107 protein-coding genes (2 of these 107 cut by a window edge) are annotated in these 115,343 nt (G+C 40.9%); 36 read left to right on the top strand and 71 right to left on the bottom strand.

The annotated features are described in order from the left end of the window. Positions 1 to 2,115, top strand: the 3' portion of a protein-coding gene (locus J1G40_RS11610) for a CHAT domain-containing protein (RefSeq protein WP_265242808.1). Its footprint begins 573 nt before the window's first position; 2,115 of the gene's 2,688 nt are visible here — the last part of the coding sequence; its start codon lies off the left edge, out of view; it ends in the stop codon at positions 2,113 to 2,115. On the opposite strand, the gene J1G40_RS11605 is transcribed toward J1G40_RS11610, so the two are convergent. Next, positions 2,107 to 2,832: a tetratricopeptide repeat protein gene (locus J1G40_RS11605; protein WP_265242807.1), complete on the bottom strand. Its 726-nt coding sequence runs from the start codon at positions 2,830 to 2,832 to the stop codon at positions 2,107 to 2,109. The genes J1G40_RS11610 and J1G40_RS11605 overlap by 9 nt on opposite strands. A gap of 1 nt (position 2,833) precedes the next feature. Further along, positions 2,834 to 3,403, bottom strand: coding sequence for an RNA polymerase sigma factor (locus J1G40_RS11600; RefSeq protein ID WP_265242806.1), 570 nt, complete (start codon positions 3,401 to 3,403; stop codon positions 2,834 to 2,836). Positions 3,404 to 3,513: 110 nt separating this feature from the next. On the opposite strand from J1G40_RS11600, the gene J1G40_RS11595 reads away from it, so the two are divergent. Genes J1G40_RS11595 through J1G40_RS11555 form a run of 9 tightly spaced genes read left to right on the top strand, consistent with a single transcriptional unit; the run spans position 3,514 to position 17,626 of the window. Further along, complete coding sequence (locus J1G40_RS11595) at positions 3,514 to 4,077, top strand: hypothetical protein (protein ID WP_265242805.1); 564 nt, start codon at positions 3,514 to 3,516, stop codon at positions 4,075 to 4,077. Positions 4,078 to 4,092: 15 nt separating this feature from the next. Beyond that, positions 4,093 to 6,099, top strand: coding sequence for an RICIN domain-containing protein (locus J1G40_RS11590; RefSeq protein ID WP_265242804.1), 2,007 nt, complete (start codon positions 4,093 to 4,095; stop codon positions 6,097 to 6,099). A gap of 19 nt (positions 6,100 to 6,118) precedes the next feature. Beyond that, positions 6,119 to 7,264 (top strand): hypothetical protein, encoded by a 1,146-nt coding sequence (locus J1G40_RS11585; protein WP_265242803.1) that lies wholly within the window; start codon positions 6,119 to 6,121, stop codon positions 7,262 to 7,264. A 2-nt stretch (positions 7,265 to 7,266) separates the two neighbouring features. Beyond that, positions 7,267 to 9,045, top strand: a complete 1,779-nt coding sequence (locus J1G40_RS11580; protein WP_265242802.1) for a hypothetical protein — start codon at positions 7,267 to 7,269, stop codon at positions 9,043 to 9,045. Positions 9,046 to 9,062: 17 nt separating this feature from the next. Further along, positions 9,063 to 10,811: a hypothetical protein gene (locus J1G40_RS11575; RefSeq protein ID WP_265242801.1), complete on the top strand. Its 1,749-nt coding sequence runs from the start codon at positions 9,063 to 9,065 to the stop codon at positions 10,809 to 10,811. Positions 10,812 to 10,850: 39 nt separating this feature from the next. Beyond that, a complete protein-coding gene (locus J1G40_RS11570) occupies positions 10,851 to 12,770 on the top strand; it encodes a hypothetical protein (protein ID WP_265242800.1) in 1,920 nt (639 codons plus the stop codon). A gap of 8 nt (positions 12,771 to 12,778) precedes the next feature. Continuing rightward, complete coding sequence (locus tag J1G40_RS11565) at positions 12,779 to 14,794, top strand: hypothetical protein (protein ID WP_265242799.1); 2,016 nt, start codon at positions 12,779 to 12,781, stop codon at positions 14,792 to 14,794. A gap of 10 nt (positions 14,795 to 14,804) precedes the next feature. After that, on the top strand, positions 14,805 to 16,238 hold the full coding sequence (locus tag J1G40_RS11560; protein WP_265242798.1) for a hypothetical protein: 1,434 nt from the start codon (positions 14,805 to 14,807) through the stop codon (positions 16,236 to 16,238). Positions 16,239 to 16,249: 11 nt separating this feature from the next. Continuing rightward, complete coding sequence (locus J1G40_RS11555) at positions 16,250 to 17,626, top strand: hypothetical protein (RefSeq protein WP_265242797.1); 1,377 nt, start codon at positions 16,250 to 16,252, stop codon at positions 17,624 to 17,626. 111 nt (positions 17,627 to 17,737) lie between these two features. Here the strand turns inward: J1G40_RS11555 and J1G40_RS11550 are convergent, their stop codons facing one another. From J1G40_RS11550 to J1G40_RS11540, 3 genes are all read right to left on the bottom strand, one after another. After that, positions 17,738 to 18,850 (bottom strand): hypothetical protein, encoded by a 1,113-nt coding sequence (locus J1G40_RS11550; RefSeq protein ID WP_265242796.1) that lies wholly within the window; start codon positions 18,848 to 18,850, stop codon positions 17,738 to 17,740. 371 nt (positions 18,851 to 19,221) lie between these two features. Then, a complete protein-coding gene (locus J1G40_RS11545; RefSeq protein WP_265242795.1) occupies positions 19,222 to 20,064 on the bottom strand; it encodes a sugar phosphate isomerase/epimerase family protein in 843 nt (280 codons plus the stop codon). Between the two features lie 13 nt (positions 20,065 to 20,077). After that, positions 20,078 to 21,322, bottom strand: a complete 1,245-nt coding sequence (locus J1G40_RS11540; protein WP_265242794.1) for an MFS transporter — start codon at positions 21,320 to 21,322, stop codon at positions 20,078 to 20,080. Between the two features lie 264 nt (positions 21,323 to 21,586). Between J1G40_RS11540 and J1G40_RS11535 the strand changes: the two genes are divergently transcribed. The 6 genes from J1G40_RS11535 to J1G40_RS11510 are packed head-to-tail and all read left to right on the top strand — an operon-like array spanning position 21,587 to position 30,201. Continuing rightward, complete coding sequence (locus J1G40_RS11535; RefSeq protein WP_265242793.1) at positions 21,587 to 22,633, top strand: sugar phosphate isomerase/epimerase family protein; 1,047 nt, start codon at positions 21,587 to 21,589, stop codon at positions 22,631 to 22,633. A 57-nt stretch (positions 22,634 to 22,690) separates the two neighbouring features. Continuing rightward, complete coding sequence (locus tag J1G40_RS11530) at positions 22,691 to 23,845, top strand: Gfo/Idh/MocA family protein (protein WP_265242792.1); 1,155 nt, start codon at positions 22,691 to 22,693, stop codon at positions 23,843 to 23,845. A gap of 36 nt (positions 23,846 to 23,881) precedes the next feature. Beyond that, entirely contained in the window at positions 23,882 to 24,994 is a 1,113-nt protein-coding gene (locus tag J1G40_RS11525) for a zinc-dependent alcohol dehydrogenase (RefSeq protein ID WP_265242791.1), read from the top strand. A gap of 16 nt (positions 24,995 to 25,010) precedes the next feature. Beyond that, positions 25,011 to 26,030, top strand: a complete 1,020-nt coding sequence (locus J1G40_RS11520; RefSeq protein WP_265242790.1) for an NAD-dependent epimerase/dehydratase family protein — start codon at positions 25,011 to 25,013, stop codon at positions 26,028 to 26,030. Then, positions 26,027 to 26,995, top strand: coding sequence for a Gfo/Idh/MocA family protein (locus J1G40_RS11515; RefSeq protein ID WP_265242789.1), 969 nt, complete (start codon positions 26,027 to 26,029; stop codon positions 26,993 to 26,995). Before J1G40_RS11520 ends, J1G40_RS11515 begins: the two co-directional genes overlap by 4 nt. A 53-nt stretch (positions 26,996 to 27,048) precedes the next feature. Beyond that, positions 27,049 to 30,201, top strand: coding sequence for a PVC-type heme-binding CxxCH protein (locus J1G40_RS11510; protein ID WP_265242788.1), 3,153 nt, complete (start codon positions 27,049 to 27,051; stop codon positions 30,199 to 30,201). 48 nt (positions 30,202 to 30,249) lie between these two features. On the opposite strand, the gene J1G40_RS11505 is transcribed toward J1G40_RS11510, so the two are convergent. The 5 genes from J1G40_RS11505 to J1G40_RS11485 form a co-directional block, all read right to left on the bottom strand. Beyond that, the gene (locus J1G40_RS11505) at positions 30,250 to 30,594 is read right to left on the bottom strand and encodes a GIY-YIG nuclease family protein (RefSeq protein WP_265242787.1); all 345 of its coding nucleotides are present in this window, start codon (positions 30,592 to 30,594) and stop codon (positions 30,250 to 30,252) included. Positions 30,595 to 30,683: 89 nt separating this feature from the next. Beyond that, positions 30,684 to 31,022, bottom strand: a complete 339-nt coding sequence (locus tag J1G40_RS11500) for an L-rhamnose mutarotase (RefSeq protein WP_265242786.1) — start codon at positions 31,020 to 31,022, stop codon at positions 30,684 to 30,686. A 29-nt stretch (positions 31,023 to 31,051) separates the two neighbouring features. Then, on the bottom strand, positions 31,052 to 33,550 hold the full coding sequence (locus tag J1G40_RS11495) for a c-type cytochrome (protein WP_265242785.1): 2,499 nt from the start codon (positions 33,548 to 33,550) through the stop codon (positions 31,052 to 31,054). Positions 33,551 to 33,616: 66 nt separating this feature from the next. Next, positions 33,617 to 34,954, bottom strand: coding sequence for a GntP family permease (locus J1G40_RS11490; protein WP_265242784.1), 1,338 nt, complete (start codon positions 34,952 to 34,954; stop codon positions 33,617 to 33,619). Between the two features lie 18 nt (positions 34,955 to 34,972). Further along, on the bottom strand, positions 34,973 to 36,703 hold the full coding sequence (locus tag J1G40_RS11485) for an IlvD/Edd family dehydratase (RefSeq protein WP_265242783.1): 1,731 nt from the start codon (positions 36,701 to 36,703) through the stop codon (positions 34,973 to 34,975). Between the two features lie 196 nt (positions 36,704 to 36,899). On the opposite strand from J1G40_RS11485, the gene J1G40_RS11480 reads away from it, so the two are divergent. Beyond that, positions 36,900 to 37,967, top strand: a complete 1,068-nt coding sequence (locus tag J1G40_RS11480) for a sugar phosphate isomerase/epimerase family protein (RefSeq protein ID WP_265242782.1) — start codon at positions 36,900 to 36,902, stop codon at positions 37,965 to 37,967. A gap of 10 nt (positions 37,968 to 37,977) precedes the next feature. Then, positions 37,978 to 38,763, top strand: a complete 786-nt coding sequence (locus J1G40_RS11475) for an SDR family NAD(P)-dependent oxidoreductase (protein WP_265242781.1) — start codon at positions 37,978 to 37,980, stop codon at positions 38,761 to 38,763. A gap of 18 nt (positions 38,764 to 38,781) precedes the next feature. Here J1G40_RS11475 and J1G40_RS11470 read toward each other — a convergent pair whose 3' ends face one another. From J1G40_RS11470 to J1G40_RS11445, 6 genes are read right to left on the bottom strand one after another with little or no spacing between them, the layout of a single operon-like run. Continuing rightward, positions 38,782 to 39,945, bottom strand: coding sequence for an alpha-hydroxy acid oxidase (locus J1G40_RS11470; RefSeq protein WP_265242780.1), 1,164 nt, complete (start codon positions 39,943 to 39,945; stop codon positions 38,782 to 38,784). Positions 39,946 to 39,948: 3 nt separating this feature from the next. Beyond that, entirely contained in the window at positions 39,949 to 42,048 is a 2,100-nt protein-coding gene (locus J1G40_RS11465) for an alpha-L-fucosidase (protein WP_265242779.1), read from the bottom strand. A gap of 17 nt (positions 42,049 to 42,065) precedes the next feature. Next, a complete protein-coding gene (locus J1G40_RS11460) occupies positions 42,066 to 43,637 on the bottom strand; it encodes a sulfatase (RefSeq protein ID WP_265242778.1) in 1,572 nt (523 codons plus the stop codon). A gap of 5 nt (positions 43,638 to 43,642) precedes the next feature. Then, a complete protein-coding gene (locus J1G40_RS11455; protein WP_265242777.1) occupies positions 43,643 to 44,497 on the bottom strand; it encodes a fumarylacetoacetate hydrolase family protein in 855 nt (284 codons plus the stop codon). A gap of 4 nt (positions 44,498 to 44,501) precedes the next feature. Beyond that, a complete protein-coding gene (locus J1G40_RS11450) occupies positions 44,502 to 46,094 on the bottom strand; it encodes a sulfatase family protein (RefSeq protein ID WP_265242776.1) in 1,593 nt (530 codons plus the stop codon). Continuing rightward, on the bottom strand, positions 46,087 to 46,860 hold the full coding sequence (locus J1G40_RS11445) for an SDR family NAD(P)-dependent oxidoreductase (protein WP_265242775.1): 774 nt from the start codon (positions 46,858 to 46,860) through the stop codon (positions 46,087 to 46,089). Before J1G40_RS11445 ends, J1G40_RS11450 begins: the two co-directional genes overlap by 8 nt. A 149-nt stretch (positions 46,861 to 47,009) precedes the next feature. Here J1G40_RS11445 and J1G40_RS11440 point away from each other — a divergent pair, with 149 nt between their 5' ends. Next, a complete protein-coding gene (locus J1G40_RS11440; RefSeq protein WP_265242774.1) occupies positions 47,010 to 48,392 on the top strand; it encodes an exonuclease domain-containing protein in 1,383 nt (460 codons plus the stop codon). Positions 48,393 to 48,773: 381 nt separating this feature from the next. Here J1G40_RS11440 and J1G40_RS11435 read toward each other — a convergent pair whose 3' ends face one another. From J1G40_RS11435 to J1G40_RS11425, 3 genes are all read right to left on the bottom strand, one after another. Further along, positions 48,774 to 50,186, bottom strand: coding sequence for an MBL fold metallo-hydrolase (locus J1G40_RS11435; RefSeq protein ID WP_265242773.1), 1,413 nt, complete (start codon positions 50,184 to 50,186; stop codon positions 48,774 to 48,776). A 54-nt stretch (positions 50,187 to 50,240) separates the two neighbouring features. Beyond that, positions 50,241 to 51,986: a SulP family inorganic anion transporter gene (locus tag J1G40_RS11430; protein WP_265242772.1), complete on the bottom strand. Its 1,746-nt coding sequence runs from the start codon at positions 51,984 to 51,986 to the stop codon at positions 50,241 to 50,243. A gap of 96 nt (positions 51,987 to 52,082) precedes the next feature. Then, positions 52,083 to 52,874, bottom strand: a complete 792-nt coding sequence (locus tag J1G40_RS11425) for an aldose 1-epimerase (protein ID WP_321160196.1) — start codon at positions 52,872 to 52,874, stop codon at positions 52,083 to 52,085. A gap of 250 nt (positions 52,875 to 53,124) precedes the next feature. On the opposite strand from J1G40_RS11425, the gene J1G40_RS11420 reads away from it, so the two are divergent. Next, positions 53,125 to 54,000, top strand: a complete 876-nt coding sequence (locus J1G40_RS11420; protein WP_265242771.1) for a DUF1080 domain-containing protein — start codon at positions 53,125 to 53,127, stop codon at positions 53,998 to 54,000. 7 nt (positions 54,001 to 54,007) lie between these two features. Here J1G40_RS11420 and J1G40_RS11415 read toward each other — a convergent pair whose 3' ends face one another. Together J1G40_RS11415 and J1G40_RS11410 are read right to left on the bottom strand one after the other, a co-directional pair. Then, complete coding sequence (locus J1G40_RS11415; RefSeq protein ID WP_265242770.1) at positions 54,008 to 54,988, bottom strand: PLP-dependent cysteine synthase family protein; 981 nt, start codon at positions 54,986 to 54,988, stop codon at positions 54,008 to 54,010. Between the two features lie 109 nt (positions 54,989 to 55,097). After that, entirely contained in the window at positions 55,098 to 56,339 is a 1,242-nt protein-coding gene (locus J1G40_RS11410; RefSeq protein ID WP_265242769.1) for an ABC transporter permease, read from the bottom strand. Between the two features lie 3 nt (positions 56,340 to 56,342). Here J1G40_RS11410 and J1G40_RS11405 point away from each other — a divergent pair, with 3 nt between their 5' ends. Then, positions 56,343 to 57,596 carry a DUF1343 domain-containing protein gene (locus tag J1G40_RS11405; protein ID WP_265242768.1) on the top strand — a complete coding sequence of 418 codons (1,254 nt, stop codon included), beginning with the start codon at positions 56,343 to 56,345 and terminating at the stop codon, positions 57,594 to 57,596. A gap of 4 nt (positions 57,597 to 57,600) precedes the next feature. Here the strand turns inward: J1G40_RS11405 and J1G40_RS11400 are convergent, their stop codons facing one another. Together J1G40_RS11400 and J1G40_RS11395 are read right to left on the bottom strand one after the other, a co-directional pair. Continuing rightward, positions 57,601 to 58,440: a sterol desaturase family protein gene (locus J1G40_RS11400; protein ID WP_265242767.1), complete on the bottom strand. Its 840-nt coding sequence runs from the start codon at positions 58,438 to 58,440 to the stop codon at positions 57,601 to 57,603. Between the two features lie 99 nt (positions 58,441 to 58,539). Beyond that, positions 58,540 to 59,040 carry a YkgJ family cysteine cluster protein gene (locus J1G40_RS11395; RefSeq protein ID WP_265242766.1) on the bottom strand — a complete coding sequence of 167 codons (501 nt, stop codon included), beginning with the start codon at positions 59,038 to 59,040 and terminating at the stop codon, positions 58,540 to 58,542. 95 nt (positions 59,041 to 59,135) lie between these two features. Between J1G40_RS11395 and J1G40_RS11390 the strand changes: the two genes are divergently transcribed. Together J1G40_RS11390 and J1G40_RS11385 are read left to right on the top strand one after the other, a co-directional pair. Then, positions 59,136 to 59,852, top strand: coding sequence for a class I SAM-dependent methyltransferase (locus J1G40_RS11390; RefSeq protein ID WP_265242765.1), 717 nt, complete (start codon positions 59,136 to 59,138; stop codon positions 59,850 to 59,852). Positions 59,853 to 59,916: 64 nt separating this feature from the next. After that, entirely contained in the window at positions 59,917 to 60,717 is an 801-nt protein-coding gene (locus tag J1G40_RS11385; protein ID WP_265242764.1) for a hypothetical protein, read from the top strand. Between the two features lie 340 nt (positions 60,718 to 61,057). On the opposite strand, the gene J1G40_RS11380 is transcribed toward J1G40_RS11385, so the two are convergent. Together J1G40_RS11380 and J1G40_RS11375 are read right to left on the bottom strand one after the other, a co-directional pair. After that, on the bottom strand, positions 61,058 to 61,690 hold the full coding sequence (locus J1G40_RS11380; RefSeq protein WP_265242763.1) for a 7-carboxy-7-deazaguanine synthase QueE: 633 nt from the start codon (positions 61,688 to 61,690) through the stop codon (positions 61,058 to 61,060). A gap of 95 nt (positions 61,691 to 61,785) precedes the next feature. After that, entirely contained in the window at positions 61,786 to 63,156 is a 1,371-nt protein-coding gene (locus J1G40_RS11375; RefSeq protein ID WP_265242762.1) for an NRAMP family divalent metal transporter, read from the bottom strand. A gap of 70 nt (positions 63,157 to 63,226) precedes the next feature. Between J1G40_RS11375 and J1G40_RS11370 the strand changes: the two genes are divergently transcribed. From J1G40_RS11370 to J1G40_RS11355, 4 genes are read left to right on the top strand one after another with little or no spacing between them, the layout of a single operon-like run. Further along, a complete protein-coding gene (locus tag J1G40_RS11370) occupies positions 63,227 to 64,903 on the top strand; it encodes a PQQ-dependent sugar dehydrogenase (protein ID WP_265242761.1) in 1,677 nt (558 codons plus the stop codon). Between the two features lie 30 nt (positions 64,904 to 64,933). After that, complete coding sequence (locus J1G40_RS11365; protein ID WP_265242760.1) at positions 64,934 to 66,463, top strand: DUF853 domain-containing protein; 1,530 nt, start codon at positions 64,934 to 64,936, stop codon at positions 66,461 to 66,463. A 35-nt stretch (positions 66,464 to 66,498) separates the two neighbouring features. Next, entirely contained in the window at positions 66,499 to 67,056 is a 558-nt protein-coding gene (locus J1G40_RS11360) for a hypothetical protein (RefSeq protein ID WP_265242759.1), read from the top strand. Between the two features lie 39 nt (positions 67,057 to 67,095). Continuing rightward, positions 67,096 to 68,070, top strand: coding sequence for a YitT family protein (locus J1G40_RS11355; RefSeq protein WP_265242758.1), 975 nt, complete (start codon positions 67,096 to 67,098; stop codon positions 68,068 to 68,070). Positions 68,071 to 68,130: 60 nt separating this feature from the next. Here the strand turns inward: J1G40_RS11355 and J1G40_RS11350 are convergent, their stop codons facing one another. Beyond that, positions 68,131 to 68,577: a winged helix-turn-helix transcriptional regulator gene (locus J1G40_RS11350; RefSeq protein ID WP_265242757.1), complete on the bottom strand. Its 447-nt coding sequence runs from the start codon at positions 68,575 to 68,577 to the stop codon at positions 68,131 to 68,133. 99 nt (positions 68,578 to 68,676) lie between these two features. Between J1G40_RS11350 and J1G40_RS11345 the strand changes: the two genes are divergently transcribed. Next, complete coding sequence (locus J1G40_RS11345; protein WP_265242756.1) at positions 68,677 to 69,516, top strand: alpha/beta fold hydrolase; 840 nt, start codon at positions 68,677 to 68,679, stop codon at positions 69,514 to 69,516. Positions 69,517 to 69,567: 51 nt separating this feature from the next. Next, on the top strand, positions 69,568 to 69,990 hold the full coding sequence (locus J1G40_RS11340; RefSeq protein ID WP_265242755.1) for a VOC family protein: 423 nt from the start codon (positions 69,568 to 69,570) through the stop codon (positions 69,988 to 69,990). Positions 69,991 to 69,996: 6 nt separating this feature from the next. Here J1G40_RS11340 and J1G40_RS11335 read toward each other — a convergent pair whose 3' ends face one another. Together J1G40_RS11335 and J1G40_RS11330 are read right to left on the bottom strand one after the other, a co-directional pair. Then, positions 69,997 to 70,617, bottom strand: coding sequence for a DUF2306 domain-containing protein (locus J1G40_RS11335; RefSeq protein ID WP_265242754.1), 621 nt, complete (start codon positions 70,615 to 70,617; stop codon positions 69,997 to 69,999). A gap of 165 nt (positions 70,618 to 70,782) precedes the next feature. Continuing rightward, positions 70,783 to 72,519 (bottom strand): hypothetical protein, encoded by a 1,737-nt coding sequence (locus J1G40_RS11330; protein WP_265242753.1) that lies wholly within the window; start codon positions 72,517 to 72,519, stop codon positions 70,783 to 70,785. 139 nt (positions 72,520 to 72,658) lie between these two features. Between J1G40_RS11330 and J1G40_RS11325 the strand changes: the two genes are divergently transcribed. Then, entirely contained in the window at positions 72,659 to 72,811 is a 153-nt protein-coding gene (locus J1G40_RS11325; protein WP_265242752.1) for a hypothetical protein, read from the top strand. A gap of 5 nt (positions 72,812 to 72,816) precedes the next feature. Here the strand turns inward: J1G40_RS11325 and folD are convergent, their stop codons facing one another. The 4 genes from folD to J1G40_RS11305 form a co-directional block, all read right to left on the bottom strand. Next, positions 72,817 to 73,701 carry a bifunctional methylenetetrahydrofolate dehydrogenase/methenyltetrahydrofolate cyclohydrolase FolD gene (folD, locus tag J1G40_RS11320; protein WP_265242751.1) on the bottom strand — a complete coding sequence of 295 codons (885 nt, stop codon included), beginning with the start codon at positions 73,699 to 73,701 and terminating at the stop codon, positions 72,817 to 72,819. Between the two features lie 52 nt (positions 73,702 to 73,753). Then, positions 73,754 to 75,082 (bottom strand): signal recognition particle protein, encoded by a 1,329-nt coding sequence (gene ffh, locus J1G40_RS11315; RefSeq protein WP_265242750.1) that lies wholly within the window; start codon positions 75,080 to 75,082, stop codon positions 73,754 to 73,756. Positions 75,083 to 75,252: 170 nt separating this feature from the next. Continuing rightward, positions 75,253 to 77,007 (bottom strand): hypothetical protein, encoded by a 1,755-nt coding sequence (locus J1G40_RS11310; protein WP_265242749.1) that lies wholly within the window; start codon positions 77,005 to 77,007, stop codon positions 75,253 to 75,255. A 206-nt stretch (positions 77,008 to 77,213) separates the two neighbouring features. Beyond that, the gene (locus J1G40_RS11305; RefSeq protein WP_265242748.1) at positions 77,214 to 78,959 is read right to left on the bottom strand and encodes a hypothetical protein; all 1,746 of its coding nucleotides are present in this window, start codon (positions 78,957 to 78,959) and stop codon (positions 77,214 to 77,216) included. 117 nt (positions 78,960 to 79,076) lie between these two features. Here J1G40_RS11305 and J1G40_RS11300 point away from each other — a divergent pair, with 117 nt between their 5' ends. The 3 genes from J1G40_RS11300 (at position 79,077) to J1G40_RS11290 (ending at position 83,230) form a co-directional block, all read left to right on the top strand. Continuing rightward, a complete protein-coding gene (locus J1G40_RS11300; RefSeq protein WP_265242747.1) occupies positions 79,077 to 79,574 on the top strand; it encodes an RNA polymerase sigma factor in 498 nt (165 codons plus the stop codon). Between the two features lie 214 nt (positions 79,575 to 79,788). After that, on the top strand, positions 79,789 to 80,700 hold the full coding sequence (locus J1G40_RS11295) for a FecR family protein (RefSeq protein ID WP_265242746.1): 912 nt from the start codon (positions 79,789 to 79,791) through the stop codon (positions 80,698 to 80,700). Next, on the top strand, positions 80,681 to 83,230 hold the full coding sequence (locus J1G40_RS11290; protein ID WP_265242745.1) for a TonB-dependent receptor: 2,550 nt from the start codon (positions 80,681 to 80,683) through the stop codon (positions 83,228 to 83,230). Before J1G40_RS11295 ends, J1G40_RS11290 begins: the two co-directional genes overlap by 20 nt. Positions 83,231 to 83,254: 24 nt before the next feature. Here J1G40_RS11290 and argS read toward each other — a convergent pair whose 3' ends face one another. Then, entirely contained in the window at positions 83,255 to 85,039 is a 1,785-nt protein-coding gene (argS, locus tag J1G40_RS11285) for an arginine--tRNA ligase (RefSeq protein ID WP_265242744.1), read from the bottom strand. Between the two features lie 185 nt (positions 85,040 to 85,224). Between argS and J1G40_RS11280 the strand changes: the two genes are divergently transcribed. From J1G40_RS11280 to J1G40_RS11270, 3 genes are all read left to right on the top strand, one after another. Then, on the top strand, positions 85,225 to 85,650 hold the full coding sequence (locus J1G40_RS11280; protein WP_265242743.1) for a hypothetical protein: 426 nt from the start codon (positions 85,225 to 85,227) through the stop codon (positions 85,648 to 85,650). A gap of 68 nt (positions 85,651 to 85,718) precedes the next feature. Further along, positions 85,719 to 87,152, top strand: coding sequence for an SDR family oxidoreductase (locus tag J1G40_RS11275; RefSeq protein WP_265242742.1), 1,434 nt, complete (start codon positions 85,719 to 85,721; stop codon positions 87,150 to 87,152). A gap of 69 nt (positions 87,153 to 87,221) precedes the next feature. Beyond that, entirely contained in the window at positions 87,222 to 88,724 is a 1,503-nt protein-coding gene (locus J1G40_RS11270) for a carboxypeptidase-like regulatory domain-containing protein (protein WP_265242741.1), read from the top strand. A 68-nt stretch (positions 88,725 to 88,792) separates the two neighbouring features. Here J1G40_RS11270 and ctlX read toward each other — a convergent pair whose 3' ends face one another. The 38 genes from ctlX to rplC all read right to left on the bottom strand — a co-directional run. Further along, a complete protein-coding gene (ctlX, locus tag J1G40_RS11265) occupies positions 88,793 to 89,722 on the bottom strand; it encodes a citrulline utilization hydrolase CtlX (protein ID WP_265242740.1) in 930 nt (309 codons plus the stop codon). A gap of 253 nt (positions 89,723 to 89,975) precedes the next feature. After that, the gene (locus J1G40_RS11260; RefSeq protein WP_265242739.1) at positions 89,976 to 91,181 is read right to left on the bottom strand and encodes a hypothetical protein; all 1,206 of its coding nucleotides are present in this window, start codon (positions 91,179 to 91,181) and stop codon (positions 89,976 to 89,978) included. Positions 91,182 to 91,278: 97 nt separating this feature from the next. Continuing rightward, positions 91,279 to 92,052, bottom strand: a complete 774-nt coding sequence (locus J1G40_RS11255; protein ID WP_265242738.1) for an outer membrane lipoprotein-sorting protein — start codon at positions 92,050 to 92,052, stop codon at positions 91,279 to 91,281. Between the two features lie 43 nt (positions 92,053 to 92,095). Next, positions 92,096 to 94,459, bottom strand: coding sequence for an efflux RND transporter permease subunit (locus tag J1G40_RS11250; protein WP_265242737.1), 2,364 nt, complete (start codon positions 94,457 to 94,459; stop codon positions 92,096 to 92,098). 124 nt (positions 94,460 to 94,583) lie between these two features. After that, positions 94,584 to 95,180: a TetR/AcrR family transcriptional regulator gene (locus tag J1G40_RS11245; RefSeq protein ID WP_265242736.1), complete on the bottom strand. Its 597-nt coding sequence runs from the start codon at positions 95,178 to 95,180 to the stop codon at positions 94,584 to 94,586. A gap of 175 nt (positions 95,181 to 95,355) precedes the next feature. Further along, positions 95,356 to 96,270 carry a dimethylarginine dimethylaminohydrolase family protein gene (locus J1G40_RS11240; protein ID WP_265242735.1) on the bottom strand — a complete coding sequence of 305 codons (915 nt, stop codon included), beginning with the start codon at positions 96,268 to 96,270 and terminating at the stop codon, positions 95,356 to 95,358. Between the two features lie 18 nt (positions 96,271 to 96,288). Beyond that, positions 96,289 to 97,575: a citrate synthase gene (locus J1G40_RS11235; RefSeq protein ID WP_265242734.1), complete on the bottom strand. Its 1,287-nt coding sequence runs from the start codon at positions 97,573 to 97,575 to the stop codon at positions 96,289 to 96,291. Positions 97,576 to 97,710: 135 nt separating this feature from the next. Further along, positions 97,711 to 99,258 (bottom strand): glycogen synthase, encoded by a 1,548-nt coding sequence (locus J1G40_RS11230; protein WP_265242733.1) that lies wholly within the window; start codon positions 99,256 to 99,258, stop codon positions 97,711 to 97,713. Positions 99,259 to 99,367: 109 nt separating this feature from the next. Beyond that, a complete protein-coding gene (eno, locus tag J1G40_RS11225) occupies positions 99,368 to 100,660 on the bottom strand; it encodes a phosphopyruvate hydratase (protein ID WP_265242732.1) in 1,293 nt (430 codons plus the stop codon). 101 nt (positions 100,661 to 100,761) lie between these two features. After that, positions 100,762 to 101,889: a glutamine-hydrolyzing carbamoyl-phosphate synthase small subunit gene (gene carA, locus J1G40_RS11220; RefSeq protein ID WP_265242731.1), complete on the bottom strand. Its 1,128-nt coding sequence runs from the start codon at positions 101,887 to 101,889 to the stop codon at positions 100,762 to 100,764. 99 nt (positions 101,890 to 101,988) lie between these two features. Next, positions 101,989 to 102,516 carry a 50S ribosomal protein L17 gene (rplQ, locus tag J1G40_RS11215; RefSeq protein ID WP_265242730.1) on the bottom strand — a complete coding sequence of 176 codons (528 nt, stop codon included), beginning with the start codon at positions 102,514 to 102,516 and terminating at the stop codon, positions 101,989 to 101,991. A gap of 54 nt (positions 102,517 to 102,570) precedes the next feature. After that, the gene (locus tag J1G40_RS11210; protein WP_265242729.1) at positions 102,571 to 103,563 is read right to left on the bottom strand and encodes a DNA-directed RNA polymerase subunit alpha; all 993 of its coding nucleotides are present in this window, start codon (positions 103,561 to 103,563) and stop codon (positions 102,571 to 102,573) included. Positions 103,564 to 103,581: 18 nt separating this feature from the next. Further along, on the bottom strand, positions 103,582 to 104,187 hold the full coding sequence (gene rpsD / locus J1G40_RS11205; protein WP_265242728.1) for a 30S ribosomal protein S4: 606 nt from the start codon (positions 104,185 to 104,187) through the stop codon (positions 103,582 to 103,584). Positions 104,188 to 104,296: 109 nt separating this feature from the next. Further along, on the bottom strand, positions 104,297 to 104,689 hold the full coding sequence (gene rpsK / locus J1G40_RS11200) for a 30S ribosomal protein S11 (protein WP_265242727.1): 393 nt from the start codon (positions 104,687 to 104,689) through the stop codon (positions 104,297 to 104,299). A gap of 73 nt (positions 104,690 to 104,762) precedes the next feature. Further along, complete coding sequence (gene rpsM, locus J1G40_RS11195; RefSeq protein ID WP_265242726.1) at positions 104,763 to 105,137, bottom strand: 30S ribosomal protein S13; 375 nt, start codon at positions 105,135 to 105,137, stop codon at positions 104,763 to 104,765. 2 nt (positions 105,138 to 105,139) lie between these two features. Then, the gene (gene ykgO, locus J1G40_RS11190; RefSeq protein WP_013621733.1) at positions 105,140 to 105,256 is read right to left on the bottom strand and encodes a type B 50S ribosomal protein L36; all 117 of its coding nucleotides are present in this window, start codon (positions 105,254 to 105,256) and stop codon (positions 105,140 to 105,142) included. Between the two features lie 12 nt (positions 105,257 to 105,268). Continuing rightward, the gene (infA, locus tag J1G40_RS11185) at positions 105,269 to 105,484 is read right to left on the bottom strand and encodes a translation initiation factor IF-1 (RefSeq protein WP_088341556.1); all 216 of its coding nucleotides are present in this window, start codon (positions 105,482 to 105,484) and stop codon (positions 105,269 to 105,271) included. A gap of 3 nt (positions 105,485 to 105,487) precedes the next feature. Continuing rightward, positions 105,488 to 106,831 (bottom strand): preprotein translocase subunit SecY, encoded by a 1,344-nt coding sequence (secY, locus tag J1G40_RS11180; RefSeq protein WP_265242725.1) that lies wholly within the window; start codon positions 106,829 to 106,831, stop codon positions 105,488 to 105,490. 12 nt (positions 106,832 to 106,843) lie between these two features. Next, complete coding sequence (gene rplO, locus J1G40_RS11175; protein ID WP_265242724.1) at positions 106,844 to 107,296, bottom strand: 50S ribosomal protein L15; 453 nt, start codon at positions 107,294 to 107,296, stop codon at positions 106,844 to 106,846. Positions 107,297 to 107,350: 54 nt separating this feature from the next. Then, a complete protein-coding gene (rpmD, locus tag J1G40_RS11170; protein WP_265242723.1) occupies positions 107,351 to 107,533 on the bottom strand; it encodes a 50S ribosomal protein L30 in 183 nt (60 codons plus the stop codon). Between the two features lie 9 nt (positions 107,534 to 107,542). Then, positions 107,543 to 108,067 (bottom strand): 30S ribosomal protein S5, encoded by a 525-nt coding sequence (gene rpsE / locus J1G40_RS11165; protein ID WP_265242722.1) that lies wholly within the window; start codon positions 108,065 to 108,067, stop codon positions 107,543 to 107,545. An 8-nt stretch (positions 108,068 to 108,075) separates the two neighbouring features. Further along, positions 108,076 to 108,432: a 50S ribosomal protein L18 gene (rplR, locus tag J1G40_RS11160; RefSeq protein WP_265242721.1), complete on the bottom strand. Its 357-nt coding sequence runs from the start codon at positions 108,430 to 108,432 to the stop codon at positions 108,076 to 108,078. A 10-nt stretch (positions 108,433 to 108,442) separates the two neighbouring features. Beyond that, positions 108,443 to 108,985: a 50S ribosomal protein L6 gene (rplF, locus tag J1G40_RS11155; RefSeq protein ID WP_265242720.1), complete on the bottom strand. Its 543-nt coding sequence runs from the start codon at positions 108,983 to 108,985 to the stop codon at positions 108,443 to 108,445. 21 nt (positions 108,986 to 109,006) lie between these two features. Further along, a complete protein-coding gene (rpsH, locus tag J1G40_RS11150; RefSeq protein ID WP_265242719.1) occupies positions 109,007 to 109,405 on the bottom strand; it encodes a 30S ribosomal protein S8 in 399 nt (132 codons plus the stop codon). Between the two features lie 25 nt (positions 109,406 to 109,430). Beyond that, entirely contained in the window at positions 109,431 to 109,700 is a 270-nt protein-coding gene (gene rpsN / locus J1G40_RS11145; protein ID WP_265242718.1) for a 30S ribosomal protein S14, read from the bottom strand. Between the two features lies 1 nt (position 109,701). After that, entirely contained in the window at positions 109,702 to 110,253 is a 552-nt protein-coding gene (gene rplE, locus J1G40_RS11140; RefSeq protein ID WP_265242717.1) for a 50S ribosomal protein L5, read from the bottom strand. A gap of 2 nt (positions 110,254 to 110,255) precedes the next feature. Continuing rightward, positions 110,256 to 110,567, bottom strand: coding sequence for a 50S ribosomal protein L24 (rplX, locus tag J1G40_RS11135; RefSeq protein ID WP_265242716.1), 312 nt, complete (start codon positions 110,565 to 110,567; stop codon positions 110,256 to 110,258). Positions 110,568 to 110,609: 42 nt separating this feature from the next. Next, positions 110,610 to 110,978, bottom strand: a complete 369-nt coding sequence (gene rplN, locus J1G40_RS11130; RefSeq protein WP_161437260.1) for a 50S ribosomal protein L14 — start codon at positions 110,976 to 110,978, stop codon at positions 110,610 to 110,612. A gap of 1 nt (position 110,979) precedes the next feature. Further along, on the bottom strand, positions 110,980 to 111,237 hold the full coding sequence (rpsQ, locus tag J1G40_RS11125; RefSeq protein WP_265242715.1) for a 30S ribosomal protein S17: 258 nt from the start codon (positions 111,235 to 111,237) through the stop codon (positions 110,980 to 110,982). Between the two features lie 13 nt (positions 111,238 to 111,250). Then, positions 111,251 to 111,442, bottom strand: coding sequence for a 50S ribosomal protein L29 (rpmC, locus tag J1G40_RS11120; protein WP_265242714.1), 192 nt, complete (start codon positions 111,440 to 111,442; stop codon positions 111,251 to 111,253). A gap of 18 nt (positions 111,443 to 111,460) precedes the next feature. After that, entirely contained in the window at positions 111,461 to 111,886 is a 426-nt protein-coding gene (gene rplP, locus J1G40_RS11115; RefSeq protein ID WP_265242713.1) for a 50S ribosomal protein L16, read from the bottom strand. Positions 111,887 to 111,901: 15 nt separating this feature from the next. Beyond that, the gene (gene rpsC, locus J1G40_RS11110; RefSeq protein WP_265242712.1) at positions 111,902 to 112,618 is read right to left on the bottom strand and encodes a 30S ribosomal protein S3; all 717 of its coding nucleotides are present in this window, start codon (positions 112,616 to 112,618) and stop codon (positions 111,902 to 111,904) included. Positions 112,619 to 112,626: 8 nt separating this feature from the next. After that, entirely contained in the window at positions 112,627 to 113,034 is a 408-nt protein-coding gene (gene rplV / locus J1G40_RS11105; RefSeq protein WP_265242711.1) for a 50S ribosomal protein L22, read from the bottom strand. 6 nt (positions 113,035 to 113,040) lie between these two features. Next, positions 113,041 to 113,319: a 30S ribosomal protein S19 gene (gene rpsS, locus J1G40_RS11100; RefSeq protein ID WP_265242710.1), complete on the bottom strand. Its 279-nt coding sequence runs from the start codon at positions 113,317 to 113,319 to the stop codon at positions 113,041 to 113,043. 13 nt (positions 113,320 to 113,332) lie between these two features. Then, complete coding sequence (gene rplB / locus J1G40_RS11095; RefSeq protein WP_265242709.1) at positions 113,333 to 114,157, bottom strand: 50S ribosomal protein L2; 825 nt, start codon at positions 114,155 to 114,157, stop codon at positions 113,333 to 113,335. A 9-nt stretch (positions 114,158 to 114,166) separates the two neighbouring features. Beyond that, positions 114,167 to 114,457, bottom strand: coding sequence for a 50S ribosomal protein L23 (gene rplW / locus J1G40_RS11090; RefSeq protein ID WP_265242708.1), 291 nt, complete (start codon positions 114,455 to 114,457; stop codon positions 114,167 to 114,169). A 7-nt stretch (positions 114,458 to 114,464) separates the two neighbouring features. Then, positions 114,465 to 115,094: a 50S ribosomal protein L4 gene (rplD, locus tag J1G40_RS11085; RefSeq protein WP_265242707.1), complete on the bottom strand. Its 630-nt coding sequence runs from the start codon at positions 115,092 to 115,094 to the stop codon at positions 114,465 to 114,467. Further along, a protein-coding gene (gene rplC, locus J1G40_RS11080; protein ID WP_265242706.1) for a 50S ribosomal protein L3 crosses the window boundary here: on the bottom strand, positions 115,094 to 115,343 show its final stretch. Its footprint extends 368 nt past the window's final position; only the last 250 of its 618 coding nucleotides appear in the window; its start codon lies beyond the right edge, outside the window; its stop codon occupies positions 115,094 to 115,096. Before rplC ends, rplD begins: the two co-directional genes overlap by 1 nt.

Here is a 115,343-nt window from a genome sequence, read left to right as displayed (position 1 = left end):
GCTCTGAAATTTTATATAGCTAATAATGGTAATACAAATAGAAAAGTCTCCGTAGCGCAAAATATAGTACAGAATTACCTCAAGCTTGCTCAAATTGATAGCGCACAATACTATCTGGATCTGATGAAATTACAGCTCCCTGCAGCGCATCCATTCTGGAACCGGTATTACAGGTCCGAAGGTGAGTTATATTCCAGTCTCGGCGATTATTCAGCAGCACTAAAAAGTTATAAAGAAAGTCTAAGGCTTTACAAAGAAAAATGGAAAACCAAAAAACACGAAGAAATCGCATTGGTGTACAATGAAATAGGGGTACTTCTTGCAACAAAGGGAGATCAAGAGCAAGGCTTGATGAATTTAGATCTTGGCCTTACACAACTAGTGGATTTCGACACTGGAAATACACCTCAACTCATACTCAATTCTAATGGGAATACCTTACTGCGTTTACTAAAAAATAAAACGCAAATTTTAGCCAAACTAAATACAGAGAAGGCTTACCTGACGATATTGGACCAGGTAGATTTTGGCGTTTCTACTCTAGATAAAATAAAGCCGACATTTAAAAGCGAAGAAGACAAATTATTATTAATAGAGGAGGCTATTCCATTATTTGAAACAGGTTTAGAGGCTGCCTATCAAATGTATTCGAAAACTAAGGACAAAAGTTATTTGAGCAAGGCATTTTACTACGCGGAAAAAAGCAAGTCTGTATTACTACTGGAAGTCCTTATGGGTACAAAGGCAGTTGCTTTTGCCAAAATTCCTGACAGTATCCTTGAAAGAGAAAGGCAATTAAAATCATTAATTGCCAATGTTGAAAAGAAACTTAACAGGGCGAAAAATAAAAATTCTGATCTAAGTGATCAGTTATTCCAGCTTAATACCGATCATAGGTTGCTCAGCAGCAATATAGAAACAAATTTTCCAGCTTATTTCAATTTGAAGTACAACAATGAGGTAGCCAGCATTGCAGAGGTAAAAAATCGTTTGGATAGTGATGAACAAATGATATCATATTTTCAGGGGAATAAAGCGCTATACGTCCTATCTATAGAAAAAAATGACAGCAAAATGCTAAGAATCCCCTTAGATTTAAAACTAGAGGAATTAATTAGCAGCTGCAGGATAATGCTGGGGAATCCTAAATCTGATGTTCGGGATTTGGCAAAAATATCATACCGTCTATATAATTATCTCCTACAACCCCTAATAGCCAAAAAACCGAATCAAAAACTAATTATAGTCCCGGATGGGTTGCTAAATTACCTGCCCTTCAGCGCACTTAACACCAGTTCTGACCGCATTCTATATCTAATGGAAACAAGTCAGATCAGTTATGCAAATTCCGCTACCCTGCTAGCGGAATTAGACAATAGAAAAATTAATAACGATAATGTTTTGGGATTTGCACCCAGCTTTGAGCAGAACAAGACCAAGTCTCAATCATTGTCTGCCCCCAGATTGTTTCCTCTTCCCCATAATGGCAGGGAAGTAAAACAAGTTCTTGCTGCATTCGGAGGGAATTCTTTTCAAGATGAAGTAGCCTCTCTGGAAAACTTTACTAATGAAGCGGAGGATTATGGGATCATACATTTGGCAACTCACGCCAAGTACAATGATAACGCCCCTGAATTCTCCTATTTGGCTTTTACACCAGAAAATGATAAAGAGTATCTATTGTATGTGAAGGATTTATATCAGTTAGAACTAAAGGCAGATCTTGTTACCTTAAGTGCATGCGAAAGTGGTATTGGTGAACTAAAAAGAGGAGAAGGACTTATAGGTCTAACCCGGGGGTTCTTCTATGGAGGTGCATCTAGTATTGTTAGCACATTGTGGAATATCAATGATGCTTCTTCTTCCCAATTAATGGGCAGTTTCTATAAAAATCTATCTCAGGGGAATGCTAAAGATCTGGCACTTCAGCAGTCGAAGCTCACATTCCTCAATGCCAATAGAGAAAACGCATTATCTCACCCTTACTACTGGTCTGGGTTCATAATAAGCGGTAATACCAACCCGATTTCTAAAACATCCTTTTTGGCTTGGTATGTATTGGGAGTGATGGTGCTGGCTTTTGTTAGTTGGTTCTTAACCAAGAAACTAGGGTAATTCACTAAGGAGCTGTTCTGCCGCTTCTTTTCGAAAATCTCCTGCCTCAATTAATTCTTCCAGAGTAAGTTTGGCTTTGATGGTATCTTCCATTTTTAAATAGGTCAGCGCCAGATACCATCTGGATTCCGACACAAACTCACTATTGCTTTTGATAGCCAGAAGAAATGATTGTGCTGCCTTATCAGTCTTTTCTAATTGCAGAAAAGATTGTCCGAGATAGAAATCTAAATAATCCTTTTTATCCGGAACAGATAGTTCCTCAAATAAGTTTATGGCTTTTTCAAACTCCCCGGATTCATAAGCTACAAATGCTCTTCTTTCCAAGGTATTAATGCTATCACCCCGGGTTATGGTAAAAACGGTATTTGGGTATATATCATAATTGGAACTGTACAATCCTTGTAAATCAGTGCGGTCTGGTTTTAGCATAAACCAACCTAATCCTATTAAAACCATTATTGAAGCTGCAATACTTAATGGTCTCCAGGGGAATCTTCGAATAGCTTCGGGAGGTTCTAGCTCCTCCTCCAACTCCTGCAGTTTTGATTTTAATTTCGACCTTTCCTTAGACACGATCACCTTTCTTACTTCTTTTTCAAATTGGAACTGTTCCTTAAACTCTGCGTCCTCTTCAAGAAGCACCTGGAACTGCTCAAGTTCTTTAGACGAGAGTTCTTCTAAGAAGTATTTATTTATCAGTTCTTCGTTTTCCATACTACCTGGCCGTAGATTTAAATAATTCTTTTAAAGTTCTGAGACAACGAGATTTTTGGCTTTTGACCACATTTTCGCTATTGTAATTGCCATGGATCATGATCTCTTTTATGCTGTATTTCTTATAGTAGAAAAGCGTTAAAATAGCCTTGCATTTTTCACCCAATTGGTCAAAATAAGTACGTAATAAAAGCTGTTTTGTCGAGAGTTCTTCGTTGCCAATTTCGTACGATGCAATCTCCGAGTCTATTTCACCAACCGATGCTATTAACTCTTCCGACCGAATTTTTTTCTTGTCTTTTCGAATCCTGTCCATAATCATATACTTGCCAATACTCATCAAATAGGTAGATATGGAACTTCGAAGTTCGGTCAATTTTCCATTGCCAATATTTTCATAGAACACTATATAAGCATCCTGATAAATATCTAAAACATCTGCAGCGGGAATACCATATTTCCTTGCAAAGTTTAGGAAAAGCGACCTGTTATCCTGATACACCTTTTTAAAGGCAATGTCAGATCCTTCTTTCAAAGAACGAAATAATATTTGATCGAACTCCTTTGCCATTAATGTAGGGACACTGTTAAAAGTTAACATTTAAATGTAAAAAAAAAACATATCGCTTGTTAACCTTTTAATCATTATCCCATAAAAGGGTGTAATCTAAAAATAGTAGCATGAAAAATTTACAGCTAATTACACTTCTGATACTGGTTTTAATGGGCGCTGATCTTAAGGCTCAAAATGCTTTGGCATATGAGCCCAATCTAAGTGAAAAGAAGAAAGGTACCAAACCAAAACAACTGGAAGGGATGGAAGGTGATGTACAAAAAGTACTTCTGGTTTCCCAAAAAGATGATCAGGTAGACCTGAAAATCGAATTAGAGGGTTATGAAGGAAAATATCTTAAGGTCTTCGCCTTGAGCAAATCTGGTTCTAGAATGTTAGAGATTCCGGCAGATATCCAAAAAATCCGCTCGGGCAATATAAGAGTATCCGCTGATTTAAAACTCTCGGGTACCCGGGAAAGTGTCACAGATTATATCGAATTGGTATTTACAAACGGCATGTTTCGCTTTAAGGGGATGTCTTATGTATACAAACTTAAAAAGCAGTGGACACCAAAAACTGCGGATGGCGACAATTCTGATATAGCGAGTAATTCTAATCGCAGCCCGCAGATCATAGAGGTACAACTCAGACCTGTAGGCAATGCCCGCCGAACATTTATCGCTCAATAACTAAAAAGAAATATCATGAAAAAAACTGTTCTATATTCTCTGGGCTATCTCATTTTGGCCCTGATCAGCACAAATTTAAATGCCCAAAAAGCCGGAGACGTATTCTTTTTACAGTCGGCAGTAGGTGGCAAATACCTCGATGTACAATGGGGTAGTACCAAAGATGGCACCCCCTTACATCTATGGCCCTATAATGGTGGTAATGCACAAAAGTTTAAACTCGAAGCCGCCGGGGGAAAATACTTCTATATCAAGTCTGTACTTGGCAAGTACTTGCATGTTCAAAACAGATCTAACCAACCCAAAGCTAAGGTCGTACTCTATCAGGGCAAGGGTAATCCCAACACCAAGTGGCAATTTGTGCCCGGACCTGATGGCTATCATTATATAAAGTCTCTAAAAGGTACCTATATGGATGTGCAGTGGGGAAGCGAAAAAGACGGCACCCCCATCTGGATGTGGAATTATAATGGTGGGAACGCCCAACGTTGGAAATTCAAGAAAATTCAGTCTGTGATAATAAGAAATCCTAAGGGTTCCGAAACTTCTGGTAGTAGCACCTCCTCAAATACCAATTTACCTTATTACAATTACCATCTTAATTTATCTAATGAGAACCTGCTCAAGGTTCTGGCAAAAGCTATGGAAGATAGGCGCAAGACTGCCGCAAGGCCAACGGCCAAAGGGGTAGATATAGAAGCACCTGTAGCACAGCTTTTTATTGATTTAAATGCGGATCTCGACCAGCGGTTCGATCCCAATGAATCTACTTCATTTTCAAGGATACACGCAGAGTTATTTGTTGATAAGGCTCCGGGTTCCCTGGTTTTCTACTACCGCCCAAACTCCTATCACCTACTGTGGGATAAGGATATGGGGAAGCACGATCTGCAAATTAACTACAGTAGAAATTCTGAAGGAACAGAAAACAAAAGTGCCAGAGTATCCGCTACACTTACCTCGGGTATCACCATAGCAGAAAAAAACTTTATGACCAAAATGTTGAATGAGATTCTCACGAGTACTGAACTCCCCAATCCTGATGTGAAGCTGAGACCTCTACAGGTAGAAGACCCTGAAATCGAATTTGAGGGTGCAGGTTTTGATATTAACGCAGATCAGATCTCCATAGTTCCTTCTTCAAGTTTTGGTGATGAGATAGAAGTGAATTTCAGTACTTCAGACGATAACATTGATGCGCTCAAAAGTGCCGGACTACAAAACAAGATATCATTTACGGTAAATTTCAATTATAAGGACCAGGAAGGTGATGTAGGTATCCCTGCAGATATCAGCATTATGGACGAGTCTACCTATGGTACTTTTGAAGTGGACTTCCCCTCACTGTCCACCATTCAAAACCCAACTCCATACCCCATAAGGGTGCAATACCTTCATGTATTAACCACCGTAGATGATAGCGGTATAAAGCCCTATATCTTTTCTTTTGATTTGGGTAAGAAAACCCTACAGCCCAACGATCAATTAAAATTTCAAAAACCCGTGGGCTTTAGAGTGCCACCCAAACTACGAGCAGTAAAAAAGCCCTTGAGAGCCTTTGTGGAATACCGGATTTTGGAATGTGAGACCTGCACACAAAAAATATTCAATAATCTCACAGGGGGCGTTACTGCAGCTACCAAACAAGAGATCAAGTTCAGGTCTGTAAACCTGCTCAAAGCCACAGGGGCCGAGTTTATCTGGGTGCGTATGAAATCTAAACAACTAGATCCAGGGAAGCAAAGAGAAGTTACTACTCACGACCCCATAGAAATAGAATCGGATAACGATTATCTGAAATCTCCAATCCTTTACCTCTACAATGGGGAGCAGCCCGACTTTAAATACCAGGTAGAACTCGTAATGCCAGATGGGGAGATCTATGCCATGGAACATTGGCTCAAAGGTGATGAGCTTAGAGTATTGCTTTCGGAAGCGAAACTAAAAGAGCACTTCAATTCCTGGCCAGACAAGCTAGATGACGAAGAGTATGAAGGAGAAGAAGGTAATGAGAATAACTAAACGCTGAAGTCCACAAATTATGGTATTCAATCTTAAAATAAGAATAGTAACTGTAATGTTCCTGGTACTCGCCTGGCAGGTTAAAACACAACCAGACCTGTCTTCTAAGGAGATTATCGGTGGTCTGCCGGTCTATGCAGACCTACATCTGCAGCACAAATATTACTACGCCCCAAGCAGTTTTGAGCTAGACCGGGACGCAGATGGCAAACCAGAGTTCTCATTTGTAAAGATGACACATATTCCCAGCAGGGCCAGAGGCATGAAAGACTGGAAACAAAGCAGTGCTATCCAATTTACCATCAAACAAGCCGGCATCACCAACGAAGCGCTCAAAGAAATAAGAGAGCGCCTAAAAACAAAATCTGCTGGTAGGACTAAGATAAAATTGCTGCCTGCCCCTATCAAAAAAATGGAAGCCTCCCTAATTTATAGTAATCTGGATGCTGATAGTACTACAGCTATACGCAGCAACTACAACAGCAACACAAAGAACAGGAGAGGAGCGCTTTGGACTACTAAAGTCTTTACTATCAGGCCAGACAAATTTACTTCTCAGGTCCTATGGGATGGTTTTAAAAAGGAAAAAGGACTTTTGAGTGTAGCCTATGGTATATGGATCCATGGCGCTTACAATGAAGAGGTAAGTTACCAATTTAACGGGCCGGAGGAATTGGAAAAGGTTTTTGAACAACTCAACGCCCAGCCAACAGATTCTACTGAAGTAAAAACAGAGGCCTTAATAAATGCCGGAGCTTTTCAAGTAGCAGTTGACCTGGAACTATGGCCAGATCTGCTTGCAGAAATCAGTTTTGAGAGCACTCTCTCTCCCAGGTACGGCCTCGTAGACGTGTATTGCTACGATTTTAGGGAAAACATCAGGCCAGATCTTTTGGGAAAGATCGTGGAGCTCGAAGCTGAAGGAGTGGGAAAGGGTCCTGTGAAAACAGAGATAGACTTCTCCAAAACCAACCCGGACATCTATGCACATGCCGTAAAATTTGAATATGCCGTACGCCTGGATAAACCCTTGCGTTACCGGGTCATTGAATTGGCAGAATCCGGGGATGTTATGGAAGGAACCTGGCTGCTTAAAGAAAATTGGACTGGCATCATAGACGTCAGCTCGCAAAAAGATTTTAACTCATTTTACAAATCCGAATAACGATGAAAAATTTAATACAAAGTTTAGTATTGTGTTTTGCCTTTTGCACTATAGTTAGTGCCCAGGTCCATTATGACAAAGGCAGATTAACCATAGATAAGGTACAACTATTACAGGATTACAATGATTCCCTGACGTATTATTATATCCCCACTTATCCCAGGTTGGCTATCAATGATTCTGGAGACTTCGAATTCCTATGTATGAAATATGTGGGAAAGGAAGAAAAAGACAATGGTGGGCTTTTCCATGCTCTTTTTGAATTCCGAATGGAAGACAAAGAGCTTCAAAAACTTGAAAAAAAGTTACAGGCAAAAGTCAGAGATGCCGTAATAAAAGGTCCCATTCCGCTATTGGAAAGTATGAAAGAAGGGGAAGCAGCTCTTGGAGGTTTTAGTATTATTTCCTCTATACTTACAGACACCTTATCTAAGAATGCTTTCACCCAAAATATAATTACCAGCGGCAGGGCCCCATTTACTCCTGGGTCCAAAGCTGTTCTGGCAGCCAAACTTAACCAGGACGGGGCCACCCTACTCTGGGAAACCTTTAAAGGCCCTACTTCTGATGTTTCAGTTGCGGTTAATGGCTACTATGAGGCCGTTGTTGAAGCTTATAACGTAGTGGTGGAAGCCGAAATGGACATGGTCTATGATCATTTTAGTGAAGTCTCTAAAACAGAAACTTTGTTTACGCATGACGAAGTAAGTAATGCCATTGATAGTCTGTACACCAATGGAACAATAAAAATAACTGCTCTGGATCGGACTAAAGGACTAGGCGTAAAAAGCGATTTAAAGAATATACTCCAAATCGTGACCGATAAAATTGTCAACATTATGTTCGACACGGAAACCGGTTGGTCTAAACAACCAGAGAAAGAAACCCCGGTAGAAACTAAAGATAAAGCCGGTAAAGGAATCCTCAGTGGGTTTGCTTTTGGCCCCGCCAGTATGTTCATTCCGGATATCCAGCATATTGTAAAAAAACGAAAAGATATAAAGGCGCATAGGTTTAGATTAGACCTAAGCGAATCTACCTCTATAAAAGTGCCATTTTATACTGCAGGTAACCTGGGCGGATTACACGAATACTTTAAAGAGGATCCCAGATACTTCCGCATTGTAGATCTCATAAGTACAGATTTTGAGAAAGGAGAGGTGATTTTTCAACTTGATGGCGACTTCGCAGAATCTTTTGAAGACCTGGTAAATTTCGTAACCATCAACTTCCGAAAAAAATACGGCGAAGAACGTGATGACTTTACCCAACAACTCTACTTCAATGCTAAGGACATAGAGTCTGGTAAAATTTACAAATCCATTTCCTTTCCAAGACTTGGCATTTCGTCTGAAGATTGGTTCAATTATGAGTATCAGGTCTCATGGAGTATCCGTGGAGAATCCAAATTTGTGGGTCAGAGTGACCAGTGGATAGAAGCCAATGAAAAGGCTATTGTTATCTCTCCACCATTCAAAAAAATAGAAGTAGATATCGACCTGGATAAACAGTTACTAACAGAAAATAACATCGCTACGGTAGCCGTGGATTTTGCCGCCGACTTTTTAGGGGAAACCAGAATGGTGAAATCTGTAACCCTAAGAGCTAAAGGTGAGGAGAATAATAATAAGGCCGCAATATTTCATGATTTTGACGGTGATGTGGCCTATAGAACTGTATGGTATGCTAAAAACGGAGATAAAATAAAAAGCAAGCACCAGGACCTGGAACGAGGCTACATATTGCTCACTCCTCCGGATATGGAAACCGCAAACAAATAATAGTTAAAAATTAGATCATGGAAAACGAATTAAATAAACACAACTGGCTTTGGGTACTCCTATTGCTTATGCTGCCATCCATTGGCTTTGCCCAAATTCTTATGGATCAGGGTGTCAGAGTAAAGGGTTTATGGTGCTTCCCAGCCAAGGACGATCCTAACGCTTACTACTATCTGCCAGCAGAGAGCAATCTGGGAATGGCAGGAAACAAACCTCAATTCTCCTATATGCGATATGTAGACATGGAGGCGGAGAAAAGTGAAAATGGAAACAGTATTCTACAAGCCAAAGGTGGTGGTGTTTTGCACTTTTTGGTACTGTATGAAACTTCAGAGGCCCAATTGGAAAATACCCGTGATGAGTTGGCATATGTTACCGGAAATAATAAGGCCAGGCTAAAAGGTCCTGTAATCTTTAAGGAAGGAACTTATGCACTAGTCTCTTCCATAATTGATCCTGAAGAAGGAGGGCAGCGAAGAAAATTAATGATAAAGGGCAGAGCACCCGTATTGGAAGGCAATAAAATTGCGCTCTCTTTTGAGTTGAACGCCAAAGATTCTAAACTACTATTCGAGAGTTTTAAAATGGCGACACCCGATATATCATTAGTATTTGATCTGACCTTTGAAGGCCTTAGTAATGCTTATGACGCCACACTGGAAATAGATTGGTCGGAAGTTCAAAAAAGGCATGAAGCTCAGGTAGCCGGAGGGTATATGTTTATCGGTGCCCAGGCCGGACTGGAATTGGACGACCTGATGAAAAATCAGAGCATTAAACTCACCACCAACGGGGAAGATGAGCAGATGGACCAAATGATGAATACCGTTTTAGACAAACTGCTGGGAATGCTATTTGATCCGGTGGCTGAAAATAATGAAGAAAATGATAATCCCTTAACCGAAATGTTGAGCCAAATAATGAGTAGCTCTGGTGAAAAAAAAGAACCGGGCTTTGCTACTTCAGGTTTTGGTTTTCAGGCTTCATATAAGTACAAAGAAATTAAGAAGTCGGGCAAAAGTACGGTGAACTTCAATTCCAGATCCACGGTAGAAAGGCATCACTTTATCGCCTTCAACATCGGCAATCTCTACAAAAAATACGGGAATGACAAAAGTATTTTTAACATCATCATCATAGATGACGACGCCTTTCAACTCCGGGAAGTTCGCATTGGTATAGATGGCACCTTGTATCAGGAATTTGACAAAATGGTAAATAACGTAACTGTATTGGTGCGTAAAAAACATCAGAATGAAGAAGAAACCATTAGATCACTGGTAGTGAATAAATTACAATTTGACCAAAACAATGCAGAACCGTTTTCTCTCACTTATGGGTCTAAAGGAGATGAAGACCGCCTTAAATGGCTCGATTACGACTACAAAACCATATGGCAATTTCAGGGAGGTGCCAGTTACGAAACAGACTGGCAAATGGCATCAGCTTCTATGATTAATCTCTATAGCCCGTTCGAAAGGACCAGTATTCAATTATCGGGTGATATGGATCAATTACTGGAGCAAGGCTACAGGGCAGTTGTTGTACAGTTGGAATATCCTTTTTTCGGAAAAAAAATGAATCCTCAAAAGCTGCTTAAACCTGGTGACGACCTGGATCAAAATGCTTTTGAAGTCACCCTGCCCCTCAGCAACAGGGAATATAAATATACCATGACCTGGATCGGCAATAATGGCAACAGATTAACCAATAATAATACAGACAGTTCAGGGATCATTTTTGTTGATGAACTCCCTGAAAATTAAAAATAGAATTAGAAATAAGTAATCTCAAATATCAGAATCATGAAAAATCATAGAAAAAATTTAATAAGAAAAATGTGGATGAGCACTTTGGTATTAGCATTGATGCTATGCGCCACTACATCAATAAGGTCCCAGGCACTGGATTCAGAGAATCGAGTAGACATCAAACTGGATGACGGAACATCAGTAATCCTGTATGGACAGAGTTCACGGGTAATTGGGCAAAAAACCAATAAATATTACATGCTGCCAACCGGTTTAAAAATCGGTTCTAGACCAGACGGAACTCCTGAATTTCTGTTTATGAAATTCACCACCGAGGAGCGTGCAGATCAAGGTGGTATTGGTGGAGGCCTTATTCATTTTCTTATGGAGTGGGGACTCACACCCGAACAAAGAAATGAATTATCTGCAAAACTGGGTTCAAAAATTAAAGGCGCCAAACTAATGGGAAGTGTACCGATGCAAATAGATGAGAAAGTAGAATCTTTTAAAATATTATCGGCAACCTTATCAAATGACGAGCGAACCTCCAAAGTAGTTACCTCTGGAAAAGCTCCACTAATTGAGAGCGGAAAAGTGGCGGCGGCGGCTCAGCTTGATAAATACGGGGCCCAGTTATTGGCATCAACCTTCGAAAGGGCACAGTCTATAACAGATCTTTCGGTAGTTCTGGATTATTATTTTACCCTTCAGACTCCCGCGGTGAAAGGTAAAATCGTCTTCGATTGGTCAAAATTTGAACGCGAATACGACAATATTTCAGCCGGATATAGAAAAAAAGACCGGGGATGCGGATTTCTGTGTAACGAGACCTATCGTTCTTACAACGAAATAAGAAGTCATTATGATTATCTCAGAGAGAGCGAAGTAATCAGATTTGAATGGGAAGAAACTTTAAATGACGAAAGAGTAGATGTGATTCGGGAAGCGTTCTTCCAGTACTTTCTAAATGCATTTACCGAAAAGTCCACTGCCAATAATGAAGAACAGGGAACCCCCACTTTGGCAGATACACTAAGTGTCCCAAATATTAGGGGCGGTGCCGGATATAAGTTCAGAACTTCTTTGCTTAAAAAATCATTTAATAGGAAGACTCAGGTCATTGATCTTAAAGAAGTGAGGCTTGCCGTTAAGCAACCCTACCAGATAGTTGGTAATCTTGCAAGCTGGTATAATCAAGTAAAAGACAATCCAAAATGTGTCTATAGCGTAAACCTAAACGACCCGTTCTTTCAGCATAGAGATATCCGTTTTGTACTAGATCTTGAAGCGAAAGACATGTTTGACGAGGCTGTAAATTATGTGACTGTAAATGTGCGGAAAAAAAGAAGTTCTGGTAATGATTACGAAGACCATTTAACCATAGATAAAGCCTTTGTTGAGAAGAACGGAATTACAGGGGTAAAAACCTACGCCCGAGGTGAGGATACGGATCCTACTGCCTATGAATATCAAACACAGTGGAGCCTGAGAGGAGGTAATATTTATCCCAAAAATCCGAAATGGGAAAAAGGTGCCTGGGAAGGGGTAACCTTAGAACCTCCGGTAACTACCAGGACAATTGAACTGGAAGCCGATATTGATGAACTTCAGGGAAGTGATATCACCAGGGTTACGGCTCAAATAAGGTATAAGCAATTTGGTGAAGAAAAGGAGTCGAACATTCAACTCTCTACCCAAAAAGGAGAACCCATAATTGCTCAAAAGATCTTTCTGGATAGGGATACCAACGGTTATGTATACCGTTTGATCCTCAATCATAAGACCGAGAAAAAGCTGGTACTCCCATGGGAGCCCATGATTAACGATAATTATATCTACGCCAACATTCCTGAGGACATTCTGGATACCGAATCTGAGGTATTTAAAATGGCCAAAGAAACCGGTGAGGACCTGGTTAAAAAAGCCGGGGAAAAAGTATTGGACAAGTTTGAAGAAGTTTTTAAATCTAAATAATTAAAGCGATGAAAAATATTATAGCAATTAGCGTATTACTATGCCTTTGTGCTTTTCTGAAGGTACACAGCCAGGCCATTGTACTAGATAAACTGGTAAAAGCCGGAGATTTAACCGTCTTTCCAAGTATCTACGACGAGAATGAATATTATTACCTCTCGGATCAAGTTCGTTTGGCGAAAGACGAAAATGGAAAACCAGAATTCTCCTTTCTAAGATGGGTAGAAAATGAAAGTACGGATGATAACGAAGACTCCTATAAAGATACCGAAGGTGCAGGTGGTGGGATTGTTACTGCCCTGGTAGAATTAAGGGTAACCGAAGAACAACGTCAGAATGCCGAACAGGAATTAAGACGTGTAAATCCAAGGGGGAAAATCAAAGGCCCAGTAATGTACCGGGGAGGTACAGTTGCATTGGTATCCGCTTTTAATGCCGAGAATGAAGAATTCTCTCAGCAGGTATTGGGTTTGGGGCCGGCACCTGTTCTGGATGGCCAAAAAGCTTCAGTTTCTATACAGCTAACTAAAAAGGGTTCAAAAATTTTATGGGAATCTTTTAAAACCAATACCCCTAATGTTGTTTTTAAATTCAATATGGAAATTGAAGGGTATAATTCTCCAATCTCAGCAAAAATAAATTTTCAATGGGAGAAAATTTATGAGCATCAGAATTTTCAGGCAGGTGTGGCAACTCCTGTGCTTGCGGCAGAAGTTGATGTTGCAGTAAGTGAAATGATCAACAACAACACCATCAAAATTACTGAGATTGGCGAAGATGAAGATTTTGATGAAATCAGAACAACTGTAATGGAGATAATTCGTACGGAAATGTTCGAATCTCAGGAAAATTCGAGCACCCCTTCTTTATCCTCTTTATCTACAGGGCATAACAGCAGGCCAAGCATGTTAGACCGGGCCACATCGCTACTTAACACTCAACGTCAGGATTACCAGAGAGAGCGAAGTAGAAGTGATGCGGAAGAAGCGAGAAGAAGAAGGGATGCCGAAAGGGAAAGAAGTAGAACTGCAAATACGGAAAGCAATACATCAGAAAATACTAATTCTGAATCCGAAGCATCCTCTGATAGTGAGGAAGAGGAATCCGATGCTGAAAATAATGATATAGAACCCAGAGCCGGAGAGGCAGTCAGGAGGGCCAACCCACAAGATGAACCTTCTACCGTACCTCCATATGAAGTCACAGAAAGTGGAAATGAAGCTGAACCTCAGGCACCGACAATTGCAATCGCAGCCTCCTATAGCTTCAAAAAAATCAAAAAGTCGGGAACTTTTAATTTGAGTCTTGAAAAATCACTTTTAAGAAATCAGGTAATCAATTTTGATGAAGGTATTGGCAGTATTAAATGTAATGATTGCTTCAGAATGATAAATCTGGATGATCCACTCTACAAGCAGCGCGAGATCCTTGCCTTTATTGATGGCTCTAATACCACAGATTTTGGTGAATACATCAATTTCGTTAGTGTATTGCTAAAGAAAAAACATGAAAACGGGGATATTACCCAGCGCGAAATCCGAATTGATCGCAAGAATTTTGACAATGGAAACAACTTCAAATTTGATCCCTATGGTTGGAAAGGAGACAAAAATAGGAGCAAATGGCTGGAATATGATTTCAAAGCTACCTGGAGTTTCTTTGGAGGCCATGAGGTAAGCACTCCCTGGACCAAAAGAGAAGCCGGATCAATTTCACTTTCACCGCCATTTCAGAAGAAGGACATATATATTGAAACGGATGATAGTGTAGTAGACGAGAATGATGTGCGTTTTGCAGAAGTAAAAATATACTACAATCAAGGTGAAAAGGAAAAGATTGAGAGAGTAAGAATAGACTTCTCTAAAGAGGACATTTCCAAGAGAGTTTCCATAGTGCAGCTCGGAGACGAGTTGGATTACAAATATGAAGTTAAGTGGTTTATGAAAGGTAAAGAACCACTTTTGGAAGAGAAAAAGTCGGCTTCGGACGAAACCATATACCTCAGCAATGTTGGTCAATTCTAAATTATTCAAAATGAAAACGTATAGCAGATATAGAAATCAAATAATCTTACTGGCAACATGCTTTTTGAGCATTTTGGTATCAGGTCAGGATTCTAACCAGGATACCTTTCTCAGAGATCATTTAATGGTATACTATGTAGAAGATCCTTCGACAGATCAATACAGATTATTAAGCCATGATGAAATCAGCTCCGGGCAAAGACTGTTTGGCGGAAATCCTCAAATGGCAGTAGCTCAAGAGTTAATACATGAAATATATACACCGGTAGAAGACGCCAGTTTTCAGGAAAGCGTGGTACAGGCCTTAGGCAGGTATCCACATCCAATGGCTTTGTTTCTTTATTTTGAAAGAGGACCAGTTGATGAAGCTGCTGCTGCTGCAAATTGGACCAATTGCATTGAAAACGGACAATTTACCTCTTGTGTAACTGTAGAGGCTGATGATGAATACGCAGGAATTATTCACTATGGTTCAGAGCAGTTGTCTCAAGAGGGGCTTTTGGAAGCTAAGAGCCATTTCCTTCAACTCTTAAATGATGCCGAAGAGGGAGCTCAAAGATCACGCCCTTTTGCCGCCATTTCGGATGAAACGGTAAGCAGGGCAAGGCAAATAGCAAACGTACCTGAAAGAGGATTTAGAGTGGAAAGAAGAGGTAGAACCGTGCCCTTCAACATTAGTCTAAGCAGAATGCGAGAATTGCAACAAGCTTTGCAAGACCCTGCCATTCAGGAGCATATTAGAACAACCTTGGATCTGTTTGAAAATGAAACCGGTGACACACAGCGCTCAAGAGATGAAATAGACCTGCCGCTTGTATTGGCCATAGCCAGTAGGGAATCTGGAGTAAGGCTCCCCTTGGCAAGAGGTGAAAGAAGGGTAGTGACTGCGGGAAGAGATGCACACACCAGAGGTGAGTCTGGTCTGGATTGGTTGTACGACCGAAGAAGCGACTTCCCGTCATCAATAAGAAGTGAAATACTTCCCGTGGAAGGCAATTCCGGAATCCCGGGGCATTTTAGAAGAGAATGCCACCCAGCCTACGTAAAGGAAAAGCATATGTTGACTTCCTTTATAGTTGAGGTAGCCGGGCGCAGGCAATCTTTTATTAACAGGTTTAACAGGGCATTTGCTGATAGGCATGGTTTCACTGAGGAACAGCGTAATGCCTTGGTAGAAAACCTGAGCAGTTCTGCTAACAGGGCCTGGATCCAGGCAGCTTTTGGAAGTAGATCTGTTGATATTCTCCATGCTGTAAGACGTTTCATCAGAGCCGAAATGCGAGCAGGCACAGATTTTACAACCATTGCTCGGAACAATGAAATAAACTTAAATGCCATAGTCACCAATGACCGCATTATGCCCACAAGTCTTAGTAGGCAGAGAACCAGACTTTCATTGGCCGAGGCAATCATTGTTTCTTCTTTTTTACCAAATAACCTTTAAAAGGAAATATCATGAAAAATATAATCAATCAGTTCAAAATCATTTTGCTTTGCTTCTTTATTAGCAGTGTTTGTGGAAATCTTTATTCTCAGGATGGTAGATCTGTCCAGGTAATAAGTAATAGGCTCAGAGCATATTATGTTGGCCAGCCAAATACTGATACCAGAGCTCACCCCGTAGCCATAAACAACGAGGGGCCTCTTTTTGGCGGCAATCCCAATATGGAGATTGGGAAACAATTATTGCAGGCTATCTATTTTGGTGGCGGAGAGAATGATCAATTTAGGGCAAATGTTGCACGTATTTTATCCCATACCCAACAACATATTGCAGTGATACTATATGACGACACCAATGATCTGCGCGAAGACATTGGTGATACATGGACCAACTGTGTTCGAAACAGACATTTTTTCGCATGTGCCACTCAGGATGAGGGCACAGGTTATTCTAGAGTAGTGCATTTGGGTGCTTCCCAAATGAATGAAGAAGGTATAGAGACGGCTAAAAGGGGGTTTCTTCGTTTGTTAAGTGGATCTAGTAGCATCACAGGTTGGTGGGATCAGTTAGAGCGGCCAACTTCAATAGATAGTTTAGATGTTTGCATCCCTTATGTTCGAAATTATGAAGTTTTTCGCAGGTCTGTTGTTATGAATTCTGAAGAAATAAGGCATGGTATGGTTCATCGCTCAAATCCAGAGCATGCAGAAAGAGTGATAGACCGAAGACAGGATCTACGAAGTATCCATAGAGGTTATATGGACGCAGGGGTAAGAGAAGGACAAAACATTTGCCTTACAGGCTATATGATGCGCGATGAAAGGAGGTGGGTAGCTCTAATTAGATTCAGAACAAGAGAAGTACATACTTTTAGGGATGATATTGTTGAAGGAGAAATAAACAGGCCGGAACAAATTAGAACAACTATTGAACATGCTCGAAGAGTAGCTGCAGGAATATCCCAGGAAAATCCACGAATCAGGATTAATTGCATGCTCGATTTATTTGAACGCCTTGGTCCGGAAAGAGCCTGGAATCAGATGACAGCCGACAAATTGGGTGTTGCATTGTTTATAGATATGAGTGAAATTGAAAAAGGCAGGAGATTAGCCCGTGGTATACCTCCTCCCGAGTATGAATTTTACCCTCTAAGACAAATTGTAGTCTTGCTTCAAGGGCAGCAAAGATATCGGGAAAACGATGAGCTTTACAGAGAGGCCTTGAAAGAAATAGATTTTAACATTCATCGCTCTATATCAGCTTTCCATAGGGCATTGGCAAGTGGGTCAAATATTTATGGTCCTAACTTCTACAGACTCAGAGATTGGATTAGAGAAAGACAATTTGATACAGATCATGTCTACTCATGTTATAATCAGTCAGATTGATCATGATAATCTATGATTTTGGTAAAGGGGTCTTTGATATTATTCATTAGGCCCTTTTTGCCATAAGAACAATTGCAGTAAAAAAGTCTGATCTTCTCAGCAAAGCACATATCACTCCAAATCAGCAATCTTCATTTGCCGCTCCTCCCAATAGGCATCATCCCTGAATTCGTATTGGGTAGGATTGTAATCTCCTACCAGATCCACATTGGCCTTAGGGGGCACTGGTAACTCCATGGCCCAGTATGCACCATTAATTAGTAATCTGCGCACCCCTTCTGTCAGCAGATCACTAGAAGACCCTATTGTACTTGCAAACGCACGCCCCGGGCTTCCGCCAGGTAACTGATAACTTTTAGTCCAGGCAATTGGCATCAGAGGGGCGCTTACATCTACGCCCTGGTTGTTCACCATCGCTACCTCACTATCTGTGGGTTGCATGCCATACCATATGTCTTCTTCATCATACTCCCCTGCCCTGTTAACTACCTGTCCTAATATAATTGGCTCGCTATCTCCCGGCAAGGGTAAACGCACCCCGTAAACATCTGTGGATCCCCAAATGTCCCCCGCAGCAAGCCCGTTGGTTATTTCGTGCTGCTCATTTCCAGGAGCAATAACCCCCCTGGTACTTTGGTGCTTGTGATGTCCGTGATGGGAAATCCATTTCTCCCCCAGCACTAAACGGCCAAATCCGTCGGTCCATTCGGTTTTCTCACCTGCATATCCATTGCTGTAATGAGTGTATTTTGAAGTAGAAGTTTCCGAAAAATTAAAAGCGTGTGTGGAGGTTCTGATTCCCACTACCGGTTTCCCACTCATCAAATAATTATCTATATGCGCCATCTGATCGTCTGGCAAAGCCCGGAACCGGGTAAAAATAAACATCATATCGGCCTGCTCCAATACCTCTAAACCAGCTATATTCTCCACGTAATTAGCATTTACAATACCCGGTTTGTCCGGATGCTGCGCAAATAAAACCGTACACTTAAAACCGTGATGCTGAGATAGTATTTTTGCCAATTGCGGAAGTGCCTCTTCTGAGCGGTATTCTTCGTCACCTGATATTAATACAATATGCTGCCCGTTTTCTTCGGAACCTTCATAAGTAAGCCATTGGGCCACTTCTGGTGTTGAAGCTGCGTCTTGCTGCTCCTGTTTTTTGTCTTGCTTGCAACTGATAAGGAGAATGCATACTACAATGTAAATAAGATTTTTCATGGGATAATCTTTAATTAAGTTTTAACGCAGATTACGAGATTGCTTCGCTGCTATCACAGCTCGCAATGACGTAGTCCATTCGACGTTTATTCTGGCTTGCTTACTCCTTACTGCTCATTGCCTCCTGCCTACTGCTTACTATATACTGCTCACTGTTTACTGTTTACTGTCGACTGCTTACTGTTTACTGTTTACTATATACTGCTCACTGCCTACTGCTTACTATATACTGCTTACTGTTTACTATTTACTGCTTACTGCTTACTGCTTATTTTATCCAGCCGCATCATCTCGCAGCCTTTTTCAATCATCCACAGGATAATCAAAAAAGATCTCGTATTTACTGTTTACTGTTTATTGATCAATGTTTATTAACCAATCCCCATTCCTTCCTTAATGAACGCTATCCCTTTGGTATAGATTTCTTCCGCAGGGGAATAATCGCGCCAGACATTTATAGCATTGGCAAATTCAGGGATTATGGTACTAAACGCTTCAATAGTCAGCCAACCGTCGTATTTAATTTCTTTTAATGTACTGAAGACCTCCTCCCAATTCACCTGGCCGCTTCCGGGGGTGCCTCTGTCGTTCTCACTGATGTGAACATGTTTTAGTACAGGGCTTATGGTTCTGATCGCAGAGGCCTGACTCTTTTCTTCAATATTACTATGGTGCGTATCGTACATCGCTCCCAGGTTGGGGTGATCCACCGCCTCAGCCAAAGTTCGCAAGTCGGCCATCGTATTATACAAATAACACTCAAATCTGTTCAGGGCCTCCGGTGCCAGCATTATATTCGCCTGCCCGGCATATTCAGCAGCTTTTCGCAACATTTCTATGCTGCGGTTCCGTTCATCTGTGGTAGGGGGTTGTCTGGTAAAAAATGCAAAACTGGAATGAAATGGTCCGGCAATAACATCCGCATTAAGGGCGGCTCCCATATCAATAGACCATTTGAGCTTATCTAGCCCCGCGGCTCTGAATTTCTGATTTTCACTGGCAATGTTTTCTTCAGGCCCCAATGATGCTACACAACTAACACCAAGATTCATCTGGGCTAAGTGATTGCCCAACATACTGTAAAGTTGTTCATCACCTTCCCCCAGAAACAATTCTACTCCGTCATAACCAGTGGTTTTAAGCTGATCTATAATATTAAAATGTTGCTCTGTGACATGGTTGGTCCAGAGCAACATATTCATTCCTATTTTCATATTTTCTGTTGTATTAAGCTTCTGCCGTTGCCGCAGCGGCTTTTCGCTTCCTCATCCAGAACCATAAAATCGTGAACAAAACGATGAGAATGGCCGGAAAGGATGTCATGGTTTCCAATGTATTTTGCCCGGCTACCAGCTCTAACTCGTCTCCGGTAAGCCCGGCGGCTTCAGCAGCGGCTTTATCTGAATCTATCCAACCGCCAATGATGGGTTGAAAGATAGAAGTCGAAAACATTCCCATTGCTCCAATTATAGACATTCCTAAAGCGCCGCTTTTTGGTATCTTGTCAGCAACAAATCCTATCATATTTGGCCAGAAATACGCTATCCCTAAAGCGAAGAATATTGCCGCCACATAGGCCATTGTACCCGTTTGTGTGCTAAAAAGATAGACCCCGATGGTAGCAAGGACCGCAGACCCCAGAAGCACCCCGGTCTGATCGAATTTCTTCACCATATCTCCCCCAAAATATCTGGCTACAGCCATCAACCCTGTAACAAGGGCGAGGATCAACATGGGTTGCGCTCCACTTTTAGACAGGATGAGTCCTACCCATTGCTGAGGTCCAAACTCCGATATTGCAGTGAGCGCCATACACGCCAGCATAAATATAAATAGTGGTGAGGCCATTGCCTTGAAGTTGCCTGATAAGGTGGCAGCTTCGTCTACCTTAGCTTTGGGCCAGCTCTGGCCAAAGAACAGATATGCATAAATAAGCGTTGGGATCATTATCACCCAAATCTGGGTTTCCCAGCCTAAACCTGCGTCTGTCATAAACTTTGAAACCAGACTACCAATTACAATTCCTCCAGGGAACCACATATGAAATCTATTCATCATCTTGCTCATCCTGTTTCCACTGTAAGCATCTGCAATCATAGGATTACAGGCAGCCTCCGTACAACCGTTACCCAATCCAATAAGTAGGGTTGAGATAAGTAACCCGATATAGCTTCCGGAATATATGGTCATTAATATTCCAATTGCATGGGCGAAAAAAGCAAATTGCATAATGGCCTTCCCGCCAACTTTATGATAGATAAGCCCCCCGATTACCATGGATATGGGGAAACCCAAAAACCACATAGAATTTATAAAGCCCAATTGCTCTGCCGACAAACTCAACTCTTCCCCCAGCTGGGGTAATATGCCTGCCCTTATACTAAAAGAAAGGGCTGTAGTTATTAATGCGAAACAGCTCCCGTAAAAAAGTCTCTTCGCATTCGATGAAGAGATCGTTGTTGTATTTTCCATAAGTTTTAGTTTGATTATTGTTGGTTGTTATAAAAATACATTTAATGTGATATAAATAAAATTTGAACGTATAAGTTTAACTTCTTTTTCGTTAAAATCATAATTAATTTATAGCGATCTTCTTCTTTTTTTGTTAAATTTCTGGCTATTTCTCGGTTCTTTTAAATTTTACTCATCCCTTATTTTTAGCTATTTTAGGGCTAAATAGCGGAGCGGCTCAAATATTCTTTAGAAACAACAATTTTTACAATCAAATATATAAGCATGCAAACAAACAATTTTCCCAAACTGCATAATGCTTCCTGGCCAGGTGTAGTTGGCAAGGGGCCAGATTCTGAACCTCCTATAGATATTGACACCATGATAGAGCTTACTGCCAATGCAGAAGTTGATGGGGTAAAATTCGATGGTTTTGATCTCTTCCTCTTTGATCCTCATATGAACATTGATGCCTCTGGCGACGAGATTAAACAAATGGTAGAAAAAGCAAGTTCTCGTAACCTGGAAATAGGCAGTCTGGTTGCCCCGGTCTGGACACCTACCGGTGGAGGCTCGGCAATGGGTACATCCGAAGAAAGGAAACAGTTTCTTACCCAGGTTCGCAAGTCTTGTGAGATAGGAAGTAAACTCCGAGACCTTGGAATACGTCCTAATGGCATTATAAGAATAGACTCCTCTGTTGATCCGGAAAGCTGGGCGGTAGACCCGGTTGCCAATACTAAATTAATTGCACAAACCTTTAGAGAAGCCTGCGATATTGCCGCAGATTACGGGGAATCTCTGGCGGCCGAGGGAGAGATTTGCTGGGGCGGAATGCACGGATGGAAATCTATGGTAAATACCCTCGAAGCAGTTGATAGGCCAAATATTGGTTTCCAGGCAGATATGGCCCATACCCTGTTATATCTCCTGGGATATAATAAACCGGATGAAAGGATATTACCAATGGATTTTGACTGGTCGGACAGGGCCACTTTAACCGAAGGACTTAAAACACTTACGGCCGCATTAAGGCCCTGGACAATAGATTTTCACGTGGCGCAGAACGATGGTACAGTTTTCGGTGCAGGCTCGCACGATAAGACGGGCAGGCATTGCCAGGCAACGGATCCCAATGGAAAGCTAGATATCCCGGTTGATGCCGGACATTGGTTAAGGGACGAAAAAGGAGTACTGACCAAGAGGTTTAAACATATATGCTGGGACGGATGCATGTTCCCCAATGAAGTGATGCTACAACAACAAACATGGAACGATGTGCTGGGTGCAATGATCAAGGTAAGAGAACTGCACGGCTGGCATGAGTCGTAATAGACAGTGAACAGTGAACAGTGAACAGTGAAAATAAACATTAATTTTTTGAGATAGATGTCAGATAAAAAGGAACTAAGAGTAGGCCTTGTGGGCTACGGGTTTATGGGAAGAACCCATTCTAACGCATTTAAAAGAGTAGGAGATTTTTTCCCTGAATTAAAACACAAAATCGTACTCAAAGCTGTTTGTGCCAGGAACGAAGAGCGGGTAAAAGAGTTTGCAGAGCAATGGGGCTATGAATCTTACGAAACAGACTGGAAGGCCTTAGTGGCCAGAGACGATATAGATGCCATAGACATTTGTACCCCTAATAATATGCATGCTGAAATTGCAATTGCGGCAGCAGAAGCAGGGAAGATGGTGCTCTGTGAAAAGCCCCTTGCACGCACCGTTGAAGAAGCGCAACCCATGGTGGAGGCCATTGAAAAAGCAGGGGTCCCCAATACGGTGTATTACAATTATCGTAGAATTCCTGCGGTGACACTGGCTAAACAATTTATAGATGAAGGGAAACTGGGTAAAGTTTTTCACTATCGCGCAAATTTCTTGCAGGACTGGACCATAAGTCCGGAACTCCCCCAGGGAGGAGAAGGTCTTTGGAGATTAGACGACAAGGCAGCAGGATCTGGGGTTACAGGAGATCTGTTGGCACATTGCATAGACACTGCAATGTGGTTAAATGGAGGAATTAAAGATGTATCTGCAGTAACAGAGACCTTTATAAAAGAACGGATTCACACCGCTTCTGGAGAAAAACAAAAAGTAGGTATAGATGATGCCTGTATCTTTCATTGTCATTTTGACAACGGATCATTAGGGTTGTTTGAATCCACCAGATATGCCAGGGGACATAAAGCACTATACACTTTTGAGATCAACGGGGAGCATGCCTCTATTAAATGGAATTTGCACGATCTTACAAGATTGGAATATTTTGATCATAGAAACCCTTCTGTAGAGAGGGGCTGGCGTTCCATTCATGTGACAGATGGGGATCAGCCTTATATGGATAAATGGTGGGTACCCGGCCTGTCTATAGGCTACGAACACAGTTTTGTACATCAGGTGGCAGATTTCCTGAAGTCGCTCGATGAAGGCACTTCCTGTTCGCCAACCTTTAGAGAAGCCCAGGAAACACAAAAAGTTTGTGAAGCAGTTCTGAAATCGGCAAGTACCATGAGCTGGCAAGATACCGGCGTGCAATGGTGAACTCCTTACAATAATCATTAAGCAAGATATTTATATATGAGTACAAGCATTAAAGGCTTTTGTCTCCACGGTAGTGAAAAAATTAAACCAGCGACGGCAACAGATCTGAGTCTCAACACCAATATAGTGGAGATGGAAGTTCCTGAATTGAAAGAAGGTGAACTTTTAGCCAAAACGCTATATACAGGAATATGTGGTTCTGACAATAGTGCAACACTAGGCAAACCAAATTTTGATTGGGTAGAACGACCGCGGATCATTGGACACGAGTTCAGTGCCGAAGTTTTGGAATTGGGTCCTGGAGATCATGGTGACATCAAAGTTGGTGATGTCTTTACCCCCCTGGCCATGTTAGGCTGCCAGGATGAGGAGTGTCCGGCATGTAGTGTTGCCAAATGGAATTTATGCCCTTCAAAGCAAATAATTGGCTTCCATAGAAATGGTGGTTTTGGTCAGAGGGTGGTTTTAGAAACAGATAGAGTAGTACAGCTAATGGAGGGCTTAACTCCTCAGCAGGGTGCTTTAGTAGAACCATTATCTATTATTGTAAATGCCCTGCACAACAAATGCGCAATTAAACCAGGCCAGGATGTAGTAGTAACCGGATGTGGCATTATTGGCCTAATGTCTGCCGAATTGGCGAGAGCTGCTGGCGCAAGAGTGGCCATTACCGGGATTGCTCAGGATAGAGGCGTAAGATTAAAGAAGGCCAAAGAGAGAGGGTTTATTGCATTGGAAGTTGGCCCGGAAAATACGCTATCCCAGCAATTGAGCAAAGGGGTTAAGGATGCCAAGGGAATTGCCTTTGGTAATAATGGGAAAGTAGATTTACTCATAGAATGTTCCGGGGTACCGCAAGTGCTCACTGAGGCCATTTCGGTAGTTCGCCCGGAAGGTGATATCTGCGTAATAGCCACTTACCCCACAGCTGTTGAAATAAATGCAACCCATCTTACTCGTACTTCATTAAATATGAGAGGTTCTATGGGGTCTTGCAGGGAAGATTATATGGTGGCTCAGAAATTAATGGTCACAGGGGTATTCCCCTCAGAACACTACACAAATTTTTACGATTTTGAAAATATCACCCAGGCATTCGAAGATGCTATAAGAGCCAAAAATGTAAAGGCTGTAATAAAAATGAATTGATAAATTCTTTATTCTGATGCACACAATATTTATTACGGGCGGAACAGGTTGTATTGGCTCTGTGACCATTTATAAACTATTACAATCTCCGGAGGTAAAAAAAATAGTAATTGCTACAAGGTCCGGGAATACGGCACCTTTAAAATTATGGCTGGGAGAGGAGCTGGATCCACGACTGGAATTCGTTACCCTGGATGTAGCGGACTACAAAGCAATAGAAACAACCCTTAAGGCAGTAAACCCAACTCATATTATACATTTGGGAGCGTACCAGAGTCCGGATTGCTCCAAATACCATATTAGTGGAATGGAAATTAATACCGGCGGCACCATGGCCCTTTTTGATGCCGCTGAAAAACTGCCTAATTTAAAACGATTTGTATTTGCCAGCTCGGCAGCCGTATATGGGATGCGGTCTATGTATCCGCAAGATACCATATCAGAAAATGTGACGCTCGCACCTCCCAATCATTACGGGATTTGGAAATTGGCGGGAGAGCATTTGGCCAGATTGTTCTATGATACCACAGCTGTCCCAACAATTTGCCTGCGACTCAATACTACTTATGGTAAAGGGCGTGATAAAGGAAAAACCTCTGCCCCGACAAACGCTTTAAAGTCCATTGCCATGGGTAAAAAGGCAGGTCAAACCATTCCATTTGAAATGCCCTATCAGGGGCGTGAAAATTATCATTTTGTAGAAGATGTCGGAGCTCAATTTGCAGCATGTACTTTAGCATCATTTGAAGGGTTCGGGGCCTTTAATATTAAAGGAAAGACCATAGCGATTGATGAATTTTTGCAGATTGTGGCAAAACAGGCCGAAGAACTTGGTATGGGAGATTATATAAAATTTTCAATTAAAGATGATGCCCCTCCAAATTTATTTGTTTCAGATTTAAGCCATGAGAAAATAGCGGAAACCTTCAAAAATTTACCTTTAACCTCAATAGAAGAAGGTGTTAGAAAATCGTTATTAGAGTTTAATGAAATGGCAGAAAAAGGCATATTAAAATATTCAGAAGCAAGCTCATGAATAACATAGGCATAGGATTTATAGGAGCCGGTGATATTGCCAATCTGCATGCAGAGGCGATAAATAACCTGGATGGTGCAGAGTTAATTGGACTTTGGAACAGAACAAAAGAAAAGGCAAATATAAAAGCTGCTCAATTTGGATGTAAGGTCTTTGATTCTGTAGATGAATTATTAAACGATAAAAATATTCATGCCGTATTTGTGTTGACCAATATGGAAACACATTGCGAGTATACTATCCAAGCTGCCCGTGCCGGGAAACACGTTTTAGTAGAAAAACCGGCAGCATCTAACATTACAGAATTGTCGCAGATGCAGGAAGCCGTTCATCTGGCGGGGGTTAAATGCATGCCAGTACACAACTACATTTATGAACCAGGTATTTTCAGGGCAAAATCAATGATAGAAAGCGGTAAGCTGGGCGAAATCACCCAGTTTTATATGATGTATAACATTCATCATGCCCATGAGATCAGGGCCCGATATCCAGGTGTTATCCGACAGATTTTGACACATCATAGTTATACCATGCTATACCTGGCTGGGCAACCCAAAACTATATCATGCTTTAAAAACACTATTGGAGCTGAAATAGCACCACAAGAGAATGTAGCAATGGCCAATATTCAGATGGAAAATGGTAGTCTGAGTCATCTTTGCGCCAGTTTTGCTAATGATGATCATGCGGGAGATCCGTGGACGTGCATGATAAAAGTAATTGGAACAAAAGGAAGCAGCAGATATAGCTATAGAGATTGGGTAATAAATGACAGAATTGGGGCACATTCCCAGACCTATTATGCCTATCCGGAGTCTATTAAAAATACCGCTACACATTTTATCAATAAAGTAATTAAAAATGGGGAAGCACCGCTCTCTAGCCTTGAAGACGCCATTAGCTGTCAGCGGATTATTGAAGCCTGCGAAAAATCTATTGAGGAAGGCGTTCATGTAACCTTCTGACAAGCCTAATTATAATATAAACAAAACCGACTATGGTCATAATAAAATCCCGGATGTTCAAAAAATTACTTCTTATCCTTATACTAACGGCTGGCATGCTTAGTTGTAGCAAAAAAGAAGAAGGCACTCTCGCCTTAAACAAATCATCCAATATTGTTCTTATAGGAAATAATCTGGGATCAAGAATGATGAATTTTGGCCACTTCGAAACGGAAATGCATTTGCGCTATCCAGACAGTCTGCTTTTAATTAGAAATATGTCCGATGGTGGAAACACCCCTGGTTTCAGGCCACATTCCTCCAGGAATTCGCCCTGGGCTTTTCCAGGAGCAGAAAAATTCCAGACAGAATTGGCTAATGAATCCGGAAGTATCGGAACCTTCCCGAGTGAAGATGAATGGCTTACCAACCTGAAAGCAGATATAATAATTGCATTCTTCGGATACAACGAGTCCTTCGCTGGCCCGGACGGGCTAGCCAATTTCAAGGAAGAACTTCACGCCTTTGTTCAACACACCTTAAAACAGCGATACAACGGTACAAGCAGGCCCCAGCTGGCATTGGTATCACCAATAGCTTTTGAGGATCTTTCCGATAAAATGGATTTGCCCAATGGGAAGGAAGAGAATAAAAACCTTGCACTTTACACTGCAGCCATGAAAGAGGTGGCAGCTGCTGATAGTGTTTTATTTGTAAACAGTTTCGAAGAAAGCAAAAGGTGGATCGCTGGTGAGCAAGAAGATATTACGGCAGACGGATTTTCATTAAACGATTTCGGTTATCAAAAATTCGCCATGCTTTTGGCCGATAATATTTTTGGAGAGCAAGAAACGGTATCTAAAGCTGAAAGAGCAGCTGTTAATGCTGCCGTATTGGAAAAAAACTGGTTTTGGCACAACGATATAAAAATACCTAATGGGGTGCATGCCTGGGGAAGGCGCTACGATCCTTTTGGGCCGGCAAACTATCCTTATGAAAAAATAAAAATTAAAGAAATGACTGCCAACAGGGATACAGTTATCTGGAACACCGTACAGGGACTTCCCTCAGATTTGGCTGCCATGGATTCAAAAACAAAAGAACTACCTGCTGTTGAGACCAACTATAAGGACGTCAACGGTTCTGGCAACCCGCAATATTTATATGGAAATGATGCCCTAGATAAGTTAAAAGTGCCAGATGGTTATAAGCTGGAACTATTTGCTTCTGAAAAGGAATTTTCAGATCTGGCAAATCCCGTTCAACTGTCTTTTGATAACAAGGGCAGACTATGGGTGGGGGTAATGCCCAGTTATCCACACTACAAACCCGGAGATAGTAAGCCCGACGATAAATTGATCATTTTGGAGGACACTAATGGTGATGGCAAGGCAGATAAACAAACCACCTTTGCAGATGGCCTCCACCTTACTATTGGTTTTGAATTTGCGCCAGAAGGCGTGTATGTATCGCAGGGAACCAATCTGGTGTTGCTTAAAGACAATAATGGCGATGATAAGGCCGATGAAACCGAAATAATACTAAGTGGTTTCGACGACCACGACACCCACCACGCTATCAGCGCCTTTGCAGCAGACCCCTCTGGAGCAATTTATATGGCCGAGGGGGTATTTCTACATACCAATGTGGAAACTGCATATGGGCCGGTAAGGGCAACAAATGGGGGGTTTTACAGATATAGTCCTCAAAGACATCATTTGGAACGTACCGCCCAACTCCCCATACCAAATCCCTGGGGTATTGCTTTTGACCGATGGGGGCAGAATTACTTTGCACATACCTCAGGCCCGGATATGACCTGGATGATGCCTGGCAGTATAAAACCGCGGTATGGCCAGGCCAGTCCCTTACCTAAAAATTTAATAGAAGAAGCCCATAGGGTAAGGCCCACCTCGGGACTCGAATTTATCCATAGCCGGCATTTTCCGGATGAGGTACAGGGAAATTTACTCATTAATAACACTATTGGGTTTTTAGGTACTAAACAACATACCATGGTAGATGACCCGGAAACTTCGGGCTACCTTAGCAAACATGTTGCGGACCTTATAACTTCAACAGATCCAAACTTCCGTCCTGTAGACATGGAATTTGCTCCCGATGGCTCTTTGTATTTCATAGACTGGCACAATGTACTTATTGGACATATGCAGCACAATGCCCGTGACCCGCTAAGAGACCATGCTCATGGAAGAGTGTATAGAATGACCTACCCTTCCCGTCCATTAGTTACCCCGGCAAAAATTGTGGATGCCAACCTGGACGAATTACTGGAAAATTTAAAACTACCGGAATTTCGCAGCCGATACAGAACACGGCGAGAATTGCGTGGCAGGGATGCTGAAACCGTCCTTACCAAATTAAATAGCTGGGTTGCTGCACTCGATAAAGGTGATCCTGATTATGAGCATCATGTATTGGAAGGGCTCTGGGTAAGCTGGGGGTTAAATAAGGTAGATCCTAACTTATTGAAGCAATGCCTGGAGGCCAAAGATTTCAGGGCAAGAGCAGCCGCAGTAAAAGTATTGCGATATGCGGGCCATCAAATTCCGGAACAGGCAGAATTACTGATGCGGGCCGCGATGGATACTAATCCCAGGGTACGATTAGAAGCATTTGTAGCCGCGTCCTGGCTAGACAAAGAAGAGGGGGCGCCTATAATTGAAGCCGCTGGAAAACTTCCGTTAGACTCCTGGATGATAAAACCTTATGAAGCTGCACTGGCCCACATAAATGACCACAACGTAGGCCAGGATCCGGAATCAATGAGGACAAAAACTGATCTTGAAGGCAGTGAAGAAGAACTATTCGTAAAAGGTGAAGAAATCTATAATAGGGAAGGTTACTGCGTTACCTGCCATCAACCGGATGGTAAAGGCCTGAGCGCATCACAATTTCCACCACTGGCAGGAGTAGAATGGGTTACGGGTAACGAAGAGCGCCTTATTAAATTAACGCTCAACGGACTTATGGGGCCTTTGGAGTTAAAAGGAAAAACATATCCCGGACAGGTTCCTATGACGCCTTTTGGAGGCATCTTAAATGATGAAGAAATTGCAGCTGTACTCACCTTCGTGAGGAACGCCTTTGGCAATAAAGCAAGCGCAATCTCCCCAGAGAAAGTTAAAGAAATACGTGAAAAAACTAAGGACAAACAAGGTTTTTACAGTCCTGATGAATTACTTAAGGAACATCCTATGAAATAAGCATAAGCACTTTAGGTATACCTCTGCCTCAAAGACCGTTAAAGAAGGCTAAAACAGCCAATCCTGAGAAAGATCTTCCCATCCGGGATTAAAATCTGATATCAGAATATGCTTTCTGTTTTTATTGCCAGCCTTGAGTTGTTGTTCCCTGAATATGGCTTCCAGAAAACGACCGTAGGCCTCAAAATAAACCAATTTACCGCAATTATAACGACGGGTACAACATCGAAACGCTCTATTTTTATGCTGCCAGACTCTATTGACCAGATTGGTAGTTACCCCTACATATAACATAGTATTACTATAGTTGGCCATAATGTAAGTGTAATTTTTACTCCTGTCTATAACCATATCAATCCACTTGGTTGTTTGTGAAAAGATAGCTACAGACACTGAAAATTTAATGCAGCATAAAGTACTGGTCAGAAGTAACCCTGGAGAATGAAGTTACTATGAATTAGTCATTTTATTAGCAGACCTTTCTAATTTGAATCATATTCGAAGATCAGATCCATTGGAAGCCATTTTTCTCCAGGTTTTGCCATTGGCAGGGCCTGCTGATACTTCCACATAAGCACTTCCCAATCCTGGACCCGCTGATTATCTTCATCCATTTTTGCCTTCTTGTCAAAGGAAAAGGAATCGGCCACTTCAATGATCATAAATAGCCGGTTACCAATACGATAAATCTCCATATGCTCTATACCGGAGGCACTAAGACTATCTAAAACTTCTGGCCAGACATTTTCATGATATTCTTCGTATTTCCTGATCAATACAGGATCATCTTTTAAATCGAGTGCTAAGCAGTGTTTTCTCATTATTTCCCTTTTAACATTAAGAATAATTCCTATAACTTTTCGTCGAAAATTACCGTATCTAGTTCTGTGGCTTTCCAGGGAGTAATTTTCCCCTGGGTTCTGAATCTGATCCTCCCAATAGTACCGGCACCTATTTCAGGTGCACTATTTCCCCAGCTGTTTCTGATATATGTGGCAATGGCAGCAATATCATTATTTTGAAGGGTAGTAAATGAAGGCATACTCGGGAGAATATCCGGGATGTCGTACAATTTGCCATCCACAGTTACCGGCCCTTCCATACCGTGCAACAATATCATTGCCAATTTATATTGGTCACCTGTGACCCAGCTCGAGTTTTTTAAAGGCGGAGCGAATCTTTTCATGCCTTCACCATTGGTGGCATGGCAATTGGCGCAGAGATTAAGATACTGCTGTCTGCCCAGGGCATAGACTTCCCTGTTAATCTTATTTGATATTTCCGAATCGGGGAGTGTTGAATCTGTTTTGCCGGGCCAGCTATAATGCCTTTGCATATCCTTAAATAAGAGCACTATTTCTGCCGGTAAGTGCTCATGACCTTTAAAAATATCCGGTTCAGCTTCCAATTCAATTGAAGGGGTATTCTCCGGCCTTTTAGCATTCGCAATTCCTTGTGCAATGGCAGTAGCAATCCATAACTCTGATTGCCCGGAATTAGATTCCAGTAAAGTGAACATCGCCTTTGCTCCTTCAACCGAACCCCCATTGGTTATGGCTGTGGCCAGCATTTCCAGAAAGATTTCCTTGTACTGCTCCCGGTCTTCCCACCCTTCATGAGATAATATTGCACCTAGCATCTGTAACTCCCTATCGGCCAAACTACTCATTACGACATCTCTGGACAGAGGCAGATCTTTATAGATATCAAGGAATCTTTCGGCAACTTCAAAAGCAACTTCGGCCGATACTGTATTACTTGCCATAACCATCTGCATTTGCAAAACGGGATGTGCCTTGTTAAATTCTTCCTGTATAAATTCCTCGAATTGGGCAATTACATCTACATCTTGATTTTTCATTTGCATCAGTATGCGGACAGCTGTTTGAGCAACAAAAGGATCATTGGCCTTCATGGCCTTGAGGCAAAGTTCGGCATCTACTGCTCCCAGGCCTTCCAATGTCCATAATGCATGTAATTTACCAAGTTCACTTCCGGAAGTAACCATCTCATTTAGCTCTGGAATTGATAAAGTATCTGCCTTATCAACCAATAGTCTTTGTGCCATATCCCGTGTCCAGCCATTGGGATGTTCCAGCAGATGCACCAATGTCTTTGTATCCGCTCCGGAGAGATTTGCTGGTTGTTGTTTATTCTCCTTCTTTGAAGTTATACGCCATATCCTTCCCATATGAATGGGTTGGTCTAACTTTCTATCGAGAGTAATTTTTCTAAGGTAAGGGGTCATATAGGGCCCATGCTGTATTATGCCCTTATACATGTCTACTACATATATGGCTCCATCTGGCCCGGAAGCAGCAGAAATTGGCCTGAACCTCTCATCGGTAGATGCCAAAAACTCCCTGTTCTTATACCTTCCTTCAGCAGCAAGCATAAATCCGTCTGATGAAATCTTATTTCTCTTTATAAGATTTGCAGTAGGTTCACATATAAATGCATCGCCATCATACGATTGGGGGAGCGCATCACCTCTGTAAATCAAGGGCCCACAAGCAGAGGCAAATTCGAGCAGCCTGCCCTTTGCGTCCAGGGTTCCTGGAACATATCCCCTATTTACGGCAGTATTGCTACGAATAGGATAAATTTCACGTTCCAGGGTTAGTCCGTGATCTATTCCACTGGATGGTGTATGGTTCTTATTGGCAAGCAAGGCATTTGGCGGTACAAGATCTGCATGTAATTGAGACCAATTATAGTTATAAAACAATCTTCCGGCGTTGTCATGAACTATTCCCCATTGCCCTCTGAATTCTGTGCTATCCTTCTTCCACTTTCCGTCTATTTCCTTATAGCGATAACTAGATTTTGCGTTGTACAACCAATTATCCATGCCCCGCCATAGACCATTTGCTGAGTGCTCTGGCATGCCCGAACCACCATATGTACTATCTATCAATACTTTTTTATCCGCTACAAAATCTCCATCAGTATCCTCTGCGTACCACAGGGGGATATTTTCTGATATCAGTACCCCGCCTTTTACAATGGCAACTGCTCTTGGCAATACCAGGCTATCGAGAAATACGGTGCTCCTGTCCATTTTCCCGTCCATATCGTCATCAAACAAAACAGATACTCTTCCCACCGGATCTAGCTCCCCTGTTCCGTCAATATCGGCCATAAAACCCAGCATTTCCACTACCCATAGCCTCCCGGCCTCATCGAAGGTAATGGCAACGGGATCCTGAACCATAGGTTCTGAAGCCACCAATTGAATCTCCAAATCCTCCTCTGCCAAGACAAATGAGGCTAATGCCTCCTCCGGAGATAAAGGGGGTGATGGTTGTTCATTGCACCCAATAAATAGCAATGCAATTGCTGTAAACAAAATGCCAATTAAAGAGTTTCGAGCCTTCAATTTTAACGAATTATACTTTGGTCCGATAGTTTTACTTTATAAAATAAATGACGCCACATATACCATTAGTGCTGCGAAAACTCCGACAACAAATGTTCCAAGTGTATATACCCTATACCCTGTTTTTACATCAATTCCTGAAAACTGAGTAAGTATCCAGAAACCACTGTCATTAGCATGAGAAACTACCATGGCCCCTGCTCCAATGGCAGAAACCACCAGGGCTTTGTCTATATCGGTAGTAAAACCCATTGTTACCAATAAAGGCGCAATAATAGAGGCCGTTGTTATCAAGGCCACTGTAGAAGATCCCTGGGCAGTTTTAATTGCGGCACAGAGTAAAAAAGGAAGCCAAATTCCGAGATTAGCACCTGAGAGTGAGTCAGCGAGTGTATCCGCAATTCCACTGTTTTGCAAAATTGTTCCAAATATTCCTCCTGCACCTGTGATTAGGATAATATTGGAGGCATCGGTAAGTGCTTTCCCTACCCATCCTGTAGTGGCCAGCATCTCCTTATCAAATTTCTTAGGCAATAGAAAAGCAAAAAGCATCCCTATCATTAGTGCAATAATCGGAGAACCTATAAAAGAAATAAATTTGACCAGGCCAGAAGTTTCTTCCCCTTCCACCATATTAAACTCCATAACAGACTTCCCTACAATCAGGAGAATTGGTATCAGTATGGGCAAGAACGATTTAAACGCACTTGGAGCTTTTTTCATACGTTCCTGGATTACCTCATCGGTAACATCAGGATTAGGATCTATATAGGTTCTTGATCCCATTTTTTTACAATAAATAATGGCAACCACCAGAGACAAAAGACCAATCACCAAGCCTACTAACATCACCAAGCCTACATCTGCCCCGATTATACCCGCGGCAGCAATTGGCCCCGGCGTAGGTGGCACCAGTACGTGGGTGATCATCAGACCCAAAATAAGTGCCGTAGCTGTGCCTACTATTGAGAGTTTAGCCCGCTTGGTTAAACTTTTATTTAAGGGATTAAGGATGATAAATCCGCTGTCGGCAAATACAGGTATAGAGACGATAAAGCCAACAATTCCCATGGCCTCATGCACTCTCTTTTTACCTATAATTCTGAGCACAACCTCTGCCAATTTGTAAGCTCCCCCAGAATGTTCCAGAAACGCCCCGATTATTACCCCCAGGATGATTACGATCCCAATTTTACCCAGAGTTATACCAAAACCGTCATTTACATAATTAACAATATCATTAAGACCCATTCCAGAAAAAAGAGCAAAAAATAAGGCCGCCGCCAGTAGCGCAAGAAATGGATGAACATTAAGCCTTACAGTGAACAGAATGATAATCAGCACACTTAATACAAGTAATAAAATGGAAATCATAATTTGGTTGGTTTAAAATTAATGGGCATCCCGGGTTACTTCATCTCCAGATTTTCCATTTAGAAAATCCAGGTCCGCCCCCAGGTGCGCCTGTTGTACAGTTTTTGTATAAAGATTTACATAGCCCCTATCTGAAGGGGGTTTAGGAGGACTCCAGCTAGCCTTTCGCTTTTCTAATTCTTCGGGTGTTACTTCCAGATGCAATTTCCTGTTTGGAACATCCAGGACAATATAATCACCAGACTGCACCAGTGCTAACACCCCCCCTACTGAAGACTCAGGAGAAATATGAAGTACCACCGTGCCGAAAGCCGTTCCACTCATACGGCCATCTGAAATTCTGACCATGTCCTTGATTCCTTTTTTTAATATTTTTTCGGGTAAGTCCATATTGCCCACTTCAGCCATTCCCGGATAACCAACCGGGCCTACTCCTTTAAGTACCATCACACTATGCTCGTCTATCTCCAGATCCGGATCATCTACGGTGCTTAAAAACTCTTCAATGGTTTCAAAAACAACTGCCTTACCCCTATGGGTCATTAGTTCAGGAGTTGCCGCCGATGGTTTTATTACCGCACCATCTTCGCAAAGGTTACCATACAATACGGCAATTCCTGCTTCTTCCAAAAATGGTTGCTCCAATGGGGCAATTACCTCGGGGTTATAACATTCTGCCTTTTTATTGTTTTCGCCTATAGGTTTACCATTAACAGTTATCGCATTGTTGTGCAGATGCTGCTTCATTTCCCTGATAACAACAGGTAAACCGCCTGCATCAAAAAAATCTTCCATTAGAAATTTCCCAGAGGGCATGAGATTCACCAGTAGCGGAATTTTGCTTCCAAGGGTATCAAATTCCTGAAGATTCAGATCTACCCCTATTCTACCTGCTATTGCCTGCAAATGAATTATGAAGTTAGTGGAACCGCCAACAGCAGCATTTAATTTTATGGCATTTTCAAATGCCTCACGGGTAAGGATTTTTGACAATTTCAAATCCTCTTTTACCATTTCCACAATACGTCTTCCGGATAATTGCGCCAGCACCTTTTTCCTGGAATCAACAGCAGGAATAGCTGCCGCTCCGGGCAGTGTAAGGCCTAAGGATTCTACCATACATGCCATGGTAGACGCCGTTCCCATGGTCATACAATGCCCTGCACTCCTTGCGGAGCACACTTCAGCTTCAATCTGGTCTTCCGGGGTAAACCCCTCATTTTTAATCTTGTCTTTTAGTTGCCAGACAAAAGTGCCCGATCCGATGCGTTCACCCTTATACTTTCCATTGAGCATAGGCCCTCCGGGTACTACAATAGTAGGCAGATCTACACTGCAGGCTCCCATGACCGTAGCGGGGGTAGTCTTATCACAGCCCGTTAAAAGCACTACTCCGTCAAGGGGGTTTGCCCTGATACTTTCTTCGGTATCCATACTGGCAAGATTCCTGAACAGCATTGCAGTTGGGCGCATCAATATTTCGCCCATGCTGGTTACAGGAAATTCGAAGGGTACCCCACCGGCTTCCAATACGCCGCGCTTTACAAACTCGGCAAATTCTCTCAGATGACCATTACAAGGTGTAAGCTCGGACCAGGTGTTGCATATTCCGATTACCGGGCGACCTTCAAAATAGTCGTTAGGATAACCCTGATTACGAAGCCATGAACGATGGATAAATGCCGACTTGGCATCTTCCGGATTAAACCAGGATTCACTCCTTAACTTCTTCTTTCCTTTGTCACCCATATTTTAATTTCTGTTTTATGAATTAAGAATAATCAAGCGGAATCATAAATATAATGAAATGAGGTCATCTTCCTTCCTGCTGATGGTAAAATGCAACAATAAAACCAAATTCAGTGTATTCTTTATCTAAATAGACAAGGTACTAGGAATCTTTTGTTATTTTTAGATGCACTGAATACCATTTTTGATCACTGAAATGAGACGTAGAAAATTTATTAAAGCCTCGTCTGCCGGGGTTTTGTCTATGACAATGCCATTAATGCCAATACCCAAAGGAATATTGGCCGATACCAGGTTTGGGGTTGCTGAGGCCTCCTATCTCATGAGATGGTACAGAAAGATGGAGAGTACAGGATACCCTCCCTTTACATCTGCTATGGAAATGCTTGAACATTGCGGAGAACTGGGTTTTGGGGGAATACAAGTGGGCATTCGCAACTGGGACAAAAGCGAATCAAAGCAGTTAAGATCCAGATCTGAAGCTTTGGAAATGTTTCTTGAGGGACAAATAAGACTTCCGAAAGACCAGCAAGATACCGACAGATTTGAAGCCGATATTCTATCCGCTAAACGGGCAGGAATTTCTATAGTGAGGGCAGCTTGTCTTTCCGGGCGCAGGTACGAAACTTTTGACACCCTGGAGGCCTTTAAGAAGTTTAAAGCTGCTGCTATTAACTCTATTTTTCTGGCCGAACCAATAGTCAGAAAACACAAAATAAAACTTGCAGTTGAGAACCATAAGGATTGGCGGATAAATGAATTTCTGGAAATCCTGAAACATGTTGGGAGCCAGTGGGTAGGAATTACACTTGATACTGGCAACAATATTTCTCTATTGGAAGATCCCATGGAGGTGGTTAAAGAATTAGCCCCGTATTCATTCTCTGTTCATTTAAAAGATATGGCCGTTGAGGAATACGATGATGGCTTTCTGATGTCTGAAGTGAACCTTGGGGAAGGTTATCTGGATATAGAAGAGATGATCAGGATAATAAAAAAAGAGCAACCAAACATCAGGTTCAATCTGGAAATGATCACCAGAGACCCTTTGAAGATTCCTTGTCTTACCGATAAATACTGGGCAACCTTTGAAGATATTTCGGCAAAAGAGTTAGGTACCTACCTACGAAGTATCCGCAGTCAGAAATCCAGGGATCCATTGCCCCTTGTTTCTGATAAAAGTAACGATGATCAATTAAAATTGGAAGTGGAGAATAATCGCACTTCATTAATATACGCCAAACAAAATTTAGGATTTAATTAAAAACGAGAATATGAGTAAAACTGTTCTTCCTGGAGTTAAACAATTTGATATGACAGACAGGAATGCTATAATCACCGGAGGTTCCAAAGGCCTCGGGTATGCAATGGCGGCCGGATTAGCTTCTGTTGGAGCCAATGTCTTTTTAGTCAATAGAAATCTTGAAGAGGGAGAAGTTGCCGCTGCCCAATTAGAAAAAGACTTTGGAGTAAAAGCCAAAGCATTTTCTGCTGATGTTACCAATTTATCTCAAATAGAGTCTGTTGCAAAAGCAGTGGCAGAAGAATTTGGCAGCATTGATGTACTTATTAATAGCGCAGGAATTAACATCCGCGGGGCCATTGACGAATTAAGCCCTGATGAATTTCAGCAAGTCATGAAGGTGAACGTGGATGGCACCTGGAATGCCTCGAGGGCAGTGACACCCTATATGAAAAAGAAGGGTAGTGGTAGCATCATTAATATGGCTAGTACTCTTGGGTTGGTTGGCTTAGCCAATAGAACCCCATATGCTACCAGCAAGGGAGCCGTTGTTCAAATGACCCGGGCTTTGGGTCTGGAATTGGCCCCTTTTAATATTAATGTCAATGCCATTTGTCCCGGTCCTTTTTTAACCGAAATGAATATTCCTATAGCAGGAACTCCGGAGGCCAAGAACTTTATAGTTGGAGCTACCGCATTGGCTCGTTGGGGTGAACTCAGGGAAATCCAGGGTGCTGCTATATTTCTTGCCAGCGATGCCGGGAGTTATATGGTAGGGTCTATGTTAACGGTGGATGGGGGATGGACAGCCAAGTAATTCCGGATGCTGTATTGATTAGTTTTGTTTTAGAAAATCGGGCAATGCAGCAACTTCCTCGCATCCTACTTGCTCCATTAGTTGTTGTAACTGAGTTTTTAGCATAGATATGGTATGGTTGCCCCCTTTTTTACCCAGGGCCCCTACACCATACATAAAAGAGCGACCCATAAAGGTAAACACTGCCCCACTTGCCAGGGTTCTTGCCACATCAGGGCCGGAGCGCATTCCGCTATCCATCATTACGGTAATCTTGTCCCCATATTTTTGCGCTATTCTTGAAAGGGGTTTTATGGTAGACTCCCCGGCGTCTAGCTGCCGTCCGCCATGGTTGGAGACGATAATTCCATCAAGGCCGAGAGCAATGGCTTTTTCAGTGTCTAATTCAGTGGCCACCCCCTTTAAAACCAATTTGCCTTTCCATTTATCCCTTATAGCCGCAATTTTATCTTCGGTCATTCGCTTAGAAAAGGTCTGATTCATAAAATGTCCCAAATCTTTTAAGTTGAGTCCTTTTGGCATATAAGGTCTTAAAGTTTCAAAGTTGGGTTGACCGTACTTCAGTGTTTGCATAGCCCATTTTGGCTTACCTAGTATTTGCACGATATTATTTGTGGTCATTTTGGGGGGCATAGACAACCCATTGCGAATATCTCTTGGTCGAAATCCAAAAGTAGGAACATCGCAAAGCAAAACCAGAACAGGACATCCGGCAGCTTCTGCTCTTTCAATAATATCATCCCGTACACTGTTGTCTGCCGGATGGTACAATTGAAACCATGCCTTACCCTCAGTTAGTTCACTAATCCGCTCAATACTACTTGTGCTGACTGTACTTAGTATAAAGGGGATGTTATGATCTGCAGCAGCCTTGGCCAGAAGGTCAGCAGAATTGGGCCACATCAGGCCCTGTAAACCCACTGGCGCTATTCCAAAAGGAGCATCATAGGTATGCCCGAATATTTCGGTTTTTAGATTTGCTGACCCATAATTATCAAGGTATTTTGGTTGCAATTCCACTTCACGGATATGGGAAGTGTTTTTATGGAGGTTTACATCTTCATTACAACCCCCGTCAAGATATTCAAATGCAAATTTGGGCATTCTTTGTTTTGCCCTTGTCCTTAGGTCATCAACCGATGGATATCTTGAATTAAACTTTATTTCCGTAATTCTTCCCATAGTCTAATTTGTAGTTATAACACCAACTTCTGCAAAGGACGCCCTGTTATCTTCACCTGCTAATTGGGTAGCCCTTAGTTTAATATACCTACCTTCAATGGTCTTAAAATTAATTCTTTGCTCAATACGGCTGTTCACAATATTAGCGAACTCCCCTTTACCGGCCAATTGCCAATTTTGTTTATCTCTGCTGATATAACATTCGTAATTAGTAACTATTCCAAAGGGATAACGCTCCTGATTAGGCCAATAGGTAAATCCCGCTATAGCATATTGTTTACCCAAATCTATGACAATTTCAGGATTCGTGTCAGCATTTTCTGAAGTAGCCCAAAATGTCCTGGGGTCTTCATCTATCAGGAGATCGGCTCCTTTCAACTTAACCGCACCAGGCCCGTATACCTCCCAGTCCTTTTTCGGAATATCCAGGTACTTGCTACTGACCACACTGCTTTCACCATTTTCGGGATTCACAGCAATTGCTTTTATAGTAGCTCGGGTGGCCACCAAAAAAGGATCAGTATATTTAATGGAGCCCCTATCCGGTGAGCTCCCGTCCAAAGTATAATACACTTCTAACTGCTTGTCTGCCTTTATTAAACTTACCTCCCCGTTTTTATTTCTACTTATTAACGGAGCAGTAAGGAAATTTGGCGCCTTATACAGTTCCATATTGCAGATCAGGGGAGGACCTTTGGATTTCAATATATTCACCTTGATTTTACTGGCCTTTACCGTATCAAATCTCAAAATACGCCTATTGCCAATTGTGGTTTGTTCATCTAACAACACCCAATCATTATCCACAAAAGCTTCAACACTAAATTGCTGTACACGCTGACCTAGCGGAATATACTCTTGTAAAACCATCCTGTTTACTTCTGTAGGTGTGTCGAAAGTGAGGGTGAAAGATGAAGTGGTTACCCCATCAGGGGTGGCCCAATAGGTTTCATTATCTCCATCATTAATGTTTTCTGCACCATACTCATTACTATTTCCCCTGGTATCACTAGATTTTATAGTCTGTTTTTCCGATAGTTCTATAGCAAAATCCTTGTCTATCTGTTTTTTTAGTGCCAGGAGTTGCTGCACATCTGTTTCGTGCACCAGTCCTCTATTATCTACAGGAAGATTAAGCAAAAAGTTGCCATTTCTGCCGATAGATTCATAATATATCTTTATCAATTGCGGAAGGGATTTCACCTGGTGATCTTCTCTTGGATGGTAATACCAACCGGGCCTGATAGAAACGTTAACCTCAGCAGGCAACCAATGCGTTCCGTCTTCATGTCCTGATCTGAGTTCCACATATCTTGGCCATCCGGGATAAATTTCATCCCGTCTCATTATACTCCAATTGGTAGTATTGGCCCAGCCTTCCTCATTCCCTACCCATCGAATATCCGGCCCGCCATCACTAAATATCACAGCATTAGGTTGCAATTCCCGAACAATAGCTGTGGTTTCATCCCACTGATAGTAAGTTTTGTTATCTATTTTCCTCGTCTCGTTGGCTCCGCCATAATAACCCGATCCCCCATTGGCTCCATCGAACCAAACTTCGAATATTTCACCATAGTTGGTAAGTAACTCCCTGAGTTGCTGGTGAAAATCTTCAACATATTCAGGTTTGCCATATGCGGCATGGTTTCTGTCCCATGGGGAAAGGTAAATTCCCATTTTTAAATCGTACTGGGCACACGCCTTGGCCAGTTCTTTAATTACATCTCCCTTCCCATCTTTCCAGGGAGCATTCTTAACCGAGTGCTCCGTAGTTTTGGTGGGCCACAAACAGAAGCCATCATGGTGTTTAGCAGTAATGATAATCCCTTTCATCCCCGCTTCTTTTGCCACCCTTGCCCATTGACGGGTATCTAGTTCGGTAGGGTTAAACGTTTGAGGAGATTCTCCACCCAACCCCCATTCCATATCTGTAAAGGTGTTCATATTAAAATGCACGAAGGCGTAATACTCCATTTTATGCCAGGCCAATTGCCTGGCTGAAGGTATCGGACCAAGAGGAGCTGGTGGCGCCACCTCCGGAGTACAGCCAATCAAAATCATTAGCCCAAAGAGAAAAAATACAAATCGTTTTATACTCATCTAAGTGTCTTCTAATATTATGGTGTTGTTCCTTGCCGTATCACTTCATCAGGAAAAGGTATGGACTTTCCAGATTTTTTATCTTTTGGCATCTGGGCCTGCACCGCCCTTAAATGGTCCGATAAGGTTTTTGCCAATTCTGTTACAACCATCGGATTTTCCGGAGCCAGATTAGCTGTTTCGCCAATATCATTCTTTAAATTAAATAATTCCATACGTTGATCTTGATGAAAGTAGATGAATTTCCAATCTCCTTTTCTCACTGTACTGGCAGCACCTATGCCCGGGCCTTCAGGGCCCCATTCGTTAGGATAGTGCCAGAATAATGGCCTGTCATTTACTGAAGTCTCAACCTGTTCTTTAAGTGCTGCGGTAAAGCTTATCCCGTCTACCTCTTGTACGGTTGATAGTTGATCTACTCCTGCCATTTCAAGGATGGTTGGATAAAAGTCTTCAATGATTAATTGTTGATCGCTAACAGTACCCGGGGCAACTACCCCTGGCCATTTCACCAGCATGGGCTCTCTGATACCTCCTTCGTACATAGAACCTTTTCCACTCGCAAGGGGCCTGTTGTGCGTATTAGCCTCACCCCCTCTGGCGTGTACACTTAGGCCTCCATTGTCTGACATAAATAGAATGATGGTATTTTCGGCAAGTTGTTTTTCTTCAAGATAGTCCATTATGTCCCCAAGACTTTTGTCCATTCCTTCGACCATAGAGGCGTATTTTGCCTCAGTACTATCAATTCCCTTTTCCAGGTATTTGTCTAAATATCTGTCATCTCCCATTATTGGTGTATGCACGGCATAATGAGACATATACAAAAAGAAAGGCTTTTCAATTGTGATGGCCGTGTCCATGGCTACCAGTGCTTCCCTGGTAATGGCCTCTGTAAGAAAGATATCTTCACCATGATATTTTTCCAGGCCGGGTACTGCCCAATCCTCTTTCCCCTTTTGACCATTACCAAAATCCTCTGTTCCGTAATAGCTCTGCGGTGCACCCGCAGCATGACCTGCAATATTTACATCAAACCCTAAATTTAAAGGGTTTTCTCCCGGAGTGCCAATGGCTCCCAAATGTGCTTTTCCAGAATGAATGGTATAATATCCATGCTCTTTCAGAATTTGAGGTAAGGGGTTGGCATGCACCGCCCTGGGGTCACCTGGCACAGCGCTCATGCCGTTCACGTTCCAGATTGGAAAATCTAATGTCGGATGTTCCCTCTCCATAGGTTGGATACTGTCTTTTTTTAAGGTCCAGTTTGTTACACGGTGCCTGGCTGCGTTCATACCGGTCATAAGACTTATCCTTGTTGGCGAACATACAGGGGTGGCATATGCCTGGGTGAATTTCATACCCTGCATGGCCAATCTTTCCATGTTTGGTGTATAGTACCTGCTGTTAAAGGGTGTCTTCTTTTCCCAAAAGGGCACGGAGGTATCTTGCCAACCCATATCATCCACAAGGAATAAAACAATGTTGGGCCTTGTATCGGGTTGTCCATTGTTGGTCATTTTGCAGGAATTCAGCAAGAACAAACTCAATAGAAAGGGTAAATATGCTTTGATTTTCTTAGAATGCATTTTGTTTATTGATATGCTATGGCTTTTTGTTTTGAACTTCCCAGTCCTTCTATTCCCAACTCGACCATATCTCCCGCCTTTAAATATTTAGGAGGATTCAATCCCAGGCCAACCCCAAACGGGGTACCGGTAGAAACAATATCTCCCGGAAGAAGTGTCATAAATTCGCTGATATAACTGACTAATTTTGGAATCCCAAAAACAAAATCTGAAGTATTGCTGTTCTGCATCATTTCTCCATTAAGGGTTAGCCACAAATTCAGATTATGCGGATCGGGAATTTCATCTTTTGTGGCCAAAAATGGGCCCAGGGGAGCAAAGGTATCGCAGCTTTTTCCTTTTACCCACTGACCCTCTCGCTCTAACTGATATTCGCGCTCGCTATAGTCGTTGTGCAGCAAATATCCGGCTACGTGGTCCATAGCTTCCTGCTCACTTACATAAGACGCTCTTTTGCCAATTACAAAGGCGAGTTCAACTTCCCAATCTGTTTTAAGACTTCCCTTTGGGATGACAACATCATCATTGGGACCTACAATTGCCGAGGTAGCCTTAAAAAAAAGCACAGGTTCTGAAGGAATGTTCATTCCGCTCTCCTGGGCGTGTTTGGCGTAATTAAGACCTACACAAACCAATTTAGAAGGGCGGACAAGTGGCGGACCAAGTCTTACATCTTCAGCAATTTTAGGGCACTCTGCGATATTGTTGTTTAGCCAATGCTGCAGTCGGTCAGGGCCATCAGTTTCAAAAAAATATTCTGTATAATCTTCTCCAAATTCGGAGACGTCCAGACGGGTACCATCTTCTAAAAGTAATCCCGGCTTTTCTACTCCGGGAGCACCAAACCTTATAAGCTTCATTTTATTATTTTAATTGGTTAAAAATCTCTATCTGCGGCCAATCCTTATTTCCAAATAAAGCGGCGTCATTAGTTTGTTTATTTCCGGGCCTGCTTCTGCCATCGTGTACATAGCGGGCCATAATTTCCTCGAGTTCGGTAGCAACTTCCGGATGCTTCTCATACAAATTGTTGCTTTCTGCAGCATCATTGTCAAGATTGTACAACTGATATTCCGGGACGTCTTCCAGAATTGCCTCACCCGGTTTAGGAGAACTCCATCCACCTGAATCTGCTGCAAAAATCAGCTTCCAGGGACCCTTGCGGATGGCAAAACTACCGTTTATGGAATGGTGCACAGTAGCCTGTCTGTTATAGGAGGAGTCATCTCCTCCGGAAAGTAGTGATAAGATTGAAAAACTGTCCTCTCCGCTGTTTTCCTGCATGGGTATATCGGTAATTTCAGCACAGGTAGCATACAAATCAGTAGTACAAATAGTATTGTCGCTTACCGTACCAGCAGCAATCCTTGATGGCCATTTAGCCAGAAATGGCACCCTGTGACCCCCTTCAAAAATATCTGCTTTATGCCCCCTGTAAATATAACTGGGAAGATGACCTTTTTCTGCTAATAGTTCAAAATCCGCTTCAGGAGAACAGCCATTATCACTGGTAAATATCAGCAAGGTGTTTTCTTCTATTCCTGCTGCCGCAATAGCTGCAGTAAGTTGCCCCATATAGCTGTCTATCATCATTACAAAATCTGCATAGGGATTAATTCCGCTTTTTCCCTGCCATTCTTTTGCTGGCAAAATTGGGGTGTGCGGTGAAGGCAGTGCCAAATACAGAAAAAATGGTTTTTCATCTGCGGCTTTTTCCTGTATATATTTCCGGGCCTTACTAAATAAGTTTGGAGTCACCTCCTGATGTATAAAGTCGGCCGCAGTGGGCCCTTTTCTCCACCAGGTATATTTATCTGTATTTTCGGTAATATGATCTACCGCTGCAGTAATATTGCCATTTTCCACATAAACATAGGGTGCCATGTCCAGGGAACCCGAGTGCCCATAAGCATAATCAAAACCCAGGCCATTTGGAGTATTGCTGACCGGCCTGCTAAAATCTATTCCTTCAAAATCTCTGTGGTCCCAACCGTCTCCTCCAAAATTTGTTGTGTCTTTTAAAGCCCAGTCCCAACCTAAATGCCATTTGCCAATAAAGGCGGTAGTATAGCCGGCCTGTTTAAGCAGAGAAGCCACCGTGCTCCTGTCTGATGGGATCAGCGCCCTGGATTTGCCGGTTAGTACGCCATTTTTAAGACCACTTCTCCAATTGTATCTTCCTGTCAGAATTCCGTAACGGGTCGGAGTGCATACGGCAGCGGATGTATGTGCATCTGTGAATTTCATACCATCTTCAGCCAGCTTATCTATATTAGGCGTCAGAATTTTCCCTTCCGGATTAAAACTGCTTATATCTCCGTAACCAAGGTCATCTGCCAAAACATAAACAATATTGGGTAATTGTTGTTCGGGTACAGCTTCTTTTTGACTTTGAGCACATCCTAACAATAGTAAGAGTAAAGACGCCGACTTAATATAGGGTATAATTCTATCCATTTAATTTAATATAGCCCCCATCAATAGGAAAATCTGTACCTGTGATAAAAGAGGCTTCATCGGAACAAAGATATACGGTGAGGTTAGCAATTTCTTCCGGTTTGCCCATTCTTCCTATGGGTTGGGTTTTTGAAAGTTTTTCGAACATCTCCTGCTTGTTATCGGGATAGTTATTTTGTAAATACCCATCCACAAAAGGGGTATGTACCCTCCCAGGTGAAATACTATTGCATCTAACTCCAAATTCCAGATAATCTTTGGCCACAGCATAGGTCATAGTCAGCACGGCACCCTTGGTCATGGAATAAGCAAATCTTTCAGAAATACCAACCGTGGCGGCTACAGATGCCATGTTAATGATAACTCCACCATTTTCTTTTATATGTCCGATACAGGCATGAATACAGTTGTATACTCCTTTTATATTTACATTATAGAGTTTGTCCAGATCTGCTTCTGTAGTCGTCTCCACATTGCCAATATGTGCGATACCGGCATTATTTATAAGAATATCTATCCCCGAGCTTTTTGTAATTTCTGCTACGGTTTCCTTCACCTCATCCTGGATAGCCACATTACAGCTATGTACATTTGCATCGCCTCCATCATCCCTGATCTCTTTTAACACTTCCGCGCTGCCATCCTGGTCTATATCTAAAATATGTACTATTGCCCCTTGCTGCGCCAGGGCCATGGAGATTGCCCTACCGATGCCACTTCCACCTCCGGTAACCAGGGCGGTTTTATTTTCCAGACTAAATTTCATTCAATGTGATTTCCATAAAAATACATAATCAAAATTTTAATACCATAGAGAATACCTGTCTTTCTCTCTAATTTTATCTCCTGAGAGACTGCCTGCTGAATTATTAAAAAATCGACTAACTTTATCTTCCCAAAAATATTCAGGAGCACTTGTATTGTATTGTAGACATAGAAACCACTGGTAATGGCATAAAAGGTAACAAGATTACCGAAATTTCTATTTTCAAATTTGATGGAGATCAGATTATAGACGAGTTTACTTCCCTGGTTAATCCCGAATGTGAAATTCCCTATTTCATTACAGGCTTAACAGGAATAGACAACCATTTGGTCCGCAACGCGCCTACTTTGGAGGCAATAGCACCACAGATAGAGGCAATAACATCGGAATGTATATTTGTAGCGCATAGTGTAAATTTTGATTACAATGTAATTAAGCACGAATTCAAGAATATTGGACGAGATTTTATCAGGAAAAAGTTATGTACGGTTCGTCTCTCCAGAAAACTAATTCCCGGTTACCATTCATATAGTCTGGGCAAACTTTGCTCAGCCCTCGATATTCCGTTAAAAGACCGCCATCGTGCCAGGGGAGATGCCCACGCCACAGTTTTACTTTTCAGGAAGCTGATAGGTCTGGACGGTTCGGAAGCTGTATTTAAAACATTTCTCAATGCACGTTCCCAGGAAGCCACTTTACCTCCTGGTTTAGCGCGAGAGGTATATAATAATTTACCTCAGGAGGCCGGGATCTATTACTTTAAAAACAGCAAAGGTGAAATTATTTATGTGGGCAAAGCAATTAACATCAAAAAGCGGGTGTTGAGTCACTTTTATGATAAGTCGACCAAAGAAGTGAGGATGTGCAATGAAACCACAGATGTAGATTTTGAAATATCAGGGAGTGAAATTGTAGCATTACTCATGGAATCTGCAGCCATAAAAAGTCTCTATCCACCCTACAACAGAGCGCAGAAAAGGAGAATTCAGCAGTATGGCATTTTCTCCTACGAAGACAGAAACGGCATTTTGCATTTGGCTTTTAATAAACTTAAACTGGCCCCACAACCCCTATTGATCCTAAACAGCACTACAGATTGCAGGTTGTATCTGGAACAATTATGTGAAGAATTTCAACTCTGTGCTAAATATTGTCATCTTCAGGAGAATGTGAGTTCCTGCTCTCATTACAGATTAAACAATTGTGAAGGAATCTGTAGGGATGAGGAATCGCCCGAAGATTATAACAAAAAAGTGCGCAGTGCCATGGAATATATCAGAACCGGAAATAAAGATGTGGTTATCAAGGACAAGGGAAGGCACAAAGGAGAAGATGCCGTGATTTTAATCACTAATGGTCAGTATAATGGTTTTGGATTTATTTCTAAGGATATTACAATCAGCTCTATTGAGGACATTTCGGCTCATATAACTCCTCAGCAGAATACAGTAGAAGCCCAACGCCTTGTGTTTTCCTACCTTCTAAAGAATCCTCATAAAATTTTAAACACGGAACCAGACAAGGTGATATAGGATGTTATAACCGACTAATCCTTCATTCTCTTATACATCCGAATTATAAAAAGCAGCCATACCACAAATATGAGAATTACAAAAATCGTGTATAGCCAAAGTAGATCCATAGCAATCTAATTACGTAATGCCCCTGTTATTTGAAAGCCGCTTTATACACTAGGCTGGTGTTCTTTTATATGAGGAAAGCTTCCAAATCAAAGATATCTGTTGATACAACTAATAGGTGTGAATATTCTGCAAATAGGCAAAATATGTAAATAAATTCCTATTAAAGATAGGGTAAAACTGAGAATAAAATCAGTGAAAATTGTGATTTATTCAACATTTCGGTACTTTTTCGACAAAGTGCAACATTTTGTTTCTTTTACTGCATTGTTGCTACTCACTGCCAGAGGGACAAACATACTCCGTAACTTTAAGACCGGTATTTTTTAGTGCTCCAAAACCTCCTTTTATATCTACCAGATTATGGAATCCCCTGCTCTTAAGAATAGAAGCAGCAATCACAGATCGGTACCCACCGGCGCAATGAACATAAAATGTATTATCTGTTGGTAATGAAGCCAAATGTTGGTTCAACACATCAAGAGGTGTATTCTCTGCTCCTTCCAGGTGTTCGGCTTTGTACTCGCTTTCTTTTCGAACATCGAAGATAGCAGCTTGCTGGTTTTTTGTTAATTCTTCAACTTTCTCAGCAGAAATAGAGACTATGGTATCCACATCCTTCCCGGCTTGCTCCCAGGCTTCAAATCCTCCTTTTAGAAAACCTAAGGTATTATCAAATCCTACTCTGGATAACCTAGTTATGGTTTCTTCTTCTTTTCCTTCCGGGGTGATTAATAGGATGGGCTGTTGTACATCTGCAATCAATGCACCTACCCAGGGAGCAAAATCTCCATTAAGTCCGATAAAAATAGACCTGGGAACATGCCCTTTAATAAATAAGTCCTGATGTCTTACATCTAAAACTATAGCTCCTGTATCATTAGCGGCTACTTCAAAAGCATCCGGGGAAAGGGCAGTAGTACCCCTTTTAATTACCTCGCCAATGTCCTCATATCCTTCTTTGTTCATTTTTACGTTAAGAGGAAAGTACTTTGGTGGTGGCAGTAATCCGTCCGTGACTTCATCTATAAATTCCTGCCTGGTCATGTCTGCACGCAGTGCATAATTCATTTTCTTCTGGTTCCCCAAAGTGTCTACTGTTTCTTTCATCATATTTTTACCACAGGCAGACCCAGCTCCATGAGCGGGATAGACAATAACATCATCGTTTAACGGCATAATTTTATTCCTCAGGCTATCGAACAAAATCCCCGCAAGGTCTTCCTTTGTCATATCGGCTGCCTTCTGGGCAAGATCTGGCCGTCCTACATCTCCCAGAAATAATGTATCTCCCGAGAAAATTGCGTAATCCTTGCCCTTCTCATCTCTCAGCAAAAAAGTAGTACTCTCCATAGTGTGCCCTGGGGTATGCAGTACTTTAAAAGTGATATCCCCAAGCTTAAACTCCTCCTGATCCTTGGCAATGATGGCATCAAAGCTCGGGTTGGCATTAGGGCCGTATATTATCGGAGCTCCGGTGGCTTTTGAGAGCGTCACATGCCCGCTAACAAAATCCGCGTGAAAGTGCGTTTCAAATATATACTTAATGGTTACCCCGTCTTCTTCAGCCCTTTTTAAATAGGGTTCTACCTCTCTTAATGGGTCAATAATAGCGGCCTCGCCATTGCTTTGTATATAATATGCCCCCTGTGCAAGACAACCGGTATAGATTTGTTCAATTTTCATTTCCCTGATTTTTTATTATACAAAAGTATATTTTCTTTTTTCATATTTCTAATACTACTGGTTGGTCATGGATTTATTCTGAGAAGCCAATTTGGCACTTATGATTGAAACCATGGAGGGGTCTTCAAAATATGCGACTGCTTCATTGGTTCTTACAAAAAGAAACTCTCTATCCAATACATCTTTAATTCCACTGCTAAAAATAATATCCCTGGTAGGACCTATGGCCCCCGCTATAAAGAATGCTATATTCTGCTGATGCAGTTTTTGAATAACATTGATCAGCATCTGGGCGGCGGTAGCATCTATATAATTAATGGCCTCCGCATTAAGAATAACACCTTTAATTGCCTCCCCTTTTTCCTCTATTAACTTAAATAACCTTCTTTTAAAGTAATTGGTGTTTCCAAAATAGAGTTGAGAATCAAATCTTACTATCAACAGATCTTCGCGAACTTCAATATCCTTATCAAATCTTGTAATATTCTTATAGTAATCTGTGTCTCTTATTTTTCCCAAAACCGCAATATGAGGTTTTGAGGTTCGATAGACCATTAACAACAGGGCTATCAATACTCCAATTAAAATTCCTTCGGTGATGCCTATAAATAAGGTTATTATGAAAGTCGTAATCAATAATACAAATTCATCCTTTCTGTGCTTCCACAGACTTCTTGCATAGGCTATATCTATCAGACTAAAAACCGAAACCATAATGATACTAGCCAATACTGCCTTAGGTAAATAGTAAAACAACGATGTCATAAATAGTAAAGTCAATAGTACAATGGCGGCGGTGATAATACCAGCTAAGGGAGTTCTGGTATTCATTTCGTTACTTATTGCGGACCTGGAAAAACTGGCAGTGACCGGAAAGGAATGAAAAAAAGAACCAGCAATGTTGGCAGCTCCTAAAGCACGTAATTCCTGATTAGGATCAATAGTATCTTCGTTATTCTTTTCCTGAATGCCCTTGCCAATAGAGATAGCTTCCAGATATCCTATTAATGCCAAAGTAAGAGCAATGGGCCATAACTTCTTCAGGTATTCCAGATTACTATTCATATCGGAAAGTGGTAATTCTAACGTTGGTAGTCCCCTTGGTAAATCACCTACCACTTTGAGCCCTTTTAGATCTAAATTGAACATATAGGTAGCCACTATCCCCAGTACTACAACAATCAATATCCCGGGGATTTTTTTATTCCATTTTTTCAGTCCAAAAATTATCAGGATTCCAAGAATCCCTATCCCGAGATCGTAAAGATTGGTTTGGGGCACTGCCTGGAGTGCACTATCCAGAAGTTGATATAATTTGGTGCCTCCTGAAATATCAGTACCCAATAAATGTTTAAGCTGGCTAAACATGATTATCAATGCTGCGGCAGAGGTAAATCCGCTGATCACTGGTCTGGACAAAAAATTCACAAAAAACCCCATTCTCATTAAACCGAGAAGCAACTGAATTACCCCTACAAAAAAGGTCAAAAAGAGTACTATAGCTAAGTAATCCTGGAGTCCGGTTATGTTAAGAGTAGCCAAACCTGCTGCCACCAGCAAGGAGTCCATAGCTACCGGCCCTACTGCCAACTGTCTGGAAGTCCCTAAAAAAGCATAAACCACCAGAGGAATTAAAGATGCATAGAGTCCATATACCGGAGGCAGGCCAACAATCATAGCATAGGCCATTCCCTGTGGAATAAGAACAATTGCCACCGTAAAACCAGCCAGGAGATCCGCGGATAAATAGTGCTTTTTATATCCAGGAAGCCATTCCAGAAATGGAAATAAATTTCGCATTCCTCAAAAGTAACATTAAATGATAAAAAATGGGATACTCCCCTCTTTTTAGAAGAAAGTGCCTTTACTTCATTATGAGCTTAGTTTAGTAATTTCTTAGGATATAGTCTTCTCCGGAGACAGAAGTACTTTAAATGTTTTCTCATTTGCTGCCAGATAATCAAATCCTTCGTGCAATTTTGATTGCGGCAGGGAATATGGATAAAAGGTTATGGGCTCTATACAGATCATATTTGGCACTTCTGTCCACAACATTAAATGGCCAAAACCTTCTGTTTCTATAGTAATCGAGTTCTCATCCATAAGGGCAATTCTTGCGCAATCCGGAATTTCCAATGCCCTGCTCCCTACGGCCAAAACCTCATCTAATGAGATGCGCTTTTCGGAAGTCTCAAGGTAGGGTTGCTCCGAGTGTAATTTAAAGGCCGGATGGTAGCCCAGCATATAAGGCATATCTCTTTCACCTGATACAGTAAAAGTAATTTGCAAACCATCTTCCACGAGCTCAAATTCTTTTTTAAAATTAAAATTGAATGGCCATATCAATAACCTGGCAGTAGATTTTTCAGGGTATTTAGAATTATTCACCACTGTGCCAGATTTGTATTCTTTCTGATATATAGCGCCGTTCTCGGTTTTAGACAACAATTGATATTCCAATTCCCTTAATATTCCATGTTGATCTTGCAGGGCATTGGCTCTTGGAACCTGAACCCGGTATCCGGCATCTGCAGTCGGGCCAATAATTGGAAACATCTCAGTGTCCGAACTCCCCCAACCGGGACTCCCCTTTTGATGAATATACTCGTGCCCGGCAACCTGGTAACTAATGAGTTCCCCGTCTTCAATGGCTACTTTGTGGTCCGCTTTAAGAAGTGTCGTGATCAAACTATATGAACTATTAAATTATTAAGTTTTTATTTCTATATCTCCCGTTAGACTTATATTGAAAGTGCTGTTCCAAAAGAAAATGACGATGTCGAATTAAGGGGCAACCTGCTCAATTGATTGGTCATAAGGCAGAATATTCGACTAATTTACAAATAACAAAGGTAGTTAAGCCACGGGGAAATTATTTCGCGTATGGCACAAAAGAAATATTCGACTATCTTTCAAAGGATAATTTGAAAAACTTTCTATGAAAACGCAATCTTTAGTTTCCAATTGGGGCATGCTATTCTTTTTACTGCTATCCATAACATCAAATTTATCATCACAATCATTGGCTACTGAAGCGTGGCATAGTATGTTTAACGGGAATGATTTAAGTGGATGGACGGTTAAGATTCACCACTATGAAGTAGGAGACAATCATGGAGATACTTTTAGGGTAAAAGATAGTATAATTCAAGTGCGCTATGACAACTATGAAGGAGATTTTAACGAAAGATACGGGCATTTGTATTACGACCGGCCCTACTCCTATTTTAAATTGAAACTGGAATACCGTTTCGTTGGCGAGCTTCATCCGGGGGCTCCGATTTTTACCTTAAAAAACAGCGGTATAATGTTTCATTCACAGGATCCAAGAAGTATGCCTAAAGAACAAGACTGGCCCATTTCTGTTGAAATGCAGTTTCTGGCTGGTCTTGAAGAAGGAAAATCCAGGCCAACAGGAAATATGTGCTCCCCGGGCACTGATGTGGTATTTGGAGGAAAAATAGACCCCAGACATTGTATTAATTCTTCTTCCGACACCTACTTTGGAGAACAGTGGGTAGCCGCCGAATTAATTGTCAGGGGAGATTCTTTAGTCACCCATAAGATAAACGGCAAAACGGTACTGGAGTATACTGAGCCTCAAATTGGTGGGGGCGTAGTAAATAGGTACGACCCGGCAGTTAAAATAGACGGACAGCTTTTAAAAGAAGGGTTCATTGCCCTGCAGAGTGAGGGGCAACCCATTGATTTTAGAAATATTAAAATTCAGAATTTAAAAGGTTGTATGAATCCGAAAGCTAAAAATTATTCAAAGCATTATATAAAGTCGGATCCCAAAAGTTGCGAATACTAAACGCATGCTAGTCGATAAACCCTTTTTCTCTCATCCAATCGTCATTAAAGACTTTACCGACATACCGGCTACCATGATCGTGAAATAATACCACCACCACATCATCTTTTTTAAAATGTTCTTTTAGTTGCAATACGCCTTTTACGGCAGCACCGGCAGAATTCCCAAGAAACATACCTTCTTCCTTTGCCAGTCTTTGGGTATATACTGCAGCATCCTTATCTGTTACCTTGGTAAAGCCGTCAATGACATCAAAATTTACATTTTTTGGCAGAATGTCTTCCCCAATACCTTCTGTGATGTAGGGATATATTTCGTTCTGATCAAAAATTCCTGTCTCGTGATATTTTTTAAATACGGAACCATAGGTATCTACACCCCATACTTTTATATCCGGATTCATGGATTTTAGGTAAGTCCCCACTCCGGATATAGTACCTCCGGTGCCCACACCAACTACAAAATGGGTAACCTTCCCATCTGTTTGCTCCCAGATCTCGGGCCCTGTACTAAGAAAATGGGCTTTGGTATTTGAAGGATTATCGTACTGATTTACATACCAGGAATTAGGAATTTCCTGGGCCAGTCTCCTGGCGGTGGAATAATAGCTTTGGGGATCTTCTGGTGCCACATCCGTAGGACAGACATATACCTCGCTTCCCATAGCTTTGAGGATATCTACCTTTTCCTTGGATTGTTTATCGCTGATAACGCAGATCATTTTATACCCCTTTATTACTGCGGCCAATGCAAGGCCCATACCCGTATTCCCGGAGGTCCCTTCTATAATTGTACCTCCAGGTTGCAACCTCCCGTCTGCTTCGGCATCCTCTACCATCTGCAATGCCATCCGGTCTTTGACAGAATTTCCGGGGTTGAATGTTTCATATTTTGCCAGTACCAGACAAGGCAATTCAACGGTGAGTTTATTGATCTTAACCAGTGGTGTATTTCCAATGGTTTCAAGGATATTTTCAGCGTATTCCATAAGTAGTGCAAAGGTACAACTTTGCGAAATTTACTTTCATGTTTACATATACATAAACTAAACTATCTGAAATAACAGATAGGAAAAAATTAATGTCCTGATTTTAAAATCATTCGAACTTGATAGCCTTAACGGGTGTAATTTTGGTAATGATATATGAAGGAAGTAAGAGCATTATTAAACAAAGTAGCAGCACCCCAATATTAAGCAGAACTACCGTCAAAATATCTATATGGACAGGGATATAATCTATATAGTACTCTTTGGGGTTTGGAAACTTAAACATTCGGTAATTATGCTGCAACCAAATGAGGCCCAGACCTATTAGATTCCCCCAGAATAGACCAACACCAATAAGGTATGCAGCGTTGTATAAAAACACTTTTCTAATGCTCCAATTCGGAGAACCCAGGGCCTTAAGAATCCCAATCATCTGGGTACGTTCAAGAATTAATACCAGGAGAGCTGTTATCATATTAATACCTCCAACGATAATCATGATACCTATAATAAGCGCGATATTAAAATCGAATAAACCTATCCATTCAAAAATCTGGACATATTTGTTTTTAATATTCTGAGTATCTAAAGTGGAGAGCGTTTGCCCGTAAATTTCCATGCTTTTTTCCTCAATTTCGTCGAAATCATCCAGGAAGATTTCAAAATTGCCCACCTCATTTTCCTGCCACTTATTCATTCGTTGGATGTGGCGAATATCTGTGAAAACATAGAGCTCATCTAACTCCTCAAAACCACTATCATAAATTCCGGTAATCTGAAACTTGCGTTGATTTGGGGTGGCCGACGGATTATCTTCCTTGATAAATACCGCAAAAAATGAATCTCCCAACTTTAGCCCTAATTTGTTTGCAATTAATGCGGATATGAGGACCTCCGAGTTAAGTTTCCCACTATAATCTGGTAGTGCTCCTGCCGTTAAATACTCCTGAAAGGCCGTCCAGTTATAATCCTTGCCAACCCCTTTGGCAATTATTCCTTCAAAGGTATCTGCAGTCCGGATAATTCCAGCTTTACTGGCCACAGCCTGAACATGGGATACCCCTTCAACAGTATTAAATTCAGGATAGAAGTCCTGTTCTACAGAAACGGGTACAACAGAAACGTCCGAAACGTTATTATCATAATTATAAATTTGAATATGGCCATTAAATGCGGATACTTTTTCCCTAATCTTGTGCTTGAGGCCCACTCCTGTTGCGATAGCAATCAACATCATTATTACACCCAATGCAATGGCCGTTATGGCAATTTTTATAATTGGTGCAGATATGCTAATTTTATGTTCCCTACCCTTAATTAGGCGCTTAGCAATAAAATATTCTAAATTCAATTGATGGCATTTTTATCCGGTATCAAAAATACAGTATTATTGTGGCTTTTGATACTTTCTGCTTGCGGAAACCAGGAGAAGAACTCCGCTCATTTTACCCGCTCAAACGAAGTAACCAGTGTTAACCAGCAAGATGGAGCTATAGTTGTCGGGGCTAACCGCCTTTCTGAATATCTCCCCATGTTAAAGGACAAGACCGTTGGAATAGTGGCCAATCAGACCAGTGTTATTTTTAAAACTTCAGAAGAAAACACCTATGGGTATACCCATTTGGTAGATTCTTTACGCTCCCTGAAGGTAGATATTAAAAAAGTTTTTGCACCAGAACACGGATTCCGGGGTAAAGCAGATGCCGGGGAACATGTAAAAGATGGTACAGACACCAAAACAGGACTTCCAATAATATCATTGTATGGGAAAAATCGCAAACCCTCCCAGGAGCAGTTAGACGGATTAGATCTTGTGATCTTTGACATACAGGATGTTGGGGTTCGGTTTTATACCTATATCGCCACACTGCAATTGGTAATGGAAGCCTGCGCAGAAAAAGGCATAGGGTTAGTTGTATTAGATCGGCCCAACCCGAACGGCCACTATATTGATGGGCCAACTATGGAAGAAGCACATACCGGATTTTTGGGAATGACCCCAATTCCTCTGGTTTACGGCATGACCATTGGGGAATATGCCAACATGATTAACGAGGAGGGTTGGTTAGAGAATGAAAGAAAGGTGGCTTTAAATATTATTTCACTGCAAAATTACACCCATCAGTCGGCATACAGTTTGCCCATCAGGCCTTCTCCGAACCTCCCTAATGACACCGCTATTACACTCTATCCCGGGTTGGGACTTTTTGAAGGGACCAATGTTAATGCGGGAAGGGGCACGGAATATCAGTTTCAACGTTATGGCGCTCCATTTCTAGACACATTAAAATACGATTTTCAATATACCCCTGTCCCAAATTTCGGATCAAAAAACCCAAAGCACAAAAGGGAAGTTTGTTATGGAACAGATTTATCCAAATCGGGCCGAATGCATCAAGTGGCATTAAAACATATTCTTGATGCCTATCAAAACTGTAATGACAAAACAAAATTTTTTAATACCTCCGGATTTACAAAACATGCTGGAACAGCCTCATTGCAAGAGCAGATTGAAGCAGGTTTTTCCGAAGATGAGATTAGAAAATCCTGGGAAGCAGACCTGGATCGTTTTAAGAAAATAAGGGAGCCCTATCTGATTTACAAATGAAGTTTTATTCTTCTCTTTTGATACTTGTAGGTCTTCTGTATTTATGAAAGGGTTGTTTTAGCAAGCCAATTACGCTGCCGTTTTCTTCTCTGTCCGGAAAGGTATCCACACCGTAGACGATAGCTTCCCTGTCTAACTTCATAAAAGTGCCAAACAGCCGATCCCAGATTGAAAATATATTTCCATAATTAGAATCGGTATAAGGCAACATATAATGATGGTGTACCTTGTGCATATCAGGAGACACGATTACCCAGCTGATCAGCTCATCTATTTTTGAAGGTAATTTGATATTAGCATGACTGAACTGGGTTGCAACAATGGACAGGGATTGATATAACATGACAATGCCTACTGGTGCGCCCACTAAAAAGATCCCTAACAGCGTAAAGGAGAACCTGATAACACTTTCCAGGGGATGGTGCCTGTTAGCAGTGGTAGTATCTACTTCATGATCTGTATGATGTACAAGATGGATCATCCACAGGGGTTTCACCTGATGTTCTACATAATGTGATAAATAAGCCCCAAAAAAATCTAGCAGCAATACACCCAGAATGATGTAGGCCCACAGTGGCATTTGAGGCAACCAATTTATTATCCCGAAATCATTGGCAGTTACCCAATCGCTTGTCATCAAAAACAAAAAAGCAAGCGCAAAATTGATAACAATAGTAGTTAACGTAAAAAATATATTGGGAACGGCATGTCTCCATTTCTTATACTTAAATCTGAACAATGGCACCGCCCCTTCCAGCAACCAGAAAAAGGTCAGACCTGAAACCAGTATAATACTCCTGTGGGCAGACGGTATGGTTTCAAAATAATTAAGAATTGCTTCCATGGTTTAAAGATAACTATTTCAATAATCAATAAACAGTGGAGAGTGGGCAGTTATTGTTAATTGCTTATTGTTTATTGTTTATTGCTTATTGTTTATTGCTTATTGTTTATTGTTTATTGATTGCTTCATTTTTTCAACAATATTAAAGGCTGCGGGGCAGATAGCAACATTTTTAAGGGTAAGATGGCTGATCTGCTGGAACTTTTTGCGATTAGTATGTGGGAATTCGCGGCAAGCCTTGGGCCTGACATCGTAAATTGAGCAATAATTATCTGCTCCTAAAAAAGTGCAGGGGACCTGCTTCAGCACAAAGTCATTTTCTTCATCAACCTTTAGATAGCGCTCAATAAACAGACTGGGTTTCATTCTCAAATACTTTGAGATTCTTTCGATGTCAATATTGGTGAACAAGGGACCGGTAGTTTTACAGCAATTAGCGCACTTAAGGCAATCTGTCTGCTCAAATTCCTCATTGTGCAAAGACTGCATTGTCCTATCCAGATCTTTGGGTGGTCTTTTTCTTAGCCGGGCGAAGAACTTTTTATTCTCCTTGTGTTTCTCACGGGCGCTGTTAGGCAGGTCCCTTAAAATTTGGTCCATGTACTATTCAATAATTGGCAATAGGGTGATTTCCGGAAATCGTTTTTATATGTTTGTCAAATAACCCACATTTGTGGGTAAAGTACAAATTAATAATGCGAGATGTATTTGGACAAGCACTGCTGGATTATCAAAGCGGTAAATATAAAGAGGATATTATCACCTTCTCCACTGTGGCGGGGCAGGATAAAATGCCTCTGCCCTACCTCTTCAGAAATTTTGAGGCAATGCCCGCGATAGAGCAGCAGGCCCTGAAACTTTGCAAGGGTAATGTGCTGGATATTGGATGCGGTGCGGGAAACCATGCCCTCTATTTACAAGAAAAAGGGCTAGATGTTACCGGATTAGACGTTTCTGAAGGTGCAATAAGCACATGCAAGCTCAGAGGCCTTAAAAAAACGTTGAACAGCACTATTTATGGCCTGGATGGAATGAAATTTGATACTTTATTGTTATTGATGAATGGAATAGGAATCGCTGAAAGTTTGTCGAAGTTAGATCCTTTTTTAAAACAATTAAAGCAGTTGTTGTTACCAGGAGGGCAGGTCTTGCTAGATTCGAGTGACATAATTTATATGTTTGATGAGGAAGACATATATGAAAAAACAAAGTCGCTTATCAGAAGCGGCCAATACTACGGTGAAGTAACCTTTACAATGGAATACAAAGGCTACAGTAGTGCCCCCTTCCAATGGCTATACCTGGATTATGATACGTTGAAAGCACACACCAGAGCACATGGATGGTCTTGTGAACTTGTAATGGAAGGTGAACATTACGACTATTTGGCAAGACTAAGCCTTGGAAAGTAATAGATTGCCAATCTCTTCGTTTAGTAATATAGCTTGCGGAGGTTAGCATAAAAAATAAAATTGTATGAAAATTTACAGATTATTATTTCTCGTTTTGCTATTAGGAATTGTGCTTAATTGCTCCAAAAGCTCTGATGATAGTCCGGAGGAACCTGTGGGCATTGATAAATCAGCAAACCTTAAAGCCACTGGCGATTCTGCCAATGATATCCTCTCTAATGATAATTTTACCCGTATGGAAATAGAGGTGGTCCATGTTGCAGGATTTCAGCCTACTCAACAGGCAATGAACGATTTCATGACCTTCCTTAATGAAAGAACGTTCAAAGAGGATATAGAAGTAATTTACAGGGAAGTTGCTTCCCCAAATGAAGAAGATCTAACACTGACAGAAATTGCTCAGATTGAAGATGAAAACAGAACCTTATACAACGATGGTGAAACTTTGGCCATCTATATTTATTTTGCCGATGCCCCTTCTGTGGATGATGACTTGGATGAAGGGCTGGTAACTTTAGGTGCAGTTTACAGAAATACTTCAATGATTATATATGAAAGTACGGTAAGGCAACTCGCCAATCAGAGTGGGCTTATAACCAATGCGGATGTTGAAACAGCTACTTTAAATCACGAATTTGGCCATCTGTTCGGATTGGTAGACCTGGGTACCCCCGAGGTTAATCCTCATGAAGATCCTGATGCAGGAAACCATTGTGATGTAGCAGGTTGTTTGATGAGGGCAGAATTGCAGTTTGGCGGCGGAATGATGAGCATGTTAGAAAGTAGAACTTCTAAAGGGATTGCAGCTACTCCCAGCCTGGATGCCGAATGTATCTTAGACCTCCAAAATAACGGAGGGAAATAGGTGAAAAGTAAAAGTGGACAGGGGAAAATTACTAACTGCTTACTGATCACAGTTTACTGTTCACTGTTTACTGTTTAATGTTTACCGCTCACTGATCACTGATTACTTTATCCAGCCGCATCATCTCGCAGCCTTTTTCAATCATCCACAGGATAATCAAAAAAGATCTCGTGTTTACTGTTTACTGTTTACTGTTTACTGTTTACTGTTTACTGATTACTTTATCCAGCCGCATCATCTCGCAGCCTTTTTCAATCATCCACAGGATAATCAAAAAAGATCTCGTGTTTACTGTTTACTGTTCCCTGTTTACTGTTTACTGTTTACTGTTTACTGTTCCCTAGGGTATATTAAGGTATTTATGGGTTTGGAGGGAAACCTTCCATTTGGGATGCGCCATTACATAGTCTACAATCAAAGGCGTTACTTTATCTCTTACACTCCATTCTGGTTGTAAATAGAGGATACAATCTTCATTTACCTTCGCAGCCTGCTCCTCGGCAAAAATCAGATCGTGTTTGTTATAAACAATCACCTTCAACTCATGAGCCCTCTCATAAATTTCAGTCTCTGGCAGTTTATTTTTCTTAGGAGACAAACAGATCCAGTCCCAGTTACCGGTCAGTGGGTAGGCTCCTGAAGTCTCTATATGTATTTGTAAGTTTTTACTTTTTAAGGCAGATGTTAATGGTCCCATATCCCATGTAAGGGGTTCTCCCCCGGTAATGACAATTGTATCCGAATAGGTTGCGGCATTCTCAACGATGCTTTCAATTGCAGTGGGGGGATGAGTGTCGGCATTCCAGCTTTCCTTTACATCACACCAATGGCAACCCACATCGCAGCCACCAATCCTGATAAAATAAGCCGCTGTCCCTTTGTGAAACCCCTCGCCCTGAATGGTGTAAAACTCTTCCATCAAAGGCAACATCAGCCCCTTGTTTACCAAATCTAATACCTCATCTTTCAACATTTTGCAAAGATACTGAATAGCCTACTTAAATAAAGCCTATTAATTTTTAAACATTTCCGGGAATTGCGTTTTATCGAACGATAGAACACGTAGGATTAGAAGTAATTATCCAGAGCCAAAACCCCATTGTATGAAATGATACAAGAGAACAGAAAGGCAAGTAGTAGCCCAAGATTTATCCAGATGCTTGTTTTGTGTCCCTTCATCAGGCTTTTATTATTAATCAAAAGCATAATACCTACAATCACAAGCGGCAGCACAAATACATTGAATATTTGGGAAACAATCTGCATCTCTACCGGATTTGAACCAAATACAGGAACAATTAATGCAAACAAACAGGCAAAAGCCGTTATGATCCTGAATTGCCTGGAATTGGTATCCAGCTTCCCGGATTGATAATCTGCAATTAAAATTGGAGCTATTAGTAATATTGGAAAAATTGAAGATAATCCGGCACTCAAGGTGCCAAAAAAGAACAATGTCAGCGCAAATCTCCCGGCCACGGGCTCAAGGGTATTTACCATATCCAGGACCTCTGTAACCGGTTTTCCCTGGTGAAATAATGCTCCGCTGGCCACGGCCATAACCGCAGCACTGATCGCGAATACCAATATTGCTGCTATAATGGCATCCTTCTTTTGCTGTTTCAGATTCTCTATTGTCCAGCCTTTGCCCTTTACAAAAAGTGGACGAGACAAAAAGGTAGCTGCAGCCATGGTTGTACCTACAAAGGCTACCACCAGCATCATGCCTCCCTCAACCTTTGGAATGGAAGGAATGAGTCCACTTATTACTTCAGAGGGTAAGGGGTAAACAATGAAGAGGGATATTAGGAACGAAAGGCCCATTATGGTTACAAAAATGACCAGGATCTTCTCAAAAAAGCTATACTTCCCCACCAATAGAAGTGCATAAAAAATTGCAGTAACCACTACAGCTATTGCTATTACGACTTCATATTTGTATTGGGCAATCTCGGGGAAGTAAATCGCAAAGATTTCATAAATGATATTGGAAGAGAGTCCCATAATTCCCATCAAGGAATTCCATTGACCAAAAGAAATCCCAATAATTATCAGAATTGCTATTACTTTTCCCCATTTTATATGTTTCCTGAATGCGAATAAAGCCGTTTCCCCGGATAGCAATGCATAATTGCCATAAACGTACATGAGGATACCAGAAAAGGCACAACTTAATAAAAGCACCCACAGTAACTGCATGCCATAGGTGCTGCCCGCTACGATCATTGATGTCACACTCCCGGTACCTATGGTATATCCGATGGCAAAGATTCCCGGACCGAAGGCCAATATCAGAGCAATAATCCGCTTGAAAATTGATTTATTTTGAAAAGATTGGTCCATTATCTTAATATGAGGATTATTTATAGTGTCTAAGGCTGCTCTTACCGAATGCCCTAATTTAGCAAAAACCTTATTTATAATAATTGCTGCGCTCATCAATTATTAAACCATTCCTAAATTAATATCACCAGCGGGCAATAAAAAAAAAGTATTAATATTGTTCGCAATGAAATACATATTAGTCCTCAGTTTTTTTCTCTTAATTTTTAGCTGTAAATCCAATACTAAGGATGCCTTTGGCGCTGATATAAAAACCACAGCAGCGAATATTGAAAACGGACAGTTATTATTTAAGAATAATTGCAGTTCATGTCATAATTTTCTTCAGGATGGAATGGGTCCAAATTTAAATGGCCTTACCAGAAAAGTGCCTACAGATTGGATAAAAGCCCATATAACAAACCCGTCTCAACTCCTGGCCGAAAAGGATGAGCGCACGCTGCAACTTACAGAAAGGTATCCGGTGCTTATGCCCGGTTTTGGAAATCTCAAAAGCTCGGAAATTGATGATATTATAAGCTTTATGCACTCGGTGAAGACAAATGTTCCAAAGATGAGCAGTAACAGGTTACCATTGACAGATCCAATAAAAGATAGCCTGAAGTTTTCTGAAGCAGTGGCCCATTTGGAGTTTGTTACCCAAATTCCGGCTTCAGCCGAACAGCCCCCCCTGGCCAGAATTAATAAAATGGAATGTGGAGGAAGGTCTGGCCGCCTCTTTATTAATGACCTCAGGGGTGCATTATACGAATTGGTAAACCGGAAACCTCAGTTGTATTTCAGGATAAACGAATTTGAAGAAAACTTTTTATCCCAGCCAGGGCTTGCTACTGGTTTTGGAAGTTTTGCATTTCATCCCAGTTTTGATGAAAATGGACTTTTCTACACCACACATTCCGAGCCGGCGAGAGCTAAACCGGCAAATTTTGCTATCGCGGATAGTATTGAAACTTCATTACAATGGGTTGTAAAGGAATGGAAGGCAGGAAATCCGCAGGCCGCTACCTTTGCTGGTACATCCAGGGAATTATTAAGGGTAGATTTCTTTGGAACCATTCATGGTATGCAGGAGATTGCTTTTAATCCTGTAGCTACTCCGGGAGATGACGATTATGGAATGCTTTATATAGGTCTGGGAGATGGAGCCTCAGTACAAAATGGCCATGTGGCCATCTCAGATCATAAGGGAAAAGGGGTATGGAGCAGTATACTAAGAATAGATCCTGGTAAATCAGCTAACAATGCTTCGGCCTACGGCATCCCCAGCAGTAATCCATTTGCGGGCCAGGAACATAAGGCACAAGAGTTGTGGGCATATGGCTTTAGAAATCCTAACAGGTTCGCCTGGGACAAAGATGGGACCCTTTATGCCACAGACATTGGTCATACACAAATAGAGGAGATCAACCTTGTGGAAGCTGGTAAATTTTACGGATGGCCCTTAAGAGAAGGGTCATTTGAGCTAGACACCTATGGAAATCTCAATAATGTATTTCCGCTTCCGGAAAATGACCATGAAGCAGCTGTCAGTTATGCGGCCATAGAATACGACCATACTGATGGCGCTGCTATTAGTGGGGGGCATTTTATTGAAAACTCTTCAGAACGCAATTATATCTTTGGCGATATCCCGGCCGGCTGGGTATATATTTCTAATTTAAAGAAAGACGGGAAGCCATCTTTGCAGAAAATAAGAATTGCCAATAATGATTCTATAACAGATTTCAGGGCTTTAACCAATAGTAATCGGGTAGATCTCCGGCTGGGACAAGACTGTACAGGTAATATTTACTTTTTCACAAAAGCAGACGGGAAAATTTATCAGCTGCGCCAACTAAAATAATTCCCCTATTTTTATGAAAAATTATAGCAAATGAGTACCAAGGACGAATTTTACGCGCATATTGAAAAAGGATATACCACCAAGGGCGATTTTATAACTATGGGTGCCGCTATGTTAGATGGTGAAACCGTATCCGGGGCGCATGTAAAAATTCCACTTAAAACTTTAAACCGCCATGGTTTAATTGCCGGAGCAACGGGTACCGGTAAAACGAAAACGCTTCAGGTGATTGCTGAAAATTTATCTGATAAAGGTATTCCGGTTTTGCTGATGGACCTCAAAGGAGATTTAAGTGGCCTTGCCCAGCCCAGCCCAGGTCATCCAAAGATTGATGAGCGGCACGAGAAAATTGGACTTCCTTTTGAGCCTAAAAGTTTTCCTGTAGAAATACTGTCGCTTTCCGAACAGGATGGGGTAAAGCTCAGAGCAACAGTTTCGGAATTTGGCCCGGTATTGCTCTCCAGGATTCTAGACCTTTCCGAAGTCCAGGAAGGCATTGTGGCGGTGGTATTTAAGTATTGTGATGATAATAAACTGCCTCTTTTAGACCTTAAAGATTTTAAGAAAGTTCTGCAATATGCAACCGGTGAAGGTAAGGCCGAATTCACTAAAGATTACGGGAGAATTTCTACAAGTTCCACGGGCACCATTCTCAGAAAAATTATCGAGTTAGAACAACAAGGTGCCGATCTGTTTTTTGGTGAAAAGTCGTTCGAAGTAGACGATTTAACCCGGATTGATGAAAACGGCAGGGGGTATATCAATATCATAAGATTGACAGATATCCAGGACCGCCCCAAGCTGTTTTCCACATTTATGCTTAGTTTGCTCGCTGAAGTATATGCTACATTTCCCGAGCAGGGTGATAGCGACAGACCCGAGTTGATCCTTTTTATAGATGAGGCCCACCTGATATTTAAAGAAGCATCTACAGCGCTTTTAGATCAGATTGAAAGTATTGTCAAGCTAATTAGGTCTAAAGGAATTGGGCTTTACTTCGTAACCCAAAACCCTACGGACGTACCTAATGCTGTACTGGCCCAATTAGGTTTAAAGGTACAACACGCACTTAGGGCCTTTACAGCCAGAGACAGAAAGGCAATAAAACTTACAGCAGAAAACTACCCTATTTCCGAATATTACGATACTAAAGAAGTACTTACTTCATTAGGGATTGGTGAGGCTTTAATTTCTGCCCTGGACGAAAAGGGAAGACCCACCCCGCTTGCTGCCACCATGCTCCGGGCGCCTATGAGCAGGATGGATATACTGACAGAGGGGGAACTGAGGACGGTAATAGACAATTCTAAACTCGTTAGTAAATACAGCGAAGATATAGACCGTGAAAGCGCCTATGAAATGCTGAATGAAAAAATAGAAAAGGCGGAGAAAGAAGCCGAAAAGGAAAAGGAAAAGGAAGAAGCTGAAAAGGAAAAGGAACGTTCCAGAAGAACTACCAGCCGCAGACGAAGTACCAGACAAAACCCGGTGGTGAAAGTACTTACAAGCGCAACTTTTATCAGAGGTGTTCTAGGGGTGCTTAAAAAAGTGATCCGCTAAAACACCAAAAGAATTTACTAATTAAAAATTACCCATTGAAACAACTCATCAGCCCCATAGCCCTACTAGTTCTGGTTTTGACATTAACCCATTGTACAAAGGAGAAAGACACCACCTTTCTTATTGCTAAAGATGCTGTGGGAAAACTTCAACGTACAGATTTGGTCAGTAACATTTCTGAAATATATGCCCAGGATTCTGTGGTTACAGACAGTTCGGCACTTAATATGGGTAGTGCCACAAAAAAAATACAGATCTACGAAAAGGGGGGAAAGCACTTGCTTACTTTAAACCCAAGTTCGGACAGCATTCCTAAAATAGAAAACCTTCGCATTTTTGACCCGCGGTTTGTCTCGGACAAGGGAGTGGGTCTAAACAGTACTTTTAAGGATATCAAAGAAAACTATACTATTAAGAAAATTGTGACCTCCAGAAACAATGTCGTTATTTTTATTAAGGAGAGTGACATGTACTTTACCATATCCAGGGAGGAACTGCCTGCCAGTCTGCGCTATGACGCCAGTATAAATATTGAAGCCGTACAAATCCCGGACAAGGCCAAAATAAAGTATCTGATGGTTGGCTGGGAGTAAGATTGTTTCCCGATCAGGCTTTACTAAAAAATAGCACCTATGAATCCAATCTTACAACAGTTACTTGTAAAGCGGGCAAAGGCCCGTTTTAAAAAAAGGTCCGAGCAGGATACAATTCCTAAAAAATTGCTTGTAAAAGAAGTGAGGTCCGGGCAGGTAGAAATGGCACATCTGCTAAAAGAAATTCTTTTCATGACTATTGGGGTATTTGCCGCCGGCTTTGGGCTAAAAGGGTTTTTACTACCCAATTCATTTATAGATGGAGGTGCAACAGGGGTCTCCCTTTTGATAAAGGTTATTTCTGATATCCCATTAGGCCTGTTATTGGTAGTTGTTAACCTGCCGTTCATTTTACTGGGGGCGAAAACCATAGGAAAAAAGTTTGCCCTTAAGAGTATCCTTTCCATAATTGCGCTTGCTTTACTTGTGCATTTCTTACCCTATCCTACAATTACTTCAGACAAATTACTTATCGCCGTATTTGGGGGATTCTTCCTGGGTCTTGGCATAGGTATGGCCATGCGGGGCGGGGGCGTCATTGATGGCACCGAAGTATTGGCCATCTATTTAAGCAGAAAATGGCATCTGACCGTCGGGGATGTCTTGCTGCTGATAAATATATTAATTTTCTCCACAGGGGCTTATTTGCTTTCAATAGAAGTGGCTCTTTACGCCATCCTAACCTACCTGGTAGCGGCCAGAACTGTAGATTTTGTTGTGGATGGGGTTGAAGAATATATAGGAGTAACAATTATTTCTGCCAAACATGAGGAATTGCGCCAAATGATAACCGAAAAAATGAGGCGGGCATGTACTATTTATTACGGGAAAGGTGGCTATAAAAAGTATGGAGAGAAACAAGTGGCCAATGAAATTATCTACACCGTTGTAACCAGACTGGAAATTGCTAAACTAAGCACGGAAATAGACAAAATAGACAGCACGGCTTTTGTGGTCATGGGAATAGTTAAGGATATAAAAGGCGGGATGATTAAAAAGAAACCTTTAAAGTAATGATAGCCCGCTGCTTGTGTTAATTCTATTGGAAAATGTATCTTGATATCTGGAATTGGGTCACAGATTAGCACCTGACTCAACCGCACCATAACTATGTCGATTATTAATCACTGCATCCTTGTGCTGCTCTGCCCACTCCGTAAGATCTATTAGCTTCTGCAGATAAGAATGCCCAAAATCTGTTAATTCATATTCTACCCGGATAGGTACTTCTGGGTACATCGTTCTTTTAAGATAGCCATCGCCTTCAAGTTGTTTCAGGCGCTCACTTAAAACCTTGTTGGAAATTCCATAAACCTTTTTCTTGAGTTGATTGAATCTTAAAACAGGGTAATAGCCAAGATAAAGAATTATAAGAATACTCCATTTATCTGAAGCCAGGGCCATTACGTCGCGAATAGGGCAAATTAAATCCCTATCCTTTAGGTTAACATGACCAAACATCTTTTTTAATTTTTTCGCTGCTTTAAGTTTCTGATTTTCAGTTATAGTTACTATTTGCATACCAGATCTGTTTATGGAAACTTTCCCTTTTATTAAAAAGAATTTGTATTTTTGGTTTTTATTATAGAGCAAGTTACCAAAAGTAACTTTCATGAGCAAATGAAAAAGACATTGAATAAATACCTCCCGCTGGCCTACGGTTCATATTTCAACATTCTGGCTGCATTTTCTGCCAGAACGGCAGCACAAAAAGCATTTAAGGTATTTTGTACGCCTAGAAAAGGTAGTGTTTTGCCAGCTCAACAGGCTTTCCTGGAGCAGGCAACAAATGGCGTTACACAGATTAACGAACAGAAGATTCAGACCTATCAATGGTCTGGTCATAAAGAAACTGTATTACTCCTCCATGGCTGGGAGAGTAACTCGTTCAGATGGCGTAAGATGATTGGTTTCCTTCAGAAGGAAAATTACAATATCATCAGCATAGACGCTCCCGGACATGGAAATTCTTCAGGGGAAATCTTCAATGTGCCTTTGTATGTTGATGGCATAAGGGAAGTGGTGTCTCAGTATCAACCTAAATATGTAATCGCACATTCTGTGGGCGGAATGGCGGCCATTTACCACCAATACAAATACCCTGGAAATTCCCTGGAAAAAATGGTGGCAATAGGAGCTCCATCAGAGTTTTCAGAATTGATGGATCAGTATAAAGCTATACTAAAGTACAATTCAAAAGTGGGTACTGCCCTGGACAATCATGTTTACGAAAATTATGGTTTTCGCATCAAAGATTTTTCCACTTCTGCATTTGCCCGTGAAATTACAATTGATGGCCTATTGATTCATGACGAATTGGATGAAATTGCACCTGTGAGTGCTTCAGAACGGGTACATGCCAACTGGAAAAACAGCCGGTTGATTAAAACCGAAGGTCTTGGTCATTCTATGCATCAGGATGAGGTGAGTAATAGCATAATAGATTTTTTGAAGTCTTAGAAAAGGGGTATTTTTAAGTCCTATACACAAACTACCTATAAAGCCGTTTTCATGCCAGAAATTACACCCTTCCATATTGCCATCCCCGTACATAACCTTGATGCATGCAGGACCTTTTACCGTGAAGTACTGGGTTGTGAAGAGGGCCGCAGCAGCGACCATTGGGTAGATTTTAATCTTTTCGGACATCAACTGGTAATCCACTACAAACCCAAATCCAATGAAGCACTGCATACCAATCCGGTAGATGGAAAAAACGTCCCTGTGCCGCATTATGGGGTAGTATTATCCTGGGATACATTTCACAATTTCGCTGAAGCACTTAGGTCTAAAGCCATAGAATTTATCATCGAACCATATGTAAGATTCAAAGGAGAAACAGGAGAACAAGCCACCATGTTCTTTTTAGATCCGGCAGGCAATGCGCTGGAATTCAAGGCCTTTAAAGATATGGGGCAATTGTTTGCGAAGTAATCTTTTTTAACCCAGCAGCAATCCCCTTCTACGTACCCAAAAGAAAGCAAAAATGATATTAGGCACCCAGCAAAGCCACGCAACTATACGGTAGGCGGTTACAAAATCGCCAAAGGCATAACTCAGCAAAGGCAGCCAAAAGCGTAGCGTCACTGCTGCAAAACAGGCGGCATAACTGTAAATCATAAAAGCCTGATGTAACTGAATATCCCTTCTTTTGATTGCAAAGTAAGCCTGCAACGAAGTGTACAACCATAATACCCCCAGACCTAAAAATCCCAGGGTTGCAACGATACCGCCAGTGGCATAAAAGGCAATGTAACATCCGCACAAGCCACTAACCACTGCTGCGATAACATATACCTTACCTATAGTTCTGTGTCTTTGTAAATTAGCTTTTCTCAATTTCTTACTAAACTGTATCCATCCTATTAGCAGCGCCAGACCACCAAATAAGATATGGCCGTAAAAACCAATATTCCAAATGGTATCAGCAAGCAACTCGTCCGACTTGGAAGCTAACAATCCAAATTCACGATCTAATACAAAATAGGTTAATGGGTAGAGGCCCACCGCTATGGCCAAAACCGCGAAGACTATCCATGCTAACTTATTTGTTGATCCCATACTAATAATTATTTTTCAGGCAACTAATCACCCATCAAATTCCAATCCATCCCATTCCCCATTTTATCGCCCTTGTCACTTGTGTTTTTTGTCTTATGCGCCTTCCCTGAAATGTTCCAAAATATTGTTCCCCCCTAACATTAAAAACTTGCTTTTAGACTTATCTTATTTGTACCTCCAACTTGTTAAATCGGCCCCTTCGGGGGCGCTCGCCATTATACGTTTCATAATCTTAGGTACATACATGCTATTATAGCGCAAGCGGCTAATTGCATTAGGTTGTTCCGGATCACCATTCCAGCAATGTTCCGCTCTGTCTCCGTAAAGTACTTCCCCTCCATAATAGGGTTCAGTTGTACTCTCTAGAAAATCTTCCATTAAATATACTGCGTTATTGAGATAATAGTTATCCATATCCCCACAATAGATATTGATCTTGCCTTTTAAATGATCTCCTATTTTATCCCAATCGCGTTCCAGGATGTGTCGTAAATCATAATTTTCTTTCCAATAATCAGCTATAGAATGGTCTATATCCCCAGTAAATTTATCCCAAATCCGCACTGGATAACCGTCTTCTCCCATAGGTGAGTATGTGGCTTCCCAGATATCCCATTGCTGGCCAGACCTGCTTTTATCTCCCAGAACTAATTCCAGATGGTTGCCCTGCCTCAGCGTACTATGCACCTGCCCTAAATAATCTCTATGGCTGGGTACCTCTGTTTTCTTATGTGGACTATCGTAATAATAGGCATTTTTGTCTTCGTAAATATTGGTAAGACAGTAGGCCCTGAAATCTATAGGATCCGGGCATGCAGCAAAACAACCGTTGTATTCTTCCGGGTACATCACCTGTACAGCCAAAGCTTCCCAACCCCCGGTAGAACCACCGTATAAAAAACGAGACCAGCCCTCACCCATTCCCCGGAATTCTTTTTCTATATGCGGAATTAGTTCATAGGTAATTGCATCCCCATATGGCCCCTGGTTTGCAGAGTTTACAGCATAAGAATCGTCATAATAAGGTGTCGGGTGTTGAATTTCAATAATTAAAAAACGTGGAAAATCTGGCTCATTCCAGCGCTTGTAAAAGTCGTACGCTTCCTGTTGTTGAATAATATTATACCCTTCCAGATTAAAACGGGCAGCGTATTCTGGTTTCATATTAGGATCTGGAGGCGTGGTCCGGAAACCGCCAAAATCTGAAGGGAAATGCCCGTGAAAGATCATTAGTGGGTATTTGGCCTCCGGATGTTCTTCAAACCCTTTTGGCAGCAAAACATGAGCGCCCAAATACATATCCCGGCCCCAGAATTCGGATAGTTTTTCAGACCTGATCTTTATGTGTTTAATCCACTTGGTATCTTCAGCTTCTTCAATAGGGGGAATTTTCTGATCCATTACCACGGTAATATTCTCCACACCTTTTTCCGTGATACTTATCTTAAATGGTGTACTATACAAATTTCCGGGTGAACGGTTCCATTGCTGTCCTTCCCCGTTATCCATGGGTAATTTAACGGTATGACCTGTTGAGAGGTTAAAGGTCTCATAGGTATGCAGCAGGGCTTGTACCCAGTATTCCCCCGGTGGCACCTTTGCAAGGCTTGCATAGGGATATCCAAAAACTTCTGGGCTAAACGCAGCACTTTCATTTGGAGCCATCCCCTCCACATTCATCCCAAAGATCAATTGAGTGTTATCTCTGTCATTGATTTGAAACCTGGGTTCTGTCTTGTCGTTATCAGAAAGCATCAATAAAAGTCGCCCGTCCAGTGGTTCAGCACTTACGCTTTCCGAAAAATTGACTTTAATCTCTATATCCGGAGAATTAGCAGAATCGGTTTTGCATCCCCAGCCACAAACTGCAATAATCAGAAGTTGTAGAACGTATTTTCTCATGCCTTATGTATTTCCTAAAAAGGTACTGATTTAGATGCAAAAAGCAAACCTTTAAAAGGGCCTGCGGGCACCAAATTTTGAATTTTTGCGTTCTAATACTAGTTGAACTCGGTAAGTATACCTACTAAATTATTGAGTGATGAAGAAAATTTTTATTTCTATTGTAGTGCTGGCAGCCCTGGTAGCTATCAACGGATGTACCAATAATGAAGGAGATTCTGATTTGGATATCATTACCCCGGTAGATTCCACGCAGGGGAAACTTCAAACTAAAGAATTACCCAAAGTGTAATACAACTAATTGGCACTGTTATGGCGCTCTCTGGCCAAAAGGGTATTTTTTAGCAACATAGCTATGGTCATTGGGCCAACTCCTCCCGGAACCGGAGTGATGAAAGATGCTTTTTTGCTTACATTTTCAAAATCTACATCCCCGGTAATATAATATCCGCGTTCCCTGGTCTCATCTGGCACTCTTGTAATCCCAACATCAATGATGGTGACCCCTTCCTTAACCATATCGGCTTTCAGGAATTCAGGAACCCCAAGTGCGGATACAACAATATCTGCCTGTAGGGTTAACTCTTTGAGATTGGTAGTTCTGCTATGGGTAAGGGTTACCGTTGCGTTTGCCGCTTCGCCTTTCTGACTCATCAGGATGCTAATAGGCCTCCCGACAATATGGCTCCTTCCGATGACTACAACATGCTTACCTTCTACAGGAACACTGTATCTGCGTAGTAATTCCATTATCCCGAACGGCGTGGCAGAGATAAAAGTTTCCATATCTAATGCCATTTTACCAAAGTTGGTAGGATGAAAACCATCTACATCCTTATCGGGGTTCACGGCCATTAACACTTTTTCCTCATCAATGTGTTTCGGAAGAGGTAATTGTACAATATAGCCATCAATATCTTTATCCTGGTTGAGCTGTTCTACCTGCTCTAAAAGCGCCTCTTCAGTGGTATCCTCCGGAAGGTGAATAAGGGTAGATTCAAAACCAATTTTTTTACAAGAGCGTACCTTACTCCCAACATAAGTTAGGCTGGCACCATCGTTCCCAACCAAAACCGCAGCCAGGTGGGGTACCTTTTCACCGTTTTCTTTCATTTGAGATACCTCAGCGGCTATCTCCTCTTTAATTTGGTTGGATATTTTTTTTCCATCGAGGATTGTCATTATCAGCGATTTATTTTTAAGGATTTAATTTTAAAATTCGACAATTGACCTACTACCTCATATTTTGCATCATCTGCATCATTTTTTTACCTCCCCCGCCTTGCATCATCTTCATCATTTTGCTCATCTGATCGAACTGTTTTAGCAATTGATTTACTTCCTGAATAGTTCTTCCACTACCTTTTGCAATTCTCTTCTTTCTGCTTGCATTCAGTGTTGAAGGCGTTGATCTTTCTTCAGGAGTCATAGAATGAATTATAGCCTCAATATGTTTAAAGGCATCGTCATCTATATCCATACCTTTTAATGCTTTCCCAGCTCCGGGAATCATTCCCATAAGGTCTTTCATGCTGCCCATTTTTTTGATCTGCTGAATTTGTTTCAGGAAATCATCAAAACCAAACTTGTTCTTAGCTATCTTCTTCTGGATTTTCCGGGCTTCGTCCTCATCATACTGTTCCTGAGCCCTTTCTACCAAAGAGATAACATCACCCATTCCAAGTATCCGATCTGCCATTCTGGACGGATGAAAAACATCTATCGCATCCATTTTCTCCCCAGTTCCAATAAACTTAATGGGTTTATCTACAACCGATTTTATTGATATTGCAGCTCCCCCTCTGGTATCACCATCGAGCTTGGTAAGAATGACCCCATCAAAATTAAGGACATCATTAAAGGCTTTTGCCGTATTGACTGCATCCTGCCCTGTCATAGCATCTACAACAAAAAGTGTTTCCTGTGGCTGAACCGCATCCCTGATATTTGCTATCTCGGTCATCATTTGCTCATCTACTGCAAGACGGCCCGCGGTATCTATAATCACCACATTGTTTCCATTGCTTTTGGCATGAGCCAGGCCCGCCTTTGCAAGGGCAACAGGATCATTATTTTCCCTGTCCGAGTATACTTCAACCCCTATTTGTTCTCCAACAACATGCAACTGGTCAATTGCCGCGGGTCTGTAGACATCACAGGCGACCAATAGTGGGTTTTTTGTTTTCTTTTTCTTGAGGTAATTAGCCAGCTTTCCGGAAAACGTGGTTTTACCAGAACCCTGCAGACCAGACATCAAAATTACCGAAGGTTCCCCGGAAAGGTTGATCCCTTCCGTTTCTCCACCCATAAGTTCGGTGAGCTCGTCCTTGACAATCTTCACCATTAACTGACCCGGCTGTAAAGTTGTCAGAACGTTTTGTCCAAGTGCCTTCTCTCTTACCCTGTTGGTAAATTCCTTGGCTATTTTAAAATTAACATCCGCATCTAACAATGCGCGTCTTACTTCTTTGGTAGTTTCGGCTACATTGATCTCGGTAATCTGTCCATGGCCTTTAAGAACATGAAGCGCTTTATCTAACTTTTCGCTTAAATTATCAAACATCGTCTTTCATTATTTAAGGGGAAGTGCAAATTTAAGAATATCAATGGGATGATGGAAGTTCTGCGCAATAAATATAAATGAAAAAGGGTAGCTTCAGTTGAAACTACCCTTTTACTAAAAATGGGGCAAATAAAGGTATTTTTAAACCTGATACCTATCAGGTGTGGGGTCTAATTTCTCTCAAAAACCAGGACGCTATAACTCCCGTCATCCCTGTAGTCCTTGAGCTCTATTCTTCCTTCTGAGATAGATACAAATTCATAATCATCTGTAAGCTCTCCCAGAGGATCTTCATCACCTAGGTTAAGATACACTTTCAGTTTACCTTCAGAATTTCTTAATACTCTCCAAACACCGTCTAATACTGGCTGATCATTAATAGAAACCTCTATTCTATGTTCAGCGTGGAAAATAAAGCTGTATTCGGCGTATTCTTCTGTAGAGTTAACTTCACTCTCAGTGTAATTTGCAACCATCCATTCTCCTTGCATCATCGCTCCTCTGATCTCTGTGACATCTCCATCATTATCGTCTTCACATACACGTTGCAGAATCAATTCGTAGTCCGTATCAGGAATTTCAAATTTCAATCTATCATCCCTAAGATCCGAAATTGGCCACTCAAAGCTTACTCCAGGTTCATCTCCCATGGTTATTGCCAATACTAATCTTCCCTGAGCATTGGTGGTAATCTCCCAGCTTCCTTCAGATATTACATCTCCTTTGGTAAGTGTTACCACACCTTCGCCCATAAAATTGAACTCATAACCTAACAGCCTTCTAATCTCAACGTCATCTACTTTCACTTTCTTGATGATCCAGCTACATTCTCTTAAAATGTCTCTAAGCGAGTCTGGTGGAGAGTTGAATAAATCACAGGCATTGCGCATGATTATCCTGTTACCACCTTCCTGATAAAGTTTAATTTTACCTTCTCCAATTTCGTAGACATACCATTCCAGGTTGAAATCTACCAATACATCAAACTCTAGTTTAATCAACACTTTGTGGTTTGCAACTCTGGTACTCCATGTACCGGTAAGGCTATTACCCATTCTGTCTTTTACAGTTACAGAACCATCTTCTTTGAAGTTCATTAAGTACTCAAAGTACTGATCTGTCTGATTAACTTCATCTCTTTCTACTTCATGAATCAACCATGGACACTCTACCAAATAGTTCTCCAGACGCTCCTGAGTAAAATCGTCATCATTATGATCGTCATCGTCATCTTCATCACAGGCATCTTTAGCCATTTCAATAGCATTAGCCAATTCGGCATTGCTATTTACCTGTACTTCTGTACCATCATATAGTTTTAAAGAAACTGGAAAATCTATGCCGATAAGGTCGTTCTCACCTAACTCGTCAAAGAATCTTCTCAGGTCCATATCACTATCTACAGTTACAGTTCCTGTTTGTTCGTTGTTAACATTAAACGTGTAAAGGGTAATTGGGTATACAAAATCTATACACTCAATATCATCATCATCACCACCTTCAACACATTCTTCTGCTAATTCTCTAAGGTCATCAATACTATTGATCACTACTTCTTGATAATCTCCTAATGTAATAGTAATAGGGAACAGAATATCAAGAATGTCTTCATCGTCTTCCAGGGCATCAAAGATCTCTTCAACTAGTTCAAGGTCTTCTCTGGAATCTAAGGTAATTTCCACCCCATTTACCTCAACGGTATAAGGGAATTTAATAGCAAAACAGCTAGCTCCGTCTACTATATTATCAAAAGAACCATCATTGGTGCTGGTATCTTTAATAAGTTTGGCGGTAGAAGAACTGGCCATAATTGTTTCCTGCTCGTCAGAATCTGGTAGGGGTTCAAATTCTTCCTGACAAGATGTAAACGTTAGTGCCATCGCAAGTAGTAACGTATACACTGAATAATTAAAAAACTTTTTCATAACGATTTGGATTTTTTTGTTCGTACAACTATGAAACAATTGCCATTATAAATACCCTACCTGAATTTTGAATTTTTTTGGCTTTTTATGTAGTCAGTCATCGATAATTACCCATTTTCAGGGCAATTCAAAAGCATCAATAAAAAATAATTGGAAGAAAAAAGTGACTTACAGCACCGCCAATGCAAGAGAAATACAGCGTTCAACTAGGGTCTTTGAAAAATAAGGTGATCGTAATCATTGGGTTCATCTTCGTGGACGAGTTCTATAAGGTTTTCACTTATTTCCACAATCTCCCAATCGTTGCCCATATATTGATAGTTACTGCCGTTTTCAAAAGTCAGAATGAGTTCTAATTCCTGCTCACTGTTCCTATATATACGCCAGTTTGCTCCTATCATGGCATTGTCCAGTTTAAAAACACCCTCAGGGGCAAACAGGAAAGTTTCAGTATAACTGATAAAATTGGGATCCGAATTATATGTAAAAGCAGTCACCTGCCAGGATCCTTCTTTTATTGCCTGCCGTATATTGCCAACTTCCTCATCATAATTATCGTTGTAGCAATTCTTTTCGAGTATTAGTTCATAATCACCTGTATCATCTTTAAACTTCAACCGCTCATAAGCAATATCATCTAATGGCCATGCGAAGCTTATACTAGGATCCCCGCTTTCCATATCTAAATTTAGAACGGGCTGTAGTCCCCCACTATTAGTTACTTCCCAGCTACCGTTAATTGTAGTGCTGCCATTCTCCATAACAACGACATTTCCAGGCAGGAAGCTTAAGTCATATCCCTGAAGCTCACTTAATTCCTCCACTTTCTCCACTTTTTTAATGATCCAGCTACATTCCTCTAAGGTGGCCTGCAATATCTCCGCCGAATTATTGTGGCCTGCGCAGGCGCTTTGCAGTATCATTTTATCATCAGCTTCGGTTTCGAGCTTAATTTTCCCTTCTTCCAGTTCATATACCGTCCAGGTACTGTTTAACGGACTCAGGGCATCAAATGCAATATTCAGTAAGACGGTATTACCTTCAAGCTCTGTACTCCAGGTACCAGACTGCACCCCTCCTAAGTCATCCTCATATTCTACCGTTCCATTGGAGTTAAAGTTCAAAACAGAAAGGTAAAATGCCGCTGAAATATTATTATCATCGCGATCTAATTCTTTAATCAACCAGGTACATTCAATTAGCAAATTCTCTAGTCGATCCTGTGAAAAATCGTCGTCGTTATAGTCATCGTCATCATCCTCATCGCAGCTGTTAACCGAACCATTAATTGCCTGTATCAGTTCCAAATTACTATTGACAACAATTTGTTCTCCGTTATATTTTAATAAGGAGATAGGAAAATCAAAACTAACTCTGTCATTTTCATCAAGTCCGGCCAGAAAAAGCCGTAGCTCGGAATCTCGCTCCACTACCACTCTACCCAGTTGCTCGTTATTAACGTCAAAGGTGAACAGGGTTATGGGGTAAATAAAATCTATGCATTCATTATCTGCATCATCACCACCTTCGATACATTGGTCTGCCAAAGCATTTAATTCTGCTTCATCCTCAACCAGAATCTGACTGAAATTTGATAAGATAACGGTAACCGGATACTGTATTTCCAGGATATCTTCATCTAATTCATAAGCATCAAAGAGTAATTCTATCTCGTTAAAATCCTCTTTTGAATTGATTGCTATTTCCTCCCCGTTAACCACCACAGTATATGGGAATTTAATTGCCAGACAGCTGGCTCCGTCTACTATATTATCGAAAGACCCGTCGTAACTGCTCACATCACGAATAAGCTTCACCAGTAGTGAACTATCCGTTAGGGCCTGTGGTTCTACCTGAGGCTGGGGTGCTTCGGTTTCTTTCTGGCAAGAGGTGAAAACCAAGCTCATCAGCAGGATAAGGGCATAAATAGGGCTTTTAGAGATAAGCTTCATTAGATTTGGATTTCATTCTTAACTTCTGTATTAAAACAATTATCCATTGAATTACCCTACTCCTTTTAATTTTTTTCAAATATCTTTGGGGGAGCCAATCATTTGAATCGCGCAACTATGGATAACGTCTGTGAAGAAGAAGTATTCAGCTCCCTCTTCAAAACTAATTCTAAAACGGTTTTTAACTACATATATTATAAGTTTGGCAATGAAGAGAAAGCCCATGACGCAGTACAAGAGGCTTTTGTAAAGTTGTGGGAGAACTGTGCCAAGGTTAGTCCGGACAAGGCAAGATCTTATGTCTATACTGTGGCCAACAACATGTATCTCAATGTTATCAAAGCCGAAAAAGTGAGGCTTAAATACGCGGATAAATCAGAAAAAACCACCCATGAATCTCCCGATTATGTTATGGAAGAGAAGGAATTCAAGGATAAATTGGACCGGGCACTGGATAGTTTGCCGGAAAATCAACGGACTACCTTTCTTTTAAACCGCATAGACGGCAAAAAATATGCTGAAATTGCTGATTTAGAAGGGGTTAGCGTAAAAGCGATTGAAAAAAGAATGCATTTAGCACTAAAATCCCTGAGAGAGCAGATAGACGGGATCTAAGATCGGGGACCCTATGCTGCGATGGCATTAATAATGGGGGTTTGTGACCTGAAAGTGAATATTTTATAATTAAAAAGTAGGGTTATGAGGAACTTAGTTGTTATAATGATGTGAAGCTAGAAATAATGAAATGAGAGTTTCCTCAGATGAAATTGCCAACGGAAGGGTTGAAAGCAGATTACATCTGATCTAAAGGAAAGTAAAATAAAGAGAGATGAAAGAGAATTATTTAGCAAAATGGCTTAATAACGAGCTTACAGAAGCAGAATTGGCAGAGTTTGAGAAAACTGCCGAATATGCTACTTATAAGAAAATATTGGATGTTTCCGCTGACCTGGAGCCTCCAAAATTTGATATCGAGAAAGCTCTTGATGACTTGAGAAATAACAGACCTGAAAAAGAGGTTAAAGTTATCAGGTTAAGTCCGATGAAAAAAGTAATGCGCCTTGCAGCAGCAGTGGCTGCAATTGTAGCCGTTGCGTACTTCTATATAAATTCTTTAGATATAACCGTCACAACTCAGTATGCCCAGCAAACAGAAGTAATACTTCCGGATGCATCAGAAATAATTCTTAATGCAGCATCGGAAATTAGCTATAGTGAAAAACGATGGGATAAAGACCGGAATGTTAAATTAGAAGGGGAAGCATTTTTTAAAGTGGCCAAGGGTAAAAGATTTACTGTGGCAACCGAAAATGGCCTCGTTACCGTATTGGGTACTCAGTTTAACGTAGAAAACAGAAAAGACTTTTTTGAAGTAACCTGTTATGAAGGCCTGGTCAGTGTGGCATATAATGGTACTGAAACCAAACTACCTGCCGGCACTTCATTTATAGTTATTAACGGAGAAATACAGCACCCGGAGACCCCGAATAGCAGTGTTCCTTCATGGATGAATAATGAAAGTTCCTTTAAAAGTATTCCCCTGGCTTTTGTGTTAGATGAATTTGAAAGGCAATTCAATATTGAGGTTGAAACCAAAAATATTGATCTGGATCAACTTTTTACAGGTACTTTCAGCAACACAAACGTAAATTTGGCGTTACAAAGTATTAGTACTCCTTCTCATATAAAGTTTAATTTAGAGGAGAACAAAGTGCTGATCTATGCCGAAAACGCACCTTAAACAGGTTATTTTATGTTGTTTGCTCATATCAGGCATTTTTATGGGCATGGCACAACAGCCCTCTAACACAACTACAACATACCTTATTCCATATATACAGCAGCTTGAAGGTGATTTTGATGTAAAGTTTTCTTATGTGGATGAGGATTTGCGTCCTATTATCATCAACATACCACAGAGTAAGGACCTTGATAAGATCTTACGGCAGATACAGGATGAAACCCAGCTGATTATTAAAAAACTCAGTGATCGATATTATACACTAAGTAAGAGCAATCTAGTTGATATTTGCGCCTTTGTCCTCGATAATTATGCTGAAAATACAGTTACCGGGGCAACTGTGGAGGTCATTGGCAGCAGTATTGCTACAATTACAGACCTCGATGGCTCCTTTTCCCTCTCTAATATTCCCAGAAAAGCATCAATTAGGATTAAGCATCTCGGATATAAAACAAGGTATATCACCGCCGAGGATCTTGTAAATCAGAATCCCTGTACCCCTATTCTGTTGGGCGTACGCTATCAGCAGCTGGAAGAAGTGGTGGTTTTCAAATTCCTTACCTCAGGTCTGACCAAGGAATTGGATGCAAGCATTTTACTCAACACCAAAGAATTTGGGATACTGCCAGGACTTACAGAACCCGATGTTCTGCATACAGTACAAGCCCTGCCCGGTATCAAGAGTATTGACGAAACGGTCTCTGATATTAATATCAGAGGGGGGACAAACGATCAAAACCTCATTTTATGGGATGGCATAAAAATGTACCAAAACGGGCACTTTTTTGGATTAATCTCGGCATTCAACCCATATCTTACCGACGAAGTCCGGATAATAAAAAACGGCACCAGTGCGGCATATGGTGAGGGACTAAGCGGTATTATAGATATGAGAACAAAAAATACTGTGGAAGCGGAGTATTTTGGAGGGGCCGGTTTTAATCTTATCAGCGGTGATATTTATGGTCATACTCCACTTAGTGATAATTTAGCCATTCAGTTTTCTGCCAGACGTTCTGTGACCGATTTTCTGAATACCCCAACCTATGATCAGTTTTTTGAGAGGACCTTTCAGGATACAGATGTAGTAGACAGGGATGCCAATTTTTATTTCTACGATTTCACAGCGAAAATCCTTTATGATTATAATGACAACCAGAAACTGCGACTGAGCTTTATAAATATCAATAACAACCTGGATTATACAGAGACCTCCGGAGACAGTGGAAGAACCAATCAGAGCAGTCTGGATCAGACCAATTTATCTTTTGGCGGTACCCTGGAGAGTAACTGGTCCGAAAAGTTTACTTCACTTATTAATGGGTACTACACCCGATACGACCTGGATTCAAGGATCAGTACCAATGATGCAGCCCAGGTACTATCACAGAACAATGAGGTTATTGAAACATCTTTAAAACTAAATACCAACTATATCATCAGTGACCAACTGGATTGGTTAAATGGTTACCAGTTTACGGAAGTAGGGATAACCAACTTTACCGATGTTTCCCAACCTCCATTTAATAATAGCACAAAAGGGGTTGTAAGGACCCATGCTGTTTTTTCAGAATTGGGATATTTATCTCCTAATTTAAAATTCAGGGCCAAAGGGGGTGCACGAATTAATCACGTAGAAAACCTGAATACCTTTTCGGAAGTCTTGGTAGAACCGCGTCTAAATCTCAACTACACCTTTTCTAATCACTACAGATTGGAAATTCTGGGGGAACTCAAACACCAATCCACCAATCAGATCATAGACCTGGAACAAAACTTTCTTGGGATCGAAAAAAGAAGGTGGATGCTCTCTGATAGCCCTTCGGGCACAAGACAGCAAAATGCACTACCCATTACCAGAAGTAAGCAGGTATCCATGGGCATCAATTACGATAAAGATAGTTGGTATGCCAGTTTAGAAGGTTTTTATAAAGAAGTAGATGGTATAAGTACTGCCACCCAGGGATTTCAGAATCAGGATCAGTTCAATGGTGAGATTGGCAATTATGATGTTAAAGGGGTAGAATTTCTGATTAATCATAAAAGCAGGTCATTCAGCAGCTGGTTGAGTTATACTTATAACGTGAACGATTACACTTTTGAAGATATTAATCCCACTAATTTTCCCAACAATCTGGATATCAGACATAATGTAACTTTTGCCAGCACCTATACCTATAACAAAGTTAAGCTTGGTGTAGGTTTAAACTACAGAACAGGAAAACCTTATACAGAACCACAAAGGGCTCCCAATTCAATAAATACCACGGTATTTCCAAATACCATTAATTTTCAGGCACCAAACAGCAGTCGGTTATCAGATTATCTCAGGGCAGATGCCTCTGCTACTTATGATTTCGACATAAGTCCCGGCATACGGGCCTCTGCAGGTGCCTCAGTGCTAAATTTGCTCAATAAAAAGAACATTCTAAACACCTACTACCGCATAAATGATCAGGGCGAGATAGAAAAAGTAGAAAACATCTCCCTGGGCCTAACCCCCAACGTGAGTTTTAGAATAAGTTTTTAATTAAAGAAGTCCGGAGGTGCGTGCTTACATACGCTGTGGCACCTGTATTCCCAATAGTCCGAAAGCCGTTTTAATTACCTCAGCTACCTTTTTTGATAAGAGTACCCTAAAGGTCTTTTTTTCTTCGTTTGCTTCACCAAGAATAGAAACCTGCTGATAGAACGAATTAAATTCCTTCACCAAATCGTAGGTATAATTGGCTATTAATGCCGGACTGTAATTTGTTGCAGCCAATTGTATGGTCTCTGGAAACAATTGCAATTGTTTTAGTAATTCCTTTTCCTTTTGATGCAAATCTTGTTGCATTTCCACTTCAGTTCCTGAGATACTGAGTTTATCCGCTTTTCTTAGGATAGATTGTATCCGGGCATAAGTGTATTGAATAAACGGCCCTGTATTCCCCTGAAAGTCTACAGATTCTTCCGGGTTAAAAAGAATCCTTTTTTTGGGGTCTACTTTTAAGATGTAATATTTCAATGCCCCAAGGCCTATCATCTTATAAAGGTCTTTTTTTTCATCCTCAGTATAATCATCTAATTTCCCGAGTTCTTCAGAAATATCTGCGGCCGTTTTGGTCATTGCATTCATCAGATCATCTGCATCTACAACGGTTCCTTCCCTGCTCTTCATCTTACCGCTGGGAAGATCTACCATCCCATAGCTAAGGTGATATAGATGTTCTGCCCAACTGTAACCCAGTTTCTTCAGAATTAAAAAAAGCACCTTAAAATGATAATCCTGCTCATTTCCTACGGTATACACCAGTCCGCCTATATCCGGGTAATCTTTAACCCGTTGGATAGCCGTTCCAATATCCTGGGTCATATAAACCGCTGTCCCGTCTGAGCGCAACACAATTTTTTCGTCAAGTCCTTCTTCTGTAAGATCTATCCAGACACTGCCATCTTCCTTTTTATAAAATACCCCTTTGCTGAGGCCATCTGCTACTACATCTTTACCTAATAGATAGGTGTCGCTTTCATAATACAACTGGTCAAAATCTACTCCCAGATTCTTGTACGTCTCATCGAAACCTTTATAGACCCATCCATTCATTTTTTTCCATAGGCCCACCACTTCTTCTTCTCCTGCTTCCCAACTGCGAAGCATATTCTGAGCCTCCAGTAGTAAAGGTGCTTCTTTTTCTGCTTTTTCTCTGGCAACCCCTTCAGCTACCAATTTGCTCACTTCTTCTTTGTACGCCTTGTCAAAAGCAACATAATAATTACCTACTAACTTATCTCCCTTTAGCCCACTGCTTTCTGGAGTCTCCTCCTTTCCCCATTTCTTCCATGCCAGCATACTTTTACAGATATGTATGCCGCGATCATTTATGATCTGTGTTTTATACACCTTTTTACCGGATGCCTTAAGAATCTCGGCTACAGAATACCCTAAAAGGTTATTTCTAATATGTCCCAGATGCAAGGGTTTATTGGTATTGGGAGAAGAATATTCTACCATTACGGCATTTTTTGCACTGGAGATGCCCAAACCATAATTAGAGGTATCGAGAATCGAATTAAAGAATTGCAAATAGTACGAATCGTCTATAACAATGTTTAAAAAGCCTTTGATCACATTATAATCCTCAACTTCGCCCAGCTGCTCCTTTAAGTACTCGCCTATCTGTTTCCCAATTTGCTCGGGATTGCCTTTTACATAACGTAGCATAGGAAAAATTACCGCTGTTATATCGCCTTCAAAATCTTTTCTTGTAGGTTGAAATTCCACGGTTGGAAGTTCAATTTCGAAAATGGCAGATACGGCTTCTTTTACCTTTGCCGTAAGTAGTTGTTCTATCTTCATAAACTGCGGTAAGTTGAAGGTGCAAAACTAATCATTTTTTGCGCTTTGACCTTGAAAAGTAGATGCTTCAAAATAATTGTAGACAGATTTAATTAACTTTATGAAAAAAGATTGTCAGATGAACTATAAACCACACACAATTCTTGTCCTTACCTCCAAGAGTATTAATAATCAGGAGCATTAATATGCTACTCAATGTTTCATACAACAACAAAGAGATCACCAGAAAGGTAGACGCGGCTGTGGGTAAACCTTTTACCCTTAAAGAGCGCTGGAACATGGGGGGTATTGGCTCTCCCAAATTGTTTATTACGGGTTGCAGTTTGGAAATTCGCAATTTGTTGCTCCTGGATAACAACCTCAACAGCTGCAATGTTGAAATGAGACCAAATGGGATTATTGTCCGTTTTAGGTCGTTGCTGGAGACTTTTGCGTTGGTTATCCCTTATTACAAATTGAGTATTTACAAAGGTGATCTTGGCATTTATGCTATTTACAGGGATCACCATTTTATAAAAGTAAGATCCGATACCAAGGCGATACAGCGCTTCTTTAAAAAAATGCTGAATTATAAAGCAGATAATGCCCCAACCTCCATAGAAGATTTATAAATTACAAAAACGGTTACTTTGACAAAGATAAAGCCCGAGACTCCAACCACTTTAATTCAAAAACAGAAATGAAGATCTTGTTAACCGGTGCCAATGGATATATAGGGATGCGGCTATTGCCTCAATTGCTTGCTGCGAAGCACGAAGTGGTTTGCGCCGTGCGGAATAAAGAGCGTTTATCTATTGATCAGGAAACGCGGGATGCCGTAGAAATTATAGAGATAGATTTTCTGGAACCCGTAGTTCCCGATGTACTTCCCAAAGATTTAGACGTGGCTTATTTTCTTATACATTCTATGAGCAACTCCACCACAGATTTTGACGAAATGGAAGCCATTACAGCAGCCAATTTCAACAAATATCTAGAAGGCACAGCCGTAAATCAGGTGATCTATCTAAGTGGTATAGTCAATGAAAAAAACCTTTCGAAACACCTGTGGTCAAGGAAAAATGTGGAAGAAATATTATCTGAAGGTAATTTTAATCTGACAGTCTTACGTGCAGGGATCATAGTGGGTTCTGGCAGTTCGTCCTTTGAAATCATCCGGGATTTATGTGAGAAACTACCATTGATGATTACTCCTAAATGGGTGCTCACAAAAACACAGCCCATAGCCATAAGGGATGTCATCTATTTTCTGACAAGGGTTTTAGGGCATTCCGAAACCTTCAATGAATCATTTGATATTGCCGGTCCGGATGTGCTTACTTACAAACAAATGCTGCAGCAGTATGCGCAGGCAAGAGGATTCAGGAATTGGATTATGACAGTACCAGTAATGACACCAAAACTATCTTCCTACTGGCTATACTTTGTAACTTCTACTTCTTATAAACTGGCACTAAACCTGGTAGACAGCATGAAGGTAGAGGTAATCGCAAAAGACAACAGATTAGAAGAGCTGCTCCAGGTTAAAACACATACCTACCGGGAGGCCATAGACATGGCCTTTAAAAAAATTGAGCAAAATCTGGTAGTAAGCAGTTGGAAAGATAGCATGGTTAGTGGCAGGTTTAAAAAGACGCTCGAAAGACACATACAGGTACCCAAATTTGGGGTGCTTAAAGATGAAAAAACAATCAAAATTAAGGACCGGGAAGCCACGTTAAATAATATCTGGAAAATTGGCGGCACCAATGGGTGGTATTATGGAGATTGGCTTTGGAAGATAAGAGGTGTTCTAGACAAACTAAACGGGGGAGTAGGCCTGAGAAGGGGGCGCACCCACCCCGATAAAATCTTTACCGGGGATTCTTTAGACTTTTGGCGCGTACTTTTGGCTGACAGGGATAAAAGCAGATTACTCCTTTTTGCCGAAATGCGAATGCCGGGAGAAGCCTGGCTCGAGTTCAAGATTGATAAGAACAATGTCTTACACCAAACGGCTACATTCAGGCCAAAAGGACTAAAAGGACGGCTTTATTGGTACAGCGTACTCCCTTTTCATTATTTTATTTTTGGAGGTATGATAAAAAATATTGCTAAAAAGAACAGCGAATAAAAATTTTAGGCAACTTTTAATACATTTTCTACGTCTATTATAATATCATTGCCGTTTAATTGGACATCCATGAATATTCGCAGATCAGATTTAGTTGTCTTACTATTGTTATTGACCTCATTTAGCCTTGTTTCCCAAAACCTAAACTCTAAAGTAGTTAACGCAAAAACCAGCGAGGGAGTTCCTTATGCCACCATACAGTTAGGGGAACATAAAGGAACAATAACTAACGATGAAGGGAGGTTTAGCCTCACTTTAGAAGAGCTGGAGGCCATGCAGGATTCTATTTATATCTCTAGTATGGGATATGAAAAAACAGCTATACATATAGGCCAGGGGCTTGATAGTGTTTTATATCTTAAACCGAAACCTATAGAATTGAGTGGAGTGTATCTATTTAATAAGGAATTAGATGCGGAAGAGATCATAGAAAAAATGATTTCCCAATTACCACAAAATATCAATCACGACCCCATCAGGCAACGCTACTTTCTGAGGCAATCCATATTTGGAAATATTAATAAGGTAGATTTCGGGTTTGAAAAATCTTCTATTGAAGAATTGGACAAAGAACTGATAGACAGTATCGCCAGGGCCATTCCCTTAAATTCTTACCACTACAGTGAAACTCTGGGCGACTTCTACAAAACGGATAAGGCCTACAAAGTAGCTGTCTTAAAGGCGGCAGAACTTTACGACAAAAAAGATATCGGGTCTTTTGAAGATCTTGGAAAACGCATGGAGACCATGTTTAAACAAAACGTGAAACCAGATTCCTATCTAAAAATTAAGTCGGGGATCTTTAGTCAGAAAGTGCAGGTAGATTCTATTTTGAGTGATCTGGAGGAAGAAGAAGCCAGGGAACTGGAAAATGAAATTAAAAACGACACTATTTCAGGTCTGGTAGACAGCCAAAAACATATTTTTGACGAGCTGTTAAATGAACTCTACTACCAGGAGGATACCAAGCTCAATCTTGTAGATAAATACAGAAAGTATGAATTTAAGATTGATGGCTACGCGGAAATTGATGATGCCGGGGTTTATGTAATAGATTTTACTCCCAAACGAAGCGCCGATTTTAAGGGGAAGTTGTATATAAATATTGAGGATTTTGCAGTGATGCGGATCGATTTTGTAAACCTTAAGAATCTCCGGAATTTCAGATTATTGGGTATTTTTTACCGTGAAACGCTCTATAAGGGTTCTATGCGTTTCACCAAATTGGAAAATGGTAAATACGATTTAAAATTTGCCGATTTTAGTTTTGGGCGTTGGTTCAGATTTGACCGCCCGTTAGATGTCATCGAAAAAAACAAGCATGTAAAAGGCCGGAGAAAACAAAACGAGTTAAGGTTGAATATCGACTTCAGGATGACCAACACCAATAAATGGGAATTAGTTGTATTTGAGAATAACTTGATAGACCAGCAAGGTTTTGACGACTACAAGGAAGACAAAAGTGTAAAAGCCACCTATATGGCCAGATATAATCCGGAATTCTGGCAAGGATACAGTATTATGGAGCCCAATGCGGCACTCAAAGAGTTCGTTGTTGCAGAAGGAGAATAAGTCTTATTAGATAAAGCCCGTAGCAATCCGCAGTTAAATACCGGATTGGAAATACAATCGGCCTTTTCCTAAGACCTGGGCAAAAACACTTCGGCCATCATACAACGGGCACTACCTCCGCCGCAAGTCTCAATAGTGTCCAGAGAGCTATGCACTATTTCACCAGACTTTTCAATTATTGCTTTTTGTTGTTCTGACAAACTATTAAAGGCCGCAGAACTCATCACCATAAGGCGTAGATTATCTTTGGTAAGCACCTGGAGCATATTCCCTGCAAAATGGTGCATCTGTTCTTCAGTAATAGGCACCACTTCTTTCCCATCCTCTTTAAGGTGCTTTACTACATTGTCTCTTTCTTTTTTATCATCAATGGCATCCAGGCAGATAACAGCGATTTGTTCTCCAAGGCACATCATAACATTGGTATGATAAATGGGTAAACGTTCCCCATTTACAGTCTGGTTTGCAGTAAAAATCACCGGCATACAATCAAAATCCTCACAGAACTCTATAAACAGTTCCTCATGAGCCCTCTCCGAAAGCGCGCAATACGCCTTCTGATTCTCCCTGTCCATTAAAATACTTCCCGTTCCTTCCAGAAAAAATCCTTCCTCTTCAGCCGTGGTATAATCCATGATATTATCTATCCTAAACCCTTTTTCTTCCAGAATATCTAAAATATCTGTTCTTCTCTCGTTACGCCTATTTACGGCAAACATTGGGTATATACCTACTGTACCATTCTTGTGAAAAGAGATCCAATTGTTTGGAAATATAGAATCCGGGGTATCAGGGTCTTCTGTATCTTCTACCACAATTACGTCCACCCCCTTCGCTCTTAAAATATCAACAAATGCATCAAACTCCTGTTGCGCTCTGCTATTAATGGCCGCTTTGCTAAGGTCCAGGTCTTCCTGAAAGAAATTATTGACGGCCGTCTGCTCATTCATCCTGAAATTCACCGGCCGAATCATTAAAATTGTATTTGTAATCTGCATCTCTAATACCCTGAATATTGGTTAGTAAAATTAACCATTTCCGGTTTCATTTTACAACAATTAAGCATTTAAGACTGCTGAAATCATATCGCCCTAATTGACCTTTATAGTAATTGCAAGGGTACTATTTTACCAGCTTAATAATGCCCTTAAGAAGAAGCACTTAAGCATGTTTTGTGTAGCAACCTTTAAATGTGGTGACCTTTAATAACAATAACCTGCCTTTTGTGTGCGGAGCAAGGTTGGTAGTTTTTCAAAAATACTTTGAAATCGCAATCCGGAGAAAACTATCGTCCCTGAAGTTGGAAAGAATTAATTCCGAAGGAGCAATATCGTTGAAAATCCTCGCTTCTATTTCAGCGGTCCAACTACTGCCAAATCGCCTGGAGGCCTCCAGGCTAAAAATGGTGCTGTTAGACTCCAGGTCTTTGATGCCTCCAAATAGTATGGAAGTATCCTGGATATCGTTAAATGCAATTCTACTGGCAATAAAAAGATCGTTCTGTAAAGCAGTCAAAGCCAATTCATCTCTTTCGTCATATAAATACTCGCCCAAAACACCTATGTCCAATCCATTACCATCAATATTACTAAAGGTGTATTCTACCCCGGCAGCGAAGGCTAAAAAGTCTTGTGCTTCTGCCGAACGGTAAATAGACTCTAATTTCCAAAGAAAAGCATCATGAGTCACCTGCAGTTCCAGGCCTGTCTGGTTAATCACCGGGTAAAAGGCATTAATATTTCCTGTCTGGTCAAAAACAAATAAAGGTTCTCTTCCATTGCCATAAAAATGTGAAAAAGCCAAATCAAAAATTCCGAAATAATGTTTCCAGCGCACCGCAAGGTCTTGCCGCCATTGTTCGGCCCCGCTTTCATAACTCAGATCGTCTTTGTCTATGACGGTCCCAAACCTCAATCGGCCCTCTCTTCCGGGAAATGTACGTTTGCGATGATAGGGGAGATAATACAGCTCAAAGGTTCCAATTGAGTTAGTAATATAACTAAACTGCACCATCGGTTGCCCAAGTTTTTCTTCTCCGTCAAAGGTTTCAACCGCGTCTGTCTGGTTGATTATATCTACCAAATGATTACTCTCAATAACACCCCAATACACTTTTTTAAGGCCCAGACTAAGCTCCCAGTTATTTTTTGCCTTTTGATAATACAGTTCCCGGATATCGCCATGGGTTCGCTCATTATCCCTGTCTAATCTAAAGAATCCCTGAAAATTAATGCGTTCATAACCCTTATTCCATTCAAGACTATAGGCGGGCCTAAAGGCAATTGACGGATAATTTCTTTGCTGATCGCTATAAGCAGCATCATCCAGAAAGTAACGGTATTCCGCTTCTACTTCCAGCTCCAAATCCTGAGATACCTTTTGAGAAGTATCTTCCTGTGCCCAGCTGTGCCCAGTAAACATTAATAAAATAAAAGCAATAATTCCTTTATGGTTCATACCCTGGTGGTCAAAAAGACAGTAACAACATCTGAATTCTGTTCTTAAGTTTCAATAAATGCAGTTCCTGCCTTTGAGATTATACTTTATTAGAAAATTAGTTCCCGGCTCTTTGCAGCGCAACCTGTGAAAAGTCTTCATCCGAAAGATCTATCCCAAAATTGTAATCGCTAAATTTTAACAAGGTCTCTTTATTACTTTGGTGATTAACCATATTAAAGGTTCCTGCACGCCAAAATTTATCTTTATACAATTTATAATCACTATAGGTCAAAGTTTTGAGTAGCGCATTTTTACGATCGTAAAATTCTACCTTCTCAATTCTATATCCTTTGTCCTGGTTATAGGTGACCACCCTTCTGGTATATCCGGACTTTGGATCTACAGGGTCTTGTTCTACGATTAAAAGATTCCCCTTTTCCTCCAAAAACTTGTAGGTATACTTTTCAACTTCCTGTGAAGACAGGTCTTCATAGGCAAACTCGCTACCCACAAAGGGGCCCGACTTGTTATTAGATGATATTCTTTTTACGCGCTTAATAGAAGGCAGATACAACCATTGATCGTCCGAACCCACCTTATGTGTAAAAGTGAGGGTGGCGGTACCTTTGACGTCCTTTGGACTATTAAATGCAATGAGCGACTTGTCCCCGTCCTCTGTTAATTCCAGAGTTCTGGTGGTCATGGTACGTTCACTGGTTTGCCCATTCTTGTTCTTCAGTATCATTTTTAATTCTACCGAAGAACTTTTAAATCCAAGATCTGCTTCTTCGGCCGCCTTGGCAATTTGAAGTCCTCGCTCTTCCGGAGTTTGGGCAGTAACAAATTGTATTGTGGCTATGGCTATAACGGCTAAAATTGATTTTCTCATTATGTTGCTATTTAATTTTAAAATTAACATTACTTATCTGGTTTTATTCTGATTTCAATTTATTTGTCTCCAATTCTTCATCTGTTTTTTTGTTGATCAAAATTAAGAGTGACGGAAGCAAGATAAAGTCGATTATTAAAGCTGAAAGAATAATAATTACAGTAATCCTGGCCATATAACTATTCAGGGCAAAGGCGGAGGTAGACAGCACTGCAAATCCGGCTACTAAAACAATTGTTGTAGTTACCAGAGCCCTGCCTACCGTTTCAAAAGCATAGATAACTGCTTGTTTGGAGTCGTATCCCAGTTCTCTTCTTGCCCTTAGGAATTTACTCATAAAATGAACCGTATCATCAACTATTATTCCCAGGGTCATCCCGAATACAATGACCATCCCAGTATTGATTTGACCTTTATATAAAGCCCATATACCAAAACCTACCAGTACAGGGGTAACATTGGGGATTATACTCATTAATCCTAATCTTAAGCTTCTAAGTGCCAACATCAGCACCAGCGATATTAAGATCAACGCAATGATATTGCCATTAAACATACTATCTGCTTGTCTGAATCCTAACTTGGAAAACATCATTGTAGGGCTCACCCCTAGGGCGTGCATTGGTTTGTCTGTATTATTCTTCAGCCATTGTTCAGATCTTTCTGAAAAGGCTATCATCTCTGCGCTTGAAATATTTTTTAGAGTAGCGGTCACCCTGGTCTCGGACTTGTCTACATTAATCTGATTGTTCAGATCAAGGCCAAAGGGTAATGAAAGTTCATAAAGCAGTAAATACTGGGCCGCTTCCTCCCTGTTGGCAGGTACTTTGTAATAGCTTTGATCATCGCCGTGCATAGACCTGTTAACACGCCTGGCTACTTCACTAAAGGCATTAACATGAACCACTTCCGGCTGCTCATCTAACCAGTTCTCAAAATCATTTAGTTTCCTTAAATATTCCGGGTTGTTAATTCCTCCACTTTCTCCACTGCCTACAGAAAACTCCACATTGTAAAACCCGGTTAAATTATCATTGATAAAATCGCTGTCGGATCTGAATTTAACAGAGGTATCAAAGTATTCAACAAATTCATCATTAAATACGTTTTTGGTGGCCAAAAAAGTAAGTACAGCTATGATCGCCAGTGAAATAATCGCAAGGCGGGCCGGTTGTCGGGTTACAAAATGTCCCATTCTGGAATACCAACCAATTTTCTCTTTCTTCACTACTTTCTTACTCTTCCATATTGGAAAAATAGCCATTAAAGCAGGAAGGGTAGTTGTAGAATACAAGAAGGCCATTGTCATCCCAAATGCCGTTATATTCCCCAGGTGCCAAAAGGGTGGTACATCGCCAAAATTCATTGTAAGAAAACCAATTACTGTGGTTAAACTGGTTATAAAAACCGGCATAAAATTGAGACGCATACTTTCTACCAAGGCATCTTTCTTGCTATATCCATCGTTTCTCACCTTTTGCAGCATGGTTATAAGAATATGAATGCTGTCTGCCACTGCCAGGGTGAGTATCATCGTTGGAAACACAGACGAAGGCGGGGTTAGTTTAATTCCGGTAATCCCCACAAATCCCACAGCACTGATAATAGAGAACAGCACCACAAAGATGGTAGCTATCGTTGCAAATATATTCCTGGTTAACAAGAAGGTAACAATGAACACTATGATGAGCATGATCCCGATAAGCGCCAGGTCGTTCTGAGCGGATTCAAAAAAGGCAGTATTCAAAGGTACCAGCCCGGTAGTATATACTTCGAACTGAGGATACTGTTGTTGAAATTCTAATACCATTTTACGGGTAGCCTCAGTAACCTCAGGTATCTCGGCTGCACTATCTTCCCCGGGGAGCCTTACAGTTACGTTGATAGCCGTAACACTCCCTTCAGTATTAATTATCCGATGTACTAATAAAGGTTCCTTAAGTGCTATTTCCCTTATCTGCTTAATTTCCTCATCGGTTTTATCTTCAGATTGATAAGAGAGGTCATCCACGTATAAATCGTCCCCTACGGCCCTGGTATACTGAAAATTTGTTACAGCATCCACTCTGGAAGAATAAGGAGTATTCCAGGCTTCGGCAGTTAATGCCTCTATAGCGGTAAGATTTTCACGGGTAAAAATGTTTTTGTCAGAAGGAGCTAATACCAGGATAATATTATCATCCTTGGTGTACTTCTCTTGTAAGGCATCAAAAGCCTCCAATTCAGGATTTGTTTCACTGAAAAAGACATGATAGTCTCCATCAAACTCCATTTTGCCCTGTGAACCCAGTCCGATGGCAAGCAATAGTGTTAATACAAGTACGGGCCATTTAAATCTGATTACCAATTGAGCCCAGTTCTTGGCAAATTTATTGGCGAAATTGCCTGCTTTCTTAAGTGCATTCATAGTTTGTAGATTGACTAGTTGACCAGTCGTTTATTTAATTAGTGAATTGATTTAATCCTGTCTTTACTGTTATTATTAATTCGGGATGTACCCCTTCAGAATTGCTATAAACTGCGTTGAATAGTTATTTAAACAATACTCTATTCACCATTTGCAAAAAGTTATCTACCGGATAACTACTCTGCATTTCTTTCATTGTAATCATCGCCCCTTTTCCAGCATCTTCCAAAAAAGCAACTAAATCTTGTGGAACCAATGAGGCGTCTATTTCGCCACGGTTCTGAGCCTCTTCAACAACCTCTCTTATACAAGCAAGTACTAAAGTCTCCTTTTCTAATATTTTTAGCCTTATACTTTCACTGTGTTCGGACATTTCATTGCCAATATTACTAGCAAGGCATCCCATCTTGCAATCCATCTCCTCCTTCAGAATTGTACAGCGGTACAGATAAAAATCCAGCAATCGTTGCTTTGGCGACAAATCCTCATTCTCCAAAATCTTCCTGGCGGGTGAAAATTGCGCTTCAAAATACTTTTCAATAGCCTTAACGGCAAAATCTTCCTTGCTATCAAAATAGAAGTAAAATGAGCCTTTAGGAACTCCGGCTGCCATCACAATATCATTAACACTAGTCGCATTATACCCTTTAGACCAAAGAATATGAATTCCTTTCTCTAAAAGGTAGTCGGCCTTTATTTCGTGTTTCAGAGTCTTCTGCATTATTCTATATCGAAAGCCCAAAAATATGACCGGTCATCTAGTAATCCAAATTGAAGACGTTAAAATTTCATTAAATACTTTTAGAATCTATATTTTACAGTATGTAAAGAAGAGACAAGGCAGAAGTTCCTTGACCAAAATGTCTAGAAAGTATAACTTAGGCAATTAGGGCCAGCTATTCTCTCACCAATGGTAAAGTGCTGCATCTTAAAAGCCCCCCTTGCTTGGATACTTCGGCATACGGAATGGGTTCTACAGTAAATCCCTGTTCACGGAGCCAGTTGTTGAGTCTGGTGAAGTGTTGTTCTGTAACCACTACATCAGGGGAAATGGAAAATACATTACTGCACATCTGGTACATTTCATCAGCACTGATATCGAAGACATTTTCTTTGCCGAAATAATCAACCAGCCATTGGTACTCCTCTTCTATCAGAAATCCTTCCTTACACAAAATGGCTTTCTCTTTTCCAATCGGTTGAAAGCAGCAATCGAGATGTAAGGCATTCTTTTTTGGATCGCTTATAGATTTCCGTAATTCAAAAGCCTTTATCTTTTTATGGGGAAACATTTCTGCAATGTATTCTACCCCTTCCCAATTGGTTCTTGCAGTAATATAATCGGGATAGTCATGGCCGGTATAGGTGCCGATAAAAACATAATCGTTCCAGGGCATCACATCTCCTCCTTCTATATGCACTTCCTCTGGTGGGTAAAGGATATTTTCGGGGGCTATATACTCTAATACATGCAATATCGCTTCAAATTCTTCTTCCCTGTTTGGGAGAATATTTGCCTTGATAAGTTTATCTTCTATTACAAAAGCAATGTCTCTGGAAAAGATCTGGTTACAATTCTCAATCACCTCAGGCCTGAAAACCTCTACCCCATGCTTAACAAAAACATTTTTAAAGGCTTCCATTTCCTTAATCATATCCGCCTCTTTGGGATAGGTGCCTGCAAGAATATGCTCAAGGGATTTAGGATCATAAGCTTCTTCAGGACTTGGTACCGGGCCACTACTTTTAGCAGTTCCCAATACTACAGCTTTTAGGCGAGACGTCTCGTCTTTAATGTTTAGATGTAACATGTATAGGGTAAGGTAAGACTATCTTTCATTAAGAGTTACAAATGGCCTACTGTTTTCTCCTATATATATTTGTCTTGGTCTGCCTATGGGTTCTCCATTTAATCGCATCTCTCTCCATTGTGCAATCCATCCCGGTAGCCTGCCTAGTGCAAACATTACTGTAAACATTTCTGTAGGAATACCCAGGGCCCTGTAAATGATTCCAGAATAAAAGTCTACATTGGGATACAATTTCCTGTCCACAAAGTATGCGTCTTCCAGCGCTTCCTTTTCCAGCCCTTTGGCAATATCCAGTATGGGATCTTCAATACCAAGATCTCCCAATACCTGATCTGCCGCCTTTTTTATGATTTTTGCTCTGGGGTCAAAATTTTTGTATACCCGGTGGCCAAATCCCATTAATCTAAAAGGGTCCTCTTTGTCTTTTGCCTTGGCCATATATTTCTTAGTATCCCCATCATCATCTTCTATTGCCTGAAGCATCTCTAGTACTGCCTGGTTGGCGCCACCATGTAATGGGCCCCATAGGGCAGAAATTCCTGCAGAGAGCGAGGCAAACAAACCGGCGTGCGAGGATCCTACGATCCGCACAGTGGAGGTTGAACAATTTTGCTCATGATCAGCGTGCAAAATCAATAACTGATCCAGGGCCTCAATAACCAACTCGTTCTTTTTGTATTCCTCATTTGGCTTTTTAAACATCATCTTATGGATATTCTCCACATATCCCAGGCTGCTGTCTCCATAATCCAGGGGCAGACCCTTTTTCTTTCTCAAGGTCCATGCAACCAAAACAGGAAATTTAGCCAGAATTCTCACGATAGCATGATACATATCCTTTTCCGAAGAAACATTTACCGAACTTGGATTAAAAGCAATTAAGGCACTCGTCAGTGAAGATAAAACACCCATAGGGTGGGCAGACTTGGGGAAGCCGTCTAATATCTTCTTCATTTCCTCATCTACATGAGATTCTGTTTTAATATCAGAGTGAAACTTCTCCAGTTCTTCAACATTGGGTAATTCACCAAAAATTAAAAGATAACAGACCTCGAGAAAATCTGCTTTTTCGGCCAGATCTTCAATAGAATATCCTCTATACCTAAGAATCCCCTTTTCTCCATCCAAAAAAGTAATCGCACTCTCACATGAACCTGTATTCTTATATCCCGGATCTATAGTAATTAGTCCGCCACTTGCAGCTCTAAGTGTTTTAATATCTATTGCGTGTTCGTTTTCAGTTCCTTCTATAACCGGAAACTCATAGGTTTTACCATCGTAGTGAAGCGTTGCTTTATCAGCCATTTATATAATTTTCTTGGATTAAAATAGAAATGTAAATTTACGAAAAACAAGGGACCTTAACAATTCCCAAATTTCATTTAAGGGATTATTAACATTAGTAGTATAGAATCTTATTTTCCTTAAATCAGCATCTTATCAGGAACCGTTCTTTAAGGCGTAAAGGTATTGGTAATATGTATCTACAGATTTCTCCCAGGTAAACCTCTTCTTTTTAGCACTATTCTGAATTTTTTTCCAGAGTTGCTGGTCATTTCTATAAATGTCCAGCACTGTATCAAAGGTCTCGAGCATGTTCTTTATTTTATCATCGTAGCTGTCTCCATCAAAGCTAAAACCAGTTTTAAGATGATCAACAGTATCTTTTAACCCTCCAGTATTATGCACCAGGCATGGATTTCCATTTCGCATCGCCAGCATCTGGCTTATTCCGCAGGGTTCAAAAAGACTAGGCATAAAATATAGATCAGCTTCCAGGTAAATACTGTCTATAAGGTCTTCAGACTGGCCATTTGTAAATATGAAATTCTTATTTTGATAGCTCAAATCCCTGAATAATTCCTCATAATCGGGAGCCCCCGTACCTAAAAGCATAAACACCCCATTAACCTTCTCAAGCTCTTTTAGCATTTGCACAAAGGCCTCTGGAGAACGTTTTATAAAATAAAACTTCTGTTCGGTTAAGCGGGCTACGCTGGCTACTATAAACTCGGGTTTGTTAGATACATACTCCATCACTTTCTCACCAGTGTGCGCAAGAAAATCCGCTTTGTACTTCTTTGATTCTTCCTGTAACCAACCAAAAAGCGCCTTCACCGTATTTCTAAAGAGAAAGCCTTTCTCAGCCGTTCGGATGTTTTTATAATTAGATCCATTGAGGATACCAAACAATCTGCCCTGGTTATCTGCTTCTAACAGGTCTTTCTCAAGGCCCTCACCTCCAATAAATTCTGGCGGCTTGCTGGGTTTTAATACATCTTCTTTATAAGAAGGAGAAACTGTTTGTACTGCATCTGCCAGGCGTATCCCCACTGCCATTAAATTTATGCAGTCTTCGTACCGATAATCTTTTAATGCATTATAATCAAAAGCGACCGTTGGAAACCAATTGGTGATGGAAGAATAATTATCAGCAAAAGGGCGAATCCCCTGAATAGCCAAATTATGGATGGTATAGACAAACCGTATCTTTTTTAGCGCGTTATACCGAGGATGGTATGTCTTTAAAAAGAGTAAAAGGCTGGAGTGCCAATCGTGCAGATGAGCAATGTCTAATTGGCCAAAGGCATTTTGATTGATAGCCTCCGCTACTGCGGTACAAAAAATAGTAAACTTAACATTATCCGTAAAAAAAGGTTCTTCCGGATCATCGTGGTAGATATGTCCAATTTCCCCGGCTGTAATTTCCGGATGGTGTATCACATAATGATGGATATTTTTATACTCTTTTTTGGGTGCAACTTCATAAAGTTCTGCAAGGTAATCTGTTCCTCTAAGTTCCAGTTTCAAGGTTTGACGCAGTACCCCATCCTGGTGCAATCTGGAATATGAAGGTACTACAACATGCACCTTGTCTCCCCGCTCGGAAATTTGCCTGGGAACATCTCTGACGACATCACCCATACCACCCGCTTTACACTTGGGTATAGCATCGTTTTCTGCCGAAACAAATAAAAAGTTATTCATAGTCAGATTACCTTTAGCTCCTGATTGGAACTAATAATTTAAGATAGATGATCTATATCTACCGATCCCAAAATACTTCCGTCTATTGGAATCCGGTATAATTACACTATTAATGTCCTACTTTAAAGGCATCTTCTTTTGGATAGTATGCGGTGTTGCCCAGTTCTTCTTCAATACGAAGTAACTGATTATATTTTGCCATCCTGTCACTTCTTGAAGCAGAACCGGTTTTTATCTGGCCAGTATTTAGTGCCACCGCTAAATCTGCAATGGTATTATCCTCTGTTTCTCCTGAACGGTGAGACATCACTGAAGTATAGCCTGCATTTTTAGCCATATTTACCGCCGCAATAGTTTCTGAAAGTGTCCCTATCTGATTTACCTTAATTAGAATAGAATTAGCAATACCATTTTTAATTCCCCTGGAAAGGCGGTCAACGTTGGTCACAAACAGGTCATCCCCAACCAATTGCACACTGTCTCCAACTTTATCGGTAAGCGCTTTCCAACCGTCCCAGTCGTTTTCGTCCATCCCATCCTCAATAGAAATAATCGGGTACTTGGCGCAAAGGTCGGCCAGATACTGTGCTTGTTCCTCTGATGTTCTGACAGCTCCTTTGTCTCCTTCAAATTTTGTATAATCGTATTTCCCATCCACATAGAATTCTGCAGAAGCACAATCCAGTGCAATCATAACATTATCCCCCAGGGTATACCCTGCCTTTTCTACAGCCTTTGCAATGGTTTCAAGAGCATCCTCGGTACCATCAAGTGTTGGGGCAAATCCTCCTTCATCACCCACAGCCGTACTAAGGCCCCTGTCGTGAAGCACCTTTTTTAGATTGTGGAATATTTCAGTTCCCATTTGCATAGCATGACTAAAACTATCAGCTTTTACAGGCATCACCATAAACTCCTGAAACGCTATAGGTGCATCTGAATGCGACCCTCCATTGATAATATTCATCATTGGCACAGGTAATGTATTAGCAGAAACACCTCCAACATACCTGAATAGGGACAGGCCCAATTCATTAGCCGCGGCTTTAGCCACTGCCAGGGAAACTCCCAAAATTGCGTTGGCTCCTAACTTTGATTTGTTTGGAGTACCATCTAGTGCAATCATTGTCTGGTCTATCAGATTTTGCTCAAAGACCAACATTCCTCTAATCTCTTCGGCTATTGCCGTATTTACATTCTCAACGGCCTGACGCACTCCCTTTCCCATAAAAGTATCACCTCCATCTCTAAGTTCAACGGCCTCGTGTTCGCCTGTTGACGCGCCAGAAGGCACTGCCGCTCTGCCCAGCACACCATTTTCTGTAATTACATCCACTTCCACAGTTGGATTTCCTCTTGAATCTAATATTTGTCTGGCGTGTATATCAATAATGATACTCATATTCTAGTTTTATTTTAAGGTTGAATTAGTTTTGCAAAGATACGAAAGCACGGCTTTTCATACCAATGTTTATCGGCAAACGAAATGAAAATAACAATTACTTAAACAACTGCGGTTTTGTTAACATTTGCGCTGATCAGATCAAAGAATTGATCAAAAAGATAGTCAGCATCATGAGGGCCGGGACTTGCCTCTGGATGATACTGTACAGAAAATACTTTTTTATCCTTAACGCGTATTCCTGCAACTGTTTTATCATTTAAATGCGTATGGGTAATTATCAGATTCTCGTTGGCTTCGGTCTCCTCCCTGTTAATAGCGAATCCGTGATTCTGAGAAGTTATCTCTCCTTTTCCTGTTTCGAGATTCAATACAGGGTGATTAATACCTCTGTGCCCATTGTACATTTTATAGGTAGACACTCCGTTGGCCAGGGCAATTACCTGATGCCCCAGACAGATACCAAAGAGTGGATTATCATCAGCAATTATATTTTTTGCTGTTTCTATGGCCTCCTTTAATGGTTCGGGATCCCCGGGGCCGTTCGAAATAAAGTAGCCATCCGGTTCCCATGCCTTTAGATCCGCATAAGAAGCATTGTAAGGAAAGACTTTTATATATGCATCTCTTTTAGCCAGATTGCGGAGTATATTTTTCTTAATTCCAATATCCAGGGCTGCGATTTTATACCGGGCATTTTTATCCCCGTAGTAATAGGGTTCAGAAGTAGAAACCTTTGAGGCCAGTTCAAGGCCTTCCATACTTGGCACCTTGGCCAGGTCTGCTTTTAATTTATCTATGTTATCTACATCTGTAGATATCACAGCATTCATTGCACCATGATCGCGAATGTAACTAACCAATGCTCTGGTATCAACGTCAGAAATGGAAAACAGTTTGCTTTTGTCCAAAAATTCCTGCAGGCTGGAATCAGCATTGGGTCTGGAGTAGTTATAGCTGAAATTTTTACATATTAATCCGGCAATTTTTACAGTATCGGACTCTGTTTCTTCATCATTTGCACCGTAATTACCAATGTGCGCATTTGTGGCAACCATAAGTTGTCCAAAATAAGACGGATCTGTGAAAATCTCCTGATATCCGGTCATCCCCGTGTTAAAACACACTTCTCCAAAGGCGGTACCCTCTTTATCTCCTACTGCCTTTCCATAAAAAATGGTGCCATCTGCCAATAATATTAGCGCTTTTCTTTTGGTTTGATATTTCATGCTACAATTTTAAATTTTTTTAATTTGACAAATAAACATAAAAAAAGGATAGACTTTTAGGTCTATCCTTCATTAAATATTAAAGTTTTTATAAACATTTTATTCTTCAGAATCATCTGCTTTCGTTTCAACATCTGTACTTGCTTTAGACTCTGCAACTGCAACCTGTGGTTCTGTAGCTTTCTTGCTTCCACCTCTTCTACTTCTTCTGGTAGTCTTTTTCTTAGGCTTATCGGCATTGTATATCTCATTGAAATCTACAAGCTCTATCATTGCCATATCTGCGTTATCCCCCAGCCTGTTACCCAACTTAATTATTCTGGTATATCCTCCAGGGCGGTCACCAACCTTTTCTGAAACTGCACCAAACAGTTCAGCAACTGCATACTTATCTCTTAGGTTGCTAAACACAACTCTCCTGTTATGCGTACCCTTTTCTGCGCTCTGATTATTTGCAGCTTTGGATTTTGTGATCAGTGGCTCTATAAACACCTTAAGTGCTTTAGCCTTGGCTACAGTAGTATTTATTCTTTTGTGCTCAATCAGCGAACAGGCCATATTGGCCAGCATGGCCTTTCTATGTGCTGTTTTTCTGCTTAAGTGATTGACTTTCTTACCGTGTCTCATCGTTCTTTACTATTTTCATCCTTGTCCGGGATTTTCCCATCCAACAGAATCAAATTAATCTTTATCTAATTTATATTTTGAAAGGTCCATTCCAAAATTAAGACCTTTATTGATAACCAATTCTTCTAATTCGGTCAAAGATTTTTTACCAAAGTTTCTGAATTTCATCAAATCGTTCTTATTGAAAGAAACCAAATCGCCTAATGTATCCACCTCTGCAGCTTTTAAACAGTTAAGGGCACGAACGGATAAATCCATATCTACCAATTTTGTTTTAAGCAGTTGGCGCATATGTAAAGACTCCTCATCATAGGTTTCTGTCTGAGCAATTTCATCCGCTTCAAGGGTGATACGCTCATCAGAAAACAACATAAAGTGATGTATAAGTACTTTAGCTGCTTCAGTCAAGGCATTTTTGGGATGTATAGAGCCATCGGTTACGATTTCGAAAACCAATTTCTCATAATCCGTTTTTTGCTCAACACGGAAGTTTTCAATACTGTATTTCACATTCTTCACCGGAGTAAAGATAGAATCAACAGCAATACTTCCTAAAGGAGCATTAGATTTCTTGTTTTCCTCAGCAGGCACATATCCTCTCCCTTTTTCGATGATAATCTCCATATTGATGCTCACCTTGGGATCCATTTTGCAAATCACCAAATCAGGGTTTAATACCTGATATCCTGAAATGAATTTCTGAAAATCCCCTGCCGTAAGTTGATCCTTACCGCTAACTGAGATAGAAACAGTCTCCTCATTAACATCGTCTATCTGTCTTTTAAAACGAACTTGTTTCAGGTTTAAGATGATCTCGGTAACATCCTCAACAACACCTTCGATTACCGAAAACTCATGTTCTACCTTATCAATTCTTACCGAAGTGATTGCAAATCCTTCCAAAGAAGAAAGCAATACTCTTCTTAATGCGTTCCCAACAGTCAGTCCATAACCAGGTTCCAAAGGGCGAAATTCGAATTTCCCTTCGAAATCTGAGGAATCAATCATTATAACTTTATCGGGTTTCTGAAAATTAAATAATGCCATAGTCTGGATCTGTGTTGTTTATTTAGAGTATAACTCGACGATTAATTGTTCTTTAATATTTTCTGGAATTTGAATTCTTTCCGGGATAGAGACAAAAGTCCCTTCCTTTTTATCAGAATTCCAGGTGATCCATTCATAAACACTGCTGTTTGCAGCTAGCGCATCCTGAATGGTTTGTAAGGATTTAGATTTCTCACGCACCCCTACAACGTCTCCGGCTTTTAAAGAATACGAAGGAATATTTACCAATTCTCCGTTAACAGTAATATGTCTATGTGACACTAATTGTCTTGCACCACTTCTGGTGTTAGACAATCCCATTCTGTACACTACATTGTCCAGACGAGATTCACAGAGTTGTAATAAAACCTCACCGGTTACTCCTTTACTTCTGTTTGCCTTTGCAAACAGGTTCCGGAATTGTTTTTCCAAAATACCATAGGTGTACTTTGCTTTCTGTTTTTCCATAAGCTGCACGGCATATTCCGATTTCTTACCTCGGCGTCTGTTATTTCCGTGCTGTCCCGGAGGGTAATTTTTTTTCTCGAACGACTTGTCGTCTCCGAAAATAGTTTCGCCAAACTTACGGGCGATCTTTGTTTTTGGTCCTGTATATCTTGCCATTTTCTATTGATTAGGAACTGTGATTATGAATTAAGGCTTATCCTTCGATAATCGTAACTACACTTCCAGTGAAATTACCCCCTTATCCAGGTGGGCGGATTAATATTAATTATACTCTTCTTCTTTTTGGAGGTCTGCATCCGTTGTGAGGAAGCGGTGTTACATCAATAATTTCAGCAACTTCAATTCCTGAATTATGAACCGCTCTAATAGCAGATTCTCTTCCGTTACCCGGCCCTTTTACATACACTTTTACTTTTCTCAGACCTGCTTCATGGGCTGTTTTAGCACATTCTTCGGCAGCTACCTGTGCAGCATAAGGTGTATTCTTTTTGGAACCTCTAAATCCCATCTTACCTGCAGAAGACCAGGAGATAACGTCTCCTTTTTTATTCGTCAGGGAAATAATGATATTGTTAAAAGAAGCCGTGATATGGGCCTCTCCAACAGAGTCTACTATAACCTTGCGTTTCTTTGCAGCTTTTGTACCTGTTTTTGCCATCTTATATAGTATTGAGATATTAGTAGTGAGTATTCAGCATCGGGCCAAATCTCCCCTCTAACTATATCACCTGTTATTTAGTTGCTTTCTTCTTGTTAGCAACAGTTTTTCTCTTTCCTTTTCTTGTCCTGGAATTGTTCTTTGTACGCTGCCCTCTTAAAGGAAGACCCGCTCTGTGACGAACTCCTCTATAGCAACCAATATCCATCAGACGCTTAATATTCAGTTGTGTTTCTGAACGTAGCTCCCCTTCAATTTTATAGCTCGAAACGGCATCCCGGATTCGACCTATTTCGTCATCGGTCCAGTCAGACACTTTTGTATCTTCACTTACCTTGGCCTTTTCTAAAATCTCAAGAGCTCTATTCTTGCCAATACCAAATATATAGGTAAGCGCAATTACTCCTCTTTTTTGTTTTGGTATGTCTACACCTGCAATTCTTGCCATAATTACCCTTGTCTTTGTTTAAATCTAGGATTCTTTTTATTAATTACGTACAACCTGCCTTTTCTTCGTACAATCTTGCACTCGGCACTTCTTTTCTTTATGGACGCTCTTACTTTCATCTTCTTGTAATCTTAATATCTGTATGTTATTCTAGCTTTACTCAGGTCATAAGGGCTCATTTCGAGTTTCACCTTGTCTCCCGGAAGCAACTTTATATAGTGCATCCGCATTTTACCTGAAATATGAGCCGTTACCACATGTCCATTCTCCAATTCTACTCTAAACATAGCGTTGGACAATGCTTCTATGATGCTACCATCTTGTTCTATTGGTGCTTGTTTGGCCATAAATTATGCTACTTTTCTATTTTTTCCTGATTTCATTAAACCATCATAATGACGATTCAATAAATATGCATTAACCTGTTGTACAGTATCAATTGCAACACCTACCATAATGAGTAATGATGTTCCTCCATAGAACAATGCCCATCCTGGTTGAATATCCATTAACTTAACCACTACTGCAGGCAATACCGCCAACAGCGCCAGAAATACGGAACCGGGTAAAGTTATCAATGACATAATCTTATCTAAAAAGTCTCCTGTTTCTTTCCCAGGTCGTATCCCGGGTATAAAACCACCACTTCTTTTCAAATCATCAGCCATTTTGTTTGTGGGTACGGTAATTGCCGTATAGAAATACGTGAAAATAATGATCAGTACCCCAAACAATATGTTATATGCCAATCCGAAAATATCCTGAAATTGAACTTCCATCCATTGCCCCACCGCAGTATCATTAAATGTTCTTCCTAATAAACCGGGAGCAAACATAATGGCCTGAGCAAAGATGATTGGCATTACCCCGGAGGCGTTCACCTTTAATGGTATGTACTGTCTGGAACCTGCAATATTCTTTTCATATCCCCCGGAAGCCGTCCTCCTTGCGTATTGCACTGGAATTCTACGGGTAGCCATCACGAGTAGGACACTTGCCAGAATCACAAGGAACCACAAAATTACTTCTATAAGAACAAACATCAGCCCACCAGTATTATTGGCTGTTCTGGAAATGAACTCCTGAACAAATGACTGTGGCATTGTTGCAATAATACCAATCATAATAAGTAAAGAAATACCATTTCCAATACCCTTATCGGTAATTTTCTCTCCAAGCCACATCGCAAATACACAGCCCGTAACTAGTATAATCACAGAGGGCACAATAAAATTAAGCCCTTTACCTAATAAGAATGCGCTGTCCGGAACACCCAAGGCTCCTAAACTGTATAAATAAGCAGGTGCCTGTACAATACAGATCCCGATAGTTAACCACCTGGTAATCTGGGTTTTTGTCTTACGCCCGCTTTCACCTTCTTTATCTAGTTTTTGAAGATATGGCACGGCAATCCCCATTAACTGTACCACAATAGATGCAGAAATATAAGGCATAATTCCCAATGCAAAAACAGAGGCATTGGCAAATGCTCCTCCGGTAAATGCGTTTAGAATTCCTAAAATACCTTGCTCGGTGTTAGAGGATAACTCAGCCAATTGTGAGGTATCAATTCCCGGAAGTACTACTTGCGCACCAAATCGGTAAACCAATAGCAAACCAAGGGTAACAAGAATCCTGCTCCTCAGTTCGTCTATCTTCCAGATATTTGATATGATCTCAAAAAATTTCTTCATAATCTGCCTTCCTTATAAACTTATTGCTTCTCCACCAGCGGCCTCAATTGCGGCTTTTGCACTAGCGGTAAATTTATGTGCGGAAATTTTAAGGGTGGCTTTAAGCTCGCCTCTTCCCAATATTTTAACTAAATCGTTTTTATGAGCCAGTCTTAGTTCAACAAGATCATCAAGAGTCACTTCTTTCTTAACTTTTTTATCTTCCACAAGTTGTTGAAGTGTATCCAGATTGATTCCTCTGTACTCTTTTCTGTTAATATTTGTAAAACCAAATTTAGGCACTCGGCGTTGAAGAGGCATCTGACCTCCCTCAAAACCTAATTTCTTGGAATAACCGGATCTGGACTTTGCTCCTTTATGTCCTCTGGTAGCAGTGCCACCTTTGCCGGATCCCTGTCCTCTACCTATGGTTTTACCTGCCTTCTGAACAGCGCCTTTTGCCGGTTTTAAATTGCTTAAATTCATCTGTTATTCTTTATTGTCTTTTAAATACGTCAGATATGATTTTTTAAACTGCACCTATTTGGATTCCTCTGTGGTTACCAAATGTTTTACAGTGTTGATCATTCCAATGATATTTGGCGTGTCTTCATGTTCTACAACCTGGCCAATTCTTCGCAATCCAAGCGCCGCCAAGGTCTTTTTTTGATTCCCTGGTCTCTTGATGCTGCTCTTAACCTGCTTTACTTTGATCTTTGCCATCTTATTCTATTATCCTTTAAATACTTTTTCCAAAGAAATACCTCTTTCCCTAGCAATGGTAGCTGCGCCTCTTAACTGTAAAAGCGCATCGAAAGTTGCCTTAACCACATTATGCGGATTAGAAGAACCCTGAGATTTTGAAAGTACATCCTGTACCCCAACTGATTCTAATACCGCCCTAACTGCTCCTCCTGCAATAACTCCTGTACCATGTGAAGCTGGCTGAATGTATACTCTTGCACCACCAAATTTACCTTTTTGTTCATGTGGTAATGTCCCTTTATTCAAAGGTATTCTGATCAGGTTCTTTTTAGCATCTTCAATGGCTTTGGCGATAGCTGTGGCAACTTCCTTAGACTTTCCAAGTCCATGGCCCACAACACCGTTTTCATCCCCAACCACAACGATTGCAGAAAACCCGAAAGCTCTACCACCCTTGGTTACTTTGGTTACACGTTGTACTCCTACCAAACGGTCCTTTAATTCAAGGCCGCCAGGCTTAACAGTTTCAACATTTTTGTATTTCCCGTACATAGTATCTCTTAAAATTTTAATCCCGCTTCTCTGGCACCTTCTGCCAAAGATTTTACTCTTCCGTGATATAAATTACCTCCTCTGTCAAAGGCAACATTATCTATTCCGGCCTTTTTGGCCTTCTCTGCTATGGCTTTACCCACCTCAGCAGCAATTTCTGATTTGGTTCCTTTAGCTTTGCTCAGTTCCTTATCTCTGGAAGAGGCAGCAGCCAGGGTAACTCCTTTTGTATCATCAATCACCTGGGCATAGATCTCCTTATTACTTCTGAACACAGACAACCTTGGTCTTTCAGCAGTACCAACAGAAACCTTTCTTACCCTTCTCCTGATTCTTAATTTTCTTTCAGTCTTTGATAATCCCATAATTCAATTATTAAGCCGATTTACCTGCTTTTCTTCTTAATTCCTCTCCCACAAATTTTATCCCTTTTCCTTTGTAAGGTTCAGGTTTGCGGAATGATCTTATTTTTGCCGCTATTTGTCCTACCAATTGTTTATCGTAAGACGTTAACTTAATAGTCGGGTTTTTACCTTTTTCTGAGGTAGTCTCAATTTTTACCTCGGGTGCCAAATCCAACACAATATTGTGTGAAAATCCAAGAGCAAGATCCAATTTCTGTCCCTGGTTGCTGGCACGATAACCTACACCAACCAATTCTAACTCTTTGGTCCATCCCTTACTTACACCTTCTATCATATTAGAAACCAAAGACCTGTAAAGCCCGTGTTTTGCCTTGTGTTCTTTAGAATCCGAAGGTCTGGTCACCCAAACTTGTTCATCTTCAACCTTGATGTTAACCCCGGAAAAATCCTGAGTTAATTCACCCAGTTTCCCCTTTACAGTAATTACATTCTCCTTTACTTCAACAGAAGCACCTTCGGGGATTGCAATTGGATTATTACCTATTCTAGACATTGTTCTTTTCTTTATATCGTATTAATAAACGTAGCAAAGTACTTCACCGCCAACATTCTCCTGTTTGGCTTGTTTGCTTGTCATCACCCCATGAGAGGTAGAAACTATCGCTATTCCCAAACCATTAAGCACTCTGGGCATTTCCTCAGATGGAGCGTACTTCCTAAGACCTGGCTTACTAATACGTTGTATCTTCTTTATTACCGGTTCTTTGGTAGCTTTGTTGTATTTCAGGGCAATTTTTATAGTCCCCTGAACTTTATCTTCCTCAAACTTATAACTAAGAATATAACCCTGATCAAATAATATCTTGGTTACTTCTTTCTTTAAGTTCGATGCAGGAATTTCAACTACTCTGTGCCCTGCTCTGCTGGCATTTCTGATTCTTGTCAAATAATCTGCTATAGGATCTGTAAACATCTTTTTTAATTTTAGAATTAGGCAATTACCAACTTGCTTTTTTAACTCCGGGTATTAACCCTTTATTAGCCATTTCCCTGAAAAGCACTCTTGAAATTCCAAAAGTTCTCATATACCCCTTTGGTCTTCCTGTAAGTTTGCAACGATTATGCATCCTTACTGGTGAAGCATTTTTAGGTAACTTTTGCAAAGCGTCATAATCTCCTGCCGCTTTAAGGGCCTTCCTCTTCTCTGCGTACTTTGCAACTGTTTTTGCCCTTTTTCTTTCCCGGGCTTTCATTGATTCTTTAGCCATACTAATTCTTTTTAAAGGGTAATCCCAATTCTGTTAATAATGATTTGGCTTCCTTGTCTGTCTCAGCAGAAGTCACAAAAGTGATATCCATACCATTAATTCTATTGATCTTATCTATGTTGATCTCCGGAAAAATAATTTGTTCCGAAACCCCCAGGCTGTAATTTCCTCTTCCGTCAAAACCTGTGGCTCTAATTCCTTGAAAATCTCTAACTCTGGGAAGGGCAGTTGTTACCAATCTGTCTAAAAATTCATACATCCGCTCCCCTCTCAAGGTAACTTTTGCTCCAATTGGCATGCCTTTTCTTAGTTTAAAGGCAGCAACGTCTTTTTTAGACATGGTAGAAATGGCTTTCTGGCCGGTAATCATAGTCAACTCATCAACAGCATGATCAATTAACTTTTTATCTGCTACCGCAGCACCAACGCCTCTGCTAACCACTATTTTTTCCAATTTGGGCACCTGCATTACATTTTTGTAACCAAATTCGCCCTGAAGCGCTTTTACGATGCGCCCTTTGTATTCCTGTTTTAATCTTGGGATATACGCCATAACTAAATAACTTCTTGGGATTTCTTAGAAATCCGTACTTTTTTACCATCGCGAACCTCATATCCAACCCTGGTAGTCTCGCCCGACTTAGAATCTATAAGCGCCAGGTTAGAAATATGGATAGGAGCTTCTTTCTTTACAATACCACCCTGAGGATTTTGTGCACTGGGTTTCTCATGTTTTGACACCATATTGGCACCTTCAACAATGGCCTTGTTCTTCTCTCTGTCTACAAGTACAACTTTACCTTCAGTTCCTTTATGGTCTCCTGCGATAATTCGTACTGTATCTCCTGTTTTTATTTTAAGTTTCATCTTGTTCTTATTCAAGTGTCAAATTCAAGTTTCAAGCAACGCCTATAGCACTTCAGGGGCCAGAGAAACTATTTTCATAAACTGTTTATCTCTCAATTCCCTGGCTACAGGACCAAAAACCCTGGTTCCTCTCATTTCACCGGTCGGGTTTAAAAGAACACAAGCATTATCATCAAAGCGGATATAAGATCCGTCTGGCCTTCTTACTTCTTTTTTAGTTCTTACAACAACCGCTGTAGAAACCGCACCCTTTTTTATACCTCCATTAGGAGTGGCCTCCTTTACAGTAACCACAATTTTATCACCTACAGAAGCGTACCTTCTCTTTGTTCCACCCAATACGCGAATGGTTAAAACTTCTTTGGCACCTGTATTGTCCGCTACTTTTAGTCTGGATTCTTGTTGTAACATATTATTTGGCTCTTTCTAGGACTTCTACCAATCTCCAGCATTTGGTTTTACTCAATGGACGTGTCTCCATAATTTTTACAGTATCCCCAATATTGCAGTCGTTGGTTTCATCGTGTGCAACATATTTTTTTGTTCGCAATACGAACTTTCCGTACATAGGATGCTTTACCCGCTTCACTTCAGAAACCACAATTGATTTCTCCATTTTGTTGCTGGTAACAACTCCTATCCTCTCTTTTCTTAAATTTCTTTTTTCCATAAAGCAGAACCAATTATTGGTTTTCCCTATTAGTTAATTCAGTTGCCAATCTCGCTACAGTTCTTCTCGCCGTTCTAATTTGAAGCGGATTTTCCAATGGAGTTACGGAATGCGCAAGTTTTAAGTCTGCGTGCTGCTTCTTAAAATCGGCCATTTTTTCTTTCAGGCCCTCCACTGATAATTCTTTAATTTCTGATTGTTTCATCTTTCTATGCAATAAACATTAGGCGGCATCATCGTAATCTCTGGCCACAACAAACTTTGTTTTTACAGGTAATTTCTGAGCAGCCAATCTCAATGCTTCCTTGGCAACATCCATTGGTACACCTGCCACCTCGAACATAATTCTTCCAGGTTTAACAACAGCAACCCAATATTCTGGCGCTCCTTTTCCCTTACCCATACGTACCTCTAAAGGTTTCTTTGTAATAGGTTTATCCGGGAATATTTTTATCCACAACTGTCCCTGCCTCTTCATATATCTGGTAGCTGCAATCCGCGCTGCCTCTATCTGACGTGAGGTAATGAATTCAGAGTCCATTGATTTTATTCCAAACATTCCATTAGAAAGCCTATGCCCTCTCGCAGAATTTCCTTTCATCCTCCCTTTCTGCGCTTTACGAAATTTGGTTCTTTTTGGCTGTAACATTTTTATACTTTAAAATTACTTTCTACGACGTTGTTTTTTAGGGCCATCCTGCTTGCCTCCTTTAGATTGTCCTTTAGACATTCCTACTAATGGAGAAAGCTCTCTTTTACCATAAACCTCGCCTTTCATTATCCAAACTTTTATTCCTAACCTACCATATGTGGTATGAGCTTCATGCAACGCATAATCTATATCTGCTCTGAAAGTGGACAAAGGAATTCTTCCATCTTTATAAGATTCCGAACGTGCCATTTCCGCTCCGTTCAACCTTCCGGAAATCTGAATCTTAATTCCTTCAGCGTTCATTCTCATTGCAGCAGCAATAGCCATTTTAATAGCTCTCCTGTAAGAGATCCTGCTTTCTATTTGTCTTGCAACACTGGCAGCAACCAGGTTAGCATCTAATTCCGGCCTTTTGATCTCAAAAATATTGATCTGAACTTCCTTGTCCGTGATCTTCTTGAGCTCTTCTTTCAGTTTATCAACTTCCTGTCCGCCTTTTCCAATAATAATCCCTGGTCTTGCAGTGGTTATAGTTACCGTAATTAACTTAAGCGTCCGCTCAATAATTACTCTGGATACACTTGCTTTGGCCAAACGCGCATGTATGTACTTGCGAATCTTGTCGTCCTCTGCTAACTTGTCTCCGTAATCATTTCCTCCGTACCAGTTAGATTCCCATCCTCTGATAATTCCCAGGCGATTCCCGATTGGATTTGTTTTTTGTCCCATAGTAAGCTCTAGCTTTCTGTGTTATTGTTAGATCCCAAAACCAAGGTTACATGGTTGGAACGTTTTCTTATTCTATGTGCTCTTCCCTGTGGTGCAGGTCTTAACCTTTTCAACATCCGACCACTATCTACCTTAATTTCCTTGACAAAAAGATCTGCACTCTCAATATCTGCATCTTCATTCTTCATTTGCCAGTTGGCTATAGCGGAAAGCAATAGTTTCTCTACTCTTCTGGAGGCTTCTTTAGGATTAAATCTAAGGATAGCCAATGCTTTTTCTACCTCAGCTCCACGGATTAAATCTGCCACAAGGCGCATTTTTCTTGGAGAAGTAGGGCAATTGTTTAGTTTGGCAAAAGCCATCTGCTTCTTCTCTTCCTTGAATTTTTCAGCCATTTGTCTTTTTCGAACTCCCATAGCGTCTTATTTTTTACCCTTATTTTTTGCTCCAGCATGTCCTCTAAAAGACCTGGTTGGAGAAAATTCACCTAATTTATGTCCTACCATATTTTCAGTGACATATACAGGGACAAATTGTCTTCCGTTATGTACTGCTATAGTCTGACCAACAAAATCTGGTGTGATCATCGAAGCTCTGGACCATGTTTTTATTACGGTCTTTTTATTTGTTTCAACATTCTGCTGGACTTTCTTTTCCAGGCTATGATGAACGTATGGTCCTTTTTTTAATGAACGTGCCATTTCTTTTTACTTTTTATTTCTTTCTACGTTCTATGATGTACCTATTAGTATCTTTAGTCTTAGAACGCGTTCTAAATCCTTTAGCCGGTATTCCGTTCTTAGACCTTGGATGACCTCCGGAAGCTCTTCCTTCTCCACCACCCATTGGATGATCTACAGGGTTCATGGCAACTGGTCTTGTTCTAGGTCTTCTTCCTAACCAACGACTTCTACCCGCTTTACCGGAAACAAGTAACTGATGGTCAGAATTAGAAACTGCTCCAACTGTAGCTAAACAATTAGCCAGTATCAACCTGGTCTCCCCTGATGGCAATTTTACGGTAACAAACTTACCTTCTTTCGCCATTAGCTGAGCAAATGTCCCAGCACTTCTAGCCATTACAGCTCCTTGTCCAGGACGCAGTTCAATACAGGATATAATAGTTCCCAAAGGGATATCGCTTAGCGGTAGTGCGTTTCCAATTTCTGGAGGAGCACTCTTTCCGGAAGCGACCTTCTGACCTACTTCCAATCCGTTTTGAGCAATGATATATCTCTTCTCGCCATCGGTGTATTCCAATAGTGCAATAAATGCTGTTCTGTTTGGATCGTATTGTATAGATTTCACCTCAGCGCTAACGCCCTGCTTTTCCCTTTTGAAATCAATAATACGATACCTTCTTTTATGACCCCCACCTCTGTGGCGAATGGTCATCTTTCCCTGACTGTTTCTACCTCCCGACTTTTTTAACGGAGCAAGCAAGCTTTTCTCCGGCTTATCAGTAGTAATCGCGTCAAATCCGTTTACTACTTTAAAACGCTGTCCAGGAGTGATTGGTTTTAATTTTCTAACTGACATTTTGTGTCTTTATAGATTACTGTAAAAATCAATTATATCCCCATCCTCTACATCTACGATCGCCTTTTTAAATGCATTCGTCTTTCCGTGCTGTACACCTGTTTTGGTATACCTTGTTTTACGGGAAGGGCCGTAATTCATAGTGCGCACTTTCTTTACTGAAACCCCATAAGCAGCCTCCACTGCATCTTTGATCTGCAGTTTGTTCGCCTTGGGATCCACGACAAAACCATAGCGGTTGTACAACTCGCTATCGGCAGTCATTTTTTCCGTAATTATCGGTTTTATTAACACACTCATTATTTCCCTACTTGTTTAAGTTCGATTCTATTCCTTGCACAGCCCCTTCAAGAAGTACAATATTGTTAGCGTTCAATATTTTATAAGTACTTAATTCTGAGTTAGTTACAACCTCGTAACCCTTCAAATTGCGCGACGACAAATATACGTTATTATTTGATTCACCCAACACAAACAAAGACTTTTTGTTTTCCAGCCCTAAAGACTTTAAAACCTGCATAAAATCCTTTGTCTTAGGAGCCTCAAAATTGAAGTCCTCAACAACCATAATCGCATCTTCCTGTTTCTTCAAACTAAGTGCCGATTTTCTGGCCAGACGCTTTACATTTTTGTTAAGTTTTTGAGTGTAATCTTTAGGTCTTGGGCCAAAAATTCGACCTCCGCCCCTGAAGATAGGAGACTTAATACTTCCCGCTCTTGCAGTACCAGTTCCTTTCTGTTTCTTGATCTTTCTGGTACTTCCCACTATCTCAGCTCTCTCCTTGGTCTTGTGCGTTCCCTGTCTCTGATGAGCCAGGTACTGCTTCACGTCCAGATAAATAGCATGATTATTGGGTGCTATCTTGAAAACAGCATCAGAAAGGTCTACCTTTCTTCCTGTTTCTTTTCCTTTGATATCTAAAACTGCTACTTTCATTATTTCGTAATAGTTATATAAGCGTTTTTGTGTCCTGGAACGCATCCTTTCAACACCAGTAAATTCTTTTCAGGAACTACCTTAACCACTCTAAGGTTCTGTACAGTAACTCTTTCTCCTCCCATTCTTCCGGCCATTTTCATGCCTTTGAATACTCTTGCAGGATAAGATGCCGCACCGATAGATCCGGGAGCTCTTAACCTGTTGTGCTGACCGTGAGTGGCCTGCCCTACTCCGGCAAAGCCGTGT

This window comes from Muriicola sp. Z0-33, assembly GCF_026126425.1.
Classification (GTDB): Bacteria; Bacteroidota; Bacteroidia; order Flavobacteriales; family Flavobacteriaceae; genus JAFMPW01.
This window is presented reverse-complemented; position numbering and strand designations above follow the sequence as displayed.

Bases quoted from the DNA above. Each gene is read 5' to 3' on its own strand.
- J1G40_RS11605 (WP_265242807.1), bottom strand. From the start codon at position 2,832: ATGGAAAACGAAGAACTGATAAATAAATACTTCTTAGAAGAACTCTCG.
- J1G40_RS11600 (WP_265242806.1), bottom strand. From the start codon at position 3,403: ATGGCAAAGGAGTTCGATCAAATATTATTTCGTTCTTTGAAAGAAGGA.
- J1G40_RS11595 (WP_265242805.1), top strand. From the start codon at position 3,514: ATGAAAAATTTACAGCTAATTACACTTCTGATACTGGTTTTAATGGGC.
- J1G40_RS11590 (WP_265242804.1), top strand. From the start codon at position 4,093: ATGAAAAAAACTGTTCTATATTCTCTGGGCTATCTCATTTTGGCCCTG.
- J1G40_RS11585 (WP_265242803.1), top strand. From the start codon at position 6,119: ATGGTATTCAATCTTAAAATAAGAATAGTAACTGTAATGTTCCTGGTA.
- J1G40_RS11580 (WP_265242802.1), top strand. From the start codon at position 7,267: ATGAAAAATTTAATACAAAGTTTAGTATTGTGTTTTGCCTTTTGCACT.
- J1G40_RS11575 (WP_265242801.1), top strand. From the start codon at position 9,063: ATGGAAAACGAATTAAATAAACACAACTGGCTTTGGGTACTCCTATTG.
- J1G40_RS11570 (WP_265242800.1), top strand. From the start codon at position 10,851: ATGAAAAATCATAGAAAAAATTTAATAAGAAAAATGTGGATGAGCACT.
- J1G40_RS11565 (WP_265242799.1), top strand. From the start codon at position 12,779: ATGAAAAATATTATAGCAATTAGCGTATTACTATGCCTTTGTGCTTTT.
- J1G40_RS11560 (WP_265242798.1), top strand. From the start codon at position 14,805: ATGAAAACGTATAGCAGATATAGAAATCAAATAATCTTACTGGCAACA.
- J1G40_RS11555 (WP_265242797.1), top strand. From the start codon at position 16,250: ATGAAAAATATAATCAATCAGTTCAAAATCATTTTGCTTTGCTTCTTT.
- J1G40_RS11550 (WP_265242796.1), bottom strand. From the start codon at position 18,850: ATGAAAAATCTTATTTACATTGTAGTATGCATTCTCCTTATCAGTTGC.
- J1G40_RS11545 (WP_265242795.1), bottom strand. From the start codon at position 20,064: ATGAAAATAGGAATGAATATGTTGCTCTGGACCAACCATGTCACAGAG.
- J1G40_RS11540 (WP_265242794.1), bottom strand. From the start codon at position 21,322: ATGGAAAATACAACAACGATCTCTTCATCGAATGCGAAGAGACTTTTT.
- J1G40_RS11535 (WP_265242793.1), top strand. From the start codon at position 21,587: ATGCAAACAAACAATTTTCCCAAACTGCATAATGCTTCCTGGCCAGGT.
- J1G40_RS11530 (WP_265242792.1), top strand. From the start codon at position 22,691: ATGTCAGATAAAAAGGAACTAAGAGTAGGCCTTGTGGGCTACGGGTTT.
- J1G40_RS11525 (WP_265242791.1), top strand. From the start codon at position 23,882: ATGAGTACAAGCATTAAAGGCTTTTGTCTCCACGGTAGTGAAAAAATT.
- J1G40_RS11520 (WP_265242790.1), top strand. From the start codon at position 25,011: ATGCACACAATATTTATTACGGGCGGAACAGGTTGTATTGGCTCTGTG.
- J1G40_RS11515 (WP_265242789.1), top strand. From the start codon at position 26,027: ATGAATAACATAGGCATAGGATTTATAGGAGCCGGTGATATTGCCAAT.
- J1G40_RS11510 (WP_265242788.1), top strand. From the start codon at position 27,049: ATGTTCAAAAAATTACTTCTTATCCTTATACTAACGGCTGGCATGCTT.
- J1G40_RS11500 (WP_265242786.1), bottom strand. From the start codon at position 31,022: ATGAGAAAACACTGCTTAGCACTCGATTTAAAAGATGATCCTGTATTG.
- J1G40_RS11490 (WP_265242784.1), bottom strand. From the start codon at position 34,954: ATGATTTCCATTTTATTACTTGTATTAAGTGTGCTGATTATCATTCTG.
- J1G40_RS11485 (WP_265242783.1), bottom strand. From the start codon at position 36,703: ATGGGTGACAAAGGAAAGAAGAAGTTAAGGAGTGAATCCTGGTTTAAT.
- J1G40_RS11480 (WP_265242782.1), top strand. From the start codon at position 36,900: ATGAGACGTAGAAAATTTATTAAAGCCTCGTCTGCCGGGGTTTTGTCT.
- J1G40_RS11475 (WP_265242781.1), top strand. From the start codon at position 37,978: ATGAGTAAAACTGTTCTTCCTGGAGTTAAACAATTTGATATGACAGAC.
- J1G40_RS11470 (WP_265242780.1), bottom strand. From the start codon at position 39,945: ATGGGAAGAATTACGGAAATAAAGTTTAATTCAAGATATCCATCGGTT.
- J1G40_RS11465 (WP_265242779.1), bottom strand. From the start codon at position 42,048: ATGAGTATAAAACGATTTGTATTTTTTCTCTTTGGGCTAATGATTTTG.
- J1G40_RS11460 (WP_265242778.1), bottom strand. From the start codon at position 43,637: ATGCATTCTAAGAAAATCAAAGCATATTTACCCTTTCTATTGAGTTTG.
- J1G40_RS11455 (WP_265242777.1), bottom strand. From the start codon at position 44,497: ATGAAGCTTATAAGGTTTGGTGCTCCCGGAGTAGAAAAGCCGGGATTA.
- J1G40_RS11450 (WP_265242776.1), bottom strand. From the start codon at position 46,094: ATGGATAGAATTATACCCTATATTAAGTCGGCGTCTTTACTCTTACTA.
- J1G40_RS11445 (WP_265242775.1), bottom strand. From the start codon at position 46,860: ATGAAATTTAGTCTGGAAAATAAAACCGCCCTGGTTACCGGAGGTGGA.
- J1G40_RS11435 (WP_265242773.1), bottom strand. From the start codon at position 50,186: ATGAAAATTGAACAAATCTATACCGGTTGTCTTGCACAGGGGGCATAT.
- J1G40_RS11430 (WP_265242772.1), bottom strand. From the start codon at position 51,986: ATGCGAAATTTATTTCCATTTCTGGAATGGCTTCCTGGATATAAAAAG.
- J1G40_RS11420 (WP_265242771.1), top strand. From the start codon at position 53,125: ATGAAAACGCAATCTTTAGTTTCCAATTGGGGCATGCTATTCTTTTTA.
- J1G40_RS11415 (WP_265242770.1), bottom strand. From the start codon at position 54,988: ATGGAATACGCTGAAAATATCCTTGAAACCATTGGAAATACACCACTG.
- J1G40_RS11405 (WP_265242768.1), top strand. From the start codon at position 56,343: ATGGCATTTTTATCCGGTATCAAAAATACAGTATTATTGTGGCTTTTG.
- J1G40_RS11400 (WP_265242767.1), bottom strand. From the start codon at position 58,440: ATGGAAGCAATTCTTAATTATTTTGAAACCATACCGTCTGCCCACAGG.
- J1G40_RS11395 (WP_265242766.1), bottom strand. From the start codon at position 59,040: ATGGACCAAATTTTAAGGGACCTGCCTAACAGCGCCCGTGAGAAACAC.
- J1G40_RS11390 (WP_265242765.1), top strand. From the start codon at position 59,136: ATGCGAGATGTATTTGGACAAGCACTGCTGGATTATCAAAGCGGTAAA.
- J1G40_RS11385 (WP_265242764.1), top strand. From the start codon at position 59,917: ATGAAAATTTACAGATTATTATTTCTCGTTTTGCTATTAGGAATTGTG.
- J1G40_RS11380 (WP_265242763.1), bottom strand. From the start codon at position 61,690: ATGTTGAAAGATGAGGTATTAGATTTGGTAAACAAGGGGCTGATGTTG.
- J1G40_RS11375 (WP_265242762.1), bottom strand. From the start codon at position 63,156: ATGAGCGCAGCAATTATTATAAATAAGGTTTTTGCTAAATTAGGGCAT.
- J1G40_RS11370 (WP_265242761.1), top strand. From the start codon at position 63,227: ATGAAATACATATTAGTCCTCAGTTTTTTTCTCTTAATTTTTAGCTGT.
- J1G40_RS11365 (WP_265242760.1), top strand. From the start codon at position 64,934: ATGAGTACCAAGGACGAATTTTACGCGCATATTGAAAAAGGATATACC.
- J1G40_RS11355 (WP_265242758.1), top strand. From the start codon at position 67,096: ATGAATCCAATCTTACAACAGTTACTTGTAAAGCGGGCAAAGGCCCGT.
- J1G40_RS11350 (WP_265242757.1), bottom strand. From the start codon at position 68,577: ATGCAAATAGTAACTATAACTGAAAATCAGAAACTTAAAGCAGCGAAA.
- J1G40_RS11345 (WP_265242756.1), top strand. From the start codon at position 68,677: ATGAAAAAGACATTGAATAAATACCTCCCGCTGGCCTACGGTTCATAT.
- J1G40_RS11340 (WP_265242755.1), top strand. From the start codon at position 69,568: ATGCCAGAAATTACACCCTTCCATATTGCCATCCCCGTACATAACCTT.
- J1G40_RS11335 (WP_265242754.1), bottom strand. From the start codon at position 70,617: ATGGGATCAACAAATAAGTTAGCATGGATAGTCTTCGCGGTTTTGGCC.
- J1G40_RS11330 (WP_265242753.1), bottom strand. From the start codon at position 72,519: ATGAGAAAATACGTTCTACAACTTCTGATTATTGCAGTTTGTGGCTGG.
- J1G40_RS11325 (WP_265242752.1), top strand. From the start codon at position 72,659: ATGAAGAAAATTTTTATTTCTATTGTAGTGCTGGCAGCCCTGGTAGCT.
- folD (WP_265242751.1), bottom strand. From the start codon at position 73,701: ATGACAATCCTCGATGGAAAAAAAATATCCAACCAAATTAAAGAGGAG.
- ffh (WP_265242750.1), bottom strand. From the start codon at position 75,082: ATGTTTGATAATTTAAGCGAAAAGTTAGATAAAGCGCTTCATGTTCTT.
- J1G40_RS11310 (WP_265242749.1), bottom strand. From the start codon at position 77,007: ATGAAAAAGTTTTTTAATTATTCAGTGTATACGTTACTACTTGCGATG.
- J1G40_RS11305 (WP_265242748.1), bottom strand. From the start codon at position 78,959: ATGAAGCTTATCTCTAAAAGCCCTATTTATGCCCTTATCCTGCTGATG.
- J1G40_RS11300 (WP_265242747.1), top strand. From the start codon at position 79,077: ATGGATAACGTCTGTGAAGAAGAAGTATTCAGCTCCCTCTTCAAAACT.
- J1G40_RS11295 (WP_265242746.1), top strand. From the start codon at position 79,789: ATGAAAGAGAATTATTTAGCAAAATGGCTTAATAACGAGCTTACAGAA.
- J1G40_RS11290 (WP_265242745.1), top strand. From the start codon at position 80,681: ATGCCGAAAACGCACCTTAAACAGGTTATTTTATGTTGTTTGCTCATA.
- argS (WP_265242744.1), bottom strand. From the start codon at position 85,039: ATGAAGATAGAACAACTACTTACGGCAAAGGTAAAAGAAGCCGTATCT.
- J1G40_RS11280 (WP_265242743.1), top strand. From the start codon at position 85,225: ATGCTACTCAATGTTTCATACAACAACAAAGAGATCACCAGAAAGGTA.
- J1G40_RS11275 (WP_265242742.1), top strand. From the start codon at position 85,719: ATGAAGATCTTGTTAACCGGTGCCAATGGATATATAGGGATGCGGCTA.
- J1G40_RS11270 (WP_265242741.1), top strand. From the start codon at position 87,222: ATGAATATTCGCAGATCAGATTTAGTTGTCTTACTATTGTTATTGACC.
- ctlX (WP_265242740.1), bottom strand. From the start codon at position 89,722: ATGCAGATTACAAATACAATTTTAATGATTCGGCCGGTGAATTTCAGG.
- J1G40_RS11260 (WP_265242739.1), bottom strand. From the start codon at position 91,181: ATGAACCATAAAGGAATTATTGCTTTTATTTTATTAATGTTTACTGGG.
- J1G40_RS11255 (WP_265242738.1), bottom strand. From the start codon at position 92,052: ATGAGAAAATCAATTTTAGCCGTTATAGCCATAGCCACAATACAATTT.
- J1G40_RS11250 (WP_265242737.1), bottom strand. From the start codon at position 94,459: ATGAATGCACTTAAGAAAGCAGGCAATTTCGCCAATAAATTTGCCAAG.
- J1G40_RS11245 (WP_265242736.1), bottom strand. From the start codon at position 95,180: ATGCAGAAGACTCTGAAACACGAAATAAAGGCCGACTACCTTTTAGAG.
- J1G40_RS11240 (WP_265242735.1), bottom strand. From the start codon at position 96,270: ATGTTACATCTAAACATTAAAGACGAGACGTCTCGCCTAAAAGCTGTA.
- J1G40_RS11235 (WP_265242734.1), bottom strand. From the start codon at position 97,575: ATGGCTGATAAAGCAACGCTTCACTACGATGGTAAAACCTATGAGTTT.
- J1G40_RS11230 (WP_265242733.1), bottom strand. From the start codon at position 99,258: ATGAATAACTTTTTATTTGTTTCGGCAGAAAACGATGCTATACCCAAG.
- eno (WP_265242732.1), bottom strand. From the start codon at position 100,660: ATGAGTATCATTATTGATATACACGCCAGACAAATATTAGATTCAAGA.
- carA (WP_265242731.1), bottom strand. From the start codon at position 101,889: ATGAAATATCAAACCAAAAGAAAAGCGCTAATATTATTGGCAGATGGC.
- rplQ (WP_265242730.1), bottom strand. From the start codon at position 102,516: ATGAGACACGGTAAGAAAGTCAATCACTTAAGCAGAAAAACAGCACAT.
- J1G40_RS11210 (WP_265242729.1), bottom strand. From the start codon at position 103,563: ATGGCATTATTTAATTTTCAGAAACCCGATAAAGTTATAATGATTGAT.
- rpsD (WP_265242728.1), bottom strand. From the start codon at position 104,187: ATGGCAAGATATACAGGACCAAAAACAAAGATCGCCCGTAAGTTTGGC.
- rpsK (WP_265242727.1), bottom strand. From the start codon at position 104,689: ATGGCAAAAACAGGTACAAAAGCTGCAAAGAAACGCAAGGTTATAGTA.
- rpsM (WP_265242726.1), bottom strand. From the start codon at position 105,137: ATGGCAAGAATTGCAGGTGTAGACATACCAAAACAAAAAAGAGGAGTA.
- ykgO (WP_013621733.1), bottom strand. From the start codon at position 105,256: ATGAAAGTAAGAGCGTCCATAAAGAAAAGAAGTGCCGAGTGCAAGATT.
- infA (WP_088341556.1), bottom strand. From the start codon at position 105,484: ATGGCCAAACAAGCACCAATAGAACAAGATGGTAGCATCATAGAAGCA.
- secY (WP_265242725.1), bottom strand. From the start codon at position 106,831: ATGAAGAAATTTTTTGAGATCATATCAAATATCTGGAAGATAGACGAA.
- rplO (WP_265242724.1), bottom strand. From the start codon at position 107,296: ATGAATTTAAGCAATTTAAAACCGGCAAAAGGCGCTGTTCAGAAGGCA.
- rpmD (WP_265242723.1), bottom strand. From the start codon at position 107,533: ATGGCAAAGATCAAAGTAAAGCAGGTTAAGAGCAGCATCAAGAGACCA.
- rpsE (WP_265242722.1), bottom strand. From the start codon at position 108,067: ATGTACGGGAAATACAAAAATGTTGAAACTGTTAAGCCTGGCGGCCTT.
- rplR (WP_265242721.1), bottom strand. From the start codon at position 108,432: ATGGGATTATCAAAGACTGAAAGAAAATTAAGAATCAGGAGAAGGGTA.
- rplF (WP_265242720.1), bottom strand. From the start codon at position 108,985: ATGTCTAGAATAGGTAATAATCCAATTGCAATCCCCGAAGGTGCTTCT.
- rpsH (WP_265242719.1), bottom strand. From the start codon at position 109,405: ATGTTTACAGATCCTATAGCAGATTATTTGACAAGAATCAGAAATGCC.
- rpsN (WP_265242718.1), bottom strand. From the start codon at position 109,700: ATGGCTAAAGAATCAATGAAAGCCCGGGAAAGAAAAAGGGCAAAAACA.
- rplE (WP_265242717.1), bottom strand. From the start codon at position 110,253: ATGGCGTATATCCCAAGATTAAAACAGGAATACAAAGGGCGCATCGTA.
- rplX (WP_265242716.1), bottom strand. From the start codon at position 110,567: ATGAAACTTAAAATAAAAACAGGAGATACAGTACGAATTATCGCAGGA.
- rplN (WP_161437260.1), bottom strand. From the start codon at position 110,978: ATGTTACAACAAGAATCCAGACTAAAAGTAGCGGACAATACAGGTGCC.
- rpsQ (WP_265242715.1), bottom strand. From the start codon at position 111,237: ATGGAAAAAAGAAATTTAAGAAAAGAGAGGATAGGAGTTGTTACCAGC.
- rpmC (WP_265242714.1), bottom strand. From the start codon at position 111,442: ATGAAACAATCAGAAATTAAAGAATTATCAGTGGAGGGCCTGAAAGAA.
- rplP (WP_265242713.1), bottom strand. From the start codon at position 111,886: ATGTTACAGCCAAAAAGAACCAAATTTCGTAAAGCGCAGAAAGGGAGG.
- rpsC (WP_265242712.1), bottom strand. From the start codon at position 112,618: ATGGGACAAAAAACAAATCCAATCGGGAATCGCCTGGGAATTATCAGA.
- rplV (WP_265242711.1), bottom strand. From the start codon at position 113,034: ATGGGAGTTCGAAAAAGACAAATGGCTGAAAAATTCAAGGAAGAGAAG.
- rpsS (WP_265242710.1), bottom strand. From the start codon at position 113,319: ATGGCACGTTCATTAAAAAAAGGACCATACGTTCATCATAGCCTGGAA.
- rplB (WP_265242709.1), bottom strand. From the start codon at position 114,157: ATGTCAGTTAGAAAATTAAAACCAATCACTCCTGGACAGCGTTTTAAA.
- rplW (WP_265242708.1), bottom strand. From the start codon at position 114,457: ATGAGTGTGTTAATAAAACCGATAATTACGGAAAAAATGACTGCCGAT.
- rplD (WP_265242707.1), bottom strand. From the start codon at position 115,094: ATGAAAGTAGCAGTTTTAGATATCAAAGGAAAAGAAACAGGAAGAAAG.